78 protein-coding genes are annotated in these 87936 nt (G+C 56.2%); 48 read left to right on the top strand and 30 right to left on the bottom strand.

What is annotated here, in order from left to right:
• Positions 1–1536: hypothetical protein (locus RDV48_12380; protein MDQ7823587.1), on the bottom strand; the 1536-nt coding region annotated here is incomplete at its 3' end.
• 188 nt (positions 1537–1724) lie between these two features.
• Here RDV48_12380 and RDV48_12385 point away from each other — a divergent pair.
• Positions 1725–1877, top strand: a complete 153-nt coding sequence (locus tag RDV48_12385) for a DUF5989 family protein (GenBank protein ID MDQ7823588.1) — start codon at positions 1725–1727, stop codon at positions 1875–1877.
• Between the two features lie 38 nt (positions 1878–1915).
• Here the strand turns inward: RDV48_12385 and RDV48_12390 are convergent, their stop codons facing one another.
• From RDV48_12390 to RDV48_12415, 6 genes are all read right to left on the bottom strand, one after another.
• Entirely contained in the window at positions 1916–3034 is a 1119-nt protein-coding gene (locus RDV48_12390) for an SGNH/GDSL hydrolase family protein (GenBank protein ID MDQ7823589.1), read from the bottom strand.
• Complete coding sequence (locus tag RDV48_12395) at positions 3031–4761, bottom strand: hypothetical protein (protein MDQ7823590.1); 1731 nt, start codon at positions 4759–4761, stop codon at positions 3031–3033. The genes RDV48_12390 and RDV48_12395 overlap by 4 nt, the downstream gene beginning before the upstream one ends.
• 241 nt (positions 4762–5002) lie before the next feature.
• On the bottom strand, positions 5003–5635 hold the full coding sequence (locus tag RDV48_12400; protein ID MDQ7823591.1) for a zinc ribbon domain-containing protein: 633 nt from the start codon (positions 5633–5635) through the stop codon (positions 5003–5005).
• 15 nt (positions 5636–5650) lie between these two features.
• Positions 5651–5983, bottom strand: coding sequence for a hypothetical protein (locus RDV48_12405; GenBank protein MDQ7823592.1), 333 nt, complete (start codon positions 5981–5983; stop codon positions 5651–5653).
• A gap of 272 nt (positions 5984–6255) precedes the next feature.
• Entirely contained in the window at positions 6256–6954 is a 699-nt protein-coding gene (locus RDV48_12410; protein MDQ7823593.1) for a hypothetical protein, read from the bottom strand.
• Between the two features lie 94 nt (positions 6955–7048).
• Complete coding sequence (locus RDV48_12415; GenBank protein ID MDQ7823594.1) at positions 7049–8644, bottom strand: serine/threonine-protein kinase; 1596 nt, start codon at positions 8642–8644, stop codon at positions 7049–7051.
• Between the two features lie 129 nt (positions 8645–8773).
• Between RDV48_12415 and RDV48_12420 the strand changes: the two genes are divergently transcribed.
• The 4 genes from RDV48_12420 to RDV48_12435 all read left to right on the top strand — a co-directional run bounded on the left by RDV48_12420 (position 8774) and on the right by RDV48_12435 (position 15210).
• Positions 8774–8983: a hypothetical protein gene (locus RDV48_12420; protein ID MDQ7823595.1), complete on the top strand. Its 210-nt coding sequence runs from the start codon at positions 8774–8776 to the stop codon at positions 8981–8983.
• A 24-nt stretch (positions 8984–9007) separates the two neighbouring features.
• A complete protein-coding gene (locus tag RDV48_12425; protein MDQ7823596.1) occupies positions 9008–9943 on the top strand; it encodes a phosphotriesterase in 936 nt (311 codons plus the stop codon).
• A gap of 409 nt (positions 9944–10352) precedes the next feature.
• Entirely contained in the window at positions 10353–12800 is a 2448-nt protein-coding gene (locus tag RDV48_12430) for a hypothetical protein (protein MDQ7823597.1), read from the top strand.
• Between the two features lie 301 nt (positions 12801–13101).
• Positions 13102–15210: a rhomboid family intramembrane serine protease gene (locus RDV48_12435; GenBank protein ID MDQ7823598.1), complete on the top strand. Its 2109-nt coding sequence runs from the start codon at positions 13102–13104 to the stop codon at positions 15208–15210.
• A gap of 137 nt (positions 15211–15347) precedes the next feature.
• On the opposite strand, the gene RDV48_12440 is transcribed toward RDV48_12435, so the two are convergent.
• Positions 15348–15881: a hypothetical protein gene (locus RDV48_12440; protein MDQ7823599.1), complete on the bottom strand. Its 534-nt coding sequence runs from the start codon at positions 15879–15881 to the stop codon at positions 15348–15350.
• A gap of 136 nt (positions 15882–16017) precedes the next feature.
• On the opposite strand from RDV48_12440, the gene RDV48_12445 reads away from it, so the two are divergent.
• The 10 genes from RDV48_12445 to RDV48_12490 all read left to right on the top strand — a co-directional run bounded on the left by RDV48_12445 (position 16018) and on the right by RDV48_12490 (position 25944).
• Entirely contained in the window at positions 16018–16551 is a 534-nt protein-coding gene (locus RDV48_12445) for a hypothetical protein (GenBank protein ID MDQ7823600.1), read from the top strand.
• A 142-nt stretch (positions 16552–16693) separates the two neighbouring features.
• Positions 16694–16918 (top strand): hypothetical protein, encoded by a 225-nt coding sequence (locus RDV48_12450; GenBank protein MDQ7823601.1) that lies wholly within the window; start codon positions 16694–16696, stop codon positions 16916–16918.
• 241 nt (positions 16919–17159) lie between these two features.
• Positions 17160–17996 carry a nitrilase-related carbon-nitrogen hydrolase gene (locus RDV48_12455; protein ID MDQ7823602.1) on the top strand — a complete coding sequence of 279 codons (837 nt, stop codon included), beginning with the start codon at positions 17160–17162 and terminating at the stop codon, positions 17994–17996.
• 66 nt (positions 17997–18062) lie between these two features.
• On the top strand, positions 18063–19922 hold the full coding sequence (locus RDV48_12460) for an aldehyde ferredoxin oxidoreductase family protein (protein MDQ7823603.1): 1860 nt from the start codon (positions 18063–18065) through the stop codon (positions 19920–19922).
• The gene (locus RDV48_12465; GenBank protein ID MDQ7823604.1) at positions 19894–20127 is read left to right on the top strand and encodes a hypothetical protein; all 234 of its coding nucleotides are present in this window, start codon (positions 19894–19896) and stop codon (positions 20125–20127) included. The genes RDV48_12460 and RDV48_12465 overlap by 29 nt, the downstream gene beginning before the upstream one ends.
• Before the next feature lie 51 nt (positions 20128–20178).
• Positions 20179–21561: a dihydropyrimidinase gene (gene hydA / locus RDV48_12470; GenBank protein MDQ7823605.1), complete on the top strand. Its 1383-nt coding sequence runs from the start codon at positions 20179–20181 to the stop codon at positions 21559–21561.
• 69 nt (positions 21562–21630) lie between these two features.
• Positions 21631–22938 carry an aspartate aminotransferase family protein gene (locus RDV48_12475; GenBank protein MDQ7823606.1) on the top strand — a complete coding sequence of 436 codons (1308 nt, stop codon included), beginning with the start codon at positions 21631–21633 and terminating at the stop codon, positions 22936–22938.
• A gap of 14 nt (positions 22939–22952) precedes the next feature.
• Positions 22953–24278 carry an FAD-dependent oxidoreductase gene (locus RDV48_12480; protein MDQ7823607.1) on the top strand — a complete coding sequence of 442 codons (1326 nt, stop codon included), beginning with the start codon at positions 22953–22955 and terminating at the stop codon, positions 24276–24278.
• Between the two features lies 1 nt (position 24279).
• Positions 24280–25542: an NAD-dependent dihydropyrimidine dehydrogenase subunit PreA gene (gene preA / locus RDV48_12485; GenBank protein ID MDQ7823608.1), complete on the top strand. Its 1263-nt coding sequence runs from the start codon at positions 24280–24282 to the stop codon at positions 25540–25542.
• A gap of 18 nt (positions 25543–25560) precedes the next feature.
• Complete coding sequence (locus RDV48_12490) at positions 25561–25944, top strand: hypothetical protein (protein ID MDQ7823609.1); 384 nt, start codon at positions 25561–25563, stop codon at positions 25942–25944.
• 91 nt (positions 25945–26035) lie between these two features.
• On the opposite strand, the gene RDV48_12495 is transcribed toward RDV48_12490, so the two are convergent.
• The 3 genes from RDV48_12495 to RDV48_12505 form a co-directional block, all read right to left on the bottom strand.
• A complete protein-coding gene (locus tag RDV48_12495) occupies positions 26036–27520 on the bottom strand; it encodes a tetratricopeptide repeat protein (GenBank protein ID MDQ7823610.1) in 1485 nt (494 codons plus the stop codon).
• Positions 27521–27636: 116 nt separating this feature from the next.
• Entirely contained in the window at positions 27637–28398 is a 762-nt protein-coding gene (locus RDV48_12500) for a PilZ domain-containing protein (GenBank protein MDQ7823611.1), read from the bottom strand.
• Between the two features lie 160 nt (positions 28399–28558).
• A complete protein-coding gene (locus RDV48_12505) occupies positions 28559–30244 on the bottom strand; it encodes a class I adenylate-forming enzyme family protein (GenBank protein ID MDQ7823612.1) in 1686 nt (561 codons plus the stop codon).
• 185 nt (positions 30245–30429) lie between these two features.
• Between RDV48_12505 and RDV48_12510 the strand changes: the two genes are divergently transcribed.
• On the top strand, positions 30430–32076 hold the full coding sequence (locus tag RDV48_12510) for a tetratricopeptide repeat protein (GenBank protein MDQ7823613.1): 1647 nt from the start codon (positions 30430–30432) through the stop codon (positions 32074–32076).
• Here the strand turns inward: RDV48_12510 and RDV48_12515 are convergent.
• From RDV48_12515 to RDV48_12535, 5 genes are all read right to left on the bottom strand, one after another.
• Positions 32073–32867 (bottom strand): ABC transporter permease, encoded by a 795-nt coding sequence (locus RDV48_12515; GenBank protein MDQ7823614.1) that lies wholly within the window; start codon positions 32865–32867, stop codon positions 32073–32075. The genes RDV48_12510 and RDV48_12515 overlap by 4 nt on opposite strands.
• A 44-nt stretch (positions 32868–32911) precedes the next feature.
• Positions 32912–33751, bottom strand: coding sequence for an ABC transporter ATP-binding protein (locus tag RDV48_12520; protein ID MDQ7823615.1), 840 nt, complete (start codon positions 33749–33751; stop codon positions 32912–32914).
• Between the two features lie 77 nt (positions 33752–33828).
• A complete protein-coding gene (locus RDV48_12525; GenBank protein ID MDQ7823616.1) occupies positions 33829–33969 on the bottom strand; it encodes a hypothetical protein in 141 nt (46 codons plus the stop codon).
• Positions 33970–34116: 147 nt separating this feature from the next.
• Entirely contained in the window at positions 34117–35088 is a 972-nt protein-coding gene (locus RDV48_12530) for an ornithine cyclodeaminase family protein (GenBank protein MDQ7823617.1), read from the bottom strand.
• 33 nt (positions 35089–35121) lie between these two features.
• Positions 35122–36075, bottom strand: coding sequence for a hypothetical protein (locus tag RDV48_12535; protein ID MDQ7823618.1), 954 nt, complete (start codon positions 36073–36075; stop codon positions 35122–35124).
• 157 nt (positions 36076–36232) lie between these two features.
• On the opposite strand from RDV48_12535, the gene RDV48_12540 reads away from it, so the two are divergent.
• The 18 genes from RDV48_12540 (at position 36233) to RDV48_12625 (ending at position 52719) form a co-directional block, all read left to right on the top strand.
• Positions 36233–36751, top strand: a complete 519-nt coding sequence (locus RDV48_12540) for a hypothetical protein (protein ID MDQ7823619.1) — start codon at positions 36233–36235, stop codon at positions 36749–36751.
• Positions 36752–36851: 100 nt separating this feature from the next.
• Positions 36852–37991, top strand: coding sequence for an ATP-binding protein (locus RDV48_12545; protein ID MDQ7823620.1), 1140 nt, complete (start codon positions 36852–36854; stop codon positions 37989–37991).
• A gap of 124 nt (positions 37992–38115) precedes the next feature.
• A complete protein-coding gene (locus RDV48_12550; GenBank protein MDQ7823621.1) occupies positions 38116–39156 on the top strand; it encodes an ADP-ribosyltransferase domain-containing protein in 1041 nt (346 codons plus the stop codon).
• A complete protein-coding gene (locus tag RDV48_12555) occupies positions 39157–39408 on the top strand; it encodes a hypothetical protein (protein MDQ7823622.1) in 252 nt (83 codons plus the stop codon).
• 12 nt (positions 39409–39420) lie between these two features.
• On the top strand, positions 39421–40653 hold the full coding sequence (locus RDV48_12560; protein ID MDQ7823623.1) for a fucose isomerase: 1233 nt from the start codon (positions 39421–39423) through the stop codon (positions 40651–40653).
• Positions 40654–40698: 45 nt separating this feature from the next.
• On the top strand, positions 40699–42729 hold the full coding sequence (locus RDV48_12565) for a GAF domain-containing protein (protein MDQ7823624.1): 2031 nt from the start codon (positions 40699–40701) through the stop codon (positions 42727–42729).
• 9 nt (positions 42730–42738) lie between these two features.
• Positions 42739–43311, top strand: a complete 573-nt coding sequence (locus tag RDV48_12570; GenBank protein MDQ7823625.1) for a hypothetical protein — start codon at positions 42739–42741, stop codon at positions 43309–43311.
• A gap of 4 nt (positions 43312–43315) precedes the next feature.
• Positions 43316–44332 (top strand): pilus assembly protein PilM, encoded by a 1017-nt coding sequence (pilM, locus tag RDV48_12575; protein MDQ7823626.1) that lies wholly within the window; start codon positions 43316–43318, stop codon positions 44330–44332.
• Positions 44333–44360: 28 nt separating this feature from the next.
• Complete coding sequence (locus RDV48_12580) at positions 44361–46037, top strand: GspE/PulE family protein (GenBank protein ID MDQ7823627.1); 1677 nt, start codon at positions 44361–44363, stop codon at positions 46035–46037.
• Between the two features lie 17 nt (positions 46038–46054).
• Positions 46055–46423, top strand: coding sequence for a response regulator (locus RDV48_12585; protein ID MDQ7823628.1), 369 nt, complete (start codon positions 46055–46057; stop codon positions 46421–46423).
• Between the two features lie 15 nt (positions 46424–46438).
• Positions 46439–47608, top strand: coding sequence for an ATP-binding protein (locus RDV48_12590; protein MDQ7823629.1), 1170 nt, complete (start codon positions 46439–46441; stop codon positions 47606–47608).
• Positions 47609–47631: 23 nt separating this feature from the next.
• Positions 47632–48267, top strand: coding sequence for a CAP domain-containing protein (locus RDV48_12595; GenBank protein MDQ7823630.1), 636 nt, complete (start codon positions 47632–47634; stop codon positions 48265–48267).
• 88 nt (positions 48268–48355) lie between these two features.
• On the top strand, positions 48356–49087 hold the full coding sequence (locus RDV48_12600; GenBank protein ID MDQ7823631.1) for a hypothetical protein: 732 nt from the start codon (positions 48356–48358) through the stop codon (positions 49085–49087).
• Between the two features lie 4 nt (positions 49088–49091).
• Positions 49092–49883, top strand: coding sequence for a hypothetical protein (locus RDV48_12605; GenBank protein MDQ7823632.1), 792 nt, complete (start codon positions 49092–49094; stop codon positions 49881–49883).
• Between the two features lie 99 nt (positions 49884–49982).
• Positions 49983–51023 carry a hypothetical protein gene (locus RDV48_12610; GenBank protein ID MDQ7823633.1) on the top strand — a complete coding sequence of 347 codons (1041 nt, stop codon included), beginning with the start codon at positions 49983–49985 and terminating at the stop codon, positions 51021–51023.
• 3 nt (positions 51024–51026) lie between these two features.
• Positions 51027–51629: a hypothetical protein gene (locus tag RDV48_12615; GenBank protein ID MDQ7823634.1), complete on the top strand. Its 603-nt coding sequence runs from the start codon at positions 51027–51029 to the stop codon at positions 51627–51629.
• A gap of 46 nt (positions 51630–51675) precedes the next feature.
• The gene (locus RDV48_12620) at positions 51676–51909 is read left to right on the top strand and encodes a hypothetical protein (GenBank protein ID MDQ7823635.1); all 234 of its coding nucleotides are present in this window, start codon (positions 51676–51678) and stop codon (positions 51907–51909) included.
• Positions 51910–51966: 57 nt separating this feature from the next.
• Positions 51967–52719 (top strand): NAD-dependent protein deacylase, encoded by a 753-nt coding sequence (locus RDV48_12625; protein MDQ7823636.1) that lies wholly within the window; start codon positions 51967–51969, stop codon positions 52717–52719.
• Between the two features lie 43 nt (positions 52720–52762).
• On the opposite strand, the gene RDV48_12630 is transcribed toward RDV48_12625, so the two are convergent.
• Positions 52763–54151, bottom strand: coding sequence for a hypothetical protein (locus RDV48_12630; GenBank protein ID MDQ7823637.1), 1389 nt, complete (start codon positions 54149–54151; stop codon positions 52763–52765).
• Positions 54152–54441: 290 nt separating this feature from the next.
• On the opposite strand from RDV48_12630, the gene RDV48_12635 reads away from it, so the two are divergent.
• From RDV48_12635 to RDV48_12650, 4 genes are all read left to right on the top strand, one after another.
• On the top strand, positions 54442–54714 hold the full coding sequence (locus RDV48_12635; GenBank protein ID MDQ7823638.1) for a hypothetical protein: 273 nt from the start codon (positions 54442–54444) through the stop codon (positions 54712–54714).
• Positions 54711–55070 carry a type II toxin-antitoxin system PemK/MazF family toxin gene (locus tag RDV48_12640; protein MDQ7823639.1) on the top strand — a complete coding sequence of 120 codons (360 nt, stop codon included), beginning with the start codon at positions 54711–54713 and terminating at the stop codon, positions 55068–55070. The genes RDV48_12635 and RDV48_12640 overlap by 4 nt, the downstream gene beginning before the upstream one ends.
• Before the next feature lie 496 nt (positions 55071–55566).
• On the top strand, positions 55567–55740 hold the full coding sequence (locus RDV48_12645) for a DUF4160 domain-containing protein (GenBank protein ID MDQ7823640.1): 174 nt from the start codon (positions 55567–55569) through the stop codon (positions 55738–55740).
• Positions 55700–55963 (top strand): DUF2442 domain-containing protein, encoded by a 264-nt coding sequence (locus tag RDV48_12650; protein ID MDQ7823641.1) that lies wholly within the window; start codon positions 55700–55702, stop codon positions 55961–55963. The genes RDV48_12645 and RDV48_12650 overlap by 41 nt, the downstream gene beginning before the upstream one ends.
• A 104-nt stretch (positions 55964–56067) precedes the next feature.
• On the opposite strand, the gene RDV48_12655 is transcribed toward RDV48_12650, so the two are convergent.
• On the bottom strand, positions 56068–56490 hold the full coding sequence (locus RDV48_12655; GenBank protein ID MDQ7823642.1) for an ATP-binding protein: 423 nt from the start codon (positions 56488–56490) through the stop codon (positions 56068–56070).
• 140 nt (positions 56491–56630) lie between these two features.
• On the opposite strand from RDV48_12655, the gene RDV48_12660 reads away from it, so the two are divergent.
• Positions 56631–58736 (top strand): clostripain-related cysteine peptidase, encoded by a 2106-nt coding sequence (locus RDV48_12660; GenBank protein MDQ7823643.1) that lies wholly within the window; start codon positions 56631–56633, stop codon positions 58734–58736.
• A gap of 24 nt (positions 58737–58760) precedes the next feature.
• On the opposite strand, the gene RDV48_12665 is transcribed toward RDV48_12660, so the two are convergent.
• Positions 58761–59903, bottom strand: coding sequence for an L-dopachrome tautomerase-related protein (locus RDV48_12665; GenBank protein ID MDQ7823644.1), 1143 nt, complete (start codon positions 59901–59903; stop codon positions 58761–58763).
• Between the two features lie 145 nt (positions 59904–60048).
• A complete protein-coding gene (locus tag RDV48_12670; GenBank protein MDQ7823645.1) occupies positions 60049–61560 on the bottom strand; it encodes a hypothetical protein in 1512 nt (503 codons plus the stop codon).
• 615 nt (positions 61561–62175) lie between these two features.
• Between RDV48_12670 and RDV48_12675 the strand changes: the two genes are divergently transcribed.
• The 3 genes from RDV48_12675 to RDV48_12685 all read left to right on the top strand — a co-directional run bounded on the left by RDV48_12675 (position 62176) and on the right by RDV48_12685 (position 65159).
• The gene (locus RDV48_12675) at positions 62176–64611 is read left to right on the top strand and encodes an HNH endonuclease (protein MDQ7823646.1); all 2436 of its coding nucleotides are present in this window, start codon (positions 62176–62178) and stop codon (positions 64609–64611) included.
• Positions 64612–64728: 117 nt separating this feature from the next.
• On the top strand, positions 64729–64992 hold the full coding sequence (locus tag RDV48_12680) for an AbrB/MazE/SpoVT family DNA-binding domain-containing protein (GenBank protein ID MDQ7823647.1): 264 nt from the start codon (positions 64729–64731) through the stop codon (positions 64990–64992).
• Positions 64971–65159 carry a hypothetical protein gene (locus tag RDV48_12685; GenBank protein ID MDQ7823648.1) on the top strand — a complete coding sequence of 63 codons (189 nt, stop codon included), beginning with the start codon at positions 64971–64973 and terminating at the stop codon, positions 65157–65159. The genes RDV48_12680 and RDV48_12685 overlap by 22 nt, the downstream gene beginning before the upstream one ends.
• Positions 65160–65297: 138 nt before the next feature.
• Here RDV48_12685 and RDV48_12690 read toward each other — a convergent pair whose 3' ends face one another.
• From RDV48_12690 to RDV48_12705, 4 genes are all read right to left on the bottom strand, one after another.
• Positions 65298–65567 carry a GIY-YIG nuclease family protein gene (locus tag RDV48_12690; GenBank protein MDQ7823649.1) on the bottom strand — a complete coding sequence of 90 codons (270 nt, stop codon included), beginning with the start codon at positions 65565–65567 and terminating at the stop codon, positions 65298–65300.
• Between the two features lie 20 nt (positions 65568–65587).
• Positions 65588–67240, bottom strand: coding sequence for a bifunctional UDP-sugar hydrolase/5'-nucleotidase (locus tag RDV48_12695; protein MDQ7823650.1), 1653 nt, complete (start codon positions 67238–67240; stop codon positions 65588–65590).
• Between the two features lie 172 nt (positions 67241–67412).
• Positions 67413–69053: a copper amine oxidase N-terminal domain-containing protein gene (locus RDV48_12700; GenBank protein MDQ7823651.1), complete on the bottom strand. Its 1641-nt coding sequence runs from the start codon at positions 69051–69053 to the stop codon at positions 67413–67415.
• A 176-nt stretch (positions 69054–69229) separates the two neighbouring features.
• Complete coding sequence (locus RDV48_12705) at positions 69230–71416, bottom strand: ankyrin repeat domain-containing protein (GenBank protein MDQ7823652.1); 2187 nt, start codon at positions 71414–71416, stop codon at positions 69230–69232.
• 41 nt (positions 71417–71457) lie between these two features.
• Here RDV48_12705 and RDV48_12710 point away from each other — a divergent pair, with 41 nt between their 5' ends.
• On the top strand, positions 71458–72999 hold the full coding sequence (locus RDV48_12710) for a sugar porter family MFS transporter (GenBank protein MDQ7823653.1): 1542 nt from the start codon (positions 71458–71460) through the stop codon (positions 72997–72999).
• Positions 73000–73132: 133 nt separating this feature from the next.
• Complete coding sequence (locus RDV48_12715; GenBank protein MDQ7823654.1) at positions 73133–74905, top strand: serine/threonine-protein kinase; 1773 nt, start codon at positions 73133–73135, stop codon at positions 74903–74905.
• Positions 74906–74914: 9 nt separating this feature from the next.
• On the opposite strand, the gene RDV48_12720 is transcribed toward RDV48_12715, so the two are convergent.
• A complete protein-coding gene (locus RDV48_12720; GenBank protein ID MDQ7823655.1) occupies positions 74915–76333 on the bottom strand; it encodes an FAD-linked oxidase C-terminal domain-containing protein in 1419 nt (472 codons plus the stop codon).
• Positions 76334–76441: 108 nt separating this feature from the next.
• Here RDV48_12720 and RDV48_12725 point away from each other — a divergent pair, with 108 nt between their 5' ends.
• Genes RDV48_12725 through RDV48_12735 form a run of 3 tightly spaced genes read left to right on the top strand, consistent with a single transcriptional unit; the run spans position 76442 to position 78616 of the window.
• On the top strand, positions 76442–76837 hold the full coding sequence (locus tag RDV48_12725) for a prepilin-type N-terminal cleavage/methylation domain-containing protein (protein MDQ7823656.1): 396 nt from the start codon (positions 76442–76444) through the stop codon (positions 76835–76837).
• A 23-nt stretch (positions 76838–76860) separates the two neighbouring features.
• Positions 76861–77499, top strand: a complete 639-nt coding sequence (locus RDV48_12730; GenBank protein MDQ7823657.1) for a prepilin-type N-terminal cleavage/methylation domain-containing protein — start codon at positions 76861–76863, stop codon at positions 77497–77499.
• Positions 77480–78616, top strand: a complete 1137-nt coding sequence (locus RDV48_12735; protein MDQ7823658.1) for a type II secretion system F family protein — start codon at positions 77480–77482, stop codon at positions 78614–78616. The genes RDV48_12730 and RDV48_12735 overlap by 20 nt, the downstream gene beginning before the upstream one ends.
• Before the next feature lie 10 nt (positions 78617–78626).
• Here the strand turns inward: RDV48_12735 and RDV48_12740 are convergent, their stop codons facing one another.
• From RDV48_12740 to RDV48_12755, 4 genes are all read right to left on the bottom strand, one after another.
• Positions 78627–80087 carry a serine/threonine-protein kinase gene (locus RDV48_12740; protein MDQ7823659.1) on the bottom strand — a complete coding sequence of 487 codons (1461 nt, stop codon included), beginning with the start codon at positions 80085–80087 and terminating at the stop codon, positions 78627–78629.
• 4 nt (positions 80088–80091) lie between these two features.
• On the bottom strand, positions 80092–81822 hold the full coding sequence (locus tag RDV48_12745) for a hypothetical protein (protein ID MDQ7823660.1): 1731 nt from the start codon (positions 81820–81822) through the stop codon (positions 80092–80094).
• Positions 81823–81893: 71 nt separating this feature from the next.
• A complete protein-coding gene (locus RDV48_12750) occupies positions 81894–83105 on the bottom strand; it encodes a hypothetical protein (protein MDQ7823661.1) in 1212 nt (403 codons plus the stop codon).
• A gap of 65 nt (positions 83106–83170) precedes the next feature.
• Positions 83171–84745, bottom strand: coding sequence for a hypothetical protein (locus RDV48_12755; protein ID MDQ7823662.1), 1575 nt, complete (start codon positions 84743–84745; stop codon positions 83171–83173).
• A gap of 113 nt (positions 84746–84858) precedes the next feature.
• Between RDV48_12755 and RDV48_12760 the strand changes: the two genes are divergently transcribed.
• On the top strand, positions 84859–85800 hold the full coding sequence (locus tag RDV48_12760) for an ankyrin repeat domain-containing protein (GenBank protein ID MDQ7823663.1): 942 nt from the start codon (positions 84859–84861) through the stop codon (positions 85798–85800).
• 22 nt (positions 85801–85822) lie between these two features.
• On the opposite strand, the gene RDV48_12765 is transcribed toward RDV48_12760, so the two are convergent.
• A partial coding sequence (locus RDV48_12765) for a hypothetical protein (GenBank protein ID MDQ7823664.1) occupies positions 85823–87936 on the bottom strand: 2114 nt, incomplete at its 5' end.

Here is an 87936-nt window from a genome sequence, read left to right on the forward strand (position 1 = left end):
CTCTGTCCTGGCTCCTATATTCTCAATATCCCTGTCAATCTTGTCCCCGAGCTTCTCTATATCTCTCTCTGTCCTGGCTCCTATACTCTCTATGTCCCTGTCAACCTTGTCCCCGAGCTTCCCTATATCCCTCTCTGTCCTGGCTCCTATATTCTCAATATCCCTGTCAATCTTGTCCCCGAGCTTCTCTATATCTCTCTCTGTCCTGGCTCCTATACTCTCTATGTCCCTGTCAACCTTGTCCCCGAGCTTCCCTATATCCCTCTCTGTCCAGAGTCCCAGACCCTCCACGCCGCTTTCCGCCTTATCGCATGTCCTCTCTGTACCACTGTCAATCCTGTCCCCGGGTTTCTCGATATCACTTTTTTTCTGCCCGGTTCCTTCAGTGGTGCCCATGTATGCACCCTCATGCACGGCTTCCCGGCCGCCCTTCCTGTCGTGGCTGACAGCCTCTCCAGGGCCTTCGTGGTGGCCGTGGCCTTTTCCATGGGCCTTGCCATGTCTGCCATGACCGTGGGAATCATCACTGGCAGGGCTCACCTGCGAAGCTTCATGCTGCTCCAGGGATTCCCCCGGCTTACCGCTTCCTTGCTCCTTTGAACCCAGAGAGAGCTTCAGGGGAGCTTTCGGCTTTTCTTCCTCACATGAACGCCTGGCAGGCTCTTCACTGGCTTTTTGCAGGACGTGACCATCATCTGATTGAGAAGCTCTTCTCGCTTCGGCGGGCGCAGTGAGCTTCTTTTCCTGGATACCCTCTTTTTCCGGCTTTGTTTCATTTTCACCGGATGGCTGCAGAGAGGCTGAGTCAGCCCCGAGAGCCTTCTCTGACGGCATGGGCTCTTCATTGCTTTTCTGGCCCTGGTATATGATCTGATGAAGAAGAGGCAGGAGCCTGTTGATTCCGCTCTCCTCACCGGCAGCTTTGCCACCTGCTGCCTGGTGTGAGGCAGGAGCTTCCTCACCGGGAAGCTTTTCAGTTTTTCCCTGGGCTTGAAGGCTTTTTATATCTTCCTTCGCCTTCCTGATGAGCTCTGTGCGGGCATCATCTGAAAGCCCATCAGTGCCATAGGGCTCCATTGAGGGGGGGAATGACATTGCCGCTGTGGATTTGGACGCGGAGGCGGAGAAATCAGATTCCTTCCGGATATCCCAGCTTCGGGCCGATGACTCACGGGCCTGCTCTTCACCGGGGGGTTCCTGCCTGCCCGGGAGTACTTCACGGTTTTGAGCTTCATCGGGGGATTCTTCCACAGACCTCAATGCGCCGAGGTTTTCAAGAAGGCTGCCCATCTTCTCCCTTGTAGTGAAGCTTATATAGGCCTCCAGCGAGAGGTCAAGGCTGTCGCGGATTCCACTGAGATAGACTTCCCGCGGCCCACCTGAAGGAAGCGCGGAGAAATCGGTTTCAGGCCTTATGCTCTCTGAGAGGGAGCTTATACGGCTTTCCCCGGCGCCCCGGTTATATGCTTTATCTGCCCTCCGCAAAGAGGCACTGATCTCACCAGTGCTCTCAATGCCCCGTTCCTCTCCCTTCATCACGCACCCCCAGGCTTAAAGTTCTATTATACCTGCCTGCAATAAGATACCCCTTTTCCCCCTCTAAGAATTATCACGACATATCGTAAATTTTCTAGCCTCCCGCCCTTGCATCAGAAAACCGGCAGTGAAAGGTATTTCCCGGGGGCACATGGAATACCATCATACCCTCTGCAAGGTGGTGCCCTATGGGAGATTTTTTCAAAGAGTACATGGAGTTTCTGAAAAAGAACAAGAAGTGGATCCTGATCCCCCTTGTCGCCCTCATCATTGTGGTGATTCTGCTCATCATCTTCTCACGGGGGGGGTCACAGGCGCCTTTTACCTACAACCTTTTCTAGGCGCCTCCATGCATGACCCCGTCAGGAGCAGCCGTCACTCAACGGGCATACTGGCCATATTTCTCTCTCAGGTGCGGCTTCAGGGCATCGTACACAATGTCGGCAACTTTCGCAGCGCCGGCGTTGGTGAAATGAATATAATCATAGTAATAGGCCGAGTTTTTTGGCATTTTCCCGGCGAGATCGATAAAGTTGACCCCCTTCTCCCGGCAGACCTCTCTCGTCGCCTCGTTGTAAGCCTCAAGGATACTCCATTCAAGCTTTCCGCTTGAGCCCTCATAGACTTTCAAGGTCTCAAGGCTCACGCCTGTGGCTTGATCGGTGCCCTTTCCGTAAAGAGCAGGCTGCGTGAGGAAAAGGGGCTCGATACCGCAGGCTCTTGATGTCTCGATGAGCCTGAGCAGCCTTGCGCGGTAAGCCGGGATATGACGCTCCCTGTGGCGCGCCACTTCACGGGCGACAGTCTCTTCGGGGATATCAAGGCTTTCCAGGGTCGAGATATCAATGCTCTTGTGGGCAAGGTCCTTCTTCTGCGCATTGTAAACTCTCTCCAGGTTCATTGAGAGCAGCACGATCTCACTCTTCTCCAGCACTTTATCAAGCATCGCGCTGAAATCATCTTTTTCATCCTTTTTCAGGTTGTGACGGTCATATTCGCTCAGGTCATCGCGGCCCACATCATTGCCCCCCACGAGGAAAACCACCATGCGGGGCCTGATTTTACAGAGATAATCCTCCAGGAGGACCTGGTGCCCGAAGGTGGAATGGCCGTCAAGGCCTGCGTTGTTGAGCCAGACCTCGCGGAAGTCCTGTTTCATGCGCGTGCCAAGGAGATCGGGCCATGTTTTCCCGTCAGAGAGAAAAAAGCACTCTGTCGTGCTGCCCCCCACAGTGATAAGGGAGAGCGCCTTCGAGGGATCGGCAGGGGGCTCATCACCCCTGAACCCTATGGAGTTCTTGGTGTGGGTTATCTCCCTGTCCAGCCTGGGGCTCTTTGCATTGCGGATCAGGTACTTCCTGTTCACCGGAAGCACAATCTTGTCGCCCTTCACCCTGAAGGGGAAGGGATTATAGATGCGCAGGAAAATCTCCAGGGCAAGCGCAATCATAAAGAGGCTTGCCGCCATGCGGAACAGGATCTTCTTCCAGTCCTTCATTTCAGCACCTTGCCTGAATCATAACCGGTGAGCATCCCCACGAGGAGGAATTCATCAAGGGGAAGCTGCTTTTCTTGCAGGGCATCCCTGTAATAACGCTGAGCCATTGCCTTCAGTTCAGTGGCGGCCTGTGAGGAAGAAAAGGCCCTGTAAAACTCCTTGCCGGCCGCAGTCCTGAAGGCGGCGCTGAACCGTCTCTGGAATTCCTCATCAGCGTAAGAGGGAAATACTATGCGGTGCAGATCTTCCCTGGCAAGAAGACCTGAGGGAAGCCTTCTCGCCTTTATTTCCTCCAGGAGCCTCTTCCCTTCCCTGGCTATTGCCTTCACCTTGCAGAAGCCCCCGGGTCCTGCAAGGTCGTTCCCTATGCGCCACGAATCAAGGCTTATGGAGCAGGGCAGGAGGTAGGCAGTGTCCCCGTATGCCACGAGATAGGCACGCCGGGACTGCGGTGAAAAGAGGAGAAAACCCTCGTCGGTCACCACCCTGTCAAGGAAATAAAGCATCTCCTGGTTGTTAAAGAGGGAGCCGTTGTCCTGGGCGATAAGGGGAGGGATTCTCTGGTTTCTTTCCCGGGGGAAGAGCCATCCCTTGCCCATGAGATAGGCGCCGCCGCATAGCTCGAGGTGAGGGCCCTTTTCCCACACATATTCCTCTCTTCCCTCGCCCAGCCTCTTTATGGACGGATTCCCTGAATTCCTGAGGTACTGCCAGGTCCTGCCGGACTCCATGAGCATCCCCCCGAACATGAAGGTGGAACTGTCGCCGGTGAGTATGCGCTTCTGGAAGGTAGAGAGCACAATGAGCTTTCCCCTGTTTTCAATGGCGCAGTAAGGCATATTGAAAAACCTGAAGGAGGGGCCGTTCCCGCCGAAATAGCGTTCCACCTTGAGGGACCTGCGGTTCACGACAGTCACGAAGCCATTGTGTGCATCGCTCACTATGAGCCTGTCGCCGGGAAAAGGGTTCACCGACGTGGGCCAGAGGAATTCGGTCTTCCCGGCATCCCAGCCTATGTGACCTGAAGTCCTCTGGATCCTGCCTGAAGAAGGGTCAAGCTCAAAGATGGACCTCGCCCCAAGGCCCGTCACATAAACATGCCCTCCCGCCATGCATACCCCGTGAGCCCATTCAATGGGGGTACTCCAGAGCTCCCTGGCAGGGACGGCAGCGATGTCAAAGGCCGTTGCGCTGTTGCCATCATAGTTGGCGCACACGAGAAAAGCCCCGTCGCTGCTCACCCAGACATTTTCAGGCGATACCGTGCGGGGTGAGGAAATTGCAGGACCGCGGAGGCTGAGCGTTTTTTCATCCAGGTCCGCGTCAAAGACCAGTATGTTGTTAGCCGTGTAATTCGCCACGAAGAGCAGGTTTTTCTCCCTCAGGAAGAAGACGCCCGTGGGGTTATAGGGAAAATCCCCGAGGGGCTTCATCAGTGAGAGCTCTTGCCTGTCGCTTTCATAGAGGTATATCGAACCATAGTTGGCAATGAAATAACGGGTATCATCTAAGGGAGTGACGGAAACCATGAGCTCGGGCATCGATGGCGCCTCAGAGGAGATGCCCGGCCAGAGATCATTCAGAATGACCCGTCCCCCGGGCTCGGTAAGATTGAAGAGAGCCACTGCGGCCAGGATGCAGAAAAGGACAGGAAGGATCCTTCCTGTGTTGATTGATGGGGATTTCCCGTTCTTCACCGTGCGGACTCTCCGTAAGCCTGTGAGCATTGGAATCCATCTCTTCTATGCAGCGGCGCCCAATCCTTCATAAAATCCCGAGGATTTATCCTGGAACAGCTCTCCAGATACAGGGCCTGGAGGAATCCCCCTTCTGCGGCAGTATCATGCTCAGAACAGGGCACGATAAAACCGTACCAGGGGGTGATCACGATGGACAGAGGAATGAGAAAATCCATGAAAAAAGGGACAGCTCCCTCTTATGAAGACTGCCCCTTTTCATTGTCCGGTGCTACTCGGCCTCTCCCTGAGCCGCAGGCTGCTTCGCCGCGATTTTTGCGCTGAACTCCTCAGCTCTTGACTGCATCTGGCGCCTTGCCATCTCTTCTTCCATGATGGTGCGGTGGAGCACGAGGAACTCCTGGGCAAGCCCAACGTTGTTCACGCCCTCCTGTATCTTTGTGAGGCCGGCGCTCAAGCTCTCACGGTCCTCCTTGCTCGCCAGGAAAGCCTTCATTTCCTGAAGACCCTCGCCGATAAGCTGAAAGCCCTTGGTGATGAGGTAAGTCATCTGGCGGGAGTATTCTCTTCCCAGCTCATCGTGGCGCCACTTGTCCAATTCGCCCATGAAGCCGGGGATCTCGGCGCTGTTGAAGCCCTCGTAGTACTTCAGGATACTCTCATAGACGTCGAGCACTTCCTCGATGTCTGCCTCATCCTTGAGGTAAAGGTGAATGATAAAGACCAGCTCTGCAAACCAGGGGCAGTCATAGTTCTTCTCGGGGGAAAGATATGCCTGCCCTTCTTCCACGTCAACAACAGCCGCTGGCGCTTCGCCCGAGGCGCCGGCGATAATTACCGCATTGCAGCTTTCACAGTACTTGGTCCCCGGCGGATTGATGGTACCGCATTTTACGCACAACATAAACGCTCTTCTTTCTTATCGAGGAAACTGCATCTGCTGGCCCGCATTGTACTGGCCGCCCTGGGGCTGGCAGGTCATCAGGAGGCACTGAGCCGCAAAATCCCCATAGCCTGTCTGCTTGAGGAACGCGGCCATCTGCTGCTTCTTCTGCATGTTCATGGCACTCTGATACTGGAGGAACTGCATCATCTGCGCGGAGCGCATCTCGTTCTCCTCCTTCATCATCCTCATCATCTCCATGTTGGACTCGCGGGCCTTTTCCTGCTGCTTGGTCACCATGTAGGTCGTTCCAAGACTGGTGGCTGCGCCTAATCCTACGATTACTATTGCTACTGCTGGCAGTGGCATATCGGATCCCTCCTTACGGATTTTCTTACCTCCATTATCGCTTATCATGGCCCGAATGTAAAGAGAAAATGGTTACAGGGATGTTACATTTTATTTTCCATTATGTTAACATTTTAAAATGGTAACAGTTTTTCGTGTTGTCATATCCCAAAAAAGATCTCTAAGCTTCCCTGTCACAGAAATCTGTGCCGGGCAGAAGGCAAAAAAGGCTTCCCCTATGGAGAAGCCGGAGCCTGTCAGAATCGGGCGGGCAGAAAATGCCATGCCATGGGTCATGGCCCGTCTTCAGTGAGGCCATCAATCGAACTATATCGCACCCCGTATTGTCCCTTGGTTCCATAAGTACCGGGAACAGAGACCGATACGGTGTAATTGAAGGTCCTGTTGTCAACTTCATAACCATAAGACAGGTCCGTGCCGTACCTGTCAAAATAGTATTTCTTTGTCTCCTTGTCATAGCTGTAGCCTGCGGGAGGAAGCTGCCTGAGATATTCAGGGGTGACATCCTCGAGTTTTTCAGGGTAATAGCCCTTGTGGTCAGTTGAATACATCTCAAGGGAAGTGCCGATATTCTTGAGATTCGATCTCAATGTCGAGAGACCGGGGATCACCATGGGCTCCGGCAGCGCGTAGACCGCATACCAGAGTGACATCGTGAAGAGGAGCGAAGCGGCAAGAACCACCCTGCTCCTCAGCATCAGGCCGCCTGAAAAGAAGCGGAGAAACTCCCTGCGGTTCAGAAGGCGCATCGATGCGAAGATGAGCAGCAGGTAAAAGGCATCCAGCAGCGGCTTCGCCAGATAGTAAGAGCCCAGGTCCGCCCTATCGCCGAAGAGCGAGAAGAACCCGAGAAAAGTCACCATGGCGCAGTCTATCATGAAATAGAGCTTGTGATAGAGCAGCAGATAGTTCACCACAAGGAGCGCGGAAATTGCGGCGATGACCCACACGGGGTAAACGGGGAGGAGCACCCCCGGAGGGGTCCATCAGGCAAAGCCCGGCTTCGCGGTGAGGATTGCAAGCATAACAAGGACCGATGAGAAGATCATTACCTTTTTCATGGCGCTACCTTCCTTTCCCATGGGCTGGAGCTCCCTGGAGCCTCGCTTCCAGCGATGAGCCCCAGGAGAGGATGGCATTTCCCATCCTGGCGATAAGATCGGGAGCTGCATAAGGCCCCCTCTTCCTCTTCCAGTGCCGGTATATGAGCACGAAAGCTCCCACGATGATAAACAGAAAAGCTACGAGGGGAAATACCAGCATCTCGTATCCGCGGCCCCTCGACCCGGGAAGGGAGATAAAATTGAGGGCCACGGCGGCGATGAAATAGAGGCCAACCCAGAGATCCCGGCCCTGTGCCGCCTGGAAGGCTGCCATTCCCTCTTTTATCCTCTCCAGCTCGGCGGTGATGGAGGCTGCCGAGGGCGGGCGCTCATCCCTGTCACGGCTGAGGCACTTCATCAGAAGCGCTTCAAGCTTTGCCGGCACAGAGATCTGGAGGCTCCTGAGGGAAGGGAACTTGAAATTGAACTGCTGAGGATCTTCTTCGGTGAGCAGGTAATAGAGAGTGGCGCCGAGAGCATAGAGGTCAGAGCGCTCGTCGGTCTGGCCGAGGCCGTACTGCTCGGGCGGCGAAAAGCCTGGGGTGCCATATACAAGGGTGTCCTTCTGCTTCGCCGGATCAAAGTTCCGCGCTATCCCGAAGTCAATGAGGCGGAGCCTCCCCTTCCCCGTTATCATGATGTTGGATGGCTTGAGGTCGCGGAAAATCAGCGGAGCGGGAACCTGGCTGTGGAGATACTGGAGAATGGCGGCAAGCTCTCCTGCAATCTCAACGACCCGCTCGGCCTCAAAGGGCTTCCCGGACTCCTTCAGCGCATGCTCAAGGCTTTTCCCCTCGATATACTCCATGACAAGGGCCAGGCCTTCACTGTCAGAGAAATGCTCGATGAGCTTGGGAATGGCCAGATGGTTGAGGCTCTTGAGAAGGGCGCACTCTTTCCTGAAGAGCTCTTCCGCCTCGGCGCGCTCTTCAAGGGTAAGGCCCCGGAGCTCTATCTCCTTGAGAACCCACCGGACATCCTGGGAAGGAAAGGTGAGATCCTTGACGAGATATACGGAGCCCATTGCGCCGCGGCCAAGCTCCCCGGCAATCTCATAACGGCCGCGGAGCACCTCGCCCTTGCGTGGGCAGGCCGCAGCCGCCTGGGATTCTGCAGCCGCTTTTGGCCTGAGCCGACTCAACCTCGCCGCTTTCCATCTGCCGATGAGGCATACTGCAGTTGCTGCCGCCAGAGCCATTAGTGCGAAAGGAACAAACTCGATGAAATTGATGGAATAGAATACTCCATAGCCATTATCCATAAACCCGACGGCAAAGACCGCGATAAAGGCCGCGAAAAATATCAGGAGCATTTTCCCCGCCCAGTTTTTCTCCCGCACGATGCCCCAGGCGGCCAGGGCCGCCATCCCCGACAGGGCAAGGAGCATCAGGGAGGGGACAATCTGCGAGATTTCGTCGAGAGCTTCTACGACGGCGAGCAGAAATAGAAGCAGGTACAGAAGGCCGATGGTCCCCGTGACCAGGGAGGGAAAAAGGATGTAAAAAGGCATCGACTGCTCAGGCCGCCGTTTTCTCGGGGGACTGAAGGAACGTTCCATGGTAAGCGCCTCCTCTCTTCTTCATGGAGGGTTATTCCCCGGGGAAGGAATTTTAGACACTTTCTGGGAAAATTCTGATCACAGCATGATATTATTCCCGCTCAAAATGGCACAAAAGGCGGTGCTCTCATGGATAAGATTGAGATAATCGAAAGGCTTGTCTATCTTGTAAAACAGCTTCCCGATGACGGGGCTGAAAAAGTGCTTGAGGCCGTTGAAGGCTATCTTGAGCAGCAAGGGATTGCGGTGGTGATGCCCATGGAGAATGTGAGCCAGCTCAGGCCTGAATTTATTGCCGGACTCAGGGAAGCCGAAGATGAAATCCATTACAGAGACTGAGCCACTGGAGAAGAAATAAGCACCATGAAAAAAATCAACAGCGTATGCGGAGAGATAAGCACAGATGATCTGGGCTTTACCCTGATGCATGAGCATGTTATGGTCATAGACAGCTTTATGCGATATTCATTTCCCGACTGGTTCGCGAGGGACGGGTTTATCAGGAAAGTAGTCAATGAATTATCAGAAGCGCGGCAGAAGGGCGTCAGGACTATTGTGGACGCTACCCCGATAAACCTGGGACGGGATATTTCCGTGATAAAAGAGGCTTCCGAAAAATCAGGAGTGCAGATAATCGCCTCCACGGGATTTTACTGGTACGACGAGCCCTGGATGGACGGCTGGGGAATCGAAGCCCTGATGGAGAAGCTTCTCCGCGAGATCAATCATGGAATCCAGGGCACGGATATAAAGCCGGGAGTCATCAAGGCGGCGACGGACTTCCCGGGGATGACCCCTGTCAACTTCAAGCTCCTGAAAACCTCGGCACGATTGGCCAGGGCGACAGACCTTCCCCTGATAACCCATTCATGTCCCTCCCGCATGACGGGCCTCATGCAGCAGGACGTGTTTCTTGCGGAAAAAGTGGATCCTGCAAGGGTGGTGATAGGCCATAGCGGGGATACCGACGATATCGAGTACCTGGAAGCGATATTGAAGCGCGGAAGCTATGTCGGCCTGGACCGTTTCGGGCTTGACATGGTTCTTCCCGTTGAAAAAAGGATCGCCACGGTGATTGAACTGGTGAAACGCGGCCATACCGATAAAATCCTGCTCTCACACGACTACTGCTGTTATATTGATTGGACTCCCGAATTCTGCTTCAAAGAAGGGGCGGAGCACTGGAGCTATACCTATCTGCCTGCCCAGATTATTCCGGAGATGAAAAAGCGCGGCATCAGCGATGAGGCAATCAGAATCATGACCGTCGAGAATCCGAAGAGAATCTTTACTGAGTAAATGGGAATTCTGTCATTGGAAGAAGGATTTGACCATCCCGAGAGAGCTCTTGGTGCACCGTGAGGCCAGGGGCCATTCTCCCGGATCTTTAGACTATACAGAACTCAATGCACGGCTTTGCAGGCTTGAAAATATTTTTCTCACTATCCCACTTCCATCCATTCCTCTCCGCCCCTCCGCAGGGGGCTCTATCTCTTCGCAGGCGGGACTTTCATGCGGGTTGAGCAGAAAAAACGTAAAAAGGGGCATTCCGTGCCTCCAGGGCCCATACAGCGATGGCTTGAAAACCCTATCACTACAAGCTTTTAAGCTGTCTATTCTTTTGACTTTCTCTTTTTTATGGGGTATAATATTATTAGAGATACATGGGTATCCCAGGCATAAGTCAAAATTGAAAGGAGAACTTTTTGTGAACACGGCATCAGGCGCGCACCTCAGGGAGGTCCCGCACCGGGAGGCCCCATCGGCCACCCAGGCTCTTCAGGTCGCCCCGGCTGGGAAGCCTTCTCCTGCGGTGATCCGCGAGTATCCCGGCTACGAGGCCGCCATGGAGGGCGGGCAGGTCTTCAAGGCTTGCCCCGGCCTCCCGCTGGTCACGTACGGCGCCGATGAGGTGCTCTCGCGCTCGAATTGCCGGCACATATTCCGCGATCTCACCGCCGAGGTCCTGGACTGGAACCTCTGGTGCCTCTCTTCTGCCGGGGTCAGGCTCGATCTCCTCATCGGGGAGGCTCTTCTCTTCCTTGACGGGAAGCTCGAGAGGCTTGGCTATGTGAGAGTGTCCGACTTTGTGCGAGAAGAGCTGGGCATCTCTTCCAGGAGCGGCTACGAGCTGATGCGGAACGCGAAGGCCATTCAGAAGCTCCCCCTCATCAGGGAAGCTCTTGAAAAGGGGCTTCTGCGCAAAAGCGCGCTGCGGTATCTCTTCCAGGTCGTGACGCCCGAGACCGAGGCGGAGTGGCTCTCAAGAGCCATGCACTCCACCATAAGAGAAATTGAAGAGGAGGTGAAGAGTTTTAAAGCCGGTGGGAGTGATATCAATGCATTCGCCGCCGGGGATGACGATGAAGAGGACACAGGGAGCCTCGCGGTGAGCGCGCGGGTTCCTTTTTCCGTTGCCGCGAAATGGGACAGGGCCCTCGAAGTCTTCCGCAGGATGGAGGAGGCAGAGCTCCCTTCGGAGAGCTTCGTGGAGGCCCTTCTTGCGGAGTTTGTCGCTTCGGCGCCGCTTGAGGGTATCGGTGTACAGGGCACCACGGTGCAGGCACCGGAGGATTCCGATTCCGGGACAGGGAAACCGGGGGCTCAAGGGGCTGCGGGTGCTTCTCTCTGCCGTCAGCAGGGGAAAGGCTCCCAGTGCATTGAGGCCTCCCATGGCGACTGCGCCACCCGCGGCAATGGGGCACATTCTCAAAATGGCATTGATGCTTCCGGCACCGGGGAGAGAGGCGCCGATTCCGCCATCGGGGAGAAAGCCCCTCTCCTTGTCGCCCTGGCAGAAGCCATCGGCTCCCTCGATGAAGGGGCTCCCTTCGGCGAGCGGGACAAGGAGCTTGCCCGGCAGGTCCACAAGGACCTCGAAGAGGTGTCGCACCTCTGGGAGTTCCTGCCCTGGAAGCCCGTCACGGTGGAGCTTCCCCAGGAGTTTCAAGTTCCCGGGAGTCACTGCTCCGATGCCGATACCGCCATCGGGGCCCCTGATAAGTCCCAGGTGGGATTCCCTGCCGCCGATCCCTTCGAGACAGTCGCCCGCCTCCGGAAGATGGCGGCCCTGCGCCACTCCCTCTCTTTCTACCAGGGACGCCTGCTCAGAACTCTCAACAATTTCGGCCTCTACAAGGACATGCTCTTCCTCAGCCTGGGCCATTACACCAGGGAGCGCCTCGGAATGTCCCGCAGCACCGCCTATTCCTTAATCTCAATGGAAAGGAGTTATCTGGAGTATCCCGATATGCTGGACCTTGTGCAGGAGGGGAAGCTCACCCCCGAGCAGGCGAAGCACCTCTCGAAGGTCTTCAATGAGGGGATCCGCGTCCAGGGAGCGTGGCTCTCCTACGCCCAGGAGGTTCCGGTGGCCACCCTGATGGCTGCCGTCGAGGCGTTCCTCCGCTTCGCCAAAAGGGCTGTCCACAAGAAGTGGGACATCCATCCCGAGGCCTTCGAGGTGGCCGTCACGGGGAGGTCCGTCAAGAGGGTGCCCGCCCCTGCTTCAAATGGCACGAAACCCAGTGGGGATAGGGGTTCCGACGCCGCAGTCCAGATGTGTACACACGAGCCTGTGACCCCCTCCCGCCAGGATGGGCTCACCCCTGTCATCTGGCAGGTCACCGGGGGCCGGGAGCATTCGGAGCTCCCCGAGATTCTGTCAATCTTCTCGGGAGAGACCCACAAAGCGGGGACCTTTGGATCAAACCTCTCTGAGAGAGGCGCCCTCATCCGCTTCTTTCTCAAAAGAGACATTGTCCCTCTCTGGAACCATGCAGTGAGGCTCTGGGCCGCCGGCAGGCCGGAAGAGGCCGTCGATGACGGTCAGCAGCTTGCCCTCTTCGTGGAGGCCATCCTTGATGCTTTCCTTGCCGCCTGGGACCTCCCGGAAAAACGGGACATCCACCACCGCACCCTTGCCCGGGATAATTACCAGTGCCAGGCTCCCGGCTGCAAGTGCCGGCGCAACCTTCATTCCCATCATATCATCTTCCGCTCACACGGGGGAAGCGACAAGCTTCACAACAGAATCACCCTCTGCATGGCCCACCACCTGAGGTGCGTCCACGAGGGGCACCTCATCATCAGGGGCACGGCGCCTCACGGCCTCATCTTCATCTTCCTCCGCGGCAGCAGGGTCATCAACGCGTGAATCCCGGTGAAACCGAGTTGCCAGGACTATGACAGGGGGCCGGGAGCAAGGCTCCGGGCTGCAAGTGCCGGCGCAACCTTCATTCCCATCATATCATCTTCCGCTCACACGGGGGAAGCGACAAGCTTCACAACAGAATCACCCTCGGCATGGCCCACCACCTCTGGTGCCTCCACGGGAGCTCTCTCATCATCACCCCCGGGGAATTCTTCCCGGGGGGAGGAACGGGGGAATGCCGCGAATGGTATAGAGTAACCTGAATTGGACCGGGCACGGAGTGCTTCTCCACGGAAGGGCTGTCATGGAAGAATCACCACTTAAGCGGACTTCGGGACCAGCTCCCGGCATGAAGGGTGCCGGGCTTTCTCCCCCCGTTGATGCAGAGCCCTCGGTCACCTATGCACTCATGGGATTATGCACGGTGATCTTTCTCTTCTGCCAGGTCCCGTCTTATCATGCTCTCGTCGCGAAGGCCCTGGCGCCTTCCAGTCATGCCATCTGGTCAGGAGCATACTGGGGCCTTCTCACCTCTGCCTTCGTCCATTTTGCCTTATGGCACATATTATTCAACATGTGGTGGCTTAAGGATTTCGGCGCTCTTCTTGAGCCGACCATGGGAAGGATGAAATACCTCATATTCATCATTTTCTCCGCCATAGTAAGCTCCGGCGCCCAGCTCGCCTTTTCCGGTGAGACTGGTATTGGTTTCTCAGGCGTGATCTATGCCATGTTCGGCTACATCCTTGCGACCCGGCACCAGATTCCCCTTTATCGGCGCCTCGTCGATAAGCAGACGACTATGTGGCTTCTGGGATGGCTTATGCTCTGCGTGATTTTAACTGCCACCAATATCTGGAATGTAGCAAACGCCGCCCACATTGCCGGTCTTATCTTCGGCTGCTGCACCGGCAGCGCTTTCACCGTGAAGGCCCATAAAGCCCTCTGCAGGGCGGTGCTGCTCCTGCTCCTTATGGTCACCGTTGCCTCGGTTACCTACATGCCCTGGTCGGCTCTCTGGCTGTATCAATCCGGCAATTATGCCCCGGCAATCAAAGCCTTAAGCGCCCGGATCGAAAGAGATCCGGAAAACGGCTCCCTCTCCTTCATGCGCGGCTTTTCTTACTACTCTCTGGAGGATTACAGGCATGCACTCAGGGACTTCGACAAAGCCATCGAGCGGGATCCAGGGAATCCGGATTCCTATAAGCACCGCGGCCTCTCTTACTACTTTCTCGGGGAGTACAGGCAGGCAATCAGGGATTTCAACAGAGCCATTGAACTGGATCCGGGAACTGCCTGCCACTATTACAATCGCGGCAGCTGTCATGAGAAACTGGGGGAGTACAGGCAGTCCATAGCAGACTTCAACAAAGCTATTGAACTGGATCCGGAAGATTTTTATTTCTCTTATGATCGCGGTGTGTCTTACTATAATCTCAAAGAATACAGGTTGGCCATCAGCGATTTCAGCAAGGCCATCAAGCTGGTTCCAATGAATCCGAATTCTTACGAGACCCGCGGACTCTGCTACTACTTTCTCGAGGAGTATATGGAGGCAATCAAGGATTTCAACAGAGCCATTGAACTCAATCCAAATGCCTTGGAAAGCCATTACCGCCGAGGACTTGCCTTCCAGATCCTGGGCAACAACAAGCAGGCACTCAGAGACTTTGACGAAACCATTGCGCTGAAACCATCATATGGCGACGCTTATTATGGCCGCGGGATTTCATTCGAGGAACTCAATGATTCAAGGCAGGCCATCAAGAATTACAACAAAGCTATTGCGCTGAATCCTGCTGACAGCTATGCCTACTACAGCCGCGGGATTTCTTATCAGAGCATGGGGGATTACAGGCAAGCCGTCAATGACTTCGACAAGGCTCTCGAACTCAATCCGGCTGAAGGCGATTCTTATTACCGGCGCGGGCTTGCATATTCCTGCCTCAAGGATTACGGACAGGCCGTCAGGGACCTCGACAAGGCCATCGAACTGAATCCGGAATCCACTGACAGCTATTACCAGCGCGGCCAGATCCATAAGCTTGCGGGAAGTTATCGACAGTCGCTCAGTGACTTCAGCAAAGTGATAGGAATGGATGCCGGCCATGCAGGGAGCTACAACAGAATCGCGTGGCTATTGGCCACCTGCCCGCAGAAGGAGCACCGGAACGGCGCGAAAGCAGTCTCCTATGCCACGAAAGCCTGCGAGCTTAAAGGATGGAAGAACTGGTCATTCCTGGATACCCTGGCAGCGGCATACGCGGAGACAGGAGATTTCAGAGAAGCAGTCCGGTGGGAGAGCAGGGCTCTCACGTCCAAAAGCAAGACCTTCACTGACGCCGACAGGGTTGACTGCCAGAAAAGGCTTCAGCTTTATCGCGAGGGAAAACCTTACAGGGAGAAATAGAAGGCACCATAAGACCGAAGCGCCAGGGAAAGCCGATTGGTCTGACTGAGGTCAGGCGACATTCTCCTCTTCAGCCTGCAGGGTTTGTTTATCCAGCTATAATCTCGATTGCAGGGAGAATAGTGCCCAGCCTCTCTTCACAGGCCTTTCGAGACAAACTTGAAGGTCTTCGCAATTCTTGCCGTCATGGCGTCGTACTTCGCCTTCTCGCTGCGGGGGTAATAGAAAATGAAAGTGGCGTCGATATCGCTCTCGTCAACCTTCTGGCGGATTGTCTTGATATAGAATACCCTGTCGCCGTCAAGGCCTGAGAGGACGAACCACTTTTCCCCGCCGGCCTTGTAGGTCACTTTCTTCCCTTCCTTGTTATAATCCTCAAGATATGAAGCAAATGACTCCTGCATGGTCCGCTCAAGGGCGTTGAAGGAGCCGTACACCGTGAGGCTCACCTTCCCGTCTTTCGAGGTGAAGGTTCTCCCGTCGTTGTTCACCGGGGCTTCTCCGGCAACGAGGCCTCCGGGGTACTCCACGCAGTAGCCGAAACGGGCATTGGTGTAAGTGCCGTAGTCCCGGGAGGCTGCGAGGGCCTCATCGCAAATCCCGGCATAAAACAGCACCGCCAGGGCCATGCCAGGGAGAAAAAAGAGTGCACGGATCATTTTCAGGTTCATTGGTCCGCTCCTTCTCATAGAATAGTCTCCCACAGTATAGCACATTTTCAACACCTCGTCTAAGGATGACGGGAAAAGGGAGAGCCCCGTCGAATTACAAAGATACATGGCAATAACGAGAAATGAGGTGAAACCCATGAAATGCATCAAGTGCGGAGAAGACAACCCTCCTTCCCTCCTGCGGTGCGACTGGTGCAAGGCACTCCTTCCCCAGACAGAGGATCTCTCCATGAGCGAGGCAATGGGAGAGGTCTTCATCACCGACGAGCAGGCCGGCGGAACAAAGAAGGAAACGACCTCATTCAGGCCTCTTGAGATTGTCGAGGAGGCCGTGGAACAGCTCAGAGAAGGCTCCATCACCATCGAGGACTTCGACAAACGCCTCGAGGGAGCCCTCGCGCCCCTCCAGGGCCTTGTCTCTAAAGTCCAGGCCCTCCCCCACGATGCGCGGGGCTTTGCCTCCAAGGGATTCGTGATGATAGAGGAGGGCTACGGGAAATTCGCCGATGCCGTCGTGACTCTGATGACAGGCTTCGAGGAGCATGACGAAAAGACTGTCCAGAAAGGCATCGAAGGGGTTCAGGAAGCCACGGCAATCTTCAGAAAAGCCTATTATGTGGGGAACGATGAGCTCAGCGAGTCAGAGCCCCAGCCTGCCGAGGGGCAATAAAATAAACACAAAAATATGTATTCATCTTAAATTGTTAACATTTCAGCAAAGATAATGTAACAAAAAAGGGGCCTTCTTCCCTTTACAAAAAGCATTTTTTGGGAGATAATAAGGATAACAGAACTGCAAGGAGGTCATTACAATGATAAAAGATTTCGTTCAGAACTTCGGCAAGCCAATCCAGCAGGGTGAAGCATCATTCAGCCCCATGCTTGATGTGATGAGAGGCCAGTCCCTCAAGGAGGTCGGCAGCCATCTCATCAAGGGTGAGTACTCACCCCTCAAGGTGATACCTGACGTGCTCCAGGGCAGGTACTCGGCAGTGGCCGTCTTCAGGGAGCTCGGCGAGATGTTCCACGGTAAGTAAGGTTTAAGGAATAGCGCAGACGAAAGGGACACTTCGGTGTCCCTTTTTATTTTCCCCCTCTCTAAGCGCTCCCATGAAGGAATGGGCCTCTTCCAGGATGAATCTTTCAGAGAGATATAAGTCCGCGGCACGTGATACCCACATTATTAAGCGAGGAGTGAAAGCTATGTCATCAAGAATGGTGAAGTGCGCCCTTATCCAGGCGGCCAATGTCATCCCCCCCTCGGCGAAGCCCGACAAAATGAGCGGCGATGAACAGAAAAAGGAAGTCCTCGCCATCAGGGACGCCATGATCGACAAGCATGTGAAGATGATTAAAGATGCGGCGAAAAAGGGAGTGAAAATCCTCTGCATGCAGGAGATCTTCGCAGGGCCCTACTTCTGTGCAGAGCGCCACCCGCGCTGGTATTACCTTGCCGAGCCGATCCCCGGCCATACGACTGAAATAATGCAGGGCCTGGCAAAGAAGCACGGCATGATCATCATCGTGCCCATCTACGAGACCGTGATGACAGGTGTTTACTACAACTCGGCGGCAGTGATAGATAATGACGGCAAGATCCTGGGCATCTACCGCAAGAACCATATCCCCGAGGTGCCGCCGGGCTTCAGCGAAAAATATTATTTCAAGCCGGGCAACCTGGGCTACCCCGTGTTCCGCACCGAGTACGGCACCATCGGCGTCTATATATGCTACGACAGGCACTTCCCCGAAGGGGCGCGCCTGCTGGGCCTCCATGGCGCTGACATCATCTTCAATCCCTCTGCGACAGTGGAAGGCGTGTCAAAATACCTCTGGGAGATCGAGCAGCCCGCCCATGCCGTGGCAAACGGCTACTTCGTGGGAGCCATCAACAGGGTCGGCACCGAGGCGCCCTGGAACATGGGGAGATTTTACGGGAACAGCTACTTCTGCAGCCCCAGGGGAAAAATAATCGCCCAGGCAAGCCCCGACAAGGACGAGCTCCTCGTGTCAGACCTCGATTTCGACGAGGTGAGAGAGGTGCGCAACACCTGGCAGTTCTTCAGGGACCGCCGTCCGGAAACCTATGAAGACATGGTAAAGCTGCTGCCCTGAGATGCCCTCACTGTTCCGGCAGTCTGAAATACCTGACAAATAAGGTCTGAAAGAGGGGGAGTTTGTGTGGGTTTCGGATTCCATGGGAAAATCCTGGTGATTGATCTTGCCGCAGAGAAGACATCGCTCCTCACCTTCAACGAGGAAGAGGTGAAGAAGTATTTCCTCGGCTCGGGCCTCGCGGCGGAGTGGCTCTACGAGCGCTTCGACGCTTCCCTTGACGCCCTTGACGAGAGAAGCTCCCTCCTCATGTTCTGCGGGCTTCTCACGGGGAGCCCCCTTCCCGGGACCACGAAGCTCTCTGTCTGCGCCAAATCGCCCCTCACGGGGATATGGAACGAGGCGACGGTCGGGGGCCACTGGCCGGTGGAGCTGAGAAAGACAGGGTATGACGGCCTCCTCATCACGGGAAGAGCGCGGGAGAAGGTGTACCTCCACATCACGGAAGAGCAGGTGCTCTTCAAGCCTGCCGGGGACCTCTGGGGAAAGGACACCTTCGAGGTCGAGAAGATCCTGAGGCCCTCTCTCGACAAAAAGGCAAAAATCGCCACCATCGGCCCCGCGGGGGAAAACCTCTCCCTCATCTCCAGCATCATGTTCGAGCCCCCCATAAGCAGGGTGGCCGCCCGGAGCGGCACAGGCGCCGTGATGGGCTCCAAAAACCTCAAGGCCATCGTGGTGCTGGGATCGTCGGGAAACAGGATAAAGATGGCCCACCCCGACGAGCTCAAGGTCCAGCTCCCCGGTGACGTGGAGGAGATAAGGAAAAACACCGTGGGCCTTTACAACTTCGGCACTTCCGGCGGCGTGGAGGCCGTAGAGCATTACGGCGACCTCTCCATCAAGAACTGGCAGCTCGGAGCCTGGAAAGAAGGGGCCAAAAAGATATGCGGCCAGACCATGCAGCCCATGATGCTGGACCATCACCATTCATGCTACGGCTGCCCCATAAGGTGCGGCAAAATATACCGGAATGACAGGCTCGGCCTTTACGGCCACGGGCCCGAGTACGAGACCATCGGGACCCTCGGGGCGCTTTGCCTCAATGACGATCCCGAGCTTCTGGCCGAGGGGAACGAGTGGTGCAACCGCTACGGCATCGACACCATCTCAACGGGAAATGTCATCGCCTTTGCCATTGAAGCCTTTGAAAAAGGCATCATCAATGAAAAGGACACGGGGGGCCTGACGCTCCGCTGGGGCGGAGAGAGCATGGTGGCCCTTGTCCACAAAATCGGCAGGAACGAAGGCCTCGGAAAGATCCTGGCCCAGGGCGTGAAGCGCGCCGCCGAGGCAATCGGGGGCAACTCGGCGGAATTCGCCGTCCACACCAAGGGCCTCGAGTACCCCGCCCATGATCCCCGGGGCCACGTGGGAATGGCCCTCCACTATGCCACTGCCGGAAGAGGGGCCTGCCACCTTGACGGCCTCACCTATTTCCTGGACAGGGGCATCCCCGCCCCTGACTTCGGCTACACGACGCCTCCCAATCCCCACGACTCGAGCGACAAGCCGCCCATCGTCTTCACCCTCCAGAACTACCTGGGCACCTTCAACCCCCTGGGGATGTGCAAGTTCCTCTTCCTGGGGCGCGTGGGGCCGAAAAAGATTGCCCGGTGGCTGAAGTTCGCCTGCGGGTGGGATTTCACGATGGAGGACGTGCAGAGGACCGGCGAGAGGCTCTTCAACCTTAAAAGGCTTTACAACGTGAGGCTGGGCATCAGCAGGAAGGATGACATGCTTCCGCCAAGGCTCTTTGCCGAGGCAAAGCCCGACGGAGCAGCACAAGGCGTGCTCCCCGACCTGGGAAATATGCTCTACCGCTATTACCAGCTCAGGGGATGGAGCAGGGACGGCATCCCCACGCCTGAGAAGCTGAAGGAACTGGAGCTTGACAGTGAAGTACACCATTACCGCCATCGCTAATCTCCGCCATTACCTCCCCGGTGCCAGCGAGTCCATGGCTCTGGAGGGGGGAGAGAATGAGGAGGCCGGAGCCATCGCCAGGCTTGCAGGCATACCTGAAGGAGAAATTATGGCCCTGAAAGTGGGCGGCGAGGTCGTCGCACCAGATTACCGTCTCAAGGAAGGCGAAGAGCTGGTCGTTTACCCTGTGCTTTCCGGTGGGTAAGGGCTCCCTTGCCGCCTGGCTTTAAAGAATACCTGAAAGGGGGATTTTTCCGTGGAGACTGTGATAAAGAACGGGACCATCGTCACGGCGCAGGACATTTACAAGGGTGATGTGGGGATAGCCAAGGGGAAAATCGCCCTCATCGCCGACTCTATCACTGCAAAAAAAGGGACCGAGGTCATCGATGCGAAGGGCATGTACGTGATGCCGGGCGGCATCGACATGCATGTGCACCTTGAGCTTCCCTTCTGCGGCACTGTGAGCAGGGACGACTTCGAAAACGGTACGAAGGCGGCTGCCTGCGGAGGCCTCACGACGCTCATTGATTACGGGATCCAGCAGAAAGGCCACTCGCTGCTGGAAGCCATCTCGGCGCGCAGGAAGTGCGCCGACGGGCGGGTCTCTATCGACTACTCCCTCCACGGCGGCATCACCGACTGGGCCCTGGCGCGTCATGAGATGGACCAGGCGATCAAGCTCGGCGTCCCCTCCTTCAAGATGTTCATGGTATACCGGAACGAGGGATGGATGGCCGATGACGGCGACCTCCTCCAGGCCCTCGAGGCCACGGCCCGCAACGGCGGCCTTGTCATGACCCACTCGGAAAACGATTATATCATCCAGGCCCTCCTGAAGGAGCACGGCCCCAGGGCTAAGGAGCTCGGCGCTTACGGCCATGCCCTCACCAGGCCCGACTACTCGGAGATTGAGGCCATAGTCCGCGTGGTGAAGCTTGCCGAGGTAACAGGGGGACGCCTCTTTATAGTCCACATGTCCACGGGGGGCGGCGCCGACGCCGTCAAGGCGGGCCAGGACAGGGGCGTCAAGGTCCATGCCGAGACATGCCCCCAGTACCTCCTCCTGGATGACTCCCTCTTCAAGAAAAAAGACGGCCATCTCTACGCCACGTGCCCCCAGATCCGCAAGAAGCCTGACATCGAAAGGCTCTGGATAGCCGTACAGCGTCATACCGTTGAAGTCATCGGCACCGACACCTGCACCTTTGACAAGGCGCAGAAATCAATGTGGAAGGGCGATTTCCGCAAGATCCCCTACGGCATGCCCGGCGTGGAGACCGTCATCCCCCTGATGCACACCTACGGCGTGGTAAAGAAGAAATTCACGCTGCCGAGGCTTGTGCAGCTCTGCAGCACCAACCCTGCAAAGATTTTCGGCCTCTACCCGAGGAAGGGAACCATTGCGCCCGGATCCGATGCCGACATCACCATATTCGATCCCCGCAAGGAGGGCACGATCCACTGCAAGGGGATGCAGACCAACTGTGACTGGTCACCCTTTGAAGGGTACAAGCTCAAGGGGTACCCGGCCTGCACCCTTGTAAGGGGAAAAGTGGTGGCAAAAAACGGCAAATTCGTCGGTGAAAAAGGCTACGGTCAGTTCATCGCCAGGAAGCCCTTCGGAGAGCTGGCGTGAGGGTTTTCGAAAATTTATTCGCAATTGCCAGGGCATAAGTGATTTTACACCACATATAAGGAGGAAAGCATGTTAGAGACAAAGCTCAGCAGGGAAGAAATCAAAAAGATGCGCGAGGAGTATCTTCTCCCGAGCACCATGACGTATTTCAAAGAGCCCATCGCCATTGTGAGGGGGGAGATGCAGTACGTCTTTGATGACGAGGGGAAAAAATACCTCGATGCCTTCGGCGCCGTGGTCACCATAAGCGTGGGCCACTGCCACCCCGACGTGGTTGCCGCCGTCATCGAGCAGACCAAGACCCTCCAGCACATGACGACCCTTTACTATCATCCCATTATCGTGCTCTACGCCAAGAAACTGGCAGAGAAGAGCCCCGGCGACCTCAAGGTGAGCTTCTTCACCAACAGCGGCTGCGAAGCCAATGAGCTCGCGGCTATCCTGGCGAAGAACTACACCAAGACCCACGAGTTCATAGCCCTCACCCATTCCTTCCATGGCAGGACCCTCATGGCCATGGCCCTCACCGGGCAGTCCCTCTGGCGCCACAGCATCCCCTATGCCTACGGCGTGAGCCATGCCCCTGCAGCTTACTGCTACCGATGCCCTTATGACCTCACCTACCCTTCCTGCAAGGTCACCTGCGCCCGCCAGGTGGAGCAGATCGTCAAGTACTCCACAACCGGCAAGATAGCGGCCTTCATTGCCGAGCCCATGCAGGGCTTCGGCGGCGTGACCCTTCCTCCCAAGGAATATTTTCCCATAATCTACGAGATAGTGAAAAAATACGGCGGCCTCTTTATCTCCGACGAGGTGCAGACAGGCTTCGGGCGCACGGGCCGCAAGTTCTTCGGCATCGAGCAGTGGGGCGTGCAGCCTGATATCATCACCATGGCCAAGGGAATCGGCAACGGCATCCCCCTGGGGGGGGTCATCACCACCAAGGACGTAGCCGAATCCATGCGCGGCAAGGTCCATTTCAACACTTACGCGGGGAACCCCGTCTCAATGACTCAGGGATTGAAGGTCCTTGAAGTCATTGACAAGTACAATTACTCTGAGAACGCCTTCCAGATGGGCAATCTCCTCATTGAGGGCCTCAACGCGCTTAAGGCAAAGCACCACATCATAGGCGACGTGAGAGGCATGGGCCTCATGATAGGAGTGGAGCTCGTGCGCAACCGCGCGACCAAGGAGCCGGCCTCGACGGAGCTCCTGGAGGTCATGGACAAGTGCAAAGAGAGAGGCCTCCTCATCGGCAAGGGAGGAATGGCCGGCAACGTCTTCAGGATCAAGCCCCCCATGTGCATCACCAGGGACGACGTGGAGTTCATACTGAAGACCCTCGACGAGGTGCTCGGCGACTATAAATATTAAAAGGAGGAGCTGCAATGCACGCAGGCGTGCTGCTGGAAATGACAAAGACTCTTGATTTCGGGCAGGCCGTGGCGGAGGCCAACAGGTGCCTTCTCTGCCACGATCCCCCCTGCTCGAAAGGGTGCCCTGCCGGCACTGACCCGGGGACCTTCATCAGGAAGCTCAGGATGAGGAACATCACGGGAGCCATCAGAACCATCAAGACCAACAATATCCTGGGGGGATCATGCGGCATCCTCTGCCCCACGTGCCGGCTCTGCGAAAAGGAGTGCAGCGCCACCGGCATTGACAGGCCCATCCAGATAGGGCAACTCCAGAGGTTCCTCGTGGAGCACTCCTATGATATCGGCTTCAAAGTCTTCCCGAAGCAGGCGCCTTCCGGGAAAAAGGTGGCCGTCGTGGGCTCGGGGCCCGCAGGCCTGAGCTGTGCTGCCGAGCTTGCAAAAGCGGGCTTTGCAGTCACCATCTTCGAGAAGCTCGCCGAGCCCGGCGGCGTGATGAGGTACGGCGTGCCCACCCACCGCTTTGACGGCACCCTTCTCACCAGGGAGATAGGAGATATCAAGGATCTCGGCGTGACCATCAAATGCAGCTCGCCGCTTGAAGGAGAGGCCGGGGCGGAGAAGCTCCTGGAGCAGGGGTTTGAAGCCGTCTTCCTGGCGCCGGGCCTCTGGGGGCCCGTGAGCCTCAGGGAAGGCCAGGGAGCCGCAAAGGGAGTCCTCTCCTCGGTGGAGTTCCTGAAGAGCAGGAGGGAGAACGGCGCCGCCCCGGACTTGCTGAAAGGCAAAGCCGTGGCCATCATCGGCGGCGGCTCGGTGGCCATGGACTGCGCAGAGTCGGCCCTCATCATGGGCGCCCGCGACGTGTACCTCGTGTACCGCCGCTCCTTCACGCAGATGCCTGCAGAAGACGCTGAAAAGATAAATGCCCTGGCAAGCGGCATCCATTTTATTCTACTGGCCCAGCCCCTTGACTATGTCACTGATGGAGCGGGAGCCCTCAAGGCGCTGAAGATCATCAGGACGCGCCTGGGCGAGCCCGATGCCTCGGGAAGGCAGAAGCCCGTCGATATCCCCGGCTCCGAATGGCTCCTGGAAGTGGACACATGTATCGAGGCCATCGGCCAGGAGCCTGAAAAGGATTCTCCCCTGTGGTATCCCTCCGTCAAGGTCAGCGGCAAAAAGCTCATCACCGCTGACAGCGCCACAGGGAAAACATCGGCGAAGCGGATATACGCGGGGGGCGATGTTGTAAGGGGACCGGGCCTTATAGTGGAGGCAGTCAACGACGGCAAGACCGCAGCAAAGGCCATCATAGCTGACCTGGGAAGCGAGGTGTAAAATGAGCACGGCTGATCTCTCAATTGATTTCTGCGGCGTGAAGTTCCTGAATCCCTTCATGCTCTCCTCATCGCCGGTGGCGAACTGCGCCGAGATGGTGGGGCGCTCCTTCGATGCCGGGTGGGGCGGCGTATCCTACAAGACCATGGTGACCGACAGGATCCCCATCATCCATCCCTCGCCAAGGATGCAAGGCTATGACTACGGCGACAAGAAGCTCGTGGGCCTCCAGAACGTGGAGCAGACAAGCGACAGGGGCCTCAAGGCGAACCTCCTGGATATCATGTACCTGAAGAAGCACTGGCCCCGCCACATCGTCATGGCGAGCATAATGGGCTTCTCCAACCAGGAGTGGGCAGACCTTGCCAGGGCCTGCACCGACGCGGGCGCCGACCTTCTGGAGCTCAACTTCTCGTGCCCCCACATGACTGTGGAAGGCTCGGGGGCAAAGGTAGGCCAGTGCGAGCACCTCGTGGAAACATTCACGGAGACGGTGAGGAAGGTGACGAAGCTCCCCCTCGTGGCCAAGATGACGCCCAACATCACCGACATCACCATCCCCGCCCTCTATGCGAAAAAGGGTGGCGCCGACGGGATTGCCGCCATCAACACCGTGGCAGGCATATCGCAGATAGGCATTGATGACATGGTCATAAAGCCCAACGTCTTCGGGAAAGGCGCAATGAGCGGCTTCTCGGGACCTGCAGTGAAGCCCATAGGGCTGAAGATGATCGCCACTCTGGCCCTCAACAGGGAGCTTTGCCTGCCCCTCTCGGGAATGGGCGGCATAGAGACTTGGATTGACGCCCTGGAATACCTGCTGGTGGGAGCCTCGACCCTGCAGGTCACGACGGGGATCATTCATTACGGCTACCGCATAGTCGAGGATATGATAGAAGGGCTTTCCGACTATATGGCGACACGGGGGATAAAAAACATAAAAGAGCTTGTGGGAAAAGGCCTCAAGAACATCTGCGAGCCCGACAAGTTTGACCTCACCAGGCAGGGAATCGCCAGGTACGACCTTGATCGCTGCTGCGGCTGCGGCCAGTGCTACAGAGTGTGCCACGACGCCGGCGGCCAGGCCCTCGAGTGGGACGTCGAAAAAAGAAGGCCCTCACTTGACGAGGACAAGTGCCTGAGCTGCATGGTCTGCAGCTTCGTCTGCCCTGTCCACGACCTCATCACCTACAAGGAGATGCCCCAGGGGTGGAAGCGCAAGGAGACCGTCACGCTGGGGAAAGAGATGGAGAAAGTGGGGTAGCCTGGAAACGATACTGCAATGAGTCGCTGGGAAGCGCTGAAACGTAACACGAAATGGGGAGACAGGATCCGGCTTGGCCTGCTGGCTCTGCTGTTCGCTGTTCTGATGATAGCAGCCCTCTTTCACCCTATGGCAAGGGCAATAGCTCTGGTGGTTCTGCTGGGATTCTGGGCTCCATGGCTTGTCCGGGACCTCCTCGCAGAGCATTGCGGCCCGGTGTCAAAGGTGCTGCGCGCTGCCGCCATCGTCCTGATAGGGCTCTCCTTTGCGGGAAGTGCAGTGATGAAGGCCGTCCCGAAAGACCTGGAGATGACATTCGCGCTGATCCTTTTCGGGATCCTGGGACTGTACACCGGCACCTATTTCTGGCTTCTCTCCGATGCCCGTGTCACCCGCCGGTGAGGGAGCATGGGAGGAGTGGCTTCCGCCATTTCAGCGGGGATGACTGACAGGGAAATCTGTGACAATTGACTGGCAGTACGCGGTAGTCTTGTCATTTCTTATGCTTCCTGAGGGAGTCGCGGGCTTCTTTTCCTATCATGCCTTCACTGTCGATTTCCCCGGCCTTCTTCCAGTCCCGAAAGGCCCTGGCAGTGTTCTTGAGCGCGAAGCAGGCATCGCCGCGGTTTTTGTAAACCTCGGCGTCGAGGGGATCAAGTTTAAGGGCCCCGTTGAAGTACTCCACTGCCTTCTTCCTGTCACCCTTAAGAGTGCATACCACCCCAAAATCATTCAATACAAGGGTGCTTTTCTTTTCAATGCCGAGAGCGCTCTCGCAGTCTTTGAGGGCCTGCCTGTAATTCTTCAGGCGGGCCCGGGCGACGCCGCGTTTGCTGTAAGATCCATATTTCAGGGGGCAGTTCTTCAGCGACTTATCAAGAGCCTCTATCGCCCCGCGATAATCCCTGGCATAGAGGAGGGCAAAACCCCGATACCAGAGGGCGACACTGTTATCGGGGACAAAATCGACTGCCTTTTTTGAATCCTCAAGCGCCTTGCCTGCCTTGCCCAGGTAGCAATAGACCATGCTCCTTATGGAATAGGCGGAAGCGTACCTGGAATCCAGTGCAATTGCCCTGTCAAGATCCGCCAGGGCCTCATTGAATCGATATGTGCGCGCATAGAGCAATCCCCGCATGGAGTAATTCGCTGCATTTTCGCCATGGAGCTCCAGAGCCTTGTTGAAATCCCTGAGGGCTGCCTCATAGTCATAGGTATAATAATATACCAATCCCCTGTCAATATAAAGCTCGCTGTATTTATCCGAAATTGAGAGAGCATCGTTGCAGGCCTTCAGGGCGCCAACGAAATCACCCCTGCCGGAAAGTATCGTTCCCTTCAGGGAAAGGTAAAAGGGACTCCGGGCAATCCCGAGCGCCTTGTCGATATCCTGCAAAGCCTTGTCATACTGATCCAGGCAGCAATAAACGTAAGCCCTGGCATGATAAGACTCGCTTCGGGACGGTTCAAGCGCCACCACCTGATTGGCATCCTTCAGGCACTCATCCAGTTTTCCCTTCCGGATGTTGATGTGCATGCGACTTTCATATCCCCCGGCGTTCCTGGGATTGAGCCTGATAGCCTCCCCGGCATCCCTGAGCGCCAGGTCAAACAGCCCTCTCTTCATATAAATTTTTGAACGGCAGCAATAAGCATTAAGATATCTGGCGTTGAGGGCTATGGCCTTGTCATAGTCTTCAAGAGCTTTTTCATCATCATGCCTCCAGGTCCATATTATCCCGCTCAACACATAGGTATAGGGATCGCGGCGGTTGAGGTTCCTGGCCTTCAGCGTCACTTCCATGGCCTTGTCCAGGTCCTGTGCTTCAATAAGCCTGCACGATTCGCGGCAGAGCAGGCGGAACTGATACCAGTTATTCACAAAGTAATAGCCAAGATACATGACAAAGAGAATTGCCATGAGAACTGGAAATGAAATCCTGCTTTTCCTCGATTCATTGCGAGAAGTAGCTTCCATCGCTTCCCCCTGTTTTCAGTTCCTTTGTTCATTGAAAAAAGGAGCTCTGGTCCCTGCCGCCTGAATGATTATAACAAAAAGAAGCCATTAAAACGCAGATGGACGGGACTATTCCCTTATTGAGCTCCTGATCTCTGAAGCAGCCGCTTGATATATCTCCCCAGGAGCATGACCTGGCTGTTATTGAGTTTCATAAACTCCGCACCCACATGATATCGCATATCTGCCACATTGAGAGAGCTCCTCAGGATCTTCGCATAGCATTTCAGTACCGGAAGCTCTTCAAAGGTGCCTATATGAAGGGTCACCTTCTGCCCCACCTGGGGGGAATCTTCCCTCAGGCTCATCTTGATGCCTCCCAGGCTGATATCATAGACTGAGCCTTCAAATATGATATTCTCACCGGACTGGCATCTGAGGGGTATTTTTGACGGTACCCGGATTTCCTTCCGCCTCTGTTCCAGAGGGATTCCTGCCATACCGAAATTTTTCAGCACATAATGTACCCAGGAGTTATCAAGAACCTCAGGCGCATCGGTGAAGCGGAATCCCGCTACATAATAATCATCGAGCTTCTTTTTTCTGCACCAGATGACCTCCACTGACACGCTTTCCACATTGAAAGCATGAGCGGGAGCTTTAAAATCATTGGTGGCAATCTTGAACTGTGCGCCTTTCTCCAGTTTCCGGGGCACCGTGCAGCCAATCCCTGAGACCTCCAGGTCTGTCACCTCACCCTGGAGGCAATTTCCCCCTCCGTCAGAAAGAATTACCTCTATATGGCATTTAATGCGTGGTACCTTTCTTCTGTCCTTGTAGAGGTCTTTTTGAATGCGAGGTCCGAGAACCACTTCCTTTATCCTGGCAAGCCAGCTCATGAACTCCCCCTCCCGTTCCGGAAAATTCCCTCATTCCCCGGGCAGATTATTTCCCAGGTAGATCACTGCCTTTTATAAATTAGTGATGCCCTGCCAAGATCCTTTCTTTTCTCTCTCTGGCGATGCCTCACTCATCGGGTCCTGCATCGGGGAAATGGGCTCACCTTCTGCGGTCCCACTTCCCCTGGGAGCGCAGGTGCGCCACTATGGGAGCGGCCTTGTCCCTGAGGGCCATGTAGTCGGTCTTCCCCACCCTGTTCATCGGCATCTCGCCTGGGTTGATGACCTCGATATGGGCCGGCCTTGCATAGGAGGCGATATCCCTGCAGGCTTTTGAGACCTCGCGGGCCGTGAATTCACATCCGGGGAGAGGCTCCACGAAGGCGATGACGGCCTCTGAGTAAAGTGCATGCTCAAAGCCGATGACCGCAGCCGAGGCCGCTTTCCCCTCGAGCTTTTTCATGATATGGTCCTCGATATACCCGGGAAAAACCTGGAATCCCTTGGGTTTGATAATGAGCTTGGAGCGTCCCTTGAGGTGAAGGCCCCTGTCATCATAGGAGCCCACGTCGCCGGTGTAGCAGAAGCCGTCGCGGGAGACGGTCTCGGCGGTGCTCTTCTCATCATTGAGATACCCGGGGAAGACCTGGGGTCCCGAGAAGCAGATCTCCCCTGTCTCGCCCGGGAGCTTTTCATCACCTGCCATCCCGTCAGGCCTCATAGGCTCGCGGATGCTCAAGGGGCAGAGTGGCGAGGCGTAGCCAAGGCCTTCGAAAATTCTCGAAGGCGTCGCGCCATGATCGGTGTAGGTGCAGAAACCGCCAAGCTCGGTAAGCCCCAGGCCCGTGCCTATGAAGGGCGCCATGACAGCCATTCTGTCGAGAAAGTCAAGGGATGCGGCCTGGCCGCCATAAACGGCGTACTTGAGGCTCGACAGGTCATAGTCTCCATAATTGGAGAGCTTCCACTGCAGGTTGAAAAGCGCCGGGATCTGGCCCATGAAGGTGACCCTGTGGGACTCGATGGCCTCAAGGCTTTTCTGGGCGTCAAAAACGGGGAGGATTACGGCCGTGCCGCCGGCGTAAATGATGGAGGCGAGCTGCTCGGTGATGCAGCCCACATGGGAAGCCGGGAGGTTTACAAGCATCCTGTCGCTCACCTTGAGGTCAAAGCACACGGAGATCCCTATATTCTGGATCAGGATGTTCTCATGGCAGAGGAGAGCCGCCTTGGGCATCCCCGTGGAGCCCGTCGTGAAGATTATCAGGCAGGGATCGCGCCTGGTGCACTTCATCCTCGCGTCATCGACGGCACTCTCCGGCACGGGCCCCGCCCCTGATAGAAATCGGCGGAAGTGAAGGGCGCCGTCAAGAATGCCCTCGTCGTCCTGCTGGAACTGGACCCAGTGCTCCACCGAGGGAGAAGCCTTCATGAGCTCGCTCATGGTGTCGGTAAAGTCGGCCTGGGCGGTCCGGCCCAGGAAAAAATAGGCCCGGGGCTTCATTTTCTCAAAGCTGTAAAGGAGCTCACCCTTTTTCAGGCGGAGGTCCAGGGGGGCGGCGATAAGGCCCGTCCTGTAGCAGGCGTAGATGAGAAAAACATGTTCTTTCGACAGGGGAAGGGAAGTGGCGACGATATCGCCTTTTTTCAGGCCATGGCCCCGCAGGATCGCGGCAAAAAAATTCACTGATTTCTCGAAGTTCTCCCAGGTAAGCTCTGTGCCTGTATGGGTCTCAATGAACGCAACACTGCCTGGCAGGGCAGAGGCGTATTTTCTCACATAATCGGCAAGGTTCTCCTCAAGAGACCGGTATGATGCTTCGATAAGCTCCCTGTATCTTTCCATTGCTCGTCCTCCCCGGGAAGTATGAAAACAGCATAAAAACTATACCAGAAAAATTTCTCCCGCACAAGTAACAGGCACCTGAGGCGTGAGCCTCCTCTATGCGGCTCGCAGGAAGGATATGGCAGGACTGTTCCCTAATTTCTTAAAAAAGAGCCATCAGGGATCGCCTGAAAAGGAGCACTGCAATGCCAAAGCCTGTCATCCTCGGACTCGTCATCCTCTGCGTGATACTCATCATATTTTTCATCATCAAAAGACTGGCCTCGCCAAAGCTTCTGAAAATCGACCTGGAAGGCCCCTTCATCCCTCCTCCCGCCGGGGAAGGCGCAAAGCCTCTCGATGAAAAAACGCCATGCATGCTCCTCCAGGACAATATCAGCGAGACGCTGAAAATGGCAGAGCAGCATATTGAGAAGGGGGAGCTCGACCAGGCCTTCGCCCTTTACGAGGGACTCCTTCCCGCCTGCCCCTCCAATCCCGACGTGCTCAGGGGAAAGGGAGGGGTCCTCTTCCGCATGGGAAAGATTGACGAGGGCTTCATGGTGAATGAGGAGGCCCTCAGGCTCGACCCCGGCGAATACCGCACCTGGTTCAACAGGGGCATGTTCCTGATGCTGAAGGGCGATCCCGAAAACGCGGATAAGAGCTTCAGAAAAGCCACGGAGCTCAACCCTTACGATGTCCCCTCTTACATTCAGCGCGCATACTGCCTGGGCATCCTGGAGAGAATGGACGAGATGCTGGAGTGCTGCGACAGGGTCCTTACCCTGGAGCCTGACAATGTGCAGGCCCTGGTGCTCCGCGCCAAGACCATGAAAATGCCGGGCTCTGAGAAGGAGGCCCTCGAGACCATCGACAAAGCCCTGGCCATTGACGAATCCTCTTTCGAGGCCTGGAGATCCCGGGGGCTCATCCTTATCTCGCTGGGGGAGCTCCCCAGAGCCCTGGAGAGCCTCGACAGGGCCGTCAAGGAGAATCCCCGGTACTACATGTCGTGGTTTGACCGGGCCATGGTACTGGAGCGGATGGGAAGGTTCCGGGAGGCCCTCGGCTCTTTTGATAAAGCCCTGGAGAGCGAGCCAAGGTTTTTTCCTGCCCTCACCCACAGGGCCGTCTGCCTGGGCGAGCTCTCCATGCCGGAAGAGGCGCTGAAAGCCTTTGATGAAGTCCTCTCGCAGAAGCCTGATGACCTGGAGGCCCTCCACCAGAAGGCCTTACTCCTTTCAGGCACGGGCAGGCCCGCCGAAGCGCTCCCCCTCATTGAAAAGGTCATCAAGGTGGCAGGCCCTTCGGTTCCCCCTCTCTCTGCAAAAGCTACGATCCTAAGGAAGCTGGGACGGCTTGACGAAGCCCTGGCCACCGTGGAAGAGATCCTCTCCCTGGCTCCTGCATCGGCGCCCATGCTGACCCGGAAGGGTCTCATTGCCGTTGAATTGAAGCTCTGGGATGATGCCATAGCCTCTTTTGACAGAGCACTTGAGCTGAATCCCCGGGATTTCTCGGCGTGGTCAAACAAGGGCGGCGCCCTCATAGAGCTTGGCCGTCTCGAGGAAGCTCTTGCCTGCGAAGAGAAGGCCCTCAAGCTCGACGCGAAGCACGCCGGCGTGTGGGCCAACAGGGGGACTGCCCTTTTCAGGCTCGAAAGATTCGATGAGGCCCTCTTCAGCTATGACAGGGCCCTGGTCCTGAACCCCCTTGACGACATGGTCCTTCTCTGGAAGGGAAAGACCCTGGAAAAAATGGGAAAAGGCGCCGAGGCGAAGCAATGCTTCGAAGAAGCGCTCCGCCTCAACGCCCACAATGTAGAAGCAAGTGAAAGGCTCTCCTCCTAGCCGCTCCTCGAGAGCTTCCCCTTGCTCCTCGCGTAGCGCACACCGGCCAGAAAAGCGCCGTAGCCTGCCGTCATCAGCACTGCGCCCATCAGGGCAAGGAGCAGGAAATACCAGCCAAGCTCCCTGAATCCCGCGCCATGAAGCAGGGCGGCACGCATCGCCCTGAGGGTGTACGTAGCCGGCGAGAGGTGGGACAGCGGCTGAAGCCACGCGGGGAGCACCCCCACTTCATAGTACACGCCCGACACCAGCAGTATCACTGCCTGTAAGATATGGGTGGCCTGGGGCCCCTTTTCCGGCGAAAGAAGCGGGAGTACCGCTCCCAGGAAGCCGAGTCCGATGAATGAAAGGCTCGACACCGCCAGAATTGCGCAGGCGGCAGGCACGTTGGCCTTTGCAAGCGAGAGATCCAGGAACTGCGCCACTACCATCAGGATAATCACTGTGCGCATAAGGCCATAAAGTATCGTAGAGATCGACGTTCCCAGAAGGTACGTTATTCGCCTTACCGGCGCCATGAGAGTGTACTCGATGGTGCCCTCCCAGCGCTCCCAGGCAACAGCTTCGCTGATTTCATGGAAAAGGAGCGAGAGAAATCCCCAGAGCACAGCGCCCACCACAAGATAGAGCACTTTCTCTGAATCTCCCATTGCCACCCCGATAAAGGCAATAGAAAGGGCATTCACTACGGTGTAGGTGAGAAATACAAGTTCCCACGCCATATAGCGTTTCATAAGATGTAAATTTCTTTCAATAAAGGCATAGGATGCCTTCAATTCAGACGATACCATCACGTCACCTCCTTCATTGAGCGATGCCGGAAAGCACAAGGCCGTTACTCTTCCGATGGCTCACCATGGGATGATCCGCTGTCTCCACCGGCCAGCTCAAGAAACACTTCCTCGAAGGTCATGTCAATGCGTCTTTTAAGCTCAGGCGGGGTGCCAAGGGCAACAATACGCCCCTCCTTCATTATGGCAACTCTCCTGCAGAGCCTCTCTGCCTCATCCATGTCGTGGGTCGTCAGGATTATGGAGAGGCCTTCCTCGCGGTTCAGGGAGGCCACATATTCCTGGACCTGGCGCTTTGAACAGGGATCAAGCCCCGTGGTGGGCTCATCGAGAAGCAGAAGGGATGGCTTCGTGAGAAGAGCCCTGGTGATGGAGACCTTCTGCTGCATGCCCCGCGAGAGATTCTCGACAGGCTCGGTAAGCTTTCCGTTCCTGAAGCCGAGACGACCTGTCACCAGGTTTATCCGCTCCCTTGCCTCGCGGCCGTCCAGGCCATAGAGGCGGGCTGCGTACATGAGGTTCTCCATGGCGGAGAGCTTCTTGAAAAAAGAGGCCTCCACCGATACCCTGTTGATTATCCTCCGGACCTCGAGCTCACGGGAGACTACGTCATAGCCGAACACGCTCACAAAGCCTTCATCGGGAAGGAGAAGCGTCGATATGATGCGGATAAGCGTCGATTTGCCGGAGCCGTTTGCTCCCAGGATGCCGAAGATCTCGCCTCTCTCCACCTCGAACCCCACTCCATTGAGGGCAGCCGTCACGGTCCTTTTCGGGCGAACGGCGCCCAGAAGCCTGGAAAGGGGACTCAGGGATTCCCTGCCGCTTCCATGCCCCGGGCCGGAAAAATACTTGGTCAGATTATGGGCACACACTGCTTTCATATCACTCACCTGCCAGAAAATAATAAGAGCCTGGTGACACCGGGCACCAGGCTCCTGCAGTCTCTCAGCGATATGAGCTATTCATAGTCGAGCGACCTTCGCAGCCTCCATGCCCTTGGTCCTTTTGTTCCGGCACCCTGCGCCATGGCGCAGTGATGCCTTTGTACGACGGAAGGAATGAAGTGCGTGATGAAATAGTAGCCTCGAAGCTTCATCATCGATGCACTCCTTTCCTTGAATTCTTTCGGTCATTGGCCATAGTCGTCGATACCTTTCACGTATCTTACTCCTATTATACCTGAGGGGAGAGGAAAAAGCAAAAATGTGACTGGATCTTAACAAAATGCACCGACTCCGCGGCGCTTCTAGAGGGGCAGCCCGGTACCCTTCTTCAAAGCCTTTGCCTTGTCATGGACAAGGCGGGCGGTCCCCATATCCAGCAGCGATATGCCAAGGTTCATGCCCACGATGAGCTCCTCCTCGCCGGTCCGCCCCGGAATCTTCCCTGTCACCACGTCGCAGAGCTCGTCAATCCTCTCAGGGAGCGCCAGGAAATATCCCTGGGACTGATAATAGAGGATCTGGGGCCTGTCATCGGTAATGAAACGGTCCGCCCCGGTGAGCACCTCAGGCTTCACGTAGGAATCAAAATCCACTGGGCCTATAAAGACACCCTTTTTCAGCCAGGATTTTTCGATGACTGGCGAAGGATGCTTAAAAATCGGTCCCGAGGTGACGATGATATCGGAGCCCCTTACAGCCTCTTCCGGGCCCGAGGCACCCCTCACCTGGAAATTGAATCTCTCTCCCATATCTTTGACATAGCGCTCCTGCACGGAGCCGTTGATATCATATGCCCTCACTTCCTTAATATGGGGGCATACGAGGGAGAGGGCTTCCAGGTTCGTTCTTCCCTGGACGCCGCAGGCGAGCATGGCGACAGTCTCTGAGTCCCTGCGGGCGCAGTATTTTGCCGATACTGCCGTGGCTGCCGCGGTGCGCATGGCGGTAATCCAGGTGCAGTCCATCACAGCGAGCGGTATGCCCGTCTCTGGGTCGTTCAGTATAAGGAGTCCCGAAATATAGGGGAGCCCCTTCTTCTGGTTCTCTGGAAAGCCGCTCACCCACTTGATTCCCGCCGCGCTCATACGGGGGAGGTGCGAAGGCATGGCATGGATGAAGGCGTCAGGCATCGGGTGGATGCCGGGCTTGGGAGGCATCTCGTAATGGCCCAGGCCCTTTTCCTGGAATACTTTTTCCACCCGCTCAAGGATCTCAGCCATGGGAACCGCCAGAGATTTCACGTCATCAAGGGAAAGGTAAAGGATGGTGGACATGGGACTCTCCTTTTCCCCGGGCTTTGAGCAGGGCTAGCGCTGCTGGCGGCCCAATCTGATGCCGGCGATATCTATGAACTCCTCTTCCACGGTGAGCCCTGCAGGCCTCTCCTGGAGCGCCTCTTCGGCAAGCTCCACGAGGCTCTCGCGGGTTTCGGCCTCTTTCCGCCGGGCTTCGGCCTCCTCGCCTTTCAGGGCTGCTCCCGGCAGCTCCTTCATCACGGGCAGAAATGCCTCCTTTTCATCGATGGGGTCGGGAATGCCAGGGCAGTCATAGGCGTTCTTCCCCTTCTCCGCAAACTCCCGTACCTCGGCCGGCACGCGCTTGTTTGAGGCGACGGCCTCGAAGCCCCTGTAAAGAATGGAGGCCGCCTCGAAGGAATCGCCCTCACGCTGGGCCTTGAGTGCCGTCTCGGCAATCACGGCCGCGATGGGCCCCGATGAGGGCTGGGCAATGGCGCTCAGCACCACCTGGCGCGCCTTGGCCATTGTTCTTGAGTAACTGTCTTTATAGGCGATATCCATGCCGAACTTTGCGATATCCTTCTCATCAGAAGAGGTGCGGGTGCTCCCCTGGACAGCCAGGAAGGCCTTGTCAAGCATTTCATCGCGGAATGCCCAGCGGGCCTTGCCTGTCGAGAAAAGCCCCCCTCCCACGGCATCCTGAGCCTTAAGGGCTGCGCAGGCTATTATGCTCCCCGGGGTTCCGGCGCCGGCAAGGGTCATGGACTCCACGACAGCCTCCAGGGCCCTCGCTTCCATGCCTTCAGACGACGGGGCTCCGACGGGGCATATGCTTTTCCCGAAAGCCGCCAGGGCCTTTTCATCAGGGGTGGTCACAGGTGAGTGCCCTATCTTTTCAAAGCAGTCATTGAAAAGCTCCAGTTTCCCGGCATTGTCTCTCTTCCCTGCCAGGGCCTTGAGTGCCGTCTCTGAAAGGGCTTTACCCTCGGTGCTGTAGGAAGCTGAGCTTTTTAGAGGATCCATTCATATACCTCATGCTCTCATGGCTCCTCCTATTATAACAGAAAATCTCTTTCTGTAAAATACCGGGCAAACTCCGCTGCCATGCATTGATAGAGCCATTCCGCTGTGCTATAATCATGAGGAGAACCCGGGCACATACTGTCACAAGGAGCACAAAATGGAAGAAAATACAGCGCCTGGCAGCCTGAAATCATTCCTGTCAAAGCCCCCTGCGAAATCCCTGGCATTCGTCGCTGCGGCCATTCTTCTCCTCGAGCTCATCTTTTCCCTTGTCACTTCCCTTATCGAGAATGATACATTGAAGGCTCTTGCCAGGGAAGAAGGCATGGTCATCACCTCGAATCCCCATGGAGCCCGCGTGTTCGGCCGCCTCTCCCCGGAAGGCTCCTTTTCCCTGCTCGGAAAGACACCTCTTCTGCTCACGAGAAGCTATGAAAAACTCGAGCTGCGCAAGCCGGGTTTCGTGGCAGAGGAGTGGACGCCCCATGGGATGGGCGGTATCTCAACGTGCTACGAGCTGACCCTCCAGGAAGCCATTCCCTTCTTTTCAACACTTCTCTTCTGTCATCCCCTCGCGACGCTGGCCCTGGTGCTCCTCGGCATCCTTGCCGTGCAGTTCTTTTCTGCAATGCGCAGAGAAAAAGGGACTTCTCCACCGGAGGCGGCCTCTCCCTGAGACTTACTGTTGAGGCTAGGCCCCCATCTGGAATTATATAACTAAAATATCAGAGCCTTATCCATTGACAACTCCCATTATTTGGTTTAAAATTGGGATCATGAATCCCGATTTTAAATATATTGAACGCGATCTGGAGGCTGTCCTCAGGAAGCACCTCAACAAGGGCAAGGTTATTGTTCTCTATGGAGCCCGCCAGGTAGGCAAAACGACCCTGCTCAAGAACCTTTTCCCTGAGAAAGGAAGAGCCCTGTATATTGCATGCGAGCAGCCCCGGATTCAATCGCAGCTCATACCTGATGCACTTGTGCTGAAAAGGGTAATTGGCGCTTATTCCACCGTTGTTTTTGACGAAGCCCAGTATCTCGATAATCCCGGCCTCATCCTGAAGGTGCTTGTTGACAATTTCCCCCGGAAAAACATCATTGCATCAGGCTCATCTTCTTTCGATCTCTCAAACAAGGTAAGCGAACCCCTTACAGGAAGACATTTCAAGTTTCTGCTCTTCCCTCTGTCACTGCGGGAAATATACCGCCAGGTGTCCCCTCTGGACAGGCAGTTTCACCTGGAGCAGGCCCTCATCTACGGCGCCTATCCGGAGATTTTTACCACAGATAGTGCAGAGGAGAAAATGATGAGTCTTCAGACGCTCGCGGATGCATACCTTTACAAAGACATTCTTTCTTTTCACAGGGTCAAAAGCAGCCAGAAGGTCAGGGAACTGCTTATCGCCCTCGCTTTGCAGACAGGGAGTGAAGTCTCATACAGCGAGCTGGCCAATACCATAGGCGCCGACAGGAAAACTGTGGAGCATTACCTGGATCTCCTGGAAAAGTCATTTGTCATATTCAGGTTATACGGCTTCAGCCGGAATATGCGGAGCGAAATAAACAGAAAGGTAAAAATTTACTTTTACGACACAGGGATCAGAAACACCATTATCAATAATTTCAACCCCCTTTCAATGCGCGCAGACAGCGGAGGCCTCTTTGAAAGCTTTGTGGCTGCGGAAATGCTGAAGAGAGAAGCCGGCGAATCACAAAAGAGCACTTTTTATTTCTGGCGCACCTATGAGCAAAAGGAAGTCGATCTCGTCTCCGATAAGAACGGCGTGATAACCGCCTACGAGGTCAAACTGAAAGCGCCCAAGAAAACTCCCGGCTTTTCAGCCTTTTTGAAAGCGTACCCTGGAGCTGAGACCTTGCTGATAACGGCTGAGAACCTTCTTCAGCATCCCTGAAGCGGTATCACCCTGCCGGCCGCGGCTCTCACCGCCCTGTTCGAGTTATTTTTGATGAAGCAATGCTATAGTGAAAAAAATATGCTATAATAGTAATGCACTTTTATGCGGGGGAGAGCGAACATTGAATATCACGCCGCTTAACGGGCACCAGGTCATCAACCGTGCCGAGGCTGCCAGGAAAGCCCTTCCTGAGGGCAAGGCCGCTCCCGGCTCTGAAGCTATCTCTCTTCCTCTCCCGGTGGAGAGCTTCCAGAAGCAAGACTCCCTCCCCGTTGCTTTCCCGCTGGCGAGCGAACAGACTGCCGATCCCTCAACGGCTTCCGACGCTCCGCCTGCTCCCCCCCAGGTGCCTGAGAATATCGTGCAGAACGGAAACGGCACCCTGAGCGCTTTTGACGAGCCCCCGGCCCCGGCAGCCGCGCAGGGAGGAGGCGAGATAAACTTTGCAGCACGTTACGGGGTGGAGCAAAGCAGGAGCGGCGGTGAGAAATTCGGCTTCCCCGGCACCAGGAACCGTGACCTCAGGCATCTGAGGCTTTCGGAGCCGGAACAGAAAAAAATATACGGAAAAGTCAAGAAGAACCTCACATGCTTTGAGAAAGTGACGGAAAAATATAAAAAAGTCTCCGAGGACCTGAGAGCAGAGGGTCTGAAAGATCCCCCCTCCCCCGCGGAGCTCGCGGCGCTGGAAATCTATTCCGACGGGGATTACACGCGGATCAATCCCGTGCTGAGAGGCGACAGGATGCCCCTGCTGGACAGGCTCCTCTATCCCCTCGGCATAGGGCCCGGAGTGAGCATGGAAGGGATCACCCTCCTCTGTGCATCGGCATTGAACAAGCTGCCTCCCTTCCAGGGGACGGTGTACAGGGAATCAAGGCTCTACGGTGATCAGCCTGACCAGTACGAGCCGGGTAAGACAGTGAAGGAGCTCGCTTTTACCAGCACCAGCTCGGAAACCCAGGGCGCTGCGCAGCGAATGGGAAATACCCTTTTCATCATCAGCTCAGAGACCGGCAGAGCAATTGACCGCTTCTCCAGGCATCCCCGCGAGAAAGAGGTCCTCTTTCCACCGGGGACGGAGTTCAAAGTCCTGGGCAGAGAAGAGAAGATCCTCGACGGGAAGCCCATGACGGTCATCCTGATGGAAGAAGCAGGGTAAATGGGAGGGAAAGACCATATCCCCACCGAAAGAGAAAAAGGCCTTATAAGGCAGATGCTGGGGGACCTGGAAAGAGCCGAGAGGCAGACCGGGAGAATCTCCCCCCTGCCGGCAGATAAAACGGATTTTCCCCTTGGGCTTCCGGCTCAGGAAGGCCCCCGGACCGGCATGGAAAAGAGGCTTGCCTTCCGGTTCACCCCCCACTGGCAGCTCGGGCTCGGGATCTCTCTTCTCTTTGAAAATACCCGGTAAAGGAAGCTCGTTATGAACCTCACCATGATCCCCTTCATTTCAGTTCTTCACGACGGCGACGAGATAGGGCGCATCGTGGGAAAGCTCACAAGGGAGCTCGGGTCGGGGGGCATCTCGGTATCGCTTGGCTCCGGGCGGCAGGACTCACCATCAGCCGTGGCTTTTGCCATAATCACCGGCGGCACTGAGAGGCTGGCTCTCGATGCCATCGGCAACGACGGCGATCCCGTGCTCCTGCTGGCTCATACCCTCCACAACTCCCTTCCTGCTGCCCTGGAGATTGCCGCTACTCTGCACCAGAGAGGCAGGAAAGCAACTATTTTCCTGCTCGGCGGCAGGGAAGGCAGCCTGGAAGAGCTGAAAAGGCATATAAGTCTCCAGGAAACCAGGGCCCGCCTGATGCAGTCAAGGATAGGATTAATCGGGGGGGCCTCGGAGTGGCTCACTGCGAGCTCACCTGATCCTGAGACTGTCAGGGCCGCATGGGGACCCCTCATGGTGCCCCTGGAGATGGAGGAGTTTCTCAAGAGAAGAGAGAGGATCCCAGAGGCTGAATATGTCCGGGTCGCTGAGGATTTCCTGAGAGGTGCGGGGGAGCTCCGTGAAGCGCGGAGGGACGATATCATGGAATCGGCAAGGCTTTATTGTGCCCTCAGGAGAACTGCTGATAAATATTCCCTTCAGGCCCTCACCATAAGGTGCTTTGACCTTCTCGCCGCCCTCGGGGCCACGGGCTGCCTTGGCCTCTCGCGGCTCAATGACGAAGGCGTTGTGGCGGGGTGTGAAGGCGACGTACCGGCCACACTCACCATGCTCTGGGCTTACTATCTTACAGGAAAACCTTCATTCATGGCCAATCCGCAGGATATCTCGCCAGGCGAGAGCCTTATAGAATTTGCCCACTGCACGGTGCCCCTGTCACTTGTCAAGGAGTTTTCTCTCCGCTCCCACTTTGAATCTTCACAGGGCGCCGCACTGGAAGGGACTTTTGAAAACGGCCCCGTGACCGTGGCGCGGGTCGGGGGGCTCACTCTCAAAGAGCTTTTTGTGACCGACGGCGAGCTCATCACCCATCACCCCAGGGAAGGCCGCTGCAGGACCCAGGCAACGGTGAGGACCCAGGAGCCGCCGGGGCATCTGCTCTCCTCTCCGCTGGGAAATCACCACCTCATCTTCGCCGGCCACCATGCAGGGGAACTGAGGGAGTTCCACAAATTATATATTAAAGAGAGAACACTTCCATAAATCTACCAGCATATGCCGCATACTGTTCAGAAAGGCATTGGAGTAATGCACGCCAGCCCTGCCTCAGGTATTCAGGAGCTCCTGAAAAAACCTGCTGTCTGCAATCTAGCGAGGAGCATCGCCCTCTCTTCGGGCCTGAGCCTGGGCATTTACTCTCCCGGGGGCCATATCCTGCTTCATTACGGAAACAGCAGGCACCATGGCCATGTGGATAACATGCCGGAGCCCAGGGGACTTTTCCCCTTGCCGGAAAATCCTCCCGCCGACGGCCCTCCCGTGCTCACGGAAGAAAAGGCTTTCGGCGACCTCCATTTCTCTCTGATGAGGATCAGGAACAACGGGGAGTTCCTTGCCCTTGTGGCCCTCGGCCCCTGGCAGCAGAAAAAGGGCCTGAAAGAAACAGTCGCCAACACAAGGCTCTTGAGATCCCTGGGCGAGGTCATCCTTGGCTTTTACCATGAAAAGGAGCATTCGCTCCAGTATATCAACAGGATGTCAACCCTCTATGAGATCAGCAACAGGATCAACTCAACCCTCAGAACGGAGGATGTGCTCAAATTCGTGCTGGAAAATGCCCTTCTTCTTCTCAAGGCCAAGGCGGGCTCAATCATGCTCATCGAGCAGGCCCTGCAGGAGATGAGGATCTTCATGGCCGTCGGCCTCTCTGAAGATATCGTGAAGCATACGGTGGTGAAGATGGGAGAAGGCATCTCGGGAAATGTGGCGAAAAGCGGCAAGCCCCGCCTGCTTCTCAAAGGGGTAAGGGAATCCCGCTCATTATCCTCGCGCAGGCTCGAGGAGATTGACTCTGCCATATGCGTGCCCCTCAAGGTGAAGGACAAGGTCCTCGGTGTCCTCAACGTGAGCGGCCGAGTGGACGGCGACAATTTCTCCCCCCAGGATCTGAAGCTGCTGAACATTCTCGCGTCCAACGCCGCCGTGGCCATCAACCATGCAAAGCTCTATGCAGGGATCTCGGAAAAAGCCTCGCAGCTGAAAGCCCTTTACAAGATTGGCACCTCGGTGACCTCGTCCATGGAGAAGCGAAAGGTGCTCCAGGAGGTCCTAAGGAGCGCCAAGCACCTGCTGAAGGCAAAGAAAGGCTCCGTGATGCTCCTGGACAGGGAAGCCGGCCATCTTACCATTGAGGTGGCTTACGGCCTCCCCCCATGGATCGTGAAGAATGTCCGTCCCCGCCTGGGAGAAGGAATCGCCGGCAAGACTGCCCTTGAAGGGACGCCACGCCTCCTGGAGAAAGGCATCAAGGTCCTGGAATCAAAGACGGAAAAGGAAGAGAAAGAGATTCCCTCGGCCATTTCCGTGCCCATCAGGATCAAGGACAAGGTCCTGGGTGTCCTCAATGTGAGCGACAACGAGTCGGGAGAGAACTTCACCCTGGAGAGCATGGAGCTCCTTTCCATGCTCGCGAGCCAGGCGGCCGTCGCCATAGAGAACTCAATGCTCATGGAAGAGCTCCAGGAGCTCTTCGTACAGTCCATTACCGCCCTGGCAAACGCCATCGATGCAAGGGACACCTACACGAGGGGCCATTCCCAGAGGGTCACCGAGTACTCGATGGCCATTGCCAGGAAAATGGGAGTCTCAAAGGAAGAGAGGGAGCTTGTGCAATACGCGGCGCTCCTTCACGATATCGGGAAGATACACATCCGCGACGACATCCTGCATAAGCCCGGGAAGCTCTCCGATGATGAGTTCGAGGAGATGCAGCGCCACCCTGAATACGGCGCGAAGATCATGGAGCCCGTGGGCCGCTTCAGGACCATGCTCCCCTATATGTACCACCATCATGAGAAATACGCGGGGAAGGGCTATCCCTATCATCTCAAAGGTATTGAGATACCCCTCGCGGCAAGAATCATAAGCGTTGCCGACTCGTTCGATGCCATGACCTCTGACAGGCCATACCGCAGAGGGAAACCCGTGGATGAAGCGCTTGAGGAGCTTATAAAATGCCGCGGCACGCAGTTCGATCCCGAGGTCGTTGACGCTTTCGTGAAGTACGTCAAGGAGCGCAGGCCCGGTTATATCCGCGAGCTTATCAAGCAGACCATGTGAGAGGTTCCTATGAAGACAGAAGAGGTCCGCTACAGGGAGACACAGCATTTCCACGGTCTTTTCTATCTTTTTTTCGCCATTCCCCTCGTCCTTTTTGTCTTTACCTTCTGCAGCATAGAATTGCGCCTCATCGCGCTTCCCCCCGGCACCGAGCCCATACCCTACGCCTGGCTGCTGCTTGCCATCCTGATCCCCACCTACGTGACCATCTTTTTCATGGTGAACAAGATGGTGATAGAAGTCAATGACCGCTCTCTCGTCATCCAGTTCGGCATGACAAGCCTCATGAGGAAAGAGATTCCTCTCTCCCAGGTCGTCTCGGCAGAAGTGGTGGCTTACAGCCCCCTCTGGAATTTCGGCGGCTGGGGCATAAGGCTCGGCACCTTCAACGGCGAGTCAACAGGCTGCTACACCATGCGGGGTAAAGAGGGAGTGCTCCTTACCCTCTCGGAAAAGACAAAAGTGTTCGTGCTGAAGGTGAGCAGGATCCTTATCGGGAGCGGCAGAGCGGCAGAGCTTGCTGAAGCGGTCAGCCCTCCCCTCGGCACGTGCGCGGCACACAATGAAAAAGGAGAGGTATAATCCCATGTTCTTTGGCAAAAAGGTATCTCTTGGCCTGGACATCGGCCGTTACAGCGTCAAGGCGGCAGTATTGTCACCGAACAAAAAAGACGCTGAAGCACTGGCGGAAAGCGTTATATTTCCGCAGCGCGAGTACTATGAGCAGGCTCCTGCTGATGAAGAAGTCTATGCCGCCATCAGGAAAACCCTGGAAAGCTGCCTCGGGCCTTCCTCAAAGGTGAAAACCGCCATCAATGCCTCGTTTCAGGGCGAAGGTGTATGCAGCAATTACGTGGAGCTCCCCCTTCTCAAGCCCCATGAGCTCGAGACTGCAGTGCAGTCAATGGCGGCGAAATGCCTCCCTTTTCCTCTCAAAGAGGCGGCGATTTCCCATTTCGAGGTGCCGCCTCTCAGCAGGGACAGGCATAAAACCGGCATATTCCTGATGACTTTTAAAAAGAGCGCCCTTGACGAGCAGCTGGTATTCCTGCAGAAGAGCGGCATCCAGGTGGAGCGCGTTGAAGCATACCTCATCTCCATGCTGAGAGACCTCACGGTGAACCATGGAAAGGCCACAGAGGCCTTCGTCGCCCTGGTGAATATCGGCTTCAATCTCACCACCCTCATGGTGATGAAGGATGGCCATCCCTATTATGCAAGGGATTTCGCCATAGCGGGCCGGGATTTTACCTACGCCTTCCAGATGGGAGCAAAGTGCACGTGGAAGGAGGCCGAGCATGCCAAGCTGAGCTATGACGTGGCAAAGAAGGACGTCCCCATGGAACCGGTCCTCACCCGGTGGCTTGACCAGGTGAGGAAGACCCTTATCACGGCTTCCAGGATTGACAAGGCCGCTCCTCTTCCCATTGAAAAAGTCTACCTCTCGGGAGGAAGCGCCCCCTGGAAGGGCCTCCTCGAGAGGGTGCAGGAGACCGTGAGCATCCCCGTGGCGCTTGACGGCTGGAACCATATCACACCCCGGGAGGGGGGGAAAGAGCCCCATGGCGCCTTTGCCATTGCCATGGGACTGGCACTTTCCTGAATCACTTCGAGGGGAGGAGGACCCTGGCATGAACAGCTGGACAGATCTTCTGAAGGAGAGCTGCGATCCTTCCATGGTGGAGCAGGCAAGGGCCGAGGAGGCTGAAGGGCGCGACGGAGCAGATTTCCTGATAAAAGGCCGCCACGCCTCTCCCGCCGATGTCCTGGCCGCCCTGTCAGGCTACCACGATCTCCCTGCGATGCTTGTGGAACGCTATGAGCCCCAGGAAGAGGCAGTTGAGAAGATCCCTGAGGACATCGCCCGCCGCTTCGGCATCATGCCCCTCTTTATCCTCAAGGAGACTATTTATGCCGCCACCTCGCAGCCTGGCGACCTGAACGTTGAGGACTTCGTGAGGCAGCTCACGGGCCTGTCCATGCGGGAAGTGGTCTCCACGAGAAGCTCCATCGAGCAGACCATCAACAGGCACTACCTGGCGGGCGAGCGCTCGGCCGAAAAGGTGAAATCAATCGTTGCGACAAAGCAGGAGGAGGAGAAGGTTGACGAGATTGCGCGGGCAAGGAATGAGATAACCATCGAGGACAGCGAAGCCCCCTCAATCAGGCTGGTAAACCATATCATCTCTTCGGGGATACGCCTGGGAGCAAGCGACATCCACCTTGAGCCTCTTGAAAACCGCGCCTTCCTGCGCTACAGGATGGACGGCGTGCTGAAAGAGTTCCCCCCTCCCCCGCTTGATATGATCCGGTCCGTCACGTCACGCATAAAAATACTCTCCGATATGGACGTGGCGGAAAAAAGGCTCCCCCAGGACGGCCGCATCACCTTCAACGTTGACGGCAAGGACTATGACCTCCGGGTCTCCCTGATCCCCAACCTTTACGGAGAGTCTATCGTCATCAGGATCCTCGCGTCGAGTGCCGACGTGAAGAGCCTGAAGAACCTGGGCTTCAACGATACGATGCTCACCCGGTACAAGAAGATGATCAGGAGGCCCCATGGAGTGATACTGGTGACGGGTCCGACGGGTTCGGGGAAGAGCACCACCCTCTATGCCACGCTGCGGCACCTCTATACTCCCGAGAAAAAGATACTTACCCTCGAGGATCCCGTGGAATCAAAGATGGAAGGGATCACCCAGTTCCAGATGAACGCCCCTATCGGCTTCACTTTCGCAAGGACCCTCAGGGCTGTGCTCCGCCATGACCCCGAGATTGTCCTTGTGGGAGAGATAAGGGACCAGGAGACTGCAGAGATCGCGATACGGGCATCTCTGACGGGCCACCTCATCCTGAGCACCCTCCATACCAACGACGCATCCTCGGCGCCGACGCGCCTCATTGACATGGGCGTCCAGGGATACCTCGTGATGACTTCCCTCGTGGGAGTCCTTGCGCAGCGCCTTGTGCGCCGCCTTTGCACCACCTGCAGGGAGCCCCTGGAGGTGGACGATTCCGTCCTCTTCTCCCTGGGGATAACGGGGATTCCCGAAGGAGCAGCGCCTTACAGGAACGTGGGCTGCACCCAGTGCCAGGACACGGGCTACAAGGGACGCGCCGCCATCTACGAATTGCTGGAGATTACGAACGATATCAGGCGCCTCCCCGAACATGCCATGACCGCCGAGAACATCAGGGCCATTGCCGAAAAATCAGGCTTTGTGAACCTGCGCGAGAGCGGCCTTGAGAAGTGGTTCCAGGGTGTTACCAGCATGGAGGAAGTGATAAAGCTCACAGTGGAATAGAAAGGTGACGGTGACCGATGAAAAAGCTCTACGTGGCCGATGATGACCCTGCCATACTGAATATTCTGAAGTTCACCCTGGGGAAGCTTGAAGGAGTGGAGGCTTCATTCTTTGACAACGGCCTGGACCTTTTCCGCGCCATAAACAGGGAAAAGCCCTTTATCATAGTCACCGACATAATCCTTCCCAAGCTCGAGGGCCTGGCGGTGACAAGGCTGGTCAAATTCGACGAAACCCTGCGGGATGTAAGGATACTCATCATCTCCTCGGTGATAGATCCTGACATCCACGAGCAGATAAAGAAAGCGGGCGCCGACGATTTTCTCCAGAAGCCTTTCAGGCCCGCTGAAGTGAGGGAGCGTGTACATGCTCTCATGGCGTCATAACATGGAGGTGGTCTTGTGACAGTACAGGGCATTCCCACTCAATTCGCCCCTGCAGAGCGCGGCACACCTGAGACATTGAGGCACCAGGCGGAATCCATCCTGAAAGTCTCCCTGATAAGGAGGATCCTGGACGTTATCCCCGATTTCGTGCTGATCCTGAACTCCCGGAGGCAGATTGCCTTTGTCAACAGGTCTTTCCTGGACTTCCTGGGAGAGAAGGAGGGAGAGGCCCTTCTGGGGAAACGCCAGGGTGAGGCTCTCAAGTGCATCCATGCCGATGCCGCCCCTGGCGGGTGCGGCACCACGGAGTTCTGCGAGATGTGCGGCGCTGTCAACGCTATCCTCGCATCTCAGAAGGGAGAGCTCTGCGCCAGTGAATGCACCATACTTCTCAAGGAAGGCGGCGCCGCAGAGCTGCGGGTATGGGCCGCGCCCTTTGATATAGAGGACGAGAGCTATACCATATTCTCCATGGTTGACCGCAGCGGGGAAAAAAGGCGGCGGAATCTTGAGAGGATATTCTTCCATGACGTCCTCAACACGGCAGGAGGCCTTTACGGCTTCGCCGACCTCCTCATGGAGAACCTGGGGCAGAAAGACGACGCGGGATTCTTTGCCAGGACCATATTTGACCTCTCAGGCTCGATCATAGAAGAGATCAGAGCCCAGAAGGATCTCTCGGCCGCCGAGGGGGGCGACCTTGTCCCGAGGCCCGGGCCAGTCGATTCGCTGGCCCTCATCAGCGAGGTGGCCAAGGGCTACAAGGAGCATGAGGTGACAAAAAACAAGACGCTTGAGGTGGCTCCTGATTCTCAGGAAGTGGTCCACAAAACCGACAGAACCTTGCTGAGGCGCGTCATCTCCAACCTTGTCAAAAACGCTCTCGAGGCATCGAAGCCGGGAGAGAAAGTGACGCTCCGGTCGGCGCTCCAGGGAAACGAGGTGCTCTACACCGTCCATAACCCTGCCTATATGCCCCGCGAGGTGCAGCTTCAGCTCTTCAACCGCTCATTCACGACCAAGGGAGCGGGGAGAGGGCTGGGAACCTACAGCATCAAGCTCCTCACCGAGAAATACCTGAAAGGGAGCGTCACCTATACCTCTCTGCCCGAAAGCGGCACCACTTTTTATACCCTCTTTCCCATGAGCCTTGGCGAAGATGGCCCGGAGCCATTGAAAGGATAAAGATGGCGGGGAGAAAGCAAGTTATGATGCGTTTACAGGCAGCTCTTCTCATTATGGCAGTCATACTTGCCTCTTCCCTGGCGAATGGCTGCGGGCCCAGGGCAGGCCCCGTGGCCGCCTCCCCCCCGGAAAAGCCGGACAATCTGCAGGGAATGGCACTTTCATCATCCCAGGCCTCACCTACACAGGCCACACCGGGAGATACCGCGACCGCGGCAGGAGAGAGGGCAGCGGAAAAACCCGGCCAGGACAAAGCTTCCGCAATGGAAAAGAGGATCAAGGAGCTTGTGGACCGAGAGAGAGTCTCCAGAGGGCTGAAGCCGCTTGCCTGGAATGAAGCCCTTGGGGTCCTTGCCCGTGCCCACAGCGAGGACATGGTGAAGAGAGACTTCTTTGACCATACGAACCCCGACGGCCTGGAACCCCAGGATCGCCTTAAGAAAGCGGGGATAGCCTGCCGGGCATCGGCGGAAAACATCGCCACCAACCAGGGCTACGAAGACGCCGCAGCAGAGGCCGTAAAGTCATGGATGGGCTCCGAGGGGCACCGCGCCAACATCCTGGACACCCGGGGCTACGGCTTCAACGAGACCGGCACAGGCATAGCCCAGGCCCCCGACGGCACCTGGTACTTCACCCAGCTCTTCATCAAAAAATAGGGACGGACTTTTTACAGAGCTCCCTTAATTGACGTAAAAAGGCACCTGTGCTATAATTTTTCCTGTAATTTCATTAAAGGGGGGGCCTATGAAAAAATTCACTGTCTTTGCTCTTGCTTTCCTCTTGCTTGCTTCTCTCGGAGCTTACGGGCAGCAGGTAACCCGGCAGAATGATCAAGATTACCCGCGGTACCGCCTGCAGAACGCCTATTACATCAACGGAGAGAAAAAAACCATCCTCTCAAGCGGCTCATGGGGAGGGGTTCTCTATTCTCCCCAGTCCATAGGGAACGCCTCCCTCAACAAGGGGCTCAACGAGACTGTCATAGAGGGAGGCTCCGGCAAGGCAGTGGTGAGTGACCAGTATACCGGGAGTAAAAGCCTCTCGTGGCCCGGCGGCGACGCGAAGGCGGAGCTCACCATGAACGAGCTGAAGGTCACCTTCAAGGGGAACACCTACACCTACAGGACCAACAATACCGACGAGCTTATCGCCGAGATCCCCGGCGACAGGATCACCTTCAAGAACAGCCTGAACGAGCTCACCATCTCGGGCAGGATGGGCACGGTGAAATACTCGACAAACCTGGATGTGTACACCATAGAGAGCAAGGCCGGCAGGACGACCTACAAAAAAGAGGTGACCGGGGGTTATGAGCTCAAGGGAATCCCTGCCGACAGCCATCCCTACCGTTACTGGGGAGTCTATTTCTCCGCTCCTGTCTACGGGCTGGGAATCATTGTGGATTTCGGAAGGCTCACGACGATTCCCTGGCTTCCCGACGACCTTGATTTTGACAAAGCCGTTATCGTGAGGTAAGAGCTTGCCTGCAGCAAAGAAGAGACTTTTTCTCCTGGGCTTTCTCTGCGGCGCTGTTTTTCTGCTCATGACGGCAGGCTGCCTCTATGCTGACTCCTATTATCCCAATTCCGGAGTGGACACCACTGACGATGCCTTCCCTCTCACGCCGCACTCAACGCAGTGGATGATAGACTACGAGTGGGATCAGTACATTGATGCCTCTCCGATGGGAATGCCTGTCTTTGAATGGAAATACGGGATAAGCGACAGGCTTGACTGCGGCATCCAGGTGCCGTACCTGATGGCCCCGTGCGCCCAGCCGGACTCCGTCTATGGCTTTACCGACATAGGCTTCGGCTTCAAGTATCTCTGGACTCCTGTAAAGCCCGGCCGGATCATGGTGGCCACCATCGCGAGCTGCAAGCCCCAGACTACCGATTCTGAGAGCTATCTCGGCTCGGGCGCCACTGACTACGATGCCCACCTTGTCCTCTCCTACGTGAAGGAGCCCTTCCGCTACCATCTCAATTACGGCTATACCTTCTGGGGAGAGCTCCCCGGCATTCCCCAGGTGCCCTCACCCTTTTATAAGGCAAAGATCGACTACACGATGTCGCCGCAGTTTTCCTGGAGCGCCGAGGTCTATGGCGAGGACAGCCAGAACCCCGATTTTTTTCTCTCAACTCTTCAGTCTACCATAAAGACCACATGGCAGGTCAACAGCAAGCTCGCGCTGGATTTCGGCATGGCCTTCGGCCTCAATACCCAGTCGCCCCTCAGGAGATACCTTTTCTCAATAACTTACGGCCCCTGAATGAGGGGGGGGACCCCTTTACTTTCAAGGGGGTAACCTGATAAAATAGAGTAAGAAGTGATCAAGCCATGTGCAGATGAGCACGGACAGGGGGACCTTATGAGCGGTGAAGTGAGAAACTATGCGGAAGGCGGCACTGTTGACAATGCCGTCCAGTATTGGAAAGGCGTGGCGGAGAACCAGGACAGGCTCGTGGCCCAGGGGAAGCGCAACCCTTACGTGGGAGCCGCCTGCAAGACGGGCGCCCAGATAATGAACGGCTTCATCGCCATAAGCGGCCTTCACGAGGTGGAAAAGAGCTCCGGGAAGCTCGGATGGGACGTGGGGAGCGGCGCCTCGAACACCCAGATAGCCAAGGACACCGGCATGCTCCTCTTTGATTCCACCATGGCAGGCCTCACCTTTCTCCCTGCCGGCAAGGTGCTCCAGGGAGTGAAAGGGGGAAAAGGGCTCTATACCACGGCGAAGGCCGGCGAGGCCATCACGGGGATGGTGAAGGCGGGAAAGGGCGCCGCAGCTCCCGTGGCGGGCGAGATCACGGCGGCAATCGAAAAGACCATCCCCCAGGGCGGAAAAGTGACGGCAGAGCACTCAAAAGCTCTCCTCAGTGAGCTCACCGACATAGGGAAGAAATACGGTATTACCATACAGGAGGGCGGCAAGGTAGGCGAGAGCGTCGGCTCCATGAACAAGATCCTCGTAAATACGAAAGCGGGGGGCTCCCACGAGATAACCCACGTGGTGCAGCAGCTCCAGACAAGGGCCACGGCGCTGGAAGCGCAGGCGCAGAAGCTGGGCAAGCCCGTGAAGGACCTCACGGCCGTTGAGCGCCAGGGAGCTTTCCAGAATATGGTGAAGCCCTTCGAGGAAGTGGCCTACAACCAGCATGAGATGTGGGCCAAGGAGGCGACGAAACTTGGCGGCGGAGCGAAAAGCTCCTATGCCGACGCCCTGAAACGCAATGTGGCAAGCTTTGAAGAGGCTCTCTCGGGGGGCAATGTTCCCTCCGCCGAGGTGAGCGGCCTCTCGAGGGCCTACGGCGAGGTCCCCAACATCCTTGGCCGCTCCCAGGGCGAAAACCTCAGCAACGTAGGTCAGATCCAGCTCAGGTCCGTCAACTACGCAAGGGAACAGCAGTAGCCTGTGGCCCCCCTTTACTGCCACTTCTGCGGCGAGGAAAACGATCACCCCGGGAAGCACTGCACAAGGTGCAACGGCGTGCTCCCCAGCTTTTCCTCCGATGCCTCCGATGACGGACCGCCTCAACAGGACCCGGCCCTCGATTCCCTTCCGGAGCCTCCTGCACCCGCAGCCGAAGGCGCCGAGTTCCAGAAAGAAGCTGTCCTCAGGTCCCTTGAGAAGATTGCCGGCGATTTCTGCGATGGCACCCTCAGCGAAGAGGAATACCTGCAGAAGATTGAGGCCCTGGAAGAGCTTGTAGAGGGAGTGAAGAAGGATTTCATGGTATTTCTCTCCACGGTGAGAGAATTCTGCGAAAACCCGCCGGATAGCGCTGCAGACGCAATCTCCTGCTACCCCCGGGAGGCCGGGGAGAAGCTTCTGAGCATCTCCCATTTATTTGCCCGCTCTTTTTACGCGATGAAGAGCCTGGCCGGAGGGGCCCGCGATTATTACATGGAAGAAGCCCTCAACAACGCGTCGCTTGCCATGGACGAGGTTGAGCGCCTTGACGCGATCTCGGAAGAGACGGGCGATATGATGAAAAACCTCACGGCGGGAGAGTGAAGAATATAACTGCGCCACGCCCTGGCGAAAAGAGCGTACCGTCACCATGAAGGAAAAGCTAATTTTTCTCGAGTTTATCGCTGCGGGCTTCATCGTGCTGGGCCTTGGCCTGCTGCTCCTGAGGCGCTTCAAGCCTGAGGATGAAGGGTCGTTCCCATGCCTGGAGCGCAATGTCAGGGGGATCCTTTCCCTCAGGGGCCTCCTCTTTCTTTCAGGCTATCTGCTTGCCTTATACGGCGGGGCGTCTGTTCTCATCTGCACCCTCCTCATTTTTCTCTGAGGGCATCCTGGCAAGGAGCAGGAATGGATTTCGGGGCGGGCGCCGAACTATTCTTTGATGGACACCCTCAGAAAAGCATCAGAGCTCATCGGCCGCTCCAGGAGGATCTGCGCCTTCACCGGAGCCGGTGTCTCAACGGAGAGCGGGATCCCCGACTTCAGGTCCAGCGGGGGGGTCTTTGAATCCCTCCGGAAGCGCTATCCCTTTCCCCCCGAGGAGATCCTGAGCAGGGACTTCTTCTTGAAAAAGCCTGAGCTCTTTTTTGAGGTGTACAGGAAAACTCTTGTGTACCGTGGCGCAAAGCCGAACAGGTGCCATACCGCCCTGGCGGAGCTGGAGAATAGGGGGAAGCTCGCCGGCATTGTCACGCAGAATATCGATAATCTCCACCAGGAAGGGGGCTCACACGCGGTGATAGAGCTCCACGGCAACGCCAATGAGAATCAATGCACGGGCTGCGGGAAAAAATTCACCCTGGACTACATGGCGGACCATCCCGAAGTGATTCCCCGCTGCGACGGCTGCAGGGCGATTGTGAGGCCCCTCGTGGTGCTCTACGGCGAGTGCCTGGAGCATGAGAACCTGGTGAGCGCAAAAAGGCTCATAAGATCTTCGGATACTCTCCTGATCATCGGGACAAGCCTCGTGGTGTATCCCGCCGCAGCTCTCTTGAGTGAGTTCCATGGTGCTTCGATGATAATCATCAACAAGGCTGAAACGATTTGCGATGAGGCTGCCGACGTGGTGATAAGGGAGAGCGCCTCGAAAGCGATGGATGCCATCCTTGAAGCGCTCGGCAGGGGGATCTGACCAGGGCACAGCCGCCTCTTTCCGCACTGCCGCCTGCTCAGTCTCAGCGGGCCTTAAGCTGCGGGCCCACTCGCTCCATAACCCACGAGGCGATTCTTCTGTTGATGCCGGGGCCATAGTGGGTGCCGTCGTAGCCCGTGTCAAACTGGCTTTCCTCCAGTCCGGCAAAGGGCTTCATGAGATCGACGGCCGGGAAAGGGCATTTCTCCAGGGAGGCCGCCATGCGATCCCACTGAGCTTTGAAGGCGGTGTCGGTCTTATACCTCTTCACGTTGTCTCTTGTGGGGAGCACGAAAAGGAAAAACTCTGCGCCCTGCTCCCCGGCTTCGCGGGCCATTGCCTCGAAGATGGCCCTTGAGACCTCCATGGCCTCGGAGCCTTCATCCATGAGATGTTCCCTTATCCTGTGCTCCTCGTTGGTATACCGGACACGGGCCCATATCTTGTAGGTGATGAGCTCTCCTATGAGGGGCGGGCACTCGTACTTTGAGAGGATATAGAAGCTGTCGTATTTCCTGAGGTGCTCCCTGAGCCTGGGGCTGATGCGGGAGCTTGAATTCTCCCGGTAAAACTCCTCAGAGCTCCTGTACGGGCTTTTCACCAGCTCAAGGGCGCCTTTCTTCATGATGAAGCGGGGGATGAGCGTGCCTGTCCTCCATCCCATGAAATTCCTGCACACGTTCACATCGCGCTCAAGGTCGGCGCCGGGGACAAACATGAGGATCATGCCGTCGTGGAATGCCTTCCCTTTCAGAAGCCCGTAGCGGAGGAGGCACTGGCCCATGCTGTAGCCGTCAGTGCCGAAATTGACGGCCTCGAGGTCTTTTTTTGATTTTTCAAGGAAATGAGGCCATGTCTCATCATTTTTCAGCCTGCTGCAGTTGGTGAAGGAGTCTCCAAAAACCAGGATCCTCGTGACGCCGGGGGGCTTCGCGAACGACACTTCGCCTGTCCTGCGGGCACCCAGGCTGTTTGACTGCCACCAGCCCCTGGTGGATCTTTTCCCCTCCCGGGGGGCATATCCCAGAACCTCGTCCTCCCTGGTGATGCCCCACAGGTCATCATTGGCGGGCTCCCCCGGAGAGACTTCCTGAGGAGCTAGCGGGGCCGGGGATGCGGCAGCAGGTGAGGTTGGCGAGGCAGATGGTGAAGGATTCGCTGCACTTTCAGGTGAGGGAGACGCGGCAGGCGAGCTGCTTTTGAGGGTATCCAGCGCAGGCTCGTCGCCGGGAATCACCTTCAGGGGAGGGAGCTCAATGCCGAAGAACCTCCCGCAGGAAAGCGGCGAAGGGGTGACCATGAGCCTCAGGAGGATCTCGACGACAATAAAAAAGAGAAAAAGAGTCATCAAGGCAAAGAAGACCTTCCTTGCCCCGCTTTTCCTTCCGTCACCGGTGCTCTTCCTGGCGCCCATGGTGCTCAAGTATTCCATGTGCCCCGGCAAGTTCCTCCCGCGGCCGGGAAGCCCTGGTAACTTGCCAGTATAGGGAGGCCAGGACTGGCTATAGGCGATTTCCTAGTAGCCTTGACGCCATTTTTATAGACAAGGAAGGGATCGCGGTCAGAGGGGGAGCCGAACAAGATTGCAGAAAATGAATTCTCAAAGGGAAGCCTCAAGGAGCTTAACACTATTGTCTCCCAGTTATTCTTGAAGTGTTCTTCATCCAGAATGATATTGCAAATAATGCAATACTATGATACCATAATAATGGTGATGAATCCATGACGCTCTCAAGAAATAAAAAAGCAACTTTTATGCTCCCTGAAGGCCTGCTCGAAGAGATGCATGAAGTGGTAAATACCGGCCTGGCGCGCTCTGTGAGCTCTCTTGTAAGGCAGGCGCTGGAGCAAAGGCTTCGCCAGTTACGGGAAGAGCGGCTGCGGAAGGAATTTGAGCAGGCCGCGGGAGACAGTGAATTCATGAACGACCTTGAAGGGACGATGAGCGTATTTCAAGATGCTGACGGGGAGACCGCCCGCTTGATAAAAGAATGACACCCCGCAGGTGGGAAATATACCAGGCCGCGCTTGATCCGCACCAGGGATCCGAGCAGGGCGGCTCCCGTCCCGCAGTGGTGATTTCAAGGGATTCAATAAATTGTTCCCTGCCGGTGATTGCGGTGCTTCCCGTTACCTCCTATAAATCCCCTCGCAGAATATATTCCACTGAAGTGCTTATTCCGGGAGGAATGGCAGGGCTTCCCATGGATTCACTGATTCTTGCCCACCAGATAAGGACAATTGCCCGCTCCAGGCTGCTTAAGCTCTATGGAAAAATTGAAGATGAGGCAATACAGGAGAAGATAGAAGCTGCGGTGCGTATTTTTCTGGATCTTGAGAAGGAGAGCTGACCTCGCCTGCCCCTTATCCAGTGCTCACTCCACCGGCAGAGTGAGAATGAACTCCGCTCCCCTGCCCGGCCCGTCCGGTCAAGGGTTTTCGTGGAGCCCCGGCTGCGAGTGTCCGCTGCTTTTATACGTGGCATCATATCCCCCACCTCTCATCACATTTTAATCCGTGCTATCTGCCTCAATGGAGGCAGCTTTCTCCCTTCACATTAAATTTCGCCCCGCCGAATTTAACCCCGCCGCGTGATATGCTGTCACTAATATATCCCAGTATTGTGCCTGCATATTTTGTAGCTTTTCACAATCAGGCCACTCGATGAACCAATTTTTACAATTGTCCGCCGTTATAATTTCTCGGAGTGCATCGCAATGCTCTTGCCGGTTATCCGGAAAAGCATTATAATGAGAGTAGATTACGATTCATGCGGGGGCTATGAGTCCAACGGTCTTTCGTTACAAAGGGTACCGGTTTTTCTTCTTTTCCCGTGAAGAAGAGAGGATGCATATCCATGTTGAATCGGGGAAAGGCGAAGCGAAGTTCTGGATAAACCCCTCTGTATCGATGGCAAATAATTATGGATTCTCCGAAAAGGAGCTTCAGGAAATTGCAGCAATAATCAAGGAGAAGGAAGATGAAATCAGGGAAAGCTGGAAATCACACTTCTCAGATTGAAGTGCTTAATATCTCTCAGTTTGGCTTCTGGCTCTCTCTTGACGGAGATGAACACTTCCTGCCCTTTGATAAATTCCCATGGTTCAGGGAAGCAAGAATATCAGATATCATCAATGTTGAGCTTCTTCATCACAGCCACCTCTACTGGCCATCTCTCGATATAGATCTTGAGCTTGAATCCATTGTGCATCCGGAGAAATATCCTCTTGTCTACAGGGCGTAGCAATGTCTCATTTTCAGGCTTCGGCCCCCCGTCCTTATCTCATATATGAACTTCTATAATTTCACCGTAATTATGAGGTTTGGAATGATGGAACCCTGGAAAATTTACTCCACCGGCAGGGTGAGAATGAACTCCGCTCCCCTGCCCGGCCCTTCGCTCCTCGCCCTCACCGTGCCCCCGTGGGCCTCGATTATCTTCTTCACTATCGGGAGCCCGAAGCCGAACCTGCCGCTCCTCCATGTGGTGAAAGCATGATCGAAGATCCTTTCCAGATTCTCAGGTGCAAGGCCCAGGCCGTCGTCTTTGAATATAAGCTCCACAAAGCCCTTTTTCTTCAATGCGCTCAGCGTGATCACAAGCTTTTTCCCGGCGGCGGCCTGCGACTGCAGTGAATTGGTAACCAGGTTCACCAGCACAAGCTCCATTCCCATGGGATCGCAGAGGATCGCAGGGACAGGGGGCCTGATAATGAGCCCTGCATTTGTGTCAGGGCTCCTGTGAAGGACATCTGACGCCTGGAGCTTCACACGCGCATGGCATCCATAAGAAGGCGATGGCTTCCGGTAAAACCAGCGACTTTCCCAAAATGTAACAAAATGGCAATTATTTTTTTCCCGGCCCTGTGCTATAATCAAAATGGCGAACTGTCAGAAAAGGAGCGATGACAATGGACAACATCACACCACGGATCTCCGGCAATATCCCTTCTCCCCTCGGCGGTGCGGGAACTCCCCAGCCTCCCGCGGAGCTTCGCCAGGAAAGCCCAGGCATCCCCACCGAGGATACCTTCGAGCGCAAGGGAACCTCATCTGAAAAGCCTGAAAAGAAGGTAAAAAAAGAGGACCTCCCCGCGGGAAAGACCACTGCGAAAGAGGGCGACAAGCTCAAGGAATACACCATTCTTGCCTATATGGACGGCAGCAACAACCTTGAGGAGGCCATCCTCGACGACGTGAAAGAGATGGAGAGCGTCGCCCCCGAGAACATGAACGTGGTGGTGCAGTTCTCGCGCTACCAGAACAAGCCCATGACCGTGATGTTCCTTTCTGAATCGCTGTCGAAGGCCTTCCAGAGCAGGGAGTTCAAGGGAGTGCTCAAGGAGCTCATCGGTGACAAGGATATCGTGGAGCGTTACGGCGAGCTTCTGAAGGATCCCTACACGTGCAATTCCATCTCTTCGGTCCTCCTCAGGAGGAATCCCGATCTCTCGGACAAGCTTGACAGGCTCGTGGACCAGACGCTCAAGGATACCTCAAACAGCAGCAGGACCCTCAAGGAGGTCATCAACGAGACGGCAGGGCAGATACTTGGCCAGATCATTGTCCAGGAGCAGGTAAGGGCCGAGGTGATGGCCCAGATGGCCGAAGAGGAAGGCGAGATTGTCTTTGAGCCCCAGAAGCCCGCTGCAGGACCGGCATCTTCACTGAGCAGCGCACCTTCGCTCATCGATATCATGGGTGATTCTCTGCAGGCCAGGGACGAGCCCCTCATCAACCAGATTGCCCGCGCTGCAGGGAGCTTCATCAAAAGCTCACAGGATACCTCCAGTGAAGGAGCCAAGGTCCTCTCCGCATCGGGTACTCCCGTGGCAGAAGCCCTCGATGCAGGGAGAAACAGCATCATCTTTGTGGAATCAATGCCCGGCTCGGGAAAATTTGACCAGGGAGACTACAGCCCCATCCTCTCGCAGGTTGACGACGTTGAGGTGAACAAGGAGCCTCAGTGGCGGGGCGTGAGAAGGTTTGAAATCTCAAAAGATGACGACCAGAAAAGAATCAATTCAAAACAGCTCAAAGATATGGGCATGAGAGACATGTCCAAGGTGAAGACTCTCTCGGATTTCATTGCCTGGGGCATGAAGAACTACCCGGCAAAGCATTACATCGTGCTGATGAGCGATCATGGCGCCGGCTTCCTTGGCGCCGAAGAGGACCGGGGCAACATGCTCTCCCTCCCCAACATCCGTGAAGCCTTTGAGAAAGCCCATGAAAAGACCGGCATCAAGCCTGACATCATCGCCTTCGACGCCTGCCTGATGGCCCAGGCCGAAGTGGCTTACGAGCTCAAGGACCAGGCGAAGTACCTCATTGCCTCGGAAGAAATCGTGGGCGGAGACGGCTATCCCTACAGGACCATCTTCCCCGCAGTGGACAAGGCCCTCTCCGAGGGGAAGACCGATCCCAGGGATGTGGCCTCCATATTCATCGAGGAATCGGAAAAAGCAAACAAGAAGTCCACCTTCACCCTCTCAGCCATAGACCTGGAGGCGGCGAAAAAGGTTGTGAGCGCCGCCAATGACCTGGCGAAGGATATCCTCGAGGGCAAGGCGGACCTGGACGCCGTGAGGGAATCCTTCAAGGAAGTGCAGCACTACAACGTGAACAGGGACAAGATGAGACCATACAGCGATTTCAGGGACCTCGGAGACCTTGTGGACAAGCTTTCAAAAAACCCTGCCATCAAGAACAGGGACATAAAGAGAGATCTCAAGGAGCTCAAGGCCGCCGTCGAGCAGGCCGTGGTGAAGGAAGAGCACATGCAGGACGAGGACTACGAGGGCTCCCACGGCATCTCCATTTTCGCCCCGCGCCGCCAGAGCGGTGTGAGCGTGCCTCTGATGGAGGAATACGACAAGATCCTGATGTCCAAGCGCACGAAATGGAACGAGCTGGTGAAAGTGCTCACCGATTTTGAGGGTCTCAAGAAGCTGGAAGAGGAAGAAGGAGGGAAAGGACGGATCACCTTTATCCCCCTCCCGCAGAGACGCCCGTAAATTCAGCGCTCCAGGCGCCGTGGCTCACTCGCCGCGGCGCTTTTTCTTTTTCTTGGGCGGCTCAGGGGGAAGCTTGATTTTGTACACGGTGTAGGGCGTGGTGCGCAGGTCCTTGCCTTCGTTGAACCAGGGCATCAGATGAATCTGGGAGCAGGTGACGTAGAGGAAGCCGTCCTTTGAAACGGCATAACTGTCAGGCCACAGGAGCCTGCTGTCCTTGAGGAATATCTCGTAGCGCCCGTCGGGACCGTACCTGATGAGCTCCCTGTTCTCTATATCGCCCAGGTAAAGGTTTCCGGCCGGGTCGCAGATCATCCCGTCTGTCGTAGTGAGGGTCCCCAGCTTTTCTATTTTGTCTTCAAGCTTCTGCCCCTTCTTCCACTTGCGGGTGTGAAGGGCCGCCGTCTCAATCCGGTAGAGCTTGTTGTCGGTGAGAGGCTTGAAATAGAGATATTTGTTATCCGGTGTAAGGGCAATCCCGTCTGAGTTGATCTTGAGCGGGCCTTTCTCATTTTTTATCTCCACCCCGTTCACTCGGAATGCATAGGCAGGGTCCGAGAGCAGCGCGGCATTCTTGTAAAAGACTCTCCTGGCCTTCCCGTCTCCGAGCGAGAGGATTACAAGGGCGCCGTTTCCCGAGTCGGTGAGGTAGGCGCATTTTCTTTTCGTGTCAATTCTCACGTCATTCAGGTAGCTTGTCTTGTCGGCTATGGCGGGCTCAAAGGGATACACCCGCTCCACCGAGTTGGTCTTCAGGTTTATCTTCACGAGCTTTGCGGCGCCATCCACCACCTCTCCAAGCTCGGGAGCCGCCGGGTCCACGACCCAGAGGTTCTCCTCGCTGTCAGCGAATAGGGCCTGGGCGCATACAAAAGCCCCCTTCCCCGGCTCCCCCTTCTTCCAGGAGTTCCACTTTTCATCAGGGAAGGCTTTTACTTTCCCGCCGGGAAGGACCTCGACGACAGAGTACTTATGCTCGGGAAGCCAGCGGGGGTAGCAGAGAAAGAGCCTCCCTGCAGGCGATACTGCTATGCCGGTGAACTGGTGATCATTGTCCTGAAAGACCGTCACGAGGGGATCAGCCCCCTCGGCGGCGGAGAGCGGGCCGCAGGCTGCAAGAGCTGCTATGATTAAAAATGTCAGGATGGTGCTGGTATAACGGCGCATAAGGAAGCCTCCTTCATTTCGGTGGTTTTCGCCAAGCGGCAGGGCATCACGGCACTGCTGCCTCTTCAAGGGAAGTATTCGACAGGGGGCGACCTCCATTCCTATGAAAAGGGGGCCGCTTTTGCGGAAGAGAAAAATCCGTTTTTTACACCGTGTATTCCCGCTCTATCACCTTGGTGATGCAGTTTATGGCGCCTTTAAGGGAGCTTATCTTGGTCATGTCGATGGGGATGGGCTCGTAGCCGTAATGGCGGTACACGTCCTGGGCCGCCCCGTCAAGCTCCGGGAGGCCGAAGGAGGGGATGAATATCCTGTCGCCGTCAATGACGCCGTTATTGTACGTTATCCAGGGGACATCGTTGAGATCTGAGCTCCCGAGGTAAGGGACGCGCTCCACCTTGTAGCCGTCCTTCTCCAGGCCTTTTCCGATGGCTTCGAGGCTCTTCTGGAGCTTTTTATCACCTTCCAGCTCCTTCATGAGCCTGTCGAGAGGGTTCCTGTCCGTAAGTCCGATTTTCTCGAGGAACCGGGGGAAGAGCTTCTCCAGGAACTTGGTGAGAAAGTCGGTGCCCCACCCGAGCTTGGTGAGGAGGTCGCGGCCGTATTTTCGGAACTTCACGGGGTCCTTTGTCTTGATATCCTTGAGAATATCGAGGGCCATCCCGGGATCGCCCAGCGTGACGACGGGCTTCCCCGAATCGGGGTCGCGCTTGCCCAGGGGCGTCATGGTCATATCTATATGAAAGGAGGGCTGCTTTCCCTTGTACCCTATGATGACGACCTTCTGACGGGGGAAGGTGCGGTCAAGCATCAGCTTCGCCAGGTCGGCCTTCTCCATGGTGGCGGCATTTTTTATCTTGAGATCGGATGCGATGGTCTCGTATTTTTCCGGGCATTTCTTCATGTTCTCGACCATGAAGGCGATGGCGTCGGAGCCAATAAAGAGGGCGTCCCTCGTGGCAAGCTGGTTCCCCCCGTCAACCTGGCGGCCCTCCATGCGCTCGTACTGAACTTCGGGGTTATTCTTCGCGATGAGCTCCGGCACCATCATGTCGCCCCAGCCGGGGAACCACTCCCTGTCCTGGCGGATCACCTTGTTTCCCACGACAAGCGTCGAGTCCTGGGCCCATATGGAGAGGGTCTGCTCGGAGTTTATCACCTGGGCGCGCTCAGGGTTCACTATCTCTCCCTTGTCGGCCCACTCCTGGATTCTCTCCTTCACATCGTCTACATCGACGGAATGATGGGTAAGGACGGTGAACTTCGCCGAGGGCATGGCGCTCATGAAAGTCTTCATGGCTTCAAAGTAAGCCTTGCTGTCGTGTCCTGAGTAGGTGAGGCACATATGCTTGATGGTCCCCTCGTTGGCGGGGATCATGTAGCCTTCCATATCGAGGCTGCTCTTCGTGGTGTAACGGGCCGTCACGCTGTCAACGGAGGATTTCATTGCCGCGAGTTCAGGCGAATTTTCTTCAAGCTTCCGTGGTGATTTTAGAGGCTTCTTAGGTGAAATCCCCGGTAGTGAAGCGGAAGAGAGCTCAAGAGCATCTTGAGGGGGAGGAGGCACGGGAAGCTCCTTTACTCCCTGGAAGAGGGCTCCACCGCTCAATGGCTTGCCGGGCGGGGTGCCTGTAAGACTCCTGTCACCTATCTGCATATGCCTCACTCTTTTCTGAAAAAGTCACTCAAGAGTACGGAATACCCTTTCTCTCATTGTATACCCGGCAGGCCTGCGAGACAAGAGATTTCGCGTTAGCATTTTGTTAACCTTTGGTAGGAATGACTTAAAAGAAAGCCTGCCTCCACTGTCCACAGCCTGGTGTACTGGGTGTTCTCTCAGATGGAAGCGGCAGGAGAGGAGTCGCAATCCCCTTCACATCGGGGCTGTCATTCCTTCCATATAATATACTGCTTCACTCCATCACTGCCCACGTGGAGCGGCCTGTCCCGGGAAAGCCGATGAGCCTCTGGATCAACCTGAACCCCTGCAGAAAATATTTTTCTGCCCCTTTCCGCCGGACCATCCGCCACGCACCGCCGCAGAGGGCCATTTCTCTGCGATGGCAGGGCTTTCAGAGGTTCTGGCAAGAAAAATCGCCGAAGGAGCTTTTCAGGCTCTTCAGGCACCATTCACTGATGGCATTGAATGTCAATAACGACAAGCATTTCTGCAGATGACCATTTTGACATGACCTGATTATTTTTGTATAATATCAATAGAGATACAAAAGTATCTGCTCTCTCTGCAAAAAATTGTGAAAGGAGGATTATCGTGCATACCGGTGAGATCCGCGAGTATCCCGGCTACGAGGCCGTCATGGAGGGCGGGCAGGTTTTCAAAGCTGTCCCCGGCCTCCCGCTGGTCACGTACGGCGCCGACGAGGTGCTCTCGCGGTCGAACTGCCGCCATATATTCCGCGATCTCACCGCCGAGGTCCTGGACTGGAACCTCTGGTGCCTCTCCCAGGCGGGGGTGAAGCTTGACCTTCTGATCGGGGAAACGCTTCTCTCCATGAACGGGAAGCTCGAGAGGCTCGGCTACGTGAGGACTTCCGACTTTGTGCGCGAAGAGCTGGGGATTTCCTCCAGGAGCGGCTACGAGCTGATGCGGAACGCCAATGAGCTTCAGAACCTCCCCCTCATCAGGGAAGCCATTGAGAGCGGGCAGCTCCGCAAGAGCGCGCTGCGGTATCTTTTCCAGGTCGTGACGCCTGAGACTGAGGCGGAGTGGCTTTCCAGGGCCATGAGCCTCACGGTGAGAGAAATTGAAGAGGAGGTGAAGATATTTAAATCTGGAGCCGGAGAGGCCGGCACAGATGCTTCGGAGGATACTGAAGGCGACCCCGGGGGGAGCGGTATCAACGCATTCGTCGCCGGGGATGACGATGAAGAGGACACGGGGAGCCTCGCAGTGAACGTGAGGGTTCCTTTTTCTGTTGCCGCGAAGTGGGACAGGGCCCTTGAGGTCTTCCAAAAGTGTGAGGAGGCAGACCTCCCTTCGGAGTCGTTCGTGGAGGCCCTTCTTGCGGAGTTCGTCGCTTCGGCGCCGCTCGAGGGGATCGGGGAACTGGCCACAATGGTGGAGGCAACCGAGGATTCTGGGACAGGGAACCCTGGGGCACCTTGCGCCGGGAGACTTTCTCTCTGTCATCAGCAGGGGAAACTTTCCCAGGGCAGTGAGGCTTCCAGTTGCTCCAGCAGCAATCCCGGTGATGGCATCCCCCGCGGCGAATCCTCCGATGTTCCCGGCACTCCTGGTGCACAAATGCAGGATTCTCACTGCCATCCCGGCATCGAGGAGAAGATCCTTCTCATAGGCGCCCTGGCGGGGGCCATCGGCTCTCTCGATGACGAGGCCTCCTTCGGCGAGCGGGACAAGGAAATAGCCCGCCAGGTCCACAAGGATCTTGAAGAGGTGTCGCGCCTCTGGGAGTTTCTCCCCTGGAAGCCCGTCACGGTGGAGCTTCCCCAGGAGTTTCAAGCTCCCGCGAGCCACAGGCCCAATGCCGATACCGCCGTCACCCCGGACGGGACCCTGGTGCATCCTGCCGCAGATCCCTTCGAGACGGTCGCAAGGCTCCGGAAGATGGCGACGCTGCGCCACTCCCTCTCCTTCTACCAGGGGAGGCTCCTGCGGACCCTCAACAATTTCGGGCTTTACAGGGACATGCTCTTCCTCTCCCTGGGGCACTATACCAGGGAGCGCCTCGGGATGTCCCGCAGCACCGCCTATTCCCTCATTAAAATGGAAAGGAGTTATTTAGAGTATCCCGATATGCTGGACCTTGTGCAGGAGGGGAAGCTCACCCCCGAGCAGGCGCGGCATCTTGCCAAGGTCTTCATCGAGGGGACCCGCGTCCAGGGGGCGTGGCTCTCCTACGCACAGCAGGTCCCGGTGGCCACCCTCATCCAGGCGGTCGAGGGGTTCCTCCGCTTCGCGAAGAGGGCGGTCCACAAGAAATGGGACATAGAGCCCGAGGCCTTCGAGGTGGCCGTCACGGGGAGGTCCGTCAAGAGGGTTTCCCCATCACTCTCGAATGCCATAGAACCCTTTGGGGATAAGGGTTTTGACGCCGCAGTCCAAATGTGCGCACAGCAAGAAACAAGAGAAGGGGGACATAATTCCGGGGGAGCTGTCATCTGGGAGGTCACCCAGGGCAGGGAGCACCCCGATCTCCCCGAGATTCTCTCGATCCTCTCTGGGGAGACCCCCAAAGAAGGAGCCTTCGGGCCAGACCCCCGGGACAGGAGCGCCCTTATCCGCTTCTTCCTGAAACGGGACCTCATCCCCCTCTGGAACCATGCCGCAAGGCTGTGGGGAGCCTTCAGGTCGGAAGGGGCCTTAGATTCAAGTCAGCAGCTCGCCCTCTTCATCGAGGCCCTCCTCGACGCCTTCCTCTCAACCTGGGACCACCCCGAAAAAAGAGACATCCACCACCGCACCCTGGCCCGGGACCACTATCAGTGCCAGGCTCCCGGCTGCCGGTGCCGCAGGAATCTCCAGGCGCACCACATCAAATACCGCTCCCATGGCGGCCCCGATACCGAGGGAAATCTTACCACCCTCTGCATGGCCCACCACCTCAGGTGCCTCCACGAGGGGCACCTCGTCATCAGGGGCACGGCGCCTCATCACCTCACCTTCAGCTTCCCCCGCGGCAGAAGGTACCGGTGGTGCCCGGCATCGGAGAGAGATCTCGGAGGGTAATGGTTGAGGTGGCTCTGCAGCAGACGGGTAATCTATTTCTGCAACAAACTGTTGCAGAAAGCCGGCTTTTATTGTATACTATAAATGTAAGAATTCCTTACTTTAGGAGCTGAGAGCATGAAAGACGAATGCATGGCGAGAATGACAAGCAAGGGGCAGATCACTCTGCCGGCCCGCATCAGGAAAAAAATCAATGCCGGCACGGGCGACTACATCTTGTTCCGGGTGAGGGGCAAAATCATAGAGCTCGAAAAGGTGGACCTCTCCTGGGAAGAGCGCTTCAATGCCCTTGCAGGCACCATAGAAGAGCGCTTCAAAAAGGAAAAGATATCGAAAAAGGACATTGAAGAAGCCATAAAATGGGCAAGAGAATCGTCATAGACACCAACGTGCTTATCTCCGCCCTGGGATGGAGCGGCGCGGAGAGAGCCCTCCTCATGCAATGCAGGGAGGGCGTTTTTCAAGATGAAAGTGCTTTTCTGAGGCACAGAGGGCGAAAGGGTGTAAAGGGCATGGGTATAGGAGAGGCTGTTGCCTTCTTTCTTTGAGGGACAGTAGAGCCTGGCTTTCTTTCTGAAGGAGGCTTTAGAAACGATGAAACTGCCCCGCTCGGCGAGCCTGCCGATGTCATGAAGGAGGGCTCCAAGGGCAATCTTATATGCTTCCTTGTATGGTGCGTTCTTCATTCAAAGTCTCTTGATGAGGGCTTCTTTCTCGCTTCTCTTCAGCATTTTGATGGCTCTCTCGGCGCGGAGGGCATCATTCCGGCTGCGGCACTTTTTTGAATAGACGAGCGTGACGGGGCTCCTCCCCCTCAGGTACCTGGCCCCTTTCCCGCTGTTGTGAAGGGCGATCCGCTGCTCCAGGTCGCCCGTGGAGCCTGTATAATAGGTGCCGTATCTGCAGCGGACCATATAGACAAAGAAAGAGCCTTTTCTGTTATTATTTTTTTTCATAGCGTGGCACCGCCGGGAGACTATGCCTGCCTGATCCTTCCGCCTTCAGGGCCTTTGATGACCCCGGCCTGCTTCAAGTGATCAGCGACCAGGAGGCGGAGCCGGGGGCCATCGGTGACGGTGCTCTCGTCGCGGCCCGCGAAAAGAGGGTTCCAGTTCCCGACGATATAAGTCGTCGTGAGCCGGTAGGATTTGTCAGGGTCCATCGGCTTCCCGCCTATGCTGACTTCCGTGACCCTGGATCCCTCGGCATTCTTCGGGACATAGGCCATCGCGAGGCCCGACACCTGGTAGAGGCCCTGGTCTTTCTTGGAGCCCAGAAGCTTGCTGACGCCTTCCTCGAGGAGGCGCCTGATATCGCTCCCCTTGACATCCCATGTTTCCACCCTCGCGTCGAGGGATTTGCCCATCCAGGGTGAAAGGGCCACGAGGCTCTTCATGGTTATCTCGCCTTTCGGGAGCACCGCCGGGGCGGCATCTTTCCTGTCAGAGAAGAAGCTGCTGTCCAGGACCGCCACGTCGGCTCCCGTTCTTTTTCTCATGGCATCGGTAATGAGATTCCCCAGGGGCGAATCGGTGGCGGTTTTCAGCTCATGGGTCATGACTCTTCCCATGGTGCCGATTTTCCGGGAAAGGGCCTCTTCCTCGTTCCGGCGGTACCTGTCAATTATCGCCTGGATATCGCTGTCGGGAGTGATATTCCTGTCAACGGGAATGAGCCGGTGCTCGACAGAGACTATTTTCTGCGAGGCCCTGTCGATGTGGAGCTTAAGCTCTCCGAGATAGAGATCGTCGGTCTTCACGTCTGAATGGGCGCCTATTCCCGCCTGCACTATGGTGGCGCCGTTTATTTCCAGTTTCTCCGGCGTGGGCGTATGGGAGTGTCCTCCAATGATGAGGTCTATGCCCGGCACCTTTGCCGCCAGGTCCTTGTCGGTAGGCGTGTTCTCGTGAAATTCCGGGGAGGGCTCAAGGCCCAGGTGGGAGAGGACCACGATATTCCTTATCCCTTTCGAGGTCACTTCCTCGACAGCCTTTTTCACCGCCTCGACGGGATCAGTAAGCTCAAGATCCTTCACCCTGCTCGGATCCACCATGAGGAACTTTTTCTGCGGCGTCCTCACGCCGATAAAGGCTATCTTTGCGCCTTCCACCTCAGCCGTCAGGTAAGGGACCATGCCTTCCGTGTTGGTAGATACGTAGGGGAACTGCGAGCTCTCGATAAGCTTCTGCCCGCCCTGGAGGCCCTCGTCATCATAGAAATGGTTGCCCGTTGTGGCGATGTCGCAGTCCCGCCGGTTCATGATATCCACTTCACGCTGCCCCCCTGCGAGGACGGAGTTGAAGGTATAGTCCTGCCATGCGTCGCCGGCATCGACCCAGAAGTCGTCAGGCTTTATGTAGGTGGCCGTCGAGGCCATGTTGCCGTGGATGTCGTTGGTGTGCTTTATCTCGAGTACCAGCTCGTGATCATTGACAATGCCCTTGATGGTCTTCTCAACAGTTTTCCCGCCCACGTCAAGAGTGATGGGAAGGGAAGCCGGCTCAGCCCGGGGGGAAGGCGAGAGCTGAACGCTGTCGCCCTGCGGGGGGCCCGGCCCCTCTTCCTTCTGGCCGCCCGGGGCTGCCGGGAGTCGCTGCGGGTGTGCTCCTTCTATTCTACCGATATCCACCGGGAATGCTCCTTGAAGTGCTTGTACTGGTCTTTTACATAATAGCATCACCGGGGCAGACCGGCAATTGACGGAATGTAAATTTTTCCCTGGGTTTCAGGAATTCCGCATCACCAGATGCTGCTCCGGCACCGGGAAGCCGGCTTCGCCGAAGCTCTCCCACCACAGCACACTATTTTCTGCCGACTCTTATTGAGATTCTCTCCGACTGCTGGTTCCTGCTGTCCGTTGCCACTGCAGTGATGAGATAACTCCCTCCTCCTATGGGGAGCGGGTCATTGAGGATATACTGAAAGTACCCCCCCTCATTGGCCTGCACCTCAGTGGTGACAAGATCGCTCTGCAGGTCGGCGGCTGAGGCCAGGACAATCTTTACACTGACCTGCACCCTGGCGAAAGGCGAGGTGGTGCCCGATATGGTGAACTGCCTGGCCACATTCGACTCAGCCTGGGGAGATATCAGCTTCAGGGTGACCCCTGTGTAAATGGACACATTGGTGGTTGAATTCAGGGTTACCGGTGCTTTTCCAGGAACGGTGAGGCGTCCCGTCACAGGCATATTCTGAAAGGCGTCGCCGGACAGCACGGTGTAGTTTCCGATATACTCACCCGGTGACTTCTCTCCCATCGGGATATTCTTGCGGAAGGTGCCGATGTCAAAGTCGGCAGTCCCTCCCGGGTCACCCTGAAGGGTAACCTGCAGGATATTCCCTGCCATGAGAGGTGCGGCGGCATTATGGGTCAAGGAGGAGATGGATCCCTGGGTTTTCACCTGGAACTCCCACCGGTACCTCACTGCATTTTCCAGGGTGTCCTTCCCGTTCAGAGCCACGGTATTGACTCCTTCCGGCAGGCTCTGGGCGGGAACATAGGAAATCAGTTCCTCGCTTATAGTGGCGGCGGCGGTAACATCCTGCCTGTTCACGGAGAGCTTCGCTGACGAGGGGACCATCCGGGCGCTCCCTATGGATTCCAGCACAATCAGGATATTGGGCTTGTTTGTGCTGATAACCTCCTTGGGTTTTGGCAGGACCTTGCTCACTTTTACCGCTTCAGAAAGAATCTGCAGCCCTGTTACCGAAGCGCTCATCGCTTCGCGTCCATTCCTGTTGAGGCGTCCGAATACCGAAGCGCTCCTCAGGTTTCCCGCATTGGCAGGAATGGTGATGGATCCCTGGTATTTCCCCGGTGAGCTCTCCCTGAGCGGTGAGTTCTGCACCACGCCATAGATGTCAGCGGTGGCCGCGCAGCCCGGATCGCCTTCCAGGGTCACGACGAGCACGTCGCCCGGTTTAAGGGAGCCTGTCGCATTGTGAGATACTTTCGTTATCTTCGGAACTTCTCCGGCCGGGGGCTGCGGTGTCTGGACCGCCGTGGGGCCTGAGCCTCCTCCATGGGTGATCATCACAGTTTTCGTGGCCCCGAGCCATTTGACCTCTGCTCCGAGCGCCTCACTTACGAAACGGAGAGGGACCATCGTTCTTCCTTTCACCATGGCCGCGGGCGCGGCAAGCTCAGTCGTCTTCCCGCTCACCGAGGCGAACGGGGCCCCGATCTGGATGACAATCTCAGTGGTGTCGCGTTTCGCATATATGGTCCGCGTGGCGGCTTTCCATTTCACCTCGGCGCCCAGCTCTTCAAACACTCCTCTCATCGGGACAAGGATATTGCCCTGGATCATCGCCGGCGGCTGATCAAAGGTAATCAGGCGGTTATTGATATAGACCTTGATTTCATCTGATGCCCAGACCCATGGCATGAGAGCCGAAATGGCCACCAGGACAAGAAAAACACCTGTCACGCACTTTTTCATACTCAGCCTCCTTGAGCGCAGTTTTGTAGATTTAATGAAGAGAGAAGGGTAGGTAAAATATATATCCGCTGTGAAGAAACTTCAACGATAATAATAAATATTCTCGATAAAGAGAAAAATCCCTTCCAGGGGTAAAAGCGAAGATGGGGTTCCTCCCGCCACTCCAATCCTGCTGTCTATTTACTCCCTGCCCGCCTCAGGAGATCGGCGACACTCTTCCTGCCCGCATAGTAAAGGGGCGTTCTCCCCTCGTTGTTGATGGCATCAGCGCGGGCCCCGCGGTCCATGAGGAACTTCACCATCCGCTCCCTCCCCTTCCTGGCAGCCACGTGCAGGGGCGTCATCCCCCCGTTGTCGCCCCTGCAGAGATCGGCATTTTTCTCCAGGAGTATGGCGGCCAGCTCCATCCTGTCATGGGACACCGCCTCATAGAAGGGCGTTCTCCCCCTCTTTTCCCTGGCATTCACCTCGGCGCCCCGGCTTATCAGGAGCTTCACCAGGGCTTCATCTCCCTTCTCGGCTGCGAAATGGAGAGGGGTCTTCCCGCTGTCATCGCTGTTGTTGACGGCAGCACCACCGTCTATCAGCAGCTCCGACATCGGAATGCTCCCCGCAATGACAGCCCTCATGAGGAGTGACCTCCCCTCCCCGTCACATTTGTTGATATCGGCCCCTTTCTCCTTGAGAAACCGAACAATTTCCGCGTTCCCCCGGGAAGCGGCACGCTCAAGGGGAGTGGCGCCCTGGACGTCGGTAATGTCGGGGGCCAGGCCAAGGGTGATGAAAAAATCCGCCATCGTCACTGAGCCTGATGCAGCGGCATAATGGAGAGCCGTGGCACCATGGCTGTCCTTCAGGTCGGGGGGCACCCCCTGCTGCAGGAAATGCCTCACGATATCAAGGTTCCCGCCATGGACGGCGCTATGAAAGGCCGTCATGCCGTTTTTATCCACTACCTGCACTCGCGCGCCACGGGAGAGAAGGAAGTCCACAAGGTCCTTATCACCTTTCAGCGCCGCGCAGTGGAGAGGCGTTCTCTCCTCGCTGTCTTTCACGTCCAGCGGGGCCCCCTTCTCAGTAAGAGCCCTTGTCATCTCGCTTTTCCCTTCGAGAATTGCCTTGTGAAGGAGGCACCGGTAACTGCCGCGGTTCAGGTCAAGCTTCAGGCACCAGGGAACGAGGGTGTCCAGAAGCTCCGTCCTGTTGTACATGACGACATAATCAAAAGGAGTCATTCCCGTATTATCAATGCTGTCCGCCTGCGCTCCCTTCGCAAGGAGCATCTCGGCGATCTCCCGCCGGTTATCGATGATGGCCCAGTGGAGGGCCGAGCGCCCCATCTCGTCACGCTCCTCGACGGTGGTGGCGAGAGGGAGGTTCACCTGCAGCGAGAGAACCCTCTGGACCTGCCCCGCATCGCCGTTTTTCACGGCGTTGATAAGAGGCGTCTTCGAGATGAGAGCACCCGCTTCCCTGACGGTATTCACCGCATCGGTGCCAAGCTGCTTCATGGTGAGGGAGAATGAGGATACGGCCTTGAGGAGGCGGGCGAAAGCATCTTTTGAAGGAGACAGGGATGAGCGGATCCTCTCAAGAGCCTTTCTCATCTCTGCAGCCGAGGGGAACCGTTCATCAGGATCCAGTTTCAGGGCCTTTTCCACCGCGGTGGCAAGGTCGCTTCTCACGCCGCTCAGGGAAGAAGTCTGGAACCGGAAGGGGCGGTGCTGGGGGTCAAGGCCCGTGAGGAGCTGGTGGAGGGTGGCTCCCAGGGAGTACAGGTCTGAACGGGAATCACTCTGTGCTTTCCCGTAGGTCTCAGGCGCCGCGTATCCCGGCGTCCCCAGGGCTACCGTGTCAGAGGCCTTTCCATGCTTGTAAAACCTCGCGATATCGAAATCGATGAGCTTCAGGCGGCCGTCAGGCGTCACGATGATGTTTGCCGGCTTGAGATCCCTGAAGACTATCTTCTGGCTGTGGAGATACTCCAGGATGCCAAGGAGCGTGATTCCAAGCTCCAGCACCTCGGCCTCTGAAAGAGTATTCTGCCTTGCATATTCCTCGAGGGACGTTCCCATTACGTACTCCTCTATGAGATAGAGCTGCGAGCCTGCAGAGAAGTGGTCATAAAGGCGGGGAAGGCTTGGATGACTGAGAAGCTTGAGTATGGCAACCTCACGGAAGAAATGAGCCTGCAGATCATCACCGCCGCCATGAAGCTCCGAAGGATCCCGTGACACCTTGAGGGCAAAACGGCGCCCCTTTTTATCCTCGACGAGATAGACCCTGTTCATCCCCCCTTCGCCCAGGAGCTGGAGCACCGTGTAGCGGCCGTCAATCTCGGAGCCTGGTGGCAATATACTCATAAAACGAATTTGTATGAGCCCTTCTCCAATTCCTGCCTGTGATGAAATTGTCTGACAGGCAGCGGCGGGAGGCAAAAAAAGGAATTCTCTGGGGCCGGGAGAATTCAAGCAGAGTGCCTCAGTTCCGGCATGCCATAAATTCCAAGCATCAGGAGGACCCCTTGAGCGACGACACCATACCGGTAACACCGGTAAAATACAAGACCATCGTTTTTTTCATATGCGGCACCGCCGCCCTGGGAGGGCTGCTCTTCGGCCTGGACCAGGGGTTCATCGCCAACTCCCTGTCAACGATAGAGAAAGTCTATAATCTTGACATCAAGGGCGGCGAGGCGTATTCGGCCATACTGGCCACGGGGGGCATCATAGGCGCCCTGCTCTCGGGGATCTTTGCAAGGTTCCTGGGCCGCAAGAGAAGCCTTGTCTTCGCGGGATTCATCTTCTCCGCCTCGTCTCTTGTCTCGGCATTGCTCCCCGCCATGCCCGTCCTCGCTTTCTGCCGCTTCCTGCTGGGCTTCGGTGTAGGTGTCGCGTCATTCATCGTGCCTCTTTACCTCTCCGAAACGGCGCCTGCATCAATCAGGGGCTCCATGGGAACGCTTTTTCAGCTCCTCATCACCATCGGCATATTCCTGATATCGTTGACCAACGTGTATATTGCGAAGGCCGTGACCAACCCGAACATGGCTCTTACCCTCATGTTCCTCACCATCACGTTCTTTGCGCTCTTCATGTTTGTGGGGAGCCTTGTCCTCCCGGAAAGCCCGCGCTACCTGATGCTCAAGGGCAAGAAGGAGGGCGCCATAGAGGTCCTCAAGAAGACCCTCAACACCGAGGAGGAGGTTGACGCCGAGGCCCGGGAGATAGAGAAGACCCTCGGTGAGGAGGGAGCCAATATCGGGATAATCTTCAAGAAATACTTTTTCAAGGTGCTGATGGTGGGCGTCTTCCTCCAGATGTTCCAGCAGCTTGTGGGGATCAACGTGATGATATATTACGCTCCCACGATCTTCGGATACGCCGGGTTGACAGGGATCCTCGCCATGATGACGGTGCCGACGGTGAACATGCTCTTCACATTCCCCGCCATAAGGCTTGTGGAGCAATGGGGCCGTAAAAAGCTCCTTTACGTGGGTGCAGCCTGCATGCTTGTCACGATGGTGGCAGCCGGCGTTGCCTTCAGCATGATCGGCGCCCAGACAGATCCTTCACAGATAAGCAACCTGCCCAAGATGATCCTGCTCATCTCCGTCGTGGTGTATATTTTCGGCTTCGCCGTGTCATGGGGGCCCGTGGTATGGCTCGTGTGCTCCGAGATTTTCCCCCTGGAAGGCCGGGAAGTCGGGATGACCATCACCACCATGGTGAACTGGACCTTCGCGGGGCTCCTGATGGGCCACTCCCTCTCCTTTATGAAGACTTACGGCAACGCCTCCATTTTCTTCCTCTTTGCCATCTTCTGCATGCTTTCCATCTTCTTCGTGGCAGCCTTTGTCCCTGAGACGAAAGGCATCTCCCTCGAGAAAATCGAGCATAACCTGAGGATCGGGAAAAAGATGAGAAGCCTGGGTGAATCGGCCTGAGGCCGCCCCTCTTTGATGCATTTCACTTCCTGTGCCCTGGAATTCCGGGCCACAGTATTTTTTTCTCATGACTGAAAATGGTCTTTCAGGGGAATAATAAAGGAAATACAGATATTCACCAGGGGAGAGTGCTATGCAGGCAGGCGAGGTAATTGCAGGCCGTTACCGCGTGAGAAAGCTCCTGGGCGAGGGGGGCACGGGAAATGTGTACCTCGTTGACGACCTTACGGCCCAGGGAGTGCAGTGGGCGCTGAAAGAGCTTATCTCCGCCGGGCTTGGCGCCGGGGAGCGGATCGAGGCGCAGTCGATGTTTGACCGCGAGGTCGCCATGTTGAAAAGCCTCAATCACCCGGGAATACCGAAATATATCGACTCATTCAGCGATGGTGCGCACTGTTACTGCGTCATGGAATATATTGAAGGCGAGACCCTCCAGTCCCTTATCAGCAAAAGAGGGAAGCGCTACGGGGCCGACGAGATTCTCCCCTATGCCCTCCAGATCGCAAGGATACTGGCGTACCTTCATGAAAGCGACAGGCCCGTCATCTTCAGGGATCTCAAGCCTTCCAACATCATGGTGACCGCCGGGGGAAGGATCAAGCTTATCGATTTCGGCATCGCGCGCCACTTCCTTGCCGGCAAAAAAAAGGACACCTATCTGATGGGATCACCAGGCTTCGCCCCCCCCGAGCAGTACGGGAAAGGCCAGACTGACAGGCGATCCGATATTTACTCCCTGGGGGCCACCCTTTACTTCCTTCTGAGCGCCGGGGATATGGCAGGCTTCAAATTCGTCTTTCCCTTTCTCAGGGAATCGGATCCGTCAATTCCCCCATGGCTTGACAGGGTCATCCTGAAATGCCTTGCAAAGGATCCCGATGAGCGCTTCCAGAGTGCCGGGGAGCTTATCGAAGCCCTCGAAAAAGGGCCCGAGGCCTCTTCGACAGCGCCAGCGCCGCTCACCAGACCGCTTAATCCTCCTTACAGCATCGATCGCATCATTGTCCAGGGAGCCCTGGTCATCGTAGGCATCCTTTCCCTTACCGGCATAAGCACAGGGACCCTTGTAGCCCTCACCGCATTGCTGGCAGCCCTCCTCTTCATGCACACCATTGATGAGCAGGTGTCGCCCGCCAGGACCCTCACGGTCCCCTTCGTCCTAATGGGAACGGGTGCCGCGGCATGCCTGGTCTGGCTTCTCCTCACGCCTTTATCATTTCTGGTGATGGCCAGCCTGGTCGCCTGCATGATATACTACAATTTCAGGCTTGTGAGCCTCTGGCCCACCACGGCAAAGACCGGACTGCAGCCCGGGGGATGGAGTTTATGGCGGGGCGTCGCGGCGCTCGCGCTCCTCCTTTTTATCGGCATCATCGCCGCCACCTTACTCCCCGACATTGCATCGACGGGCTGTTCCCCTGAGCCCCGCCCGGGCCTTCTGCTGATCGCGCTGCTCCTTGCCTCCTACGGTTTCTTTGATTTTCCGGAAAGCTACACAAATATCTGGGGAACCTGGAAGCTCTTCGGGGACCTCATAAGGGGCATCATGGAGATGGCTCTTGTCGCGCTCTTCGCTCTCTCCATAGTGGGCGCCACCTTTATCCACTCCCCCTGCCAGGGGCCCCTCACGGCCTGCAAGTCAAACCTGAAGAATATCGGCACGGCCTGCGAGATGTACAGCACCGACAACGGAGGCCTGTACCCGAAGAAGCTCAGCCAGATAACGCCTTCTTACCTCAGGCAGATTCCCCCATGCGCCAGCGCGGGAAAAATGACCTATTCGTATGTCTCTTCAGGGGACGGCAAAACCTATACCGCGTGGTGCAGCGGGAGCTTTCATAAAAGGCTGCTCCACTCAGAGAACTATCCCCAGTATGACTCCATCGAGGGACTCATTGAGCGCTAGGGGCTCCCCTTACTCCAGGATTTTCCCCGGGTTCAGGATACCCTGGGGATCAAAGACCTTCTTGATGCCGCGCATCAGCTCCAGGTGGGCGGGTGTGCAGAACATCGAGAGATAGCCCTTTCTCTTGTGGCCTATGCCGTGCTCGCCGCTTATCACCCCTCCGAGGCTCTTCGTGAGGTCATAAATATCCCTCAGTATCCCGCCGAGTCTCTCAAGCCACTCCTCAGAAGACCACCGGGGGTTCATGAGAGGCGTGGCATGAAGGTTGCCGTCGCCTGCGTGGCCGAAGCAGGGAATCTGGATGTCATGCTTTTCTGCCAGCGCTTTGAGCCCTGCAACAGCCTCGGGTATCCTGGCAACAGGCACCACGATATCTTCGGTGCTCATGTGGGGGCTCCGGGCCTTCAAGGCTTCGGTAATGTCACGGCGCACCTTCCAGAGATTCTCTGATTTCTGGCGGCTGTCGGCGACAAAGACATCGGAGGCGCCGCTCTCCATGCAGCACTCTCCGAGAGCCTCGCACTGCTTCATGAGCTCCTCGGGGTCGGCGCCGTCAACGGAGATGAGAAGCACTGCCTCGCTGCCCAGGCCCGGTATGGTCTCGCCGAGAAAGCTGCATGCAGTCTCGACGGAGAGCCTGTCCATGAACTCTATGCTCGAGGGGATGATGCCTGTTGAGGTCATCAGGCGGGGAACGGCGCCGATGGCCTCCTCCACTGAGCCGAAGGGGGCAATGAGGTCAATCTGCTCCTTGGGAAGGGGAAGAAGCTTCAGCGTGATTTTGGTGAAGATGGCGAGCGTCCCCTCGCTTCCTACGAGCAGGTGCAGCAGATCATAGCCTGTCACGTCCTTGACAAGCTTCCCGCCAAGGCTGACCAGCTCTCCCGCGGGGGTCACTATCTCAAGCCCCGTGACATAGCGGCCCGTGACGCCGTACTTTATTGCCTTCGCTCCTCCCGCGTTTTCCGCCACGTTGCCTCCGATGGAGCATGACTCGTACGACATGGGGTATCCCGCATAAAACAGGCCGTCGCCCTTTATGTAAGTATTGATTTCATTGGTGACGATGCCGGGCTCCACGGTGATGGTCATATTGTCTTTGTCATAGTCCACTACCCTGTTCATCCTGTCAAAGAGCATGACAAGGCCCCCATGGATCGGCACGGCGCCGCCCGAGAGGCCCGACCCTGCCCCCCGGGGAGTAACGGGGAAAGAGCATTCGCAGGCAAGCTTCATGATTGAGGCGACTTCCCCGGCAGACCCCGGCTTCACCACGCACTCCGGGCTATGGGCATAGCATTTCTCAGGTATCTCGTCGTGGGAGTACGGCTCAAGATCTGCAGGGGACCCAAAGATCACGTGCTTTTCCCCCACAATCGCCTTGAGCCTCTCTCTCACCGAGGAGTCAATACTGTTGAATCCGGCCATTCCTCTTGATGACTCCTTTTATGATATCTTTCCCTTATGTCCAGAAAAATTAGGAGCCCGTCCTCTAATTCCTTCCCTAAAGACCATATTTTTGCTACAATATTCACAATGGCCGGAAAAACTTCACGTCAGACCACGAAGGGTTTCTCCCTTGTCGAGGTGATGGTGGCGCTTGTGGTGCTCTCCATCCTTATTATCTTTGCCGCCGCTTCAATCACCCAGAGCAGGAAAGCCCTCAGCCAGGCGGAATATATCCAGGTCGCCACGGCCTATGCCACGGACCTTATCGAGGAATCAAAGGCTTCTCCGCCCATGCCGTCAGAGCTTCCCAAGACAGACCTTGACCAGGACGTGACGGTGGGACAGAAGACCTTTCATGTCGCCAGGTCAATTTACCAGATCGACGCGCTGAACGATTACGAGAACCTGCAGATCGTGGTCCGCGTCACCTGGAACACCTGTGCCAGGCCTCTCGTGTTTTCAGAGGTCATTCTTGTGAAATAGCAGCGGCTCACGAGGCAGATGATATGAAGAGCAGGGGAATGACTCTTATCGAGACCATGGTGGTGGCGCTCCTGGGGGCCGTCATCATAGCCGTTTCCTCGGCGTGCCTGATGCCTGCCTACCAGAATTTCAGGAAAAGCCAGCAGGAGTCAATGCTTGTCTCGAGTGTGCAGCTTGCCCTGCTGGCGCTCCAGAACGAGCTCAGATACAGCGAGGTGGGAGGCTGCGTCATCATCCCTTCGACTTACACCCACCCTGAAACGGGAAAAACCTGCCAATGCTATGCCCTTGCCTTCCCTTCGATCCTCAGGCAGGACGGCACATACGAATGGGACGAGAACGGCAATCCCTACTGGGTGAAAGACTGCATCATATACCTTGATACGGCAAGCGGGAGCCTTTACTGCCAGAACAACTATCTGCCTTCCCCATCCATCACGTGCAAGAAATCCACGGGGACCTTTACTCCCCGCCATGGGAGCGGCGCCGACAGGGACCGCCTTATTGCGAGGAACGTGGGGAGCGTATTCTTCACCGATGCCACGAAGGCCAGCGGCATCACAAGCCCCGCGGGGGACTACGTGAGGACTGTCATTACCGGCGTGAGCAGGGAGAAGGAGTTTACCATGGAGGCCTCGATCTATGCGAGACTCTCAAGATAAGAAGCCCGCAGCGCCCCGGCCTGCAAAGCTCCCTGAAAGGAAAAGATCTTTTCTGGAGGCCATCCGGGAGCGTATGGCCGTTCCCGGGCAGGACCTGGCCGTCTTCTACAACGAGATGGCTTTTCTCTACCACGCAGGGATCCCCCTCTCCCGCGCCATCGGCATCCTGGCGAGACAGGCAGTCAATGCCAGGCTGAGGGAAGTGCTCACAAAACTGCAGCGCCATGTTGAGAGCGGCCATTCCCTTACCGATGCGATGAGGCTTCATCCCGACGTCTTTTCATCCCTCTATATCACCCTTATCCACACCGGCGAAGTGTCGGGCACCATGGAGACCATGCTGAACCGCGCCGCAGCCCTCAAGGAGAAAGAGATCACCCTCTCCCGCAGAATCGGGCAGGCAGCCACCTATCCCCTCTTTATTTTTTTCTTCATGCTCCTCTTTATTCTCGTGATGGGGAGGCTCCTCATTCTGAACATTGTTCCTCTGCTGAAGTCGGGCGGCACGAAGCTTCCCCTTCTTACCCACATGCTGATCTTCATCTACGGCGTTATCTCCAACCCCCTCATCGTATGCATCGCCATTCTCACAGTGCTCTTCCTCTGCCTGAAATACAGAAAAGCCATGGAGAGAGAAGGCCCCCGGCTCCTCAGGGACCGCATACTCTATTCCGTTCCGCTGCTGGGAGGGCTCCTCAAGACCATTGCCTTTTCCAGGCTCTGCAGCACCCTCTCGACACTCACCGACAGCGGCGTTTCCATGCTTGCCGCCCTCATCCTGGCAGGCGAAGCGAGCGGAAGTGCCCTGTGCCTGAGCTACTGCAGAGAGCTCAGGCAAAGCGTGGCCGGGGGGGGATTTCTTCACGACGGCTTCAATGCGTTCGATTTTTTCTCTCCCATGGTGCGGGATATGGTGAGAGTGGGTGAAGAGTCGGGAACGCTCCCCTACCTCCTTGCCCAGGCGGCCCGCCTTATGGAGATCCAGGTGGACCACGCGCTTACCGTATTTACCGCGGCGCTTGAGCCTCTGATGATGGCTTTCCTTGGAATTGTCGTGGCACTTCTCGCATTCGGCGTGCTCGTCCCTCTTAACGGCGTGGTCTCCTCGATCAGCTGAAGGGAGCTCTCTACTGGAGCATCCTGCCCAGTTCCTCCTCGCTGAGGAGTCCTGCCTGCACTGCTGCCGTGCCAAGAAACAGGGCGGCGTCACGGGCCGTCGAGTAGCGGTTCTCAGGCTTTTTCTCGAGAAGCTTCATCACCACGAGCTCCACTTCCCGGGGCACATTGGCATTTATCGTGGAGAGAGGAGGGGGAGGCTCAGTCATCTGCTTCATGAGGATCTCATAGGTGGTCTTGCCTTCGAAAGGGAGGCTGCCGCTGAGAAGCTGGTAGAGGAGCACGCCCAGGGAGTACAGGTCGGCCCTCCCATCGACAGATCTGGAATCAAGCTGCTCAGGCGGGAGATACTGGGGAGTGCCCAGGGCCGAGTCAGAGGCAGTGATGGTCTTTGCATCAAGGGCTCTCGCGATGCCGAAATCCAGCACCTTGATGTTCTCGCCCAGGGTGATGAAAATATTGCTGGGCTTTATGTCCCGGTGCACCACCTTGTGATAGTGGGCGTAGCCGAGAGCCTTGAGAATCTGAAGGCACCATACGAGGGCTTTCTTCATTTCGGGCTTCCCCTGCTTCATCACCTCAGAGAGAGGCTTGCCCTCGATTTTCTCCATGACGATGAAAAGCACGCCCTCCTCGTCGCCCCAGTCATAGATCTGCACTATCGAGGGGTGAGCCATGCGGTGATAGACTTCTATCTCCCGGTGAAAGCGCTTGTTAAACTCCTCGGTGCGCGCCATCGCGGGGAGGACCACCTTCACGGCGCAGTGCTCCTCCCGGCCCCCCTTCTCATCGCTTTCCCTCACGGCATCATAGACAATGGACATCCCGCCCTCGCCCATGATTTCCTTCACCACGTAAGTGCCGAACCGGCCCACGAGGCGCTTCCCCCTGATGTCTCCCACCTGTCCGCCGAAGCCCTCGAGATCCGACTGGGTCACCGTTGAGGGCTCAGAGGCTTTCAATGCGGCTATCTGCAGCATCTTTTTCCTAAGAGCGCGGAGTATCAGGAAGAGGGCGCCGAGCACGGCAAGGGAAAAAGCGCCGGCACCGACAAACCACTTCTGCCTGGCCCCCTTCTTTACCAGCACAATGGGCTTCCCGTCTTTCGGATAGGTGTTTTCCCCTGCGAAGTAGCCCTTTTCAATGATCTTGTAATTATCCTCGTATCCTGCAGGTGCTCCCTCCTGCATCTCTTTTCTTGCCTTTTCCCTTTCTCTTGAGACGGTAAAAAAGATCCTCATCTCATGGTGGACGCAGGGAATGGTGATATTCGGTGTTCTTCCCAGGTAATTGCCGTATTCATCAAAGATGTTGACTGACTGGGGCTTTGTGAGGATCCTTACCGATCTCGGCTCCTTGATATGGCGGTCCGGTGAGGGGCAGCGCTGCTGGGCGTCGATTCCGGAAGCAAGCACAACAAGCAGAAGAAGAGGGGATATGAATGAGCCTTTCAACAGACCGGTATTTTTCACTTTGTTACGGGAGCTCCCCCTGGAAGACAATCTTTGTCGGGTACACATTGGTGACGTACTTGTTCAGCTTGAGCTCGGTGACGGCGTGGTACCCTGAGCCCGAGGCATTCTCGGGGTGCCTGTCAAGCTTGTGCAATATATTCAGCAGGAGGCCCCTGATCACCTTTTGGAGGTTCACTTCGGCCGGGATGGTGGTGGCTCCCGAATAGGAGCTGAGATACCCGCCGAAGCCATCCTGCTGGAGCCTCTGGGCCATTGCGGTCATTGAGGAGAACTTCTCGTGATCATAGAGTGTCCCATTGGTGTTGCAGATGATATGAAACGACAGCGTGGCGTGCTGATCCAGCGCTGCCGCCGTAGTCACGTTGAAATCGGCGGCGGCGGCGGTAAGAGCGCTTTTCAGGCCTGCCAGACTGGTTATATTCTTGTACTGAATGTCAAAATGCTCCCTGCATATGCTGTTTGCATACTGCTGCTCCACTATCTGGTTATGCCACAGGTTGTTTCCCGCATCCCCGGAATACAGGGGCGACGTTGAGGTCATCTCCGTGGTCTCCTGGTTGCTTACGAGCGTCACATCCTTGAGTATGACATTCCCTTTCGTCTCCTCCGATGACTGGGCGATCAGGTTCCCCACGAGGGTGAAATTCTCGCCGTAAAAATTGCCGTGGGTATAGATCATTCCCTGCAGATATGAGCCCTGGCCGGCTACGGTAATGTCCTTCTCGGCCACCACCGCCAGGCGGTTGCTGGCCGCGAGGGTTGAGGCATTGCCGATGGTGATGGCTCCCTTGCTGATAAGGGTACCCGCCCCCTCGACCTTTCCTGTGATGACCAGGTCATCGCCGGCGAAAAGCAGGGCGTTGTCGAGGCTGAGGTCGCCGTACACGGTGAGCTTTCCCTGCGCCCTGTATACAGTGTCCATGGCCATCCCGTTTATCGAAGTCTCCGTAAGCTCTATGATGCCTATCTGGCCCTGGGGATCAAGAGAATCGACAGTGATAAAGGGCAGCTCCACAGGCTGCGATCCGGTACATATCCCTCCAAGCACCACCGAGGGCATCTTGATGTCTATGGCCCCCGGCGCCGACACCTTGCCGGTCACGAAGCTGCCCTTGGGAGCCTCTATGGCATTTCCACCGCCGGCATAATTGGAGGCAATATTGCCAGGGTAGTCTTTCGCTCCCTCGAGGAATCCCTCGGCGGTCTTCGTGCCTTCCGTCCAGAGGGGGGCATTGACTGACTGAATTTTCGAGGACGTGGCAAGGGCATAAGGGAAAGTCCCCTTTTTCACTATCATCTCAATGCTTCTTGCGCTCGAGGCGTAAGCTCCCGTGGCGATGAGCCTTATGGATTCCGCCGGCACCGTTTTCCCCTGCCATCCCGGGATGCTCGTGGTGCCGAAATAGTTATAGGTTGAATGAGGTATGTCGCCCGGTGCGAAGATGATCCTGGCCGACGCGCCCGTGAAGTTGTCGGTCCAGCTGTCCGGGCTTCCATCGAGGCCGAAGTTTGCTTCTGAGATGAATTTCATAAGGGCCCTGGAAAGCTCTGAACGGGCCGCCATCCTTGCCCTGGCGTCACTTTCCACCTTGAGGGCGATATTGAGCTGAAAACAGGAGAAGCCCGCCATGCTCACTGAAAGGATGAGCACCACGCACATGAGCATCAGCAGCGATGCAAGCGCAAAGCCTCTCGGGCCTCTGCCGGCGTGATTTCCCTGCCTGTGCATCACCGGTACCCCTCCCTGAAATAATTTTAGCAGAAAATACGAGGGAGGAGAAGGGAGTATCCCTCCCTCTTCCTTCAGAACATGTTCTGCGATGCCACATAGAGGGCTACAGAAAGTCCGTAGAGGGCTGCGAACAGAATTTTTACGGCCGTATCGCTCTCCCTTTGTTTCAAAAGGCCTGCCAGCACGATGAAGAGCGGGAAGGCCACGGAATAAAACCTCGTGCACGACAGAAACACATTACCGCCATAGGGCATCACGAGAGGCGGCAGCAGCACAGACCAGGTATAGAGCGAAAGCGGGAGGGGAAGGCGGGCCAGCACAAGCACCCCGGCCGCAAGGGCGAAAATGACTGACCAGGCTTCAATGACAAATATTCCGCCGGGGTATGATCCTCCATAGAGGAAGGCCTGCCCTATTCCTTTCACCACTGTGTTCCAGGGGAGGGACCATTCCCTGAGCCACCCGCTCTGGCTGTGGATAAAGGCGAGGGGATCGCCCGAATGGCCTCTCCAGTAAGCCATGAGGAGAAAAAAAGCGCCGGGGGCAAGAAGAAGAGGGATAAAATCGACATCACGCCGCTCTTTCCTCTGCTGCGCCAGCCATTGCAGCACAAGCGGCACGAAGAGGAGCACGCCGTATATCCTGGTGAGAGCCGCCAGACCACCGAGAATCCCGGCCCACCACCAGCGCCTGTTGAAGGCTGCCAGGAAGGCCCCTGCCGCGCAGGCAAGAAAAAGCGCCTCTGAATAGGGCGCTACAAGAAACAGGCTCCCCGGGAAAAGGGCCTGGAGCCATACGGTCCTTTTCGCGCTCTCCTCATCGCCGTATCTCAGGGCTATGGCGTAAATGCAATAAAGGGCCAGCACGAAGGCAATATTTGCCACAAGGAGCGCCGGGATTATCAGGGGAAGGCCCGTAACCCTGTAGAGCAGGCCCGTGAGCAGCGGATAGAGAGGGAAGAAGGCTGCGGAGTTGTTGCCGGGAGAATAGCCGTCGCGGGCTATGGCACTATACCAGAGGGCATCAGAGCGCTCCCATACCCCGAAAAACGCTTCAAAGGCTTTCCCGTACTGAGGCTTGTGATATCCCCCGGCATCGATGACCACGTTGTTGGGAACAGTCGCCCCGCCGGCAATGGCAGCCATCGATGCGGTGATGCGCACTGCGATATACACGGCAAGGACAAACTTCAGGGCCGGCGGAAGGCTCTTCACCCATGAAATGATACCTGTAATTATGCCTGCCTGCCTGGGAGGTTTCTCACCCTTATCTGGATAGAGCATGGGGGCTTACTTCAATGGGCATGGTTATTCTCCTCTCATGCCCATGAGCGTGACTGACAGCATCATTACTCCCGCTTGGAAGAAGGCGGACGCGGACTTGGTAAGTCCCTGGTGACATTGATAACCGCCTCGGCACCTGCCTGCCGGAATTCAGAGCTCATATACCCGCTCGAAGGCACATCAACCTGCACATGGAGAATGGATTTTTCCCCGTCTTTTTCCAGGGCATAGCCGACAGGGCGATGAACCAGCTCCTTGCTGCCGGACGACATCTTCTCAACCTTGATTCCCTTCACGGCCCCCCAGCCTTCGGGCAGAGGAGCGGCCACCATGGCGCGGTCATTGAACAAGGTCTTATCTTTCGAGAGGTCTGCATGATAGGTATCGGAATAAGTGCTTTTAAGCTGCAGGTTGCTGAGTGCCGCCCTTATCTGGAGCGTTCTGTCATCGATCTGCTTCACAGATATGGTAAAAGGCTGCCCGGTGAAGGCCTCGCAGAGAACCATTGAAGGATCGCCGAAAAGAACCCGCGAAGCCGTGCCTTTGAGCATGATGTCCGCCGGCGCCCACCGGGGAGAAGGCATTCCGCCCTTCAGCCTCTCAAAGCGGGGCAGCTTTCCCCCCGCCCCTATGACCACTCCATCGTAAGTATATTTCATCATGTCACCAAGGGATGCTCCGCTATAGCAAAGATACTCCATCTCCTGGTAAACCGGTATTCCATGATCGGGGTGAAGGGCGGCGCAATATGCCACCGCCGAGTTGCCTAATATCCCGAAAGCAAACGAGGTCCCCGGATCAACGGAATGCTCCTTCACCTTCCCGCTGGCATTGAACAATTCGAACCACTTTCCCGTGACGCCCGTGTAACAGGCTCCATTGAACACCGCGCATGGCGAGAGCTTTAATTGCCTGGCGTAAGGCCCGTTGAGGCAGTCAACGATTCTGTCTGGATACCCGTGGCCGCCAAAATGCACAATGCCCGAACCGTCCATGGATAGAAGACGCTCTTTTGAAAAGCCCTGAATGCCGTGTGATATGGTGTACACCGGGAACTGCCCCGTCAGCACCGGGATCATGAAGCTTCCCTTCTGCTTCTGAAATCCCGTCTTTCCCATCATAGTATTGGGCCCAAGATTGTCCACCGCCTGCAGGGGCAGCTTAAGCCTGCCCTCAACTGCTTCCCTGATTCTCGTTAAAAACAGCAGCACCTTTTCCGGCGACTCACCGGTGATGAAACCGGTGCGGACATCTGCAAAGGGGTCTTCATCGAGCTCAGCAATCATCGTGAGCCATGCCCAGGCAAAGTTCACATCGAGCTCTTCCGGCTTCAGAAAGACCATGGCATAGCGCGGCTTATGCCTGGTGAGAATGGATTCCGCCGAAGAGATATCTTCCGGCGTGAAAGTCTCGGTGAGTGCGTTCCGGTGAAGGTCCTGCGCCACGGTGAGCGCATCAATATAATCCTTTGAGGCATCCTGCGATGCCATGATCAGGTATGAACCTTCTGCAGCCAGCTTTACGGGGAAGCTCCCCGTCATGCCGCCTTTTTCGCCTCTTCCGCAGGCTGTCACTCCGAAGAGAGAAAAGACAAGAAGCAGCAGGACGGCAGCTGACCTTGCTCTGCTTTTCCTCTCCATGCGGCCCTCCGTCAAGACATATGCTGGTCACCACTTTCTTGGAAAAGGTAAATTATCCTGCAAAGTCAAATTATCATAGACAGGCAAATTTTATGCATGGAGGATAAAGAACTATGAAAACCCCGCTCACCTTTGTCATTGCGGCAATAATACTTTTGACGGCGATGCAGCCGGCACTTGCCGCAGGGATCGCTGCCGCCCCCGGGGACCTCACTGCCAGGACCTACAGCGCCCCTGAAATATTCGGCGCCATCAAGGCAGGCAGCCTCGCAAAGGTAAAATCGATTGTGGAAGACAATCCCGGCGCCATCACAATGAGAGAACCGAAGCATGGCCTTACGCCTCTCCACATTGCGGTACTCATGGGGCAGACCAAGATAGCCTCTTACCTCATAGGGAAAAATGCCCCTATAAATGCCAAGGATGAGCTCCTTGTGACCCCGCTTCATATTGCAGCCTGGAACGGCAACCTGGAGATCGTGAAGCTGCTTGAGCATCACAAGGCGGGCATCAATGCGGAGACAGTCTTCTGCTGGACCCCCCTCCATTATGCCGATGCTTATAAACAGAAGGACGTGGCGGAATTCCTGGAGGAAAAAGGGGGCAAAAAAGGCGAGGACAAGAGGATATGGGAGAACCCCATCACCCCGCGGCGCATCGTGCAGCTGAAATGGAAAAAAGAGGTCTGGGATGTAAGCCTCATTGACGGCAAGCTCACTCTTGAATTCCCGAAGTCCAAAAATGACAAATCATACTTCATAGACAACGCCGTGAATTATTTCAAGACTGCCATTACCGCCGACGGACCCTACGTGGTGTACAAAACAGGGAGCGACGTGCTTTACTACCACATGAGCATGAAGAAATCCCCGAAAAAGGGGAAAGTGGTGAGATGTGACGTGGTAGCGGCAGGAGTCACTGCAGGAAAGACAGGCGTCAACCTCTACCTGGTGAACCCCTCTCACAAGCTCACCAAGTACTGGATAGACGGCAGCGGCGTGAAGGTCAGATGGGAGCGCCACATCCTTTACAATGAAAGCGGTTTCATGAACTGACACCAGACGAGAGGGAGAGTGCCTAAAAATTATATGACGATTCCAGCAGGAAAAGGCTGCCTTTCCAGTCGTTGGTTGAAGAGAAGGCGCCTCCGTAATTCGAGGGGGAGCTGTCGGCAAAATTGAAAAAGTGCATGTGCGCAGAAAACTTGAGAGTGTCGTCATTGTCAAAGACGATGCCAGCTTTGGGGATGGTGCACTTCTGGCTGAAACGGTAATTCAAGTCGTTCTGGAACCAGTGCCCCGAGGTGGTGACCTCGCGCATTCCCAGGACAAACTCCACATGCTTGATGAACTCTATATCCATCCAGAGCGAAAGGTTGTCAACGGTCTTGTCGTAGCTCCGGCCAAGGGCATCGGTCCCCCTCTGGAGGCGAAGATTTTCATAATAGCCGCCGAACTCGATTTCAGTGGTTTTAAAGGGGAAGCGGCGGAACTTGAAGCAGAACTCGGGAGCAAAGATATTCACTGTCCCCTTCACGCTGTTGTTGACCCATTTCGTCCCCCCCGCGGGGAATATGTAGTCATTGACGGCAAAATGGTCGTAGCCGTCCTGGGAGCTGATGTTGATGTTTCCGTCAATCTGGCTTAGCGACGCCACATGAAGGGCCACCATGTTCTTTCCTTTTTTCAAGTCCTTAGGGTTGTCGGCCCAGTTGTACTTCAGCTCGTAGCGCATGCCCTCGTAATTCGAGGGGTAGACAGCCTTCTTGGTGTGCACGAGAGGCTCGTAGTCGGGATCGAGGTACTGGTAGCGCAGATCGGCCGTGAGCCTGTCATTCAGGAACTTCCCCCTGAGCCCCAGCAGTGTAGCGCTTCCAGGAAAGACTATTCCCGCCCTTGCGCCGTCTTCATGGTACCTGCTTGAGGTAAGAGCGCCGTAGAGGCCGAATGAGGGAGAGATGTCGTACTCGCCCTCGGCGCCCAGAAGGCTCTCCTGGCTGCTTGAAGGAATGGCCGGCGGACCCTCGGGTCTCAGCATGTTCCTGCGGGAGGTGATGAACGAAGCTGCGCCGCGGACTTTTCCCTTCGCATAGCCGGCCCTCACCCCATGATAGTCATATTCCCTGTTGAGTGTCGTGGGCATTTCAAAATTCTTGAGGGAAAAGACCTCATAATTGAAGGCGCCGGCCTCGCCCGACCACTTGAGGCCATAGCCGGGCATTCGATCCAGCGGTATTGCCTCGGAGAAAAGGGCATCCTGTTTCTTCCAATGCCCCAGGACGCTCAACTGGGAGATGGGGGTCCTGAAAAGAAACTGGTCCATGGCGAGGTACTTGTTATAGGGCTTGCCCATCGTGGGATAGAGCTCCCCCGCCTCGACGGTCCACCGGCTTCTTTCCCCTTTCCCCTCCAGGTAAAGGCGTGAAAGGTTGGCGAAGAATCCCGGGATAGGAATCGAGGGGATGCCGGGTATCCCGGGAACCGCAGAGGTAAATGCGGTATTGGGAGCCATCACGCCGTATGAGCGGGCAAGCCTGTTCATCGGAGTGCCTGGTACCGAAGAGCCATTGTCGGTGTCGGCCATGGTGTAGAGCCTTACCGAAGCTCCTCCCGTGAGGGACTGCGTGCACCGGGCATCAAAGGAAAGCCATGTGTTGGAGGTAAAGGCGCTTCCCCCGGCAATCGGAAAGCCGAAGTTCCTGGTGAGGAGGGTGTCGTTCTGGAGCTCGAAACGGCGGTAAAGCCCCGCCTCGTATATGGTCATATCAAAGGAAGTGGCAAGCTCGGCGCCGGGGCCTGAGATTCCATTGGACGCGTAAATATTATGATGCTTTACCGTGCATTTAACCCTGTCGCTGTCATTTTTCAGTTCCCCGATCACCTTGCTGAGGCCTCTTTTCTCGCTTTCCTTCCCCTCAGCAGGCATGGGAAACGATGCAAGAAGGCACGTGAGTGCGGCGATGACGAGGCAGAAAAACACTCTCCCATGATTTTTCATAAATTCCTTCAATTCTCTGAAAAGCAGCACTTCCCTCCCTGCCTTGAAATGCTCTCCCGGGGACTGCTGGCAGAACTGGAACATGGCTCTCTGCCATATTGCTCCGCCGCCCCCTTCTCCTGACCAGTGACAGGGATATGGAGACCCCTGCACAATGAAATGCAATCTGTCAGCTTTGCTCCAAGCGCCTACTT

The sequence above is a fragment of the Candidatus Eremiobacterota bacterium genome (assembly GCA_031082125.1).
Classification (GTDB): Bacteria; Vulcanimicrobiota; CADAWZ01; order CADAWZ01; family Ess09-12; genus Ess09-12.

Coding starts and splice junctions, on each gene's coding strand:
- RDV48_12600 (MDQ7823631.1), top strand. CDS start 48,356: ATGAAAAAATTCACTGTCTTTGCTCTTGCTTTCCTCTTGCTTGCTTCT.
- RDV48_12480 (MDQ7823607.1), top strand. CDS start 22,953: ATGCACGCAGGCGTGCTGCTGGAAATGACAAAGACTCTTGATTTCGGG.
- RDV48_12750 (MDQ7823661.1), bottom strand. CDS start 83,105: ATGCTCTATCCAGATAAGGGTGAGAAACCTCCCAGGCAGGCAGGCATA.
- RDV48_12595 (MDQ7823630.1), top strand. CDS start 47,632: ATGATGCGTTTACAGGCAGCTCTTCTCATTATGGCAGTCATACTTGCC.
- RDV48_12730 (MDQ7823657.1), top strand. CDS start 76,861: ATGAAGAGCAGGGGAATGACTCTTATCGAGACCATGGTGGTGGCGCTC.
- RDV48_12500 (MDQ7823611.1), bottom strand. CDS start 28,398: ATGAGCTGGCTTGCCAGGATAAAGGAAGTGGTTCTCGGACCTCGCATT.
- RDV48_12540 (MDQ7823619.1), top strand. CDS start 36,233: ATGGAAGAAAATACAGCGCCTGGCAGCCTGAAATCATTCCTGTCAAAG.
- RDV48_12490 (MDQ7823609.1), top strand. CDS start 25,561: ATGAGTCGCTGGGAAGCGCTGAAACGTAACACGAAATGGGGAGACAGG.
- RDV48_12725 (MDQ7823656.1), top strand. CDS start 76,442: ATGGCCGGAAAAACTTCACGTCAGACCACGAAGGGTTTCTCCCTTGTC.
- RDV48_12690 (MDQ7823649.1), bottom strand. CDS start 65,567: ATGAAAAAAAATAATAACAGAAAAGGCTCTTTCTTTGTCTATATGGTC.
- RDV48_12395 (MDQ7823590.1), bottom strand. CDS start 4,761: ATGCTCACAGGCTTACGGAGAGTCCGCACGGTGAAGAACGGGAAATCC.
- RDV48_12700 (MDQ7823651.1), bottom strand. CDS start 69,053: ATGAAAAAGTGCGTGACAGGTGTTTTTCTTGTCCTGGTGGCCATTTCG.
- RDV48_12715 (MDQ7823654.1), top strand. CDS start 73,133: ATGCAGGCAGGCGAGGTAATTGCAGGCCGTTACCGCGTGAGAAAGCTC.
- pilM (MDQ7823626.1), top strand. CDS start 43,316: ATGTTCTTTGGCAAAAAGGTATCTCTTGGCCTGGACATCGGCCGTTAC.
- RDV48_12720 (MDQ7823655.1), bottom strand. CDS start 76,333: ATGGCCGGATTCAACAGTATTGACTCCTCGGTGAGAGAGAGGCTCAAG.
- RDV48_12535 (MDQ7823618.1), bottom strand. CDS start 36,075: ATGGATCCTCTAAAAAGCTCAGCTTCCTACAGCACCGAGGGTAAAGCC.
- RDV48_12505 (MDQ7823612.1), bottom strand. CDS start 30,244: ATGGAAAGATACAGGGAGCTTATCGAAGCATCATACCGGTCTCTTGAG.
- RDV48_12660 (MDQ7823643.1), top strand. CDS start 56,631: ATGGACAACATCACACCACGGATCTCCGGCAATATCCCTTCTCCCCTC.
- RDV48_12705 (MDQ7823652.1), bottom strand. CDS start 71,416: ATGAGTATATTGCCACCAGGCTCCGAGATTGACGGCCGCTACACGGTG.
- RDV48_12685 (MDQ7823648.1), top strand. CDS start 64,971: ATGGGCAAGAGAATCGTCATAGACACCAACGTGCTTATCTCCGCCCTG.
- RDV48_12625 (MDQ7823636.1), top strand. CDS start 51,967: ATGGACACCCTCAGAAAAGCATCAGAGCTCATCGGCCGCTCCAGGAGG.
- RDV48_12455 (MDQ7823602.1), top strand. CDS start 17,160: ATGAGCGGCGATGAACAGAAAAAGGAAGTCCTCGCCATCAGGGACGCC.
- RDV48_12735 (MDQ7823658.1), top strand. CDS start 77,480: ATGCGAGACTCTCAAGATAAGAAGCCCGCAGCGCCCCGGCCTGCAAAG.
- RDV48_12405 (MDQ7823592.1), bottom strand. CDS start 5,983: ATGCCACTGCCAGCAGTAGCAATAGTAATCGTAGGATTAGGCGCAGCC.
- RDV48_12645 (MDQ7823640.1), top strand. CDS start 55,567: ATGCATATCCATGTTGAATCGGGGAAAGGCGAAGCGAAGTTCTGGATA.
- RDV48_12560 (MDQ7823623.1), top strand. CDS start 39,421: ATGAACCTCACCATGATCCCCTTCATTTCAGTTCTTCACGACGGCGAC.
- RDV48_12610 (MDQ7823633.1), top strand. CDS start 49,983: ATGAGCGGTGAAGTGAGAAACTATGCGGAAGGCGGCACTGTTGACAAT.
- RDV48_12670 (MDQ7823645.1), bottom strand. CDS start 61,560: ATGCAGATAGGTGACAGGAGTCTTACAGGCACCCCGCCCGGCAAGCCA.
- RDV48_12585 (MDQ7823628.1), top strand. CDS start 46,055: ATGAAAAAGCTCTACGTGGCCGATGATGACCCTGCCATACTGAATATT.
- RDV48_12710 (MDQ7823653.1), top strand. CDS start 71,458: ATGAAATTGTCTGACAGGCAGCGGCGGGAGGCAAAAAAAGGAATTCTC.
- RDV48_12520 (MDQ7823615.1), bottom strand. CDS start 33,751: ATGAAAGCAGTGTGTGCCCATAATCTGACCAAGTATTTTTCCGGCCCG.
- RDV48_12385 (MDQ7823588.1), top strand. CDS start 1,725: ATGGGAGATTTTTTCAAAGAGTACATGGAGTTTCTGAAAAAGAACAAG.
- RDV48_12665 (MDQ7823644.1), bottom strand. CDS start 59,903: ATGCGCCGTTATACCAGCACCATCCTGACATTTTTAATCATAGCAGCT.
- RDV48_12555 (MDQ7823622.1), top strand. CDS start 39,157: ATGGGAGGGAAAGACCATATCCCCACCGAAAGAGAAAAAGGCCTTATA.
- RDV48_12450 (MDQ7823601.1), top strand. CDS start 16,694: ATGATAAAAGATTTCGTTCAGAACTTCGGCAAGCCAATCCAGCAGGGT.
- RDV48_12445 (MDQ7823600.1), top strand. CDS start 16,018: ATGAAATGCATCAAGTGCGGAGAAGACAACCCTCCTTCCCTCCTGCGG.
- RDV48_12565 (MDQ7823624.1), top strand. CDS start 40,699: ATGCACGCCAGCCCTGCCTCAGGTATTCAGGAGCTCCTGAAAAAACCT.
- RDV48_12755 (MDQ7823662.1), bottom strand. CDS start 84,745: ATGGAGAGGAAAAGCAGAGCAAGGTCAGCTGCCGTCCTGCTGCTTCTT.
- RDV48_12680 (MDQ7823647.1), top strand. CDS start 64,729: ATGAAAGACGAATGCATGGCGAGAATGACAAGCAAGGGGCAGATCACT.
- RDV48_12420 (MDQ7823595.1), top strand. CDS start 8,774: ATGGATAAGATTGAGATAATCGAAAGGCTTGTCTATCTTGTAAAACAG.
- RDV48_12435 (MDQ7823598.1), top strand. CDS start 13,102: ATGGAAGAATCACCACTTAAGCGGACTTCGGGACCAGCTCCCGGCATG.
- RDV48_12510 (MDQ7823613.1), top strand. CDS start 30,430: ATGCCAAAGCCTGTCATCCTCGGACTCGTCATCCTCTGCGTGATACTC.
- RDV48_12545 (MDQ7823620.1), top strand. CDS start 36,852: ATGAATCCCGATTTTAAATATATTGAACGCGATCTGGAGGCTGTCCTC.
- RDV48_12475 (MDQ7823606.1), top strand. CDS start 21,631: ATGTTAGAGACAAAGCTCAGCAGGGAAGAAATCAAAAAGATGCGCGAG.
- RDV48_12415 (MDQ7823594.1), bottom strand. CDS start 8,644: ATGGAACGTTCCTTCAGTCCCCCGAGAAAACGGCGGCCTGAGCAGTCG.
- RDV48_12515 (MDQ7823614.1), bottom strand. CDS start 32,867: ATGGTATCGTCTGAATTGAAGGCATCCTATGCCTTTATTGAAAGAAAT.
- RDV48_12630 (MDQ7823637.1), bottom strand. CDS start 54,151: ATGGAATACTTGAGCACCATGGGCGCCAGGAAGAGCACCGGTGACGGA.
- RDV48_12400 (MDQ7823591.1), bottom strand. CDS start 5,635: ATGTTGTGCGTAAAATGCGGTACCATCAATCCGCCGGGGACCAAGTAC.
- RDV48_12650 (MDQ7823641.1), top strand. CDS start 55,700: ATGAAATCAGGGAAAGCTGGAAATCACACTTCTCAGATTGAAGTGCTT.
- RDV48_12525 (MDQ7823616.1), bottom strand. CDS start 33,969: ATGATGAAGCTTCGAGGCTACTATTTCATCACGCACTTCATTCCTTCC.
- RDV48_12580 (MDQ7823627.1), top strand. CDS start 44,361: ATGAACAGCTGGACAGATCTTCTGAAGGAGAGCTGCGATCCTTCCATG.
- RDV48_12440 (MDQ7823599.1), bottom strand. CDS start 15,881: ATGAACCTGAAAATGATCCGTGCACTCTTTTTTCTCCCTGGCATGGCC.
- RDV48_12530 (MDQ7823617.1), bottom strand. CDS start 35,088: ATGTCCACCATCCTTTACCTTTCCCTTGATGACGTGAAATCTCTGGCG.
- RDV48_12640 (MDQ7823639.1), top strand. CDS start 54,711: ATGACACCCCGCAGGTGGGAAATATACCAGGCCGCGCTTGATCCGCAC.
- preA (MDQ7823608.1), top strand. CDS start 24,280: ATGAGCACGGCTGATCTCTCAATTGATTTCTGCGGCGTGAAGTTCCTG.
- RDV48_12390 (MDQ7823589.1), bottom strand. CDS start 3,034: ATGAAGGACTGGAAGAAGATCCTGTTCCGCATGGCGGCAAGCCTCTTT.
- RDV48_12495 (MDQ7823610.1), bottom strand. CDS start 27,520: ATGGAAGCTACTTCTCGCAATGAATCGAGGAAAAGCAGGATTTCATTT.
- RDV48_12425 (MDQ7823596.1), top strand. CDS start 9,008: ATGAAAAAAATCAACAGCGTATGCGGAGAGATAAGCACAGATGATCTG.
- RDV48_12760 (MDQ7823663.1), top strand. CDS start 84,859: ATGAAAACCCCGCTCACCTTTGTCATTGCGGCAATAATACTTTTGACG.
- RDV48_12620 (MDQ7823635.1), top strand. CDS start 51,676: ATGAAGGAAAAGCTAATTTTTCTCGAGTTTATCGCTGCGGGCTTCATC.
- RDV48_12635 (MDQ7823638.1), top strand. CDS start 54,442: ATGACGCTCTCAAGAAATAAAAAAGCAACTTTTATGCTCCCTGAAGGC.
- RDV48_12570 (MDQ7823625.1), top strand. CDS start 42,739: ATGAAGACAGAAGAGGTCCGCTACAGGGAGACACAGCATTTCCACGGT.